The following is a 113259-nucleotide window of genomic DNA, read 5'->3' on the forward strand; positions in this document are numbered from 1 at the left end:
ATCAGCGCCCGCTATGGCGAAGAAGAATTTATGGTGTTGTTGCCGGAAACCAATGTTGAAGATGCGGTGAATACCATCAACCGTCTGCGCCAACGCTTTACCGAAAGTCGTGTCGACGGCATCAAGCGCTCACTAACGTTAAGCGCTGGCGTGATGAGTTGGGAACCCGGTTTGTCGCTGGAACAATTGATCTTCAAAACCGACCAGCGTCTGGCGATGGCCAAGTACGCGGGTCGTAATCAGGTGTGCGGCGAGCTTTAGCTGTTGGTTGAAGTATCGTCGTCGACCTCGGTCAGCGCTTTGAAATCCTTCAGTCGGCGCAGACCTTTAAAGGACGCATCGGTCCGCGCTTCGTCGCGATAAGACGGCGCCAGCCCGATGGCTTTCTCCAGATACTCCAGCGCCACTTTCACGTCACTTTGCTGAGCGTAGGCGCACGCCATCTGGTAGTAAGCATGAGCGTGTTCCGGATCGATATCCAATGCCTGCTCACTGAGACTGATCGCCCATTTAGTTTCATCCAATTCCAGAGCAGCATCGGCTTTATAAGTCAGGGCTTCGGTATCGAAAGGTCGCAGCGTCAGAATCTGATCGTAGATCTGAATTTTGCTCTGCGCGCTGGTTTCCTGACTGGCACGTAACCACAACGAATGAATCTCGTTGGTCTTCTCAATTTCTTCGCGGTTTTCCTCAATAACCTGAGTTTTTTCCTTGAGGTTTTGCTCCAACGCCTTTAGCCGTTTTTCATAAGACGACACCAGCTTGGTGACTTCTCGATCGGCATAGGTGTGGGCTTTTTCTTTAATATCGCGAATGTTGGCGTAACCGACCACCACCAGCAGTGATGACACACCGGCGATCAAATAGAAGAAATAGGTAATAGTGTCGATGGAATAGGTGACCGACTGAGTCGCCAGTTCCAGCTGTTTGGCGTTGAGTTTGTCGGAATACTCAACGCGGAAATTCATCATCTCCTGACGCAACGACCGCACTTCATCGAGCAGATAACGTTCGATAAAGGGGTTATACATCGGCTCATCGAGATTCTCGATGGTCTGGGCGACATCGTTGTCGCTATAAAGGTCAGAGGCGGTGGGAGCGTTGTCAGACTGCTCACCCCAGGCCGGGGTGAGCAGCATTACCAGCATCAGCCCAATCAGGCTACGCATTCGGCTTTATCCTGTTTCGCGGGTTCGATCAAAGAGCCGTGCAAAATTCGCAGTGCGGCTTCGTATTGATCGTCTTCCACGACCACGCGGATGTCAACCTGACGCATGCCTTGGTGAATGGCAAGAACACTGATCTTGTTATCGGCCAAGGCGTTACTCAGCTTGGCCAGAATGCCTGGCACATTCATATCGCTACCAATTACCGACACCATGGCCACCTTGCGGCTGGAAATATCGGCACCCGGATAGTAGCGCTCCAGTCGTGACTTGATGCGCTTAACCACTTTCAAACCGGTATCCAGATAGAGCGTCACGGTGTTCGCGTTATGCTCTTTGGCCAACAGCGGTACGTCGAAATCCTGCACCAGTTTCTGGATTTCCAGAATGTGGTTCGGCTCGCCGACGATGTCCTGATCGAAGACATCAATGGCAAAGATGTGCGGCTTGCCGGCAACGATTTCGACCGCCGGTTGTTCACTGCGGTAATCGTTGGTGATCAGGGTGCCATCGTGATACGGCTCGAAGGTGTTTTTCACCCGCAGCGCGATGCCTTTCTGACGCAAACCTTTGGCCGCTTTGGGGTGGATCGCTTCCATACCAATCAACGACAACTGGTCAGCCACATCGTAGTTGGTACGACCAATCGGCATCACCTTGTCGGCACCCACCACTTTCGGGTCAGCGGTTGAAAGGTGATATTCCTTATGAATCACCGCTTCGCGCGCGTCCGTCAGCTCAGCAATTTTCGAGAAGGTGATTTCGCTGTAGCCACGATCGAAAGTTTTCATCAAACCTTCTTTGCACTGGGTGTAACCGGTGACGATCGGCATTTCCTGGCTCAGATCGAACTTGCTGAAGATGCGATGAATTTTCTCATCCATCATCTGATTGTCCGGTTCACGCCAGCCAGTCAGATCGACAAAGCGGGCGTTAATGCCTTCAGCCTGCAACAACAAAGCGGTGTTAAAAGCGGAGTGCGCTTCACCAACACCGGCGAGCATTTCACGCACGGTCGCCAGGTGTTCTTCAATCTGGAAATGACCGTAAGAACAGACGCGCTGCAAGTCGAGCAGGCACGAACGAATGCCTTCCATGCGCTCGGTAATAAACTGGTCGGCCTGCTTACGTGAATGCGGCAAGTCAAACATCTCGGCATTCACTTCACGCATCGCCTTGGCGGCGTCCGTGAGGCGCTCACTCCACTGCCAATCGGAATCGTTGTTGGCAAAAAGTGCATAAACGCCCGGTTCCTTGGATTTTTTATGCTCCAACAGATGGTTGGTGATGCCGCCGTACGCCGACACCACAAAGATGCGCTGATATAAGTCGGCCGGATCGCGGTCTACCTGGACGATGTTGTCCCGGACCGCTTTGTAGTCACTCATCGACGTACCGCCGATTTTTTCGACCGTATGGTTCGCCATGGGGGTGTTACCTCCTTCGGCTCCAAGGCTTAGCGACCGGCGGCGAGCCGGTGCGGCTTTGGACCTGCTTTGATTGTGATTTGCTGTTACCGCAAAGAACGCTTTGCCGAAACCGGCTTCGGGCGCTGGCTGTCATCACCCACCGCTCGAAACCGCTCTCGGGAACGACGAAGGCTCGCGCAGAGCCTTCGCCTGACCTGCTCAGTCGGTCACTTCTTCAGCTTCCAACGGATAAGCACCGTCCGGACCATGCGTTTCCTTACCGTTCAACGGCGGATTAAAGGCACAGGCCAATTTCAGTTCGCTCTTGGCTTTCAAAATATGGTCGTCGTTTTTGTCGAGAATATAGATGGTTCCCGGCTTGATGTCGTGCTCAATACCAGTCGCCTTATCGAGGATCGAGCCTTCACCCGAGATGCAATAAACCGTCTCCAGATGATTCTTGTAATGAATCGGCGTTTCGGTATTGGCATAGATGGTGGTGATGTGGAACGAGAAGCCCATACCATCGTCTTTCAGTGACATGCGTACGCTGTTCCAGGTCTCGGAACTGACCTTGCGTTCGGAGTTGCTGCACTCATCCAAAGTACGAACGATCATTTGCTTTCCTCTCTTAACTGTTAACAACTTGTCGACTAATTCGAGGTGTAAAAAAGCCCGCCCATAATCGAGCGGGACATGCACACCCTGTGCTGATTTCGCTTTAGCTGGCCTTGGCTTTCAGTTCCGGCAGCACCTTGGCAAAGGCGTTTTCCAGGATATCGAGGCCCTGCTTGAGGTCTTCAAGCGGAATGGTCAGCGGGCACAGGCATTTAACGACTTCGTCATAGGCGCCACTGGTTTCCACAATCAGACCGTTGGAGAAAGCTTCGCGGCAAATACGTTCAGCGGTTTCGCCATCCGGCACCGCCATACCACGCATCATGCCACGGCCTTTGACGGTAATAACGCCTTCACCAAAACGCTTGGCCAGGCCATTAAAGCGCTGCTCAATCAGTTGGGCGCGCTCGGCGATTTGCTGCTCGAAGCGGTTGTCTTTCCAGTATTCTTCCAGCGCGACCCGGGCTGTTACGAACGCCAGGTTATTGCCGCGGAACGTACCGTTGTGCTCACCCGGCTTCCATTGGTCCAGCTCCGGACGCATCAAAGTGACGGCAAACGGCAGACCATAACCGCTCAGCGATTTGGACAGCGTGACCACGTCCGGCTTGATACCGGCCGGCTCGAAGCTGAAGAAGGTACCGGTACGACCGCAGCCTGCCTGGATGTCATCGACGATCAGCAGCATGTCGTGTTTGCGGCAGATGCTTTCCAGTTCTTTCAACCATTCCATACGAGCAGCGTTCAAGCCGCCTTCGCCCTGAACGGTCTCAACGATGACACCGGCCGGCGTTTCCACACCACTGCCCGGGTCGGTCAGCAACTGGTCGAGCAGTTTCAGACCCATAAAGTCGTCGCCGTCTTCACCGTAGCCATCGTAAGGAATACGGGTGACGTCAGTCAGTGCCACCCCGGCACCGCCACGCTGGCCTTTATTACCGGTCGCGGCCTGAGCACCCAGGGTGCAACCGTGATAACCGTTGGTGAACGAAACAATACCGCTGCGGCCTTTCGCCTTACGGGCAATCTTCAACGCTACTTCGACCGCATTGGTACCGGTCGGGCCGGTAAACTGTACTTTATAGTCCAGATCGCGCGGTTTCAGGATGATGTCGTTAAAGGCCTGCAGAAAGCGCTCTTTGGCATCGGTGAACATATCCAGACCGTGGGTGACACCATCGGCTTGGATGTAGTCGATCAACGGCTGCTTCAGCAGATCGTTGTTGTGGCCATAGTTCAGCGTACCGGCACCGGCCAGAAAATCGATATAGGAGGTGCCTTCGCGGTTTTTCAGACGCGCATTCTTAGCCGTGGTGAACACGGTCGGAAAGCTGCGGCTGTATGAACGGACCTGAGATTCGAGTTGTTCGAAAATTTCCATGGTGGTTTCTCCCCTTGGGGTAATAAACAGTTAAAGATGACCCTGGCCTTAGTGGCGAATAGGGCCTATCCGATAGAGTTCTTCGCTTTCGTGCTGGCCGCCAAAATGACGCTCTTTGTCGAACAGCACGTCGACTTCCAGACCCGCATCCCAATCGCGCGCCAAGGCCTTAAACAAGCGCTGTGACGGTTCGTTATCCGGGGTGATGGTGGTTTCCAGGAAAGTCACCGCCTGCATCGCCGGACGATCCATCAACGACTGGATCATGCGCTTGGCCAGACCCTGGCCGCGCGCAGCCTCACCAACCACGACCTGCCACAAAAAATAGGTGTCCGTGGTACCCGGCTTGATATAGCCGGAAACAAAGCCGACCAGTTCGCCATCCATCTCTGCCGCCACCGCGGTCTCACCAAAGTGACTGGCCTGCAACAGATTGCAGTACATAGAGTTGGTATCCAGGGGCGGACTACTGGCCACCAATTGATGAACGGCCGAGCCGTCTTCCGATACTGCTGGTCGCAACGTGATGTTCATGACCTTGCTTCAGACCTCGCTGTAGAGCCGATTAGGCCCTCTCGTTACTTTAATTCTTTGTCTAATCTTTAGTATGCGAAGCATTTTAACACAAAATTAGGGACTCAATGCAAGCTTAGGCGCTCACTGTGCCACCAACTTCTTTAGCACACTAAAATATTTCTTGAATTCCGGCTAGACTAGAGGCTAACCTAATTTAGGTTTCTAAAATGTTTCATTAGAGGACGAACCTTTTCATATGAGATACAATCTCGCCCTCATGGGGGACAGCACCCCAGTGGTAAAGGATCAGACAATGAAACGGGTGGATGAGGTTCTGGTGTCGCTGCGTCGAATTATTCGCGCCACCGATATTCATTCTAAGAAGTTGAGTAAGCACAGCGGCCTGACATCGCCGCAGCTGCTGATCCTGATGGCCATCGACAAGCTCGGTGATGTCACCATTGGCACCGTGGCCAAAGACGTGAATCTGTCTCAGGCGACGGTCACTACCATTCTTGATCGACTGGAAAAACGCGGTCTGGTGCAGCGTGTGCGCAGCGATGTGGATCGCCGCCGGGTACACGCCAAGCTGACCGATGAAGGTCTGAAGATCGTTGAAGATGCGCCGAGCCCGCTGCAGGAAAGCTTCGTCGCACGCTTTGATACGCTGCCGGAATGGGAGCAGACGATGATTCTGTCATCGCTGCAGAAACTGGCGGAATTGATGCAAGCCACAGATATCGATGCAGCGCCGGTGCTGCATGTTGGCGATGTAACTCACCACTACAGCAATACCGGCCAAAACTGAGTCAGGCGGCCCGCTGCTAGTCGGCCGCCCGACTGATTGAATACAGTATCCCTTCCTCACCGTAATACCGATCTGTGGTTTCCACATAACGCATGCCGAGCCGTTCCATCACCGCCAGCGATGCCTTGTTGTCCGGAACAGCCACGGCCCAGATGGTCTCCAACTTAAGCACCTCAAAGCCATAATTCAGCAATGCCTGCGCCGCTTCCGTCGCCAGCCCTTTGCCCCAATAAGGTTCCGCCAGGTGCCAGCCAATCTCCAGGCGCTCAGAAAACTCACCGTCGCCGTAGGGCATGGCTTTGAGCAATAACAAGCCGACATAGTCATCACTGCCGTGCAAGCGCACGCTGAAGGCACCCGATCCCGCGGTATGTGCCTGCCAGCGCTTGGCTCGCTCGATATAGAGCTCGCGCAATTGGTCGAGTTCAGGCGCGGCTGTCCAGGACAGATGCCGCCGCACCGCCGCAGAATGATAGATGGCCCGATGGCCTTCCAGATCGCGCGCCGAGTAGGGGCTGATCAGACAGCGTTCGGTATGCAACGTTTGCATGGCGTTATCCTTTTATCCGATAGGCGCGCAGCACCAGCAGAAACAAGGCTCCGCGCGTGATGATGCTGGCACCATTAAGCACCAGCAAAGGCCAGCTCTGAGTCAGTGGCATGGTCAGCGCAAATACCAGGGTGGAAGCATCTTTGGTGAGCGTGAACAACAACATACGGCGAGATAAAACACCGGCGGAACGCGCCCGCAACACCACCACCATCTGCTGAACAGTGCCCTGTACCAGCACCACCGTCATGACCACTATCACCGTATTGGCCAAGCTGAGCAGGGCGGGTAGTGGCCGGATAAAAAACACCGACAATCCGGCCAGCAGTAACAGCTCACCAACCATCAAGGCTGCAAACGACCAGCGCGTGCGCCGCTCCCACCAGATCCAAAACAGAATATTCAGAATCAACAACAGCGCTGCCAGCCGCGTCCAAACCAGATAGTGGTTCAGCACCGGCACCGCCAGACCAAACAAAAAATTGCCGTAAAAGGCCACGTAACTGGAGAAGAATTGGTTCACCGATAATTGATCGGTGGCGGGGAAATGTCGCTCGCGACGACGCTGCCGAATCTTATTTAATTGGATCCAAAGACCGTAAACCGTCAGCGCAAACAGCACCGAGCTGATGCTGCCCCAAAGATGATAATTGCTCACCTGGCTGCCACCTTCATTGCAGTTCGTAGCCACATTTTGCAATGGGTAACCGGCTGTGCCTTTTTGTAAGAAGCGCTTTCAAGAACAGCCTCTTGGTCTAAGGTGGAGTTCGAAGTTGGGGCCTATCACCCGACTTCACCTGTGCTGGGGGCAACCCCCCATAGTGGGCGGCTGGGCAGGCTGCCGCCAGGCTCGACCTGGAGGCACCCGCCGCCCCATTTAACTATTCAATCATTTAACTCTGTTATTTAACGCTGTTATTTAACTACAACGGCCGTACCGACAACTGGCCGTTATTCAAGCGCACTTGCAAACGTTGCGTGCTCTGCGCCGGAACCGACAGGCTGAAGCCCGCTTCGGCATTGCTGTCATTATTCCAGTGCGACAGATCGAGAATCGCTTCTGCGCTGCGGCTGTTGCGGTTGGTCAGCACTAATTCCCATTCACTGGAACCGAGCGTTTCGGTAGCCAACGTCATCATATCAGAGGCGCCCAGCGCCAATTCAGAGCGCGTCGACTGCTGCGGCTGATATTGAGTTTCGAGCAAGGCCACCTGCTGGTCCCAGACCGCCACCTGCACCGGACCACCAATTGATGGCAGATCATCTTCAGAGATCAAAGTCAGCGACCACTGGCCCGGCAAGGTACCTGTCTGACGGGTATTCCAGGCAAAACGATAGTGGTGACGAATAGCGCTCAGCTCGGTCTCCTGCACTGACAACCAGGCGTGACTGCCAGCAGGCAGTTGCACTGGCTGATCAGATTGCAACGTTGCCTGACCAGCACTGTCACCGGCTTTAGGCGCTGCGACAGCCATATCGGACATGGCCATGCTTTCACTGCGCGCCAGCATCATGCGGCCCTGAGATCGATTTTGCGCAAAGCTGTAGCCGGGCGCAGTAACGCTGTAATCGCTGTTGTTATGCAGCACGAGTTGCTGACGCAGGGTGGGACGGGCTGCTTCCAGATCCAAACTGTAACGAACTTCGGCACCCAGGCTGCCGTCGAACCAGGCGTAACGGAAGGCATTGCGGGTCGCTGCTTGCTGTTGCACGGTCAACTCAAAGACATCATTGCCATCCTGACCCGCCAACCAGCTGAGTCGATACCACTGATCCTCCGGCAACGCACGTTGCACGCCATCTTGTGACAGCACCAGATTGGACGCCGATACCCGCTCTACCGCCCAGGATCCAGACCAGTCATCCACCTGAACCAACTCACCCTCGGTCAGCCAATCACTGGACTGCGGCGTTTGCCAGCTGAGCAGCAAATTGCTGTCGTCAGCCTGCCACCAGAAAGCCGACGCGGATAAATCGGCGACCGGCAAGGGCAAGGTTTCCCGGGCCTGATTCAATTCAGCCGAACGTTCAATCCAGCTGCCTTGAGTGGTCAAGTACAGCCAGTCGGCTTCCAGGGTGTCACTGTCGGCAAGCGCTGGTTGCACTGCCAGGGCGAGGGCCATCGTTGCCCAGGTCATTTGTTTTGCTGTCATTCGCACGACTCCTGCGATCTTTAAATTTAGTGGCGCCAGTCTAGCGTCGCTCACTGACACTGTCTTGCAGCTTAAAGTTGGTGGCTGAATAACAACCAAACAGCTGCGGTTACAGTCGCTGACATGACGATCAATCTATGCTTTGCTATGCCCAACTTCTGGTTCACCGGCCAGCGCTCAGATCCGACTGATAGCAAGCTGTGTGGTGGCTTATTAACAACCAGAATCACTGATTGATTTCGAGGTCTCCTTTGTCTGAAAGCCCGCTGTATCGGATGTCTTCGGCCGTGCTGTCATACTTTGATGGCATGACGCTGTCGCCCGCCGTTTGGGTCTTGCTCGCTACCGCTGTGCTGGCCATGGTGTTTCATCGCACCGCCTGGTTAACGCTGCTGCTGGTGTTGATGACCGTCTGCCTGAGTCAGGAAGCCGTGATCGAACCCGGCCCGGCTCTAGCCGTCTGGCTGGCCTGGTTATGGGCGTTCTGGCGACCCGATAAACCCTTGCGATTGACCGGCAGTTGGCTGCCTTTATTAATGCTGCTGATCATAGCGCTCTGGCCCTGGTTGCCTTTATTACCCGCCGCTTGGCAGCAATGGCCGCAAAGCCGCTGGCCACAACCTCTGGCCATCGTCGATATTTCGCCAATCATTCTGACGCTGATTTTTTTGTCGGCGCTGTCGGCCCTGTTCCGCTTTGTACTCAAACCCTCCGCCAGTTGGCCCTGGCACGGCCTGGGTGTACTGCTGACAGCGGTGCTGAGCTGGCAGGGCGAGCAGGCAACCTCCTTTGTCTGGATTGCGCTGGCGATTGTCATCGGCGCCACCATTCTGACCGATGCTTATTCAGTCGCTTACCGCGATGCACTGACCAACATTCCCAACCGCCGCGCTTTGAGTCAGTCGTTGCGCACGCTCGGCCGGCGCTATGCCATTGCCATGGCCGATGTCGATCATTTCAAATCGTTTAACGATACCTGGGGCCACGAAACCGGCGATCAGGTGCTGCGGGTTGTTGCCAGCATCCTGTCCAAGCACCGTCTGCCCGTGCGGGTGTTTCGCTATGGCGGCGAGGAATTCACCTTGGTGTTTCGCGGTATGACGCGTGAAGAAGCCACGCCCATTCTGGATGAGCTGCGCGAACGCATCGCAGACTATCCGCTGATGGTGCGCAAGTCCGACCGACCCAGTTCGTCGAAAGACGGCAAGCGTCATCGCGGTAATACCGGCAGCGCCAAGAAGGTGAGTATTTCGGCGTCGTTTGGCGTCAGCGACAATCGCCATGCCCATTCGCCAGAGGATGCCATTCAACGCGCCGACAAGGCGCTCTACAAAGCCAAGCAAGCCGGCCGCAACTGCGTACGCTCGGGCTGAGTGTTACTCGCTGCCAGGGTAAGGCACATAGCCATCATCGCCCGGCACGTCTGGAAACTTATGCGCCTGCCAATCCTGGCGGGCCTGCCGGATCAACGTTTCATCGGAGGCAACGAAGTTCCAGTCGATGCGACGTTCACCGAGCGTCCTGCCACCAAACAACACAAAGTGACTGCCCGCCTCCCAACGCAACGTCGCCGGCTGATTGGTCACGCCCAGATGACGCAGCGCCAGCTCCACATCCTGCCAGTGCAGCGCACCCGACAGGGGGTAAATACCCCATTCCCAGTCTTCATCCAGGTCGGTTAACTCCAGCGTTCCGGTGGCGGTCGTACGCACATCCAACAGCACCAGTTCGGAATCGGTCTGCACTGGAGAACGATGTTGATGCCATTGACCGGCAACCAGAACCCAGCTGGCGTTATCGCTTTGCCAGGCTGGCAGTTCTGCATCCGAATAATGCTCAAAACGCGGCTCGCCGGCTTCAGTGTGTTGCGGTTGCGCCACCCAGAACTGCAAACCCTCGATATGAGATTCGCCGTCACGCTCGCTGTCCGGGCTGCGTTCGGAGTGCACAATGCCGCGTCCGGCGGTCATCCAATTCACTTCACCGGGACGAATGGTTTGCAGGCTGCCCAGTGAATCACGATGCACCAGTTCGCCGCTGAACAACCAGGTCAGTGTCGACAAACCAATATGCGGATGCGGCGGCACATCCAGACCTTCGCCCGGCGCCAGAGTGTGCGGCCCCATATGATCGAGAAATACAAAAGGTCCACAATGCCGTTGCCCGCGCCAGGGCAACAGACGACGAATGGGCAACCCCATCAAGGATTGGTCGCGTGGCGCTATGGTGGTTTCAATAGGGGTGCTCATTCGCCTCTCCAAAACTTAAGCCGGCAACGCTGTCCGAATTAGCCTAGACAATCAGCGACGGCGAATCACCATCACCACCAGGCCCAGACCGGCCAGTAACAATCCCAGCACAGAACCATAGGTCAGGGTCTCTACCATGGTCAGACCGAACGGCATCACTGGCGAATAACCGCACATGGTCCAGACTTGCAGCAGGTTGGGAAACCAGTCGTCGAGCGGTAACCAAGCCGGAAAACCCGGATCCATGCCGCAGGCACCCTCATAGATACCGCGCTCAATCTGCACCCCCACCCAGGAACGTTCCAGCAAGCCAAGCAAGCTGATGATCAACACCGACTGCGCCAGTACCTGGCCCCACCAATGCTGTCGCAACGCCATGCCCAAACCGCCGGCCAGCAAAATACCCAACACCCACAAACGGGCATGGATGCAAATCACGCAGGGGGGTTCGTTCAAGACGTGCTGATAAAACAAGGCAACGCCTTCGAGCACCAGGGCGAGCGCCATCAAACCCAACCAATACCAGCGCGAAGCCATAAAACGAGCAAGACGATCGATCATAACGACTCCAAAATGCAGCAAAGGCGCCATTCTAGCGGCCTGCCAACAAGGCCGGTCGCATCCGTGTCAGGGTTTTACCAGAAAATGACCTAAGGAGCCTCTGAACAACTCGCACAAGGCTCCCTAATCCGAATCCAGCGCCTTCATAAACTCCGGCGGATTCAAGACACCGCTGTGCACGCCGGCATTGTAATAGCGGGTGGCAAACGGCTTGTTTTGGGCCGCCTCGGTGCGGAACTGACGAACATCCAAACCGGCGCTGGCCAGGGTGCAACTCCACCAGCCGGACGGATAAATCGGCTGCGGGAACGGCAGCGTCAGTTGGTTCACCAAACCGGCAGCCGACAGCTCAGAACGCATTTCTCGAATCAGCGATTCAGTATGAAACAGCGGACTTTCACTTTGTTGCACCAACAAGCCATCCTTACCCAAAGCGCGCAGACAATGGCCGAAAAATTCGCGGTTAAACAGGCCCGCAGCGGGGCCGACCGGATCGGTGGAATCAACAATAATCAAATCCAGCTCGCCCGGCTCGCAATTGCGAATCCAGGCGATGCCGTCTTCAAACAACAGGCTGGCGCGCGGATCGTTATTGGCTTCACACAGCGCCGGGAAATACTGCTCGGCCAGGCGGGTGACACGTTCATCGATCTCCACCTGCCAAACCTGCTCAACGTCCGGGTGACGCAAGACTTCGCGCAAAGTACCGCAATCGCCACCGCCAATAATCAGCACTTTTTTCGGATTCGGATGGGTATAGAGCGCCGGATGGGTGAGCATTTCGTGGTACAGAAAATTATCGCGATCGGTGACCATATAGCAGCCATCAAGCACCATCAGCTTGCCCCAATAGCGGGTCTGATAGATTTCGATGTGCTGAAACTCGCTGGTTTCTTCGTGCAGTTTTTCGGTCACTTCCAGCGAAAAAGCGGAGCCTTCGGCGGACCAGACTTCGGTGAACCAGCTTGTGGAGGTTGGAAATTCGGGCATGAACGCATCCCTTGATTAAGATGCGCAGAGCTTAGCGCAGGTGACGCTAGGAATGCAGCCTTAACCCTGCACCCGTTCGATGGAACCGACCGCCGGCAAGCCATGCAGCCGACGAATCACCCGCGCCAGATGCTGACGACTGGTGACCGAAACGGTGAGATTGAGTCGGCTGGTGGTGGCATCGCGATCCTGCATCTCGATGCTCTCAATATTGGCATCCGCCTGAGACACCGCATTAGCAACGCCGGCTAACACGCCTCGGCTGTTGCGCATTTCCACTCTCAGGTCGACGACAAATTCGCCTTCCATCGATTTATCCCAGCGCAGGTGCATACAGCGATCCGGGTCTTTGCGCATCTCGACAATATTGCGGCACTGCTCGGTATGAATCACCATGCCTTTGCCCTTGCTGATCAGCCCGACAATCGGATCGCCCGGAATCGGCCGGCAGCATTTGGCGTAGGTCACCAACATACCTTCGGTGCCGCTGACGGTCATGGCTTTATCGGTGCTGGCTTCGGAGGTTTCGGCGCAATCGTTGAGCAGACGGCGCGCCACCACATAGGCCACGCGATTGCCCAGACCGATGTCTTCCAGCAAATCATCGAGCTTCGACAGCTGATATTCCTGCAGCAAAGACTGAATACTGGCATCCGAAAGCGCCTCCAGCTCGGTCTCGAAATTGCGCAAAGAATTATTCAGCAGCTTGCGACCCAGCTCGATGGAGTCCTGCTTTTTCAGATTCTTGAGGAAGTGACGGATGTTGGAACGCGCCTTGGCGGTGATGACAAAATTCAGCCAGGCCGGATTCGGCCGCGCGCCCGGGGCGGTGATGATCTTAATGGTATCGCCGCTGTTCAGCGGTTGGCTCAGCGGCGCAATCTGCCGGTTGACCAGACAGCCGACACAAGCATTGCCGATATCGGTGTGCACCGCATAGGCGAAGTCGACCGCCGTCGCGCCCTTAGGCACTTCGAGAATTTTGCCTTTGGGCGTGAACACGTAAATCTCGTCCGGGAACAGATCGATCTTCACGTTCTCGATAAATTCCACCGGGTTGCCGGCGCGCTCCTGCATCTCCAGCAAACCCTTCACCCAGCGACGGGCGCGGGCATGCGTCGGGCTGTTGTCGGAACTGTCTTCGTTCTTATACAACCAGTGGGCAGCAATACCGTGGTTGGCCATGTCTTCCATTTCCTGAGTGCGGATTTGGATTTCGATGGGCACACCGTTCATGCCAATCAAGGTCGTATGCAGGCTCTGGTAACCGTTCGCTTTGGGAATGGCGATGTAATCCTTGAAACGGTTCGGCACCGGCTTATAGAAGTTATGCACCACGCCCAGGGTGCGGTAACAGGCATCGACCGACTGGGTGATGATGCGAAAACCATAGACGTCGAGAATTTCCTGCAACGTCTTCTTCTGGTCTTTCATCTTGTTGTAGATGGAAAACAGATGCTTCTCGCGACCGATCACCTGCACTTCCAGACCTTCCGTCGACAGCCGTTCGGCCAGCGCCTGACGAATCTGCCCGACCAGCTCCTTGCGGTTGCCGCGACTCTTTTTGATGGCCGTGGCAATGCGCTGGGCACGCAACGGATAGAGCGATTCAAAAGCCAGGTTTTCCAGCTCGATGCGCAAATCGTTAATGCCCAGGCGCAGCGCGATGGGCGCATAGATGTCGAGCGTTTCCCGCGCTTTGCGGCGTTTTTTCTCTGGCGGCATCGCACCCAGGGTGCGCATGTTGTGCAGCCGGTCGGCCAATTTCACCAGGATGACGCGGATGTCTTTCGACATCGCCAGCACCATTTTCTGGAAGTTCTCGGCCTGCTCTTCTTTTTTGGTTTCGAATTCCAGGTGAGTCAGCTTGGACACACCATCGACCAGCTCAGCCACGCCCGGGCCAAACTGTTCAGCCAGTGCTTCTTTGGAGACGGCGGTGTCTTCGATGACATCGTGCAGCATGGCGGCCATCAGGCTCTGATGGTCCATGTGCATTTCACAGAGGATATTGGCGACGGCCAGCGGATGGGTGATGTAGCGCTCGCCACTGCGGCGCATCTGGCCTTCGTGCGCCTGCTCGGCATAAAAATACGCCCGCCGGATACGACGAATGTTATCCGGTTCCAGATAGCTCTCAAGCCGTTTGGCTAAGGCATCAACAGTGAGCAAGGCGGCGGCATTCCTAGTGGTTACTGACTTTAAGTGTAATCAATGCGGGTGGCGCAGCAATAAAAAAACCGGGACAGGCCCGGTTTTTTAACGATCAAGCAAAAGTCTGACGATAGGATCAGCCGAAATCGACGTCGAGATCGTCTTCTTTGCCTTCGGCCAGAATGGCAGCCGGATTGATCTTCTGTTCAGCGATTTCACGCAGCGCGATGACGGTCGGCTTGTCATTTTCTTCCGGTACCAGTGCGTCGGCACCGTCATTGGCAAGCTGACGAGCACGCTTGCTGGCCACCATGATCAATTCAAAGCGGTTGGCCACGTTTTCCAGGCAATCTTCAACAGTGACACGAGCCATCAGAGTCTCCTCAGCGAGCGGAAATGGGGTTCGAGCAATCTTTCGAGCCGGCGAATTGTACGGACTTTAGCCAAAACCACAAGCACTGCTCCCACCTCAGTCATTCAACAGGTGTTCGAACAGCATGCCGTGTGACTCCTGCTGTTTTTCCAGCGTCTGGCGATTGGCGATAAAAATGGCGCAGAGCTCATCGAGCGCTTTGTAGAAGTCGTCGTTCACCGTCACGTAATCGTATTCGTGGTAGTGCGACATCTCGTTGGTGGCATCGCGCATGCGCCGGGCGATGACTTCCGCGCTGTCCTGAGCGCGTTTTTCCAGCCGCTCCTGCAACGCCTCACGCGACGGCGGCATAATAAAAATGCCCTGCGTCTTGGGCATCTGCTGGCGAATCTGTTGCGCGCCCTGCCAGTCGATTTCCAGAATCACATCATGGCCATCGTCCAACTGCTGCTGCACCCAGACCTGGCTGGTGCCGTAGTAGTTATCGAATACCTGAGCGTGTTCCAGAAACTCACCGCGCCCGACCATGGCGAGAAACTCATCGCTCGACACAAAGTGATAATGCTCGCCATCGGTTTCGCCCGGACGCATGCCGCGCGTGGTGTGTGAAATCGACAGGTAGACGAACGGCAAGCGCTTGATCAGCGCATTAACCAGGCTGCTTTTGCCCGCACCCGACGGCGCCGAGACGATGTAAAGCGTACCGCTGGCGGCTTTGGGAACGAGTTCGGGCGGGATGCTGAGAGTCATCGGATGATCCTGGTCGGCTTGGCAAGAATGGCCGGCATTATAGAAGGTTTGCCAGTCAGTAACAGGCCAGAGGACAACCGCCCATGCAGCTACTTGGTTTCGGGAAAGGCATAACCCAGCGACTTGCTGGTTTGCAGGCCCAGACTCGCCAAAGCATCGGCCACCACCACGGCGATGCGCACGCCATCGATCACCGGCACACCGACGTCTTTTTGCAGCCGCGTCACCCAGCCGCTCATGCCGGCACAGCCCAACACCAGCGTCTCACCTCGGCTTTGCTCCAGCGCCAACCAGGCGCGTTCGAGCACCTGATCGTAACTGGTCGGGTCGGCTTCCAGCGCCAGAACCGAAACGTTCGAGGCATAAACACCGGCACAGCGGTCGCTATAACCGTAGTGGCGAAGGTTGCGGCTAAGAATCGGAATGGAGCGCTCCAGACTGGTGAGGACAGTAAAACGATTACCCACCAGACTGGCGGCCTGCATCGCCGCTTCGCCAATGCCGAGCACCGGCGAGCGCGTCAGTTCGCGCGCTGCATCAAGGCCGGTGTCATCGAAACAGGCGATCACATAAGCCGCGGGAGGTTCATCCAGCGTTTCCAACTGACGCACCGTCTCGGCCACCCAAAAGGCCGCCTGAGCGCCGTCGCTGTAACCTTCAATACTGGGGGGCGACTGCTCACAGCGATAAATGTTCAACGGCTGACGCAAACCGTCCAGGCCATGGCATTCGCGTTCAATCAACTCGGTCATGGCAACCGAGGCATTGGGGTTGATCACGGCAATGGTCATGATTCGGACGTCGCCTTGGGTTGGCGCTGCGCCAAACGCATCACCAGCAAAATCAAACCAATGGCACTCAGCGAAATCACCGTGGTCAGCGTCCCCAGTGCATAAAGCACCGGGCTGGTAACGTTGGTGGTCATGGCAAAGAGTTCCAGCGGCAGCGTATTAAAACTGCCCGAGGTCATCAGCGTGCGCGCGAATTCGTCGTAGCTGAGGGTAAAACCAAACAGCGCCACGCCGAGCAGACTTGGCGCCAACAAGGGCAATAAGATGTAGCGGAAGGTCTGCCAGTGCGAGGCGCCTAAATCGGCCGAAGCCATCTCATAACTGGCATCGAAACGATTAAACACCGCAAACATAATCAGCAGGCCAAAAGGCAGCGTCCAGGTCAGGTGGGAGCCGAAACCGGAGCTGAACCAGGCCGGCGTCCACTCCAGTCGATCAAACATCAAGCCGATGCCCAGGCTGATCAGAATGGACGGAATAATCAGGCTGGCGAGGGTCAGATAAAACAGCACGCTGCTGCCTTTAAAACGCTTGCGAAACGCCAGACCGGCGAGTAATGAAAACACCACCGTGCAGATCATCACCGCAAGTCCCAGCAACAAGGAACGCGTTAAGGCAGTACCGAAATTACCCACCGCCTGGGCCTGAAATAACTGACCAAACCAATGCAGCGAAACGCCGCGCATCGGGAAGGTCAGACCGCCGTCCGGGCCCTGGAAAGAAAGGATCGCAATGGTCAGCGTCGGGCCGTACAGAAACAGCACGAAGAGTCCGAAAAAAGCCGCGAGCAGATAAAAACTGAGCGATCGTTTCATGTCACAGCTCCTTGCGGATATCGACCAGACGAAAGAGGATCACCAGCATCATCAACACCGTCGCCAGCAACACCACAGCACCGGCGGCAGCCGCCGGATATTGCAGCAAGGAAATCTCGTTGTAGATCATCATGCCAACGTTGGCGGTAATGCCGCCGCCCATGATTTTCACCGTGACGAAATCGCCCATCACCAGCGTCATGACAAAAATACTGCCGACGATAATGCCGGACTTCGACAGCGGCACGATCACATCGCGCAGCACCTGAAAGGCATTGGCACCGGCATCGACAGCGGCTTCAACCAGGCTGCGATCGATGCGCATCATCGAATTGAAAATCGGCACCACCATAAAGAGGCTGTACAGATGCACATAGGCCAGCACCACGGCGAAATCGCTGTACAGCAAAAAGGTCAGCGGCTGGTCGATAATGCCCGCCGACATTAACGAAGAATTCACCAAACCGTTGCGGCCAAGCAACGGAATCCAGGAAATCATGCGGATGATATTGGAGGTAAAAAACGGCACCGTGCAGATCAGAAAACAGATCGTCTGCGCCTTCACCGAATGAATATGAAAGGCCAGAAAATAAGCCACGGTAAAACCAATCGCCAGGGTGAAAAACCAGGCTAAAAACGCAAACTGAAAGGTATTGATATAAGCCTTCAGCGTGACTGGTGAGGTCAGCAAGTAAGCGTAATTATCAAAGATAAAATCGGGAATCAGCGAGTAGGCGTTGTAGTTCCAGAAACTGACGATACCGATAACGATGATCGGAAACACCAGAAAGGCCAACAGCACCAGCGTCAGTGGTGAAGCCTGCCAATAGGCGTGCAGATTTTTGGTTGCCGACATAGCCTTATCCCGAGCAAAGATCATTCAAAAAAGAGGCCGCCGATGCTGACCAGCCAGACACCGGCGCCTCAGACATCAGCGCCTTAGGAAACGATAAATTCGTTCCACTTGCGCACCATGTACTGGTTCTCGTCCATCACCGAGTTCCAGCAGGCGACACTGCCCATGCGCTCTTCAAAGGAGCCGCCGTCACGCACGGCACCGGCGGTTTCCATGACATCGCCGCTCGGGCTCAGGATATCGCCCTGGGCTTCGCGGCCTTCCATCCAGTAACCCCACTCGTCATCGCTCATGAACTGCCTGGAGGTTTCCGGTGCCGCGCTGTAGTAACCCTGACGGTTCAGGTAAGCGCCAACCCAGCCGGACAGATACCAGTCGATGTATTCGTAGGCGGCATCCAGTTCCAGGCCAGACAGATGACCAGCAATACCCAAACCACCACCCCAGGCGCGGTAGCCTTCCTGCAGCGGCTGATAACGACAGGCGATGCCCTGGCTGCGCACGGCGGCCACAGCCGGTGACCACATGCTCTGAATCACCACTTCGCCCGAAGCCATCAGGTTCACCGACTCATCGAAGGTCTTCCAGAAGGCGCGGAACTGGCCGTCGCGTTTGGCGGCTTTTAAGATTTCGATGGTCTGATCGATCTCGGCACGAGTCATGTTGCCTTTGTCGCCGTAGGTAATTTCACCCATGGCTTCGCAGATCATCGCCGCATCCATAATGCCGATGGATGGCACGTTGATCAGCGAGGTCTGGCCGCGGAAAGCCGGGTCCATGATGTCGGCCCAGGAAGTGATCGGACGGTCGATCAGGTCGGGCCGAATACCCAGCGTATCGGCGTTATAAATCGTTGGAATCAGCGTCATCCAGTTGGTCGGACCATCGGCAAAAGTCGTCGCATCCTGGCTCGGCACGAAACCGACGGTGTGCGGCGCGGTGCCTTGAGCAATCTCGGAATCTTCAGTCAGACGACCGGTGATAAACAGCTGGGAAATCTTGTCGTAATTGCTCAGTCGGCTGACATCCAACGGCTGCATCACACCGGACGGATAAACCTTCTTACAGATCCAGTATTCGATGTCGGCGATGTCGTAAGAATTGGGCTGAGTCACCGCACGCTGAGTGACGCTGTCGGAATCGAGCGAGGTCAGTTGCAGATTGAAACCCAAATCTTCCTTACATTTTTCGGCGATGGCGTTGAGGTTCGATACACCGGTACCGAACTGACGCAAGGTGACGTTCTGGATGTTCTGCGCCCAGATCATCGGGAAGCCGGTAATAGCAGCCACGCCGGCACCGGCAGCACCTTTCAATACCGAACGACGCGACAGGCCGCTGCTGGCTTTGCTGGTTGCGCTTTCACTTTCAGTCGGGTTAACGCCGCTGTCGTCAGGCGTGCTGTCGAGCTTGGTTGGGTCTTGATCGTTCATCGGTTGGATCCTCGGGGTCAGAGTTCTCAGGGAGCTTCGAAACGATTGACGGCCGCGCGGTCCCAATACAGAGCCACGCGTTGTTCTGGTGCTACCACCGCCGCATCCAACTGCGCTTCGGGCAAGTAGCACATCACCGCCTGGCCGTCGTCCAGGCGGGCTTCGACGAAGTAAAATTGCGCCTGGAATTCCACATCGACGATGGTGGCTTCGACACGGGCGCTGGGTTCGGGTAGGTCGGATTGGGTCGCGGCAATAGCGACTCGATCGGCGCGAATGGAGAAGCGGTTGCTTTCTCCTGCCAGTGGCTCAGCACCAGGCGTCAGGACGTTATGACCGCCAATAAAGTGCGCCACAAAAGGCGACGCCGGCGCTTCGAAAATGCGCCGCGGATGCCCGCTTTGTTCGATCACGCCATCGTTCATCACTACGGCTAAATCAGCCAGGGCAAAGGCTTCTTCCTGGGAGTGAGTGACGTGAATAAAGGTCAGCCCCAGGTCGCGTTGCAATTGCTTCAATTCCTTACGCATCTGAATGCGCAAAAACGGATCGAGCGCCGACAAAGGTTCATCGAGCAACACCACTTCCGGGCGACAGATCAGCGCCCGCGCCAAGGCAATGCGTTGCTGCTGACCACCGGATAATTGCGTCGGCAATTTATTGGCGTGCTGACTCATATTGACCAGCTCGAGCATTTCGTCGGCCGCACGATGACGTTCACTTTTTGATTGGCCGGCGATCTTCAAGCCATAGGCAACGTTGTCGCGACACGACAGATGCGGAAACAGTGCGTAATTCTGGAACATCATGGCGGTGCCGCGCTGGCGCGGAGAACGATCGGTGACGTTGCGGTTATTGAGCAGAATGTCGCCGTCGCTCACCACTTCGTGGCCGGCAATCATGCGCAAAGTCGTGCTCTTGCCGCAGCCGCTGGGGCCGAGCAAACAGCAATAACTGCCATCAGGAATGCGCAAATTAATGCCGTCGACAGCGGTCTGGCCGTCATACGCCTTGGTCAGTTTTACCAGCTCGACCGATCCTGCCATCTCAATGCGCCTCAGATAAATTGTTAGCAATTGATGGCAGATTTATTGCAACTGCAGTGCCAGCCGCAAAGCACTAACCTAAGCGTCTGAGTTGTAAGGGTTTTTCGATTGAAACCGGACCAGATAGCCATCTAAAGCGAGGTAGATGCGCCGACAGCGGGCGCACAGAGATGCGACCTTTTTGAGCCAAACTCGGGCGCGCTGCCCGCTTTCGGTGCCAAAAAAGCTCAAAAAATTGTTAACAATTTTGAAGCGCCTTCTTGGTTTTTTCCAGGTGAGACTATGAAACCAGCCAACAAAGCCAGTGAAATTGATCGCATTGTCGCCACCATCGACCGGGCCGTGGCCGAGCAACGTTTGCCGCCAGGCACGCGTTTGGTGGAAGCGCAATTGGTAGAAAGCCTGAACGCCAATCGCAACCACGTGCGAGTGGCGCTGCAACGGCTGGCGTTAAAACGCATCGTCAGCATTGAGCCCAATAAAGGCGCCAGCATCGCCCAGCCATCGGTGGAAGAAGCGCGGGCGGTGTTCGCCGCGCGCTCGGTAATTGAGCGCGGCATTATCGAAATTCTGGTGAGTCGGCGCGGTGCTTTGAACCTGGCATTACTGCGCAAACAGCGCGACCAGGAACAGGCCGCCATTGAGCACGGCCAGCGCGAGGCGATCATTCGCGAGTCGGGCCAATTTCATTTATTGCTGGCGCGACTGGCAGGCAACCCGGTGTTGGAAGACGTGTTGAAAGATCTGATCACGCGCAGTTCGTTAATCATCTCGCTGTACCAGCGCCACAGCGATCCGCAGTGTGGCTGTGACGAACACGGTGACATCATCGCGGCCATCGAAAGCCGAGATCCCCAGCCGGCTATCCAATGTATGCGCCATCATCTGAATGATTTAGAGCAGCATCTGAATCTGGATTTCTGGGAAACGCGCAGCGTTGATCTGCGCGCCGCTCTCAGTCCTGTCGATCCAACTGAGCTTTGAAATGATCCAGCAGCCGGTGACGGCCATAGCGCTCGCCGACCATGTCCTCGGCCATGGCAGTCAGGAAGAAGCGCGCCGGACCACTGACCGAACGCGGCGCCAAAGGCAGCACCTTTAATAGCAGGCGACGAATCCAGTCGGGCAGGTGGGTGACTTTCGCCGGTCGCTGCATGGCGGTGAACGCCAATTGCGCCAACTGATTCTGGGTCAGCACTTCAGGGCCGCCGATATCGAGCCAATCGCGCTGCGCGGTGCACGCCTCGACAATGGCCTGAGCCAGGTCGTCGCCATGAATCGGGTTTAACTTCAGTTCGCCATCACCAAACAACCAGACCCGACCGGATTTCGCCATCTTGAGGAAATCGGCCATGTCCGAAAAATACCCCGAGGGTGCGATCACCGTGCTGGTGATGGCCGCCGCCTGCAACTGATCCACAAAGGCCTGTTTGGCCGCGACCATCGGCACCTGCAACATCTGCTGGGCGGCGATCACATGCACATAGGCGAAGTGTTTTACCCCGGCAGCCAGGGCAGCGTTGAGCAGATTCAGGTTGGCCTGGTAATCGACATCCCAATATTCCAGACCGTCTTTTTGCCGGGTAATGCCCAGGCTCGACACCACCAGATCAACCTCATCGAAATGTCCCGCCAGGGTTTCCGGCTGCGTGGCTTCGGCCACCACCCACTGATGCGCGCCCAGATCGGCGGCTCGGTTGGCATCGCGCACCAGCGCTCTAACCTGCCAGCCGGCCTGCGCAAACTGGCTGACCAGATAACGACCCAGATAACCGGTGGCTCCGGCAATAAAGACGGTCTTCATTGTTGTCTCCATGGCTGTAAACGCCTGCGTCAACGCAGATCACCGCTTAGCGCTTGCCGCAACCGATGACAAGCTCGATCATAAAGGGTGCACCGCCCGCCTGAGTTGATATCGCTCAATACGGAGAACCCTATGCTCGGCATTAATGATCTGTGGCTGTTTATGCTGTCTGGCATCCTGCTCAACATCCTGCCCGGACCCGATTCGCTGTATATCATCAGCCGCAGCGCCGGCCAGGGCTTTAAAGCCGGTTCGGCCGCTGCACTCGGCATTGGCAGTGGCACCTTTGTGCATATCTTTGCCGCGGCCCTGGGTTTATCGGCCATCCTGGCGACCTCGGCCACCGCCTTTATGGTGGTGAAAATCGTTGGGGCGCTTTACCTGATCAGCATCGCCATTGCGATGATCTTCAGCCATTCCAACGCACCGAAAACAGTTGAGGCGGCGCAACCAACCCGCTTAAGCCGCATCTTTCGCCAGGGTTTTCTGACCAATGTGCTGAACCCAAAAGTGGCGCTGTTTTTCCTCGCCTTCGTGCCGCAATTCATCGACCCGGCATCCACTGATAAAGCCTTGGCGTTTATCGTGCTCGGGCTGATTTTTAACCTCAATGGCATGATCTGGTGTCATCTGCTGGCCTGGTCGAGCGCACACGCCAGCCGCCGGGTAAAACAAAACCCGCAGCTGACACTGTGGCTGAACCGCTTGGCAGGTGGCCTCTTTGGCTACTTCGGCATCAAGCTGGCGTTCAGCGCTCAGTCGTGATCAGGGCTTAAGCAGAATCTTGCCCTGACGGCCGGCGGTCAAAGAGGCATCGATCGCCGCGCCGATCTGATCCAGAGTGAAGTCACCACCCGACGGCAGATGCAGTTTGCCAGCGGCCGCCAGTTGCAACAGTTCACCGATCAAACGGCCTTTTTCTTCGCCGCTCATCTCGCCCATAACCCGCGCGCCCCAGAAACCGGTAACGGTGATGTGACGGCTGATGATGTTGCCGGCGTTCAACGACAACGGTACACCCGTAGCGGTACCGAAGACGCTCAGTACGCCATCAAGGCCGAGCAGGTCAGCGACATCGGCAACCACGGGACCACCGACCGAATCGATCGCCGCACGCGCGCCTTTTTCACCCAGAACCGCCAGCGCCTGGTTTTTCCAATCCTCTTCTTCGGTGCTGAATACCGCATCGACACCAAAGGCTTCCATTTCCGCCTTGGCTTGCGCGCGACGCACCAGGTTCAGCACCTTGATGCCGCGTTCGCGCGCCATGCCAACCATCAGTTTGCCGACGGTGCCGTTGGCGGCGGTTTGCACCAGCCAATCGCCTGCTTTGAGCGGCAATTGTTCGAGCAACGCCAGCGCCGACAGCGGCATGGCCAGCAATTGCGAGCCGACTTCATCGGACACCGCCTCGGGCAGCGGCACAATGCCTGCGGCTGACACGACAAAGCTTTCGGCCCAGGCGCCTGGTACACCGGCAGCGGCAATGCGCTGACCGATCAGTTTTTCATCGACGCCGGCGCCTACAGCTTCGACCACACCGGCCGCTTCTGAACCGGCGGTGGCGGGCAGTTCAGGCTTGTAACCGTAGGAGCCACGAATGGTCCACAAATCGTGGTTGTGAATTGGCGACATGCTCATGCGCACGCGCACCTGGCCGGCAGCGGGTTCTGGCTGGGCTTCGTCGGTGACGCGGACGACATCTACCGGGGTTCCGAAGGTTGTGTAAGTAACGGCTTTCATCATTGCACCTCTGTTAACTCTGTTTGCGTATCGGCTTGGGTATCGATCAAAAAACGCTGCCGGGTATCGACTAAGGCCAACTCTAAGGGTCGACTGTGGCGCGCCAGCTTAGTTAGCACCGCCGCCCCCAGCCATTGGCTGTACAGATTGGCGGCGTCTTGCTGCGGCGATTCGCTGCGTAAAGAACCGTCGCGCTGACCGGCCGCCAACAACCGAGCCAGGCGTTCGACAATGCCGTCCACACCCTGGTCGAGAATGCGCCGCATCGGTTCCGATAAATCGGCGATTTCAGCAGCCAATTTCACAATCAGGCAGCGGTCAGCAATCGACTCACCCGCTTGCAGCGCCGGTTGCAGATAACTCATCAAGCGCTCAGCGGCAGACGTCGGTTGCGCGACGATGTCATCCAGGCGGGCCAGATAGTCGTCGACGTAGTCCTGCGTCATGGCGCAGCCAAAGGCTTCTTTGGAGTCAAAGTAATAGTAGAAAGACCCCTTGGGCACCTCACTGGCTCGCAGAATCTGTTGCAGCCCGACCCCCACATAACCACCCGCCAGGACCAGTTGGCGGCCGCGCTCCAGGATGCGTTGCCGGGTCTGTTCGGATTTGCTCATGCCCGCTCTCCTCAAGCGTTAGCGACGTTGTTCGCAACTTTTTAGACCGATCGTCTAGTAAACCATGACGCCCTTAATGCGTCTGCAAAATCGTCAATCAAGGGGAGGGGAGATGTTTTTTTAATCGCCGTTGTTTTCGCTGTGCTGAAGCGCGGCACTAAAGATGAGTGGCACGACGTTAGCGGTTATCATGCCTTCGCTGGCGGCCTGACTCAGGGCCTGATCAATCGGAGCTAAGCGATGCCAAAACAGCCAAGCCAACCTCAGTTCTGGCGCGATGATCGTCTGCCACACCTCGAGCTGCGTTGGGTCGAGGATGGCCGCCAGGTTTGCTACGCACTGCACAGCCATCAGCACTGGTCGCTCGGTGCCATCACCAGCGGCCACAGCACTTTTGTATATCGCGACGACTGCTACCCCATCCAAAGCGGTACCCTGGTACTGATGAATCCCAACTGGGTACACGCCTGTAACCCTGTGGATAACCAGCCTTGGGCTTACTGGATGCTCTACGTCGATACCGACTGGCTCACCGAGCTGCGCCATCAGGCCGGTTTACTGCCAACGCCCAACTGGCAGGACATCGCCACACCCATGCTCAACGAACCGCACTGGTACCAGGGTTACTGCGAGCTGGCGCAGTGTCTTGTTGACCCGCAGCGCGATCTGTTGGAAAAGCAAAGTCAGGCGGTGCTGTTTTTGACCGAGCTGATGCAGCACCTGGCGCAGCAAGCGGTGCAAGAACCCAAGCTGGTGCCGGAACAGTTACGCCAATTGGCCGATTATCTGCACCTTCACGCCGCCGATGACCTGTCACTGGATGATCTGTGCGCTCTGAGCGGCTACAGCCCCGGCCATCTGATTCGCGCCTTTAAACAACACTTTGGTTTAACGCCGCATGCCTATGTGGTGAACCGACGCATTCAGTTGGGCCAGCAGGCATTAAAAGCGGGTAAACCGATTGCCGATGCCGCTCTCGATACCGGCTTCAGCGACCAGGCGCATTTTCAGCGCACCTTCAAAAAACTGGTCGCCGCCACGCCCGATCAATACCGCCGCTCAGTCGATTAGCAGAAATAAACAGCTGGCGATCAGCAGCACCGCCAGCGAACGGTTAACCGCCACCAGCAAGGCCGGACGCTGCAACCACCGCCGCAAAAACGCCCCGGCCAACACCCAAACCGATAACGACAGCCAACAAATTGGCAAATACACCGAAGCAAACCACAGCAGTTGCACCAAACTGCCATCGGTATAGGCGGCAATACCCGCCAGCGACGCCAGCCAAGCTTTGGGGTTGAGCCACTGCATCAGCGCGCCGGTGGCAAAGCTCGGCGCGCTGCCTGAATCGGCATCGCCCAAGCGACCGTCATCGCGCAGCAACTGCCAGGCCAGATACAACAAAAAAGCGATGCCGCCCCAACGCAGCACAACGAACGCCAGCGGCCACTCAGTGAGCAACGAATGCAGCCCCAGACCGACCGCCAAAAACAACCCAATAAACCCCAGCGTCGCACCGGTGACAAACGCCAGGCCGACACTCAGTCGATAACGACTGCCACTGCTTAACCCCACCAGATTGACCGGCCCCGGCGAAATCGACGCCGCCAACGCAAAGGCCGCCATCGGCCACAACACCGCGAACATCTTGCTACCTCTCCTGATTCAACAGGCAGCAGTGTGCTCACTGAATGACGGCGGGTATTGAATAAAATTGCTCAGTGATAAAGCAGCCACTGGCCCAGCAGCGCCAACGCCAGCAGCGCAGCAATGCCTTGCCAGACACGCACCGGATGGCGTTCCAGCAAGGGCTGCCAACTCAGCGTTTTCAGTTCCGGGTTGGGGTGATGCAGATCGTAGAGAAACTCCGACAATTCGGCGTAACGCTGTTGCGGCTGAACCGACAGCGCCTTGGCCAAAGTCGCCTCAAACCAAGCCGGCAGTTCGCTGTGTGAATGGCGCAGCGGCCGATAACGCAAGCAGCTCTGCGCCCCGGTACTGCGCGCTTTGGCAACGCCTGTGCCGTACGGATGGGCGCCGCTGAGTAACCAGTAACCAAGCACGGCGAGGGAGAATTGATCGGCGCGTTCATCACCGAATTCGCCGAGAAAATACTCCGGCGCGGTGTACAGTGCCGTGCCCAGTAACGCCGGTTCGTCGTCTTGATTCAGTTCCGCCAGGCCAGCGCTGCGAGTGGAGCCGAAGTCGATTAAGGTCACCTGGCCATCGTTATCGATCATCAAATTGTCGGGCTTGATGTCCTGATGCAAAAGGTCGCGTCTATGCATCGCCTGCAGCGCTTTACCGGCCTGATCGAGAATAGCGCGCACCGCCTCAAAGGCGGGCGAAGGGTTCTGGCGCTGCCAGTCCGCCAGGGTCTGGCCTTCAATCCATTGCAACAAGCTGTACAGATAACGCCGGGGTCGATCCGGCAAGGCGACGCGCACGATGTGCGGGCTATCGAGTTGCCGGCCGATCCATTCTTCGAGCAAGAAGCGGCGTAAATAAGCGCGGTCTGCGCCGCCTTCGCGCGACGGCAGTTTGAGTAACACCACCGTACCAGTCGCCTCATCAATGGCTTTGAAGACTCGGCTGCGCGGGCTGGTATGGATCAGCTTGAGTAAGGTTAAACCGTCGAGCCGGTCACCGGCATCGATGTCGTCCGGCGCCAGTGGCCTTTGCGCCAGTTCGCTTTCAATCCAATCGACGTCGCTGTCGTCGAGGCTGTCCAAACGCACCAGTTGCAGGCTGAGGTTATCGTCGCTGCCGCGCGCCAGCGCCAGTTGCAGCAACTGCTCGGCTGTTCTTTCTATAAGAGTGTCGGTAAGCGTTTCGGCATCACTATCACTATCACTAGCGGCCAGCGCTTTGGCCCAATCACGTTCGTCGAGAAAGTCGTGCACACCATCGCTGCTGAGTACGAACAGATCGCCGACCGCCAAATCCAAAACCTGGTAATCGACGCTCAGGCTCTCGTGCGCACCCAAAGCCCGCGCCAGGCAGGAGTGGCCATCATCGAGCCAGGCGCGGTGATCCTGAGTCAGACACTCCAGCCGTTGCTCGCGCCAGCGATACAGCCGGGTATCACCGATATGAAACAGATGCGCCTGCCGACCTTTCAGCACCAAGGCGGTAAAGGCACAGACGTAACCTTTATCAGGATCAGCACTGAGACCCTGCGCCAGGCTTTCCTGACGCAGGCGTTGGTTGATCGCCTGCAAGGATTGCACACCGGCACTGCGCGCCGTCATCGCATCACCTTGGCGGCGCAGCGCAGCAATAAACTCATTGACTGCGTGCTGCGCTGCCGCGGCACTGACCGCGCTGCTGCTGATGCCATCGGCCAGCGCGAACACGGCGCCAGTACGGGTACGATGACTGGCGCAGTAATCCTGATTCTCGTTCTTACGCCCAGCCTCGCTCAGCGCCGCTTCGGTAAAACTCAACATCGATCGGTCCCAACGCAGACAACCCGGCCAAAGCCGGGTTGGATGGCAGCAAAGGTTAGGTTGCTCAGGCGGTTTTAGCGTCGGCCGTATTCAGCGGCTCGCGTGCGCTCAACTGACGCTTGGGCGCAGTCTTGTAGTGGGTGCTGAACAAGGTCAGACCGGTAAAGGCCAAACCACCGACCAGGTTACCCAGCGCCGTCGGGATTTCGTTCCACACGAAATAATCAGCGATGGAGAAGTTACCGCCCATGATCAGCGAGAACGGGAACAGGAACATGTTCACCACCGAGTGTTCGAAGCCCATAAAGAAGAACAGCATGATCGGCATCCACATGGCGATCACCTTGCCGGACACACTGGTCGACACCATGGCACCGACCACACCCAGCGACACCATCCAGTTACACAACATGCCGCGAATAAAAATCGTGAACCAACCGGCCGCGCCAAACTCGGCGTAACCGACGGTGCGGCTTTCACCGATGCTCGCCACCTTGGCAGCAATGGCGCCACCGTCGGTGTTGTAACCGTAGGTGAAGATAAACGACATCATAAAGGCCACGGTCAAAGCGCCGGCAAAGTTACCGACAAACACCAGCCCCCAGTTGCGCAATACCTGCGGCACGGTGACGCCAGCGCGGCGATCGAGCAGCGCCAGCGGCGTCAGCATAAAAACGCCGGTCAGCAGGTCGAAGCCCATCAAATACAACATGCAAAAACCGACCGGGAACAACACCGCCCCCAGCAACGGACTGCCCGTTGCCACGGCAACCGACACCGCAAACACGGCGGCCAATGCCAAAATCGCACCGGCCATAAAGGCGCGGATCAAGGTATCGCGCGTGGACATATAAATTTTCGACTCGCCCGCATCGACCATCTTGGTCACGAACTCATTCGGCAGTAAGTAAGACATCTCAATTACCCTCTCGTTGTGCGAAAAAATTGCGCGTAAAAACGTCTAGAAGATTTTTTTGCGCACAAAAAAAGCGCCCACCCGACTGAACCCAAAAGGCTCAGTCGAGGTGGACGCCATAGTCCGAGTGCACAAATTGTCAGCGGGTTTTCACCCTAACTGAGTTCGCCGGAGCAAAGACGAGGCCACTTTCTGTGCCGGATATTTATTTGCGCGCTAAATCAAAGAGTTAGACGAATTTTTGCCACTGAATCCGCAATTTCTCCAAAGATCAGAGTGTTCCGTCTTGGTGCAAAATTGCACCGCCGTGCCTCTTTAACAGTCATAAAAACGGGTCAGAGTGAGGCTGCCGCCACGAATTGGCGTTATGGAGCAATCCTTGCCTTAGCAATCCCATGACCGCTGAGATTGCAGCCCCATGAGCCCCAGACCCCGCGCCACCGAACAATTTTTGCTGGCCGCCAAGCAGTCCGAAACGACCAGCCTGGCAGAGCTCGCCGATACCTGTGAAGTGGTCACCGGGGTCAGTGAATTAATCCACCAGCTACAGCGCGAACGGGGCTTGTCGAATGTCTATCTGGGCAGCCACGGGGAACGGCTGGCGACTCAACGCGACGAACAGATCGAGCGCAGCCGCCAACAGGAAACCGAACTGCGCAGCTTGCTGCAGCATCGTTATCTGGAATCGCGTCGTCACTCGCCGTCCACCCGCGTGCTGACGCGCACTGCCCTGGTGATGCAGGCGCTCGATGAAGTCGACACCCTGCGCCAACGCATCAACCAGCAACAAATCGACGCCCGGCTCAGCACTCAGGCGTTCAGTCGGTTAATGGCCGGTTTGCTCAGCATCGTCTTCGAAGCCGCCGACGGCGCCGGCGATCCCAGCACCACTCGCGCGCTGCTGGCGCTGTTCAACTTTATGCAGGGCAAGGAATACGCCGGTCAGGAACGCGCCTGGGCGGCCTTTGGCTTTACCACCAGCGAAGTCAACGACGACAGCCGCGAACGCCTCGCCGGCTTGCGCTTTGCTCAGCAACGCTGCTTCGATCAATTCCACAGCTTCGCCACCGCCGAACAACAATGGCAGTGGCAGTCGATCGAGAACGCCGAAGTGGTCGCTCACTTCAACAAACTGCGCGATGTCATCGATGCGCTGGGCGACGACGACAGCGTGCCGGCCGATCTCGGCGAAGTCTGGTACGACCTCGCCACCCAACGCATCGACCTGATGCACGAACTGGAACGCGACCTGGCGAACTATCTGCTCAGCCTCAGCCAGGCGCAGTTAAGCCGCGCCAAACAACAACTGCGCGACCATGAATACCAACTGCTGTCAGTACTGTCCGACAGCCAGGAAAGCTACGCCGAACCGCCGTCATTGCTGCTCGATCTGGACGCGCCGCTGGTACCGGCCGGGCTCGCCGGCTATAACCCCAGCAGCTCGGAACCGGCCATCGGCCGCACACTTTACGACTTACTCAAAGCCCAGGCTGAGCACCTGCGCCAGGTCAGTGATGAACTCTGTGAAACCCGCGAAGCGCTGAACGAACGCAAGCTGCTCGAACGCGCCAAGGCGCTGCTGATGAAGAACTTAAAACTGAGCGAAGACGACGCCTACCACCGCATCCAAAAACGCGCCATGGATTCACACATGCGCGTGGCGGAAGTCTGTGAATTGCTGATCGAAGCTGCAGAAAACGCCGGCGGTGCGGCACAATAACCTCATCCGCCCACGGCTTACTTCAGGATTCAAAAATGCCCGACCTAAAACCCCAAGCCAGCCTCGCCGCCTTGCAGCAATACGTGCACGAACTGGAATTCGAACGCGGCTTCGCGCAACAAAACGCGCGCGATAAATGCTTATTGCTGGGCGAGGAAGTGGGCGAACTCTTTAAAGCCGTACGCCAGGCCGAAGGCATGCCTATGGATGTAAACGCCACGAGCGGATATATCGCCGACGAGTTGGCCGATGTGCTGATTTATCTGTGCTCCATCGCCAATCGTTATGAGGTGAATCTGGAAGACGCCTTTCGCGCCAAGGAAACCAAAAACAAAGCGCGCCGCTGGGCCTGAAACCCAGGGCGCGTTTTTCATCGGCTCAGGCCACGCCACCGTTGGCGCGCACCACCTGACCATTAATCCAACGGCCATCCGGCCCGGCCAGAAACGACACCACCCCGGAAATATCGTCCGGCTCGCCCAGACGTTCCAGCGGCGGCAACTTGCTCAGCCGTTCCACCAGTTCATCGCTCTTGCCTTTAAAGAACAGCTCGGTCGCCACTGCGCCCGGTGCCACCGCGTTCACGGTAATGTTGCGGCCGCGCAGTTCGTTGGCGAACACCTTCACCAGGCCTTCAACGCCCGCTTTAGAGGCAATGTAAGGCCCGTAATTCGGGTAGTTCAACGCCAGCACCGACGATGACACCGCGATAAAACGACCCCCTTCGGGCAGGTGTTCCTTGCCGTAGGCCATCATCAAAAAAGTGCCGTCGAGGTTGGTGGCAATATGTTTGCGATAGTCGGCAAAACTGGCCGGTTCGATGGCGTGCATACCCAGAATGCCGGCCATATTGACCACCACATCGACCCGACCAAAGGCATCGACGGTCTGAGCATAAAGCGATTGCACCGCCGCTTCGTCGCTAACGTCCGCCTGCACCGCCACGGCAATGCCGCCGGCGGTTTCGATGTCGGCCACCGTTTCATCGGCAGCCGCCTGGTTGCCAGCGTAGTTAACGATCACACTAAAACCATCGCGTGCCAGCCGCAGCGCTACCGCCTTGCCGATACCACGAGAACCACCGGTAACGATGGCGACTTGAGAAGAGGTTGTCATAAGAATCTCCGTCGGTGGGTGAATGACGGTTGCCAGTATCGTTATTGACGATGCTTGGATAATTACCGATATTCTGGTTTAACTATTCAGAAATTATAAACAATGGATCGACTCGACGCCTTTCAACTGTTCTGCCGCATCGTCGAACTGGGCAGTTTCACCCAGGCCGCCGAAGCACTGAGTATACCGCGCGCCACCGCCACCCAGGCGATCAAAGATCTGGAAGCCCGGCTCGGTGCCCGGCTGCTGGAACGCACCACCCGTCAGGTCAAAGCCACGCCCGATGGCGAGCAGTTTTATCAACGCTGCCTGGGCATATTGGCGGAACTGGAAGAAGCCGAAGCCGCACTGAACCAAACCCGAACCAACCCCAGCGGACTGTTGCGTATTGATCTGCACGGTACGCACGCGGCCAATATTGTATTGCCCAATATCGACGACTTTCATCGCCGTTACCCGGACATAGAACTGCAACTCAGTTGTGGTGACCGCCTGGTCGATCTGGTCGCCGAAGGCATCGACTGCGTGATCCGTTCCGGCCAGCCGCGTGATTCGTCCTTGGTGATCAAACGGCTGGCGCTTATCCCCGAAAGCATGTGCGCCAGCCCGCTGTATTTGCAGCGCCATGGCACGCCCAAGCATCCGGATGAGCTGCAACATCACCAGGCGGTGGGCTTTTTCTCGCGCGGTTACGATTCAACCTATCCGTTCGAATGCACCGTGAATGGTGAGGTCAAAACCTACGATCTGCCCGCCTGGATCACCGTCAACGACGCCCGCGCCTATTTGGCGGCCGCGCTCAGCGGCTGCGGCCTGATCCAGGTGCCGCGACTGGACACACAAAAACACCTCGACAGCGGCGAACTGGTGGAAGTCCTGGCCGACTATCCCAGCCCCGGCATTCCGATCTCGGTGCTGTATCCGTCACAACGGCATCTGCCGCCCCGGGTGCGGGTGTTTATTGATTGGGCGGCCGCGTTATACGCCCGGCAATTTGGACGGCTGGCTTAAACAGCGGGCAACACGGATGCGCAGAGAATCCGCCGGCGAAGCGGTGTTGGGACGGAAGCATTATCGAAATAAGGTGATCAAACACTGGCCTGACCGCGACTGGAACAAACACTCGAACGTCTGACTCCAGATCACAGCCGCTCATCCGCATAAACCAAAAACCCGGCACTGCGAGGCAGGGCCGGGTGGGTTTTGCAGGGATAGGTTTAGCTGGGGTTAACCACGCAGCTCAGTAGAGGTAGACCGCACCGGAGTTAGGCATAGTGTCGTCGGCCAGAGGGTCAAAGCCCTCAGGCAAGTCGTCGCCGTCCAAGCCACCCACGCCTTGGCCTTTGCTGCCTTCATCTTTCGCGCCCACCGCCAGGGTTTGGCCGTCACCACTGAGGGATAGGGCCTTGCCGAAAAGATCAAACTTTCCGGTATTGGACGCCTTAAGATAGCTTTCAAACTGCCAGCTTCCGTCTGGCTGGACGACATAGCTATAGGCGGCACCGCTAACGTATGCCGTATCATCCTCGCCGTTGCCACTCAGGCCGGTGGCGTTGCTCTTCTCCCCAATCGCCCCCACGACCAACCGCTGGCCATCGGCGCTGAGGCTGACGGAGTAGCCGAAGTAGTTATTCGTGTGGGGATGGTTGGCCTTAATATAAGCCTGCGGTTCCCAGCTGTTATTGCCATCCTTGCTGAACGTATAGACCGCACCTGAAAAAAGTACTTGGCCATCGTCGGTTGTCGGTGCGAGGTGATGGACTCCTGGAACCGAGTTGCTTTCACCATCTGCGCCCACCGCCAACACCGTACCGTCCCCGTTTAGGCTGACGGAAATGCCGAATTCTTCGCCCCAGAGGCTATTGCTCGCCTTGATGAGGGCCTGCTGTGTCCAAGCGCCTTTGTCGTCTGCGCCAAACAGATAGACCAAGCCTATCCCCCACGCACCCACCGCCACCAAGGTACCGGCATCGTCCAGACTCACGGAGCCACCAAACAGATCACTAGGTTCAGCATTGCTCGCGAAGAGGCGGGCCTGCTGCGTCCAGTCGGTTAATAGAGGGGTTTCGTCATCAGGCACGAAAATGAAGGCGTAGCCAAGTTCAGTGGCACTTCCAGATACACCTACACCGTATGCTCCCACGGCCAGCACCGTGCCGTCATTATTCAGGCTGACGGAATAGCCGAAGCTGAGATAATCATTGCCATCGCCCGTGACGACGGTTTGTTCCTCCCAAACCCCCTCGCTGTTCGGGCTGAAAAGATAAACGGCACCGTTATTACTGTTTTTTCCATACGCCCCGACCGCCAACACATCGCCCGTATCGTTCAGGCTGACGGAGATGCCGAATTTGTCATCTTTCGCCGCATCGTCGGCCTTAATAAGTTTCGGCCCTTGCCAGTTTCCTTGCGCGTCCTGGCTGAACAGATAGACAGCGCCGGAGTTAGACTTCGTCTCGTCATCGCCATCTTCATAGGGCGCCCCAACCGCCAGCACCGTGCCGTCCTGGTTCAGGCTGACGGAGGTGCCAAATTGGTCAGACTTCCCCGTATTACTCGCCTTCAGGTAGCCGATGCTCTTAACCAGATGGTTAAGCTCGGGATTGCCATCGATCATCACAGCCTGGCCAACGGTGCAGCCATTGGCATTGCAACTGCTCAGCAAATACTGCGCATGGGCGCGCGCATAGAGCGGGACTTTCAGGCGGTACTCGTGGGTGTCGGCGGGAAGTTCAACCAACATCGTCCAACCTTGGGTGCCGGCTTTGCCATCTGGGTCTTCACGGAGTTGGTAGTGGGTGGCGCCTGCAACCGCCGGCCAACTGAAGTGAAAGGTTTTGATGTCGTCCAACCTAAGACTGAGTTCAGCGGCGGCAGGCCCAGTGGGTTTAGTAGAGTCGGAATCGCAGCCACTCAGCACGAAAACGAACAGCAGGGCGCTGACTATTTTGGGTGGGGTGAGATGCTTCATAACGTGCCTCCGTGCAGGGTTGAAAGGGCCCGGCCAGAGAGTGGCCAGAGGGGTATTCAGAGGCTCTGTTATACAGCACGGTCGTTGTATTTAGGGTTTGAATAAACGTGTTATTTTTCAGGAAAATCGGCTAAATCGTTTGAAAAAACGCAAATAGTTGGTTTTGGTTGAATCATGACGCAAACGCCGATTAGGCGGCCGCGTTATCCGCCCAGGCTGGCTTAAAAATGGTGCTCCGCGATATCCGCAACGACTGGCTCGAAAACCTGGGCATCGACGCCGCAGAACTCGGCGATCTGGCCAAGAAACTGCGCACACTCTCAACGCTTTACGACCAGGCCGCCAGCGCCGCTGTAAAAAAACCCGGCGCTGCGAGGCAGGGCCGGGTTGATTTTGCAGGGATAGGTTTGCTGCGGTTAACCACGCAACTCAGTAGAGGTAGACCGCGCCGGACTCACCCATAGAGTTATCGACCAGTGGGTCAAAGTCCTCGGGCAGATCGTCGCCGTCCAAGCCACCCACGCCTTGGCCTTTGCTGTCTTCACCAATCGCGCCCACCGCCAGGGTTTGGCCATCACCACTGAGGGACAGGGCAATGCCGAAGCTATCATCGTCATCTCCGTCAGCGTCTTCAGTATTGGACGCCTTAAGATAGCTTTCAAACTGCCAGGTTCCGTCTGGCTTGACGACGTAGCTATAGACAGCGCCTCTCGGGAACGCATTTTCCTTGTCGTTGCCATTCAGGCCGGTGGCGGTGCTGCGTTCCCAACCCGCTCCGACGGCCAGCCGCTGGCCATCGGCGCTGAGGCTGACGGAGGTGCCGAATTTGTCCCGCTCGCCGGTATTGCTCGCCTTGATATAAGCCTGCTGTTCCCAGGTATCACCTTGCGGGCCGAATAGATAGACCGCACCGGAAGCAGTCGCCTTGTCATTATTATTGCTATCATCGCTTTCCGCTGTTGGCTGATCGCTACCGACCAATATTTCTTCAACCGAGCTGTCTTCAAGGTATGCGCCCACCGCCAACACCGTACCGTCCCCATTCAGGCTGACGGAATGGCCAAACTCGTCGCCCTCGCCGGTATTGCTGGCCTTGATGTAGGCCTGCTGTGTCCAGGTGATCGGGTTATTCGTGTCGGCTTCGTCCTTGCCAAACAGATAGACCGCGCCTGTATTAGTCGCACCGTTATTATTGTTAACATCGCCATCCGCTTTTGGCTGAAAATTGTTACCGCCCAATACGCCTGTAGCCAAGCTGTCTTCATACGGCGCACCCACCGCCACCAAGGTACCGGCATCGTTCAGACTCACGGAATAGCCGAATAGATCACTAAATTCAGCATTGCTCGCGGAGAGGCGAGCCTGTTGCTTCCAGTCCGTGGGGTCAGAGGTCTCGTCATCGGGTACGAAAATGAAGGCGTAGCCAGTACCAGTGGCACTTCCAGATTGACCGTCAGCTCCCACCGCCAGCACCGTGCCGTCTTTATTCAGGCTGACGGAGCTGCCGAATCGGCCATAATCGTCATCGACCGTGACAACGGTTTGTTCCTTCCAAACCCCCTCGCTGTTCGGGCTGAAAAGATAGACGGCACCGTTATTGTTATTTTTTTTATACGCTCCAACCGCCAACACATCGCCCGCATCGTTCAGGCTGACGGAGGCGCCGAATTTGTCATCTTTCGCCGCATCGTCGGCCTTAATAAGTTTCGGCCCTTTCCAGTTTCCTTGCGCATCCTGGCTGAGCAGATAGACAGCGCCGGAGTTAGACTTCGTACCGTCATCGCCATCTTCATAGGGCGCTCCAACCGCCAGCACCGTGCCGTCCTGGTTCAGGCTGACGGAGGTGCCAAATTGGTCAGACTTCCCCGTATTACTCGCCTTCAGGTAGCCGATGCTCTTAACCAGATGGTTAAGCTCGGGATTGCCATCAATCATCACAGCCTGGCCGTCGGTGCAGCCATTGGCGTTACAACTGCTCAGCAGATATTGCGCATGAGCGCGGGCATAGAGCGGGACTTTCAGGCGGTACTCGTGGGTGTCGGCGGGAAGCTCGGTCAACATCGTATAACCTTTGGTGCCGGCTGTGCCATCCGGGTCTTCGCTGAGCTGGTAGTGCGGTAGTGCGTGGCACCTTCAACAACCGGCCAACTGAAGTGAAAGGTCTTTATGCCGTCCAACTTAAGACTGAGTTCAGCGGCCGCAGGCGGATCTGTGGGATCTGTGGGATCTGTGGGATCTGTGGGATCTGTGGGACCAGTGGGACCAGTGGGACCAGTCGAGTCAGAGTTGCAGCCACTCAGCACGATGGCGAACAGCAGGGCGCTGATTATTTTGGGTGGGGTGAGGTGCTTCATAACGTGCCTCCGTGCAGGGTTGAAAGGGCCCGGCCAGAGAGTGGCCAGTGGGTTATTCAGAGGCTCTGTTATAAAGCACGGTCGTTGTATTTAGGGTTTGAATAAACGTGTTATTTTTCAGGAAAATCGGCTAAATCGTTTGAAAAATCGCAAATAGTTGGTTTTGGTGAGCGAGTGAAGCTGACGTCGACCGGCGCGGGTTATCAATCAGTGTCATGCGATTTTTGTAGACTCCACTTCCGAACCGGCAAGACGCGCAAAAAAAACCCGGCCGGGGCCGGGAAAACCATTGCATGGAGAGCTAAGGAGCACTTCTTGACAAGGGCTATGGCCATTGCGCTGCGAAGTGCGTCGGGGTGCCGCATCACTTGTGGCAGAACGTTTTAGCTCGCGCAGAGCCCTCACGGGAGTTGTTCCGAGGCTCCGCCCTAACCCTTCACCGCACCTTGCAGCAACGCCGAGACAAACTGGCGCTGGAAGATCAAAAACAAAATAACGGTGGGCGCCAAAATGATCAGCGAACCGGCGCAGAGCAGCGGCACATCAGTTCCCCACTGGCCTTGGAAGGCACCCAGGGCACCGGCGACGGTGCGCTTGGTTGGGTCTTGTACTAAGACCACCGGCAGCAGGAATTGGTTCCAGGTCCACAAGAACAGCAGAATCGACAGCGACATGATCGACGGCCGCGCCAGCGGCATCTGCACTTTCCAGAACTCGCGCCAGCTATCGGCGCCATCGAGTTGCGCGGCTTCGCTCAAATCTTTGGGCACGCCGATAAAGTGCGCGCGCATCCAATAGACCGAGAACGGCATGTACAAACCAAGCAGCGGCAAAATAATCGCGAAGCGGGTATTGAGCAGACCGAGCGCCCGCACTTCGTAATAGAGCGGGGTGATGATGGATTCGAACGGCAGCGTCAAACCCAGCACGAACACCAAGTACAGCCATTTGCGTCGCCCGGTCACCAGCTTCGACAAACCAAAGCCCGCCAGGCACGCCATGATCACCGCCAGCGGCACCACGCCAGCCACAATCAACAGGCTGGAGAGCATCATCTGCCCCATATTGGCCACTTCGAACGCCCGCACGAAGTTGCCCCACTGCGGGTCCGACGGCCACGACAAACCCACCGGGTAAGAACCCGACGGTGCCAGCGCCGCCGACAACATGCTCAGGAACGGCAGCAGGGTAATGGCCATCAACAAGACGATCAGGCCACGGCCGATCCACGGATTACGTAACCAGTGATTCATGATTTCTCCCGCGTCAGCCATTGCACCGGCAGGATGCAAATCAGTACCAGCACCATCAGTACCACTCCGAGTGCCGACGCCAAACCGACTTCGCGGTGAGCAAAGGCCAGGCGATAAATCTCCAGGCCCGGCACCGTAGTTTCAATGCCTGGGCCACCGCCGGTGGAGACGTACACCACATCGAAACTCGACAAGGCCTGGATGATGGTAACGGTGATGCAGACACCAATTTCCGGGCGCAAACTCGGCAGCGTGACGTGACGGAATTCCTGCCAGGGTGTGGCGCCATCGAGCTTGGCGGCTTCATACAAGGCCGGATCGATCTTGGCGATGCCGGTGACCAGCAACAACAGACACAACCCCAACAATACCCAGGTGCCGATCAAACCGACCGCGGGCAGGGCGTAGTCGAAATCGCCGAGCCAACCGCGGGTCCAGCTTTCCAGACCGATCAGGTTAAGGAACTGGTTCACCACGCCGTCGAAGTCGTACATCCAGCTCCAGGCAATGCCTGCCGCCACCAGCGGAATCACCTGCGGAATAAACAGAATGACGCGCGTGACGGTGCCGAAACGGCCGGACATCTGGTTGCGAATCGCCGAGGCAATCAGCAAACCCAGCACCACGGGAACGGCCGTGAAGTAGATGATCAGTTGGAAGGCGTTGCCGATGATCTGCAGCAGATCGCTGTCGGTCATCACTTCCCAATAATTCGACAGGCCGGCAAAGCTGGCCTGGCCAATGCCATCCCAATTGAGCAGCGAGTAGTACACCGAGATCGCCATCGGCAGCAGCACAAAGGCGGCGTAGACGGCGAACGCCGGTAACACAAACCACCAGGCGGCGGCGATGCGGCGTTTCACCGCAACCGGTTCGCGCACCTGGGGTTTTTGGACAGTCTCAGTGACGGTCATGAATCACATCCAATTAACGACGAGGCTCAGCGCGACAGCTGCTTCTCGTATTCTTCTTGCACCGCTTCGAGCAGACCTTCGGCATCCTGACGTCCACCGACCATTTTCTGCAGTTCCGGTGTCCAGGCCGCCGCGAAAATCGCGCCGGTGGCATTGGCCGTGAAGTCCATGGCGCCGTTATTGGCGGCAATCACCTGGCTGGCAGCCAAAGTCGAGGCAATTAAGGAGTTCGGATCGACTTCCGGCAACGGCAGGTCAGCCGGGCCACCGGGGTTGGAACCGCCGACTTCGACGTTGATGCGACGCGCGGTTTCATTGGTAGCGACCCAGTTCAGGAAGAAGGCGGCGCAATCCGGGTTGTTGGAATTCGCACCAATGCCGAAGGTGAGCGGCGATGACATGGTGGCGTAACGACCGCCTTCCTCACGCGGTGGCATCAGGAAGAAACCGACTTTGTCGCCCATCTGCTGTTGCAGGTTGGCCGATTCCCAGTCGCCATTGAACATCAACAAACCCTGGCCCTGAGTGAAGCGGCTCATCATGTTGAAGTAGTCGATGGAGTTGGCGTTGCGCGGGAAGTAACCGGCTTCAATCCACTGCTGCAAATGCTCAGTAGCGGCCAGATTTTCCGGGGTGTCGATGGTCGCGCCTTCCTGCTGGAAGATCCACTCGTTGATCGGCTCCGGATCGCCATAAGAACCCATCAGGTTCTGCAGCGGGAAGTTGATGCCGGCGGTGTCTTTGTTCCACTGCATGATCGGCTGCATATCAGCGGCCTTGGCGCGCGCCAGCAGATCATCGAGTTCGGCCAGCGTTTTTGGCACGTCGGTCATGCCCAGTTGTGCGGCCAGTTCTTTGTTGTAGAACACGCCGGTGGTGCTGTAGTTCAGACCCAACGCATAGAGCGAGCCGATACCGCGCGGACGGCCGCTTTCGTGCAACCGCAATTGCACCAGTTGCGAGGCCGGGAAGCTGTCCCAACCGAACTCATCGAAGTACGGATCCAGGTTTTGCAGCAGATCGTTGGCCACCAGATCGCTGATGCTGGGCAGACGAATCAAGTCCGGCGCGTTGTCTTGCGACAGCAGACGCGGGCTGTTTTCCATCAGGTTGGCGAACTGATCTTCACGAATGTCGAAGCTGACATTCGGGTATTGGTTGCTGAATTCCTCCGCCAATCGCGATGGCAGCGGGAAGCCGGTTTCAAAATAGGCTTTCAGGGTGACTGGCTCGGCGCCACAACTTAATGCAGCAAAACTCGGAGCAGTCAGGGTGGCGGCGCAGGCCAGCAGCGACAAGCGCAAGGCCTTGGATGTTGTTTTTATCATGACGACCTCCTCAAGGGCGTCCGTCCAGCGGTATTACTGAACGGATCTTGCTAAAAGGTTTTAGCATATCATCGGTGACCGGGCTTAGCCTGTAAAGCGAACCCGGCTCTTCTTACACTGTAAGCGGCATCACACCGCCCTCTTTGGTGCGCTCAGAACATCTCCTTGAGCGCCTGGATGATACGGGTAGCGCGCGGGTCGCCCTCGCCGTACATCCAGTTGGTCACAAAGGCAAAGCCGAGACGACGCTCGGGGTCGGCAAAGGTCACCTGACCGCCGGCACCGTCGTGACCAAAACTGGCTGAACTCAGATAACGACGCACTTCTGAATCCAGCTGAAAACCCTTACCCCAGGCCGGATAAGGACCCGGCGCCGGGTAAATTTGCGGGCCCTGACTCATCACTTCAGTAGCGACTTTCAAAGTATCGTCTTGCAGCAAACGCACGCCCTTGGTGGGCGTCACCACGGCCGACCAGATCGATGCCAATGCCTGGGCGGTAGCAATGCCACCGGCGCCCGGCGCTTCGACCGCTTGCAGACGCGGGTCGTTAAAGCCTTCCGTATCGGTGACCAGCGCAGCGGGCAAGGCGTCACCCAAGGTCATAGCGCGATATGGCCAGTAGGGCTGTTCCGGGCTGTCTTTAGCGGCTTCGGCATCCCACAGATCGTAGAGCGCCTGGCTGCAACCGATGTGCGCGACGCGGTCTTGTTTATCCGCTGGCAAACCCACCCAGAGATCGGCATTCAGCGGCTGCGCCAAGCGCTGCTGCACCAGTTCACGCACGCTAAGACCACTGGCGCGGCGCAGAATTTCACCGACCAGCCAACCATGGGTAATAGCGTGATAAGCATGGCCGCTGCCCGGTGGCCACAGCGGCTCTTGCTCAGCCAAGGCATTGACCGGCTTGGACCAATCGAGCAGGTCTTCAAACGACCATGGCTGGCGCGGCGCACTAAGGCCCGCGCGGTGTGACAGCGCCTCGGCAACGGTAATGTTGGCTTTGCCATGAGCGGCGAATTCGGGCCAGTAATGGGCGACTTTTTGCAGGTAGTCGAGCTTGCCTTCCTGCACCAGTTGAGCGGCGATAATGGCCATCAAACCTTTAGTGCAGCTAAACACCACGGTGGCGGTTTCATCGGTCCAGGGCTTGTGCTGACGCGGGTCGGCTGAACCGCCGTGCAGATGCACCACTTCCTCACCGTCCTGCCAAATACTGAGCGCCGCGCCCCAGCCATCGGTTTCCTCGAAACCAGCGCGAAAGGCGTCGCGCACGGCCTCGAAGCCCGGCTGAATGTGGCCCACTACCTCTGTGCCCATGCTGTGTCCTCAATGATGATTCTAAAGGGTCGGCGAGCGTTGGTTTTTGTAGGGCTCGACGAACCGGATGGCACAAAGATAAAACGATTTAGCACATTGTCAAGGCTGCGCGAATTTCATCTTTCAGGGTATGCTCTGCGACCAGACACCCAGCACGGATTTTATTTTGAGCAAGAAAAAGCGCGTAACGCTCGCCGATGTGGCCCGACTGGCGGGCTTATCGACCTCGGCCGCCTCGATGATTCTGACCGGCCGCCCCGACACCCGCCTGTCGCCCGAAGCCCATGCCCGGGTTCACGAAGCAGCCGCCACCTTGGGCTACCGACCCAACGCCGCCGCCCGCGCCTTGCGTACCGATAAAACACAAACCCTGGCGTTTATTTCCGACCACATCGCCACGACGCGCTTCGCCAGCGGTTTGATTCGCGGCGCCCTGGCCGAATCGGAAGCTGCTAAACAGGTGATGCTGGTGCTGGAAACGCACGGCGACCCGGCTCTGGAAACCCGGGCGATCGACGAAGCCATCGACCGCCAGGTAGACGGCATCATCTTCGCCGCCATGCGCTCACGCGAAGTCTTCTTGCCGGAAATCTCGGCCAACATACCGATGGTGATGCTCAACGGCACCAGCAAGCAGTGCGCCACCGCCATCCTGCCGGACGAATTCAACGGCGGGCGCGAAGCGGTGCGACTGCTGGCAGAAGCCGGTTTCAGCGAGGGCTTGGTATTGGTCGGCCACAACGCCGATGTGGAAGAAGGCTTATTCCGTTCCGAAACCGTGATCCGCCGACTCGATGGCATCCGCACCGAAATGGCCGAACGAGGCCTGCATTTTGAGGATGAGTTAAGCAGCTGGAACTGGGAACCGGAAAACGGCTATAAGCTGGTGAAGAAATACCTAAAACACGAAAAACCCAAAGCGCTGATCTGTCTGAACGACCGTCTCGCTTTCGGTGCGTACCAGGCACTCGCCGAAGCCGGCCTGAACATCCCCGAAGACATCTCCATCGTCTCCTTCGACAACGACGAACTGGCGTCTTACTTACGACCGGGTCTGACCACCATCGCCCTGCCGCATGAAACCATGGGACGCGAAGCGGTGCGGATGTTGTTGGATGCGAAAGCGGATGCGGGGATTCAATTGGTGGCGATGGAAGCGGTGGTGCGGGGGTCGGTGCGGGCCGAATAAGACTAACGCTCATTCCGCCACAAGTTAATCAGTTCGATGATGGCGAAAATCCTTAGACTCGGATTAGCATCAGACCGTCGGCTTGCAGGCGAAAATAGAACGGCCAGAAGAAAACGGAGTCTTAGCGATGTCACAAAATATTGGGCTGTGCGACCTTTCTGGCCGTTGGTACGAAGGCACCCACAGCGCCGGTGTACCAATCTTAACGCCCATTAGCCTGTTGCCTATCGAATTTGTCGGCGTTGAGATTGCAACTTGGTAGCCTAACAAACCTAACAACTTAGTTTTCCGGGAAGACCTGTTTGATCCCATCAAACTCAGATATTGATGGGCAAGATGGCGGCCTTTGATTCGTGAGCTTGCGCCCTGGATATCGCCGGCCGCCAACAAAATGATCGCTTTTTTGCCCTTCAAAAAAACCGGTGCATTGGGCCCGCTAGTGGCTTTCGATTATAGCCAGGTACAGCGCTAGCCTTATTAGGCTCACGCCGTATGATCAGCGGAAAACGAAATATCCTTCTGCTCTTCCACCAGACGAAGTCGTTCGGCCAGCGCCTGACTAATAGAGGCATAGGCTGTACTGCCAAGAGCCAGACGGAACTGAGGAGTTTCGGCGTCTATCGCCGCCAACATGGCATCAACTGTATTGACAGCGTCACCCTTAACAACGAAGTCACCGGAGCCGATGGCTCTTCGGACTTCTCCTGCAGGGGTATCGTCATAGCAGTCCAGTGGTTGGGCATGATCCAATCCAGAAGCAAAGTTGGTTCCCGTCGGGCCTGGTTCAATGATCTGACAATCGATACCAAAGGGTGCCACTTCCTGGGCAAGAGATTCGACAAACCCTTCGATGCCCCACTTGGTCGCATGATAGAGACTGAAGTTCGGATAAGCGATCTGCCCACCTTCCGACGAGACCTGAACAAGGCGTCCAGTCCCCTGTTCACGTAAGTGAGGCAGGACCGCTCGAAGAAGCTGGATCGAACCTGTGAGATTGGTAGCGATCTGGCGCTCAATCTGGGAGTCACTCAACTCTTCGGCGGCGCCGAACAGACCGTATCCCGCATTGCTGACGATAACGTCAATACGACCCAATTCCCGGAAGGCGGCATCAACCACCTGCCGTATTTGGTCTGTATTGGTGAGATCAAGCTGAGCAATCCATAAGTTGTCGCCATATTGCGCTTTCAGGTCGTCAAGACTGCCGCTTTTACGCAGTGTTGCAGCAACCCTGTCGCCGCGCGCCAGAAGCTTTTGCGTCATCAGGCGGCCAAGCCCCGTAGAAGTACCGGTAATAAACCATGTTTTAGTCATCTGTTGTCTCCTGTGAGGAATCAGACATCGCAAGCCTTACTGTGCTTACGATGTGGATTGTAAAAGCCTCTTCTTGTGTGATAATCCGTTTTATATTGCATATATAGATGTATTTTTCACATGAATAAGAAGCCTGACCTGAATGTATTGGCCGCTTTCTGCGCCATTGCCGCGCACGGTAGTTTTCGCAAGGCGGCGGATGAATTGGGTATGCCGCCATCGACACTGAGCCATATGATGCGCACTCTCGAAGCGCGGCTGGACGTCCGGTTATTTAATCGGACGACCCGTAGCGTGGCCCTGACCGATGCCGGCGCGAGACTGTTGGGACGCGTTCGACCGCTACTGCGCGAATTTGACGCCGCCTTTGAAGAGATTGAGCTGCAACAAAATAGTCTGAGCGGTATCGTTCGACTCAATGCCCATGAAATGGCGGCGCGCATACTGCTGCAGCATGTCATTCCTATGTTTCGAGAACGGTTTCCCGCGATTGATATCGATCTGGTTACCGAAGGGCGTCTGGTCGACATTGTGGCGGAAGGCTTTGATGCCGGTATTCGCCTGGGTTACTCAGTACCCCAGGATATGATTGCCGTCCGATTTGGCCCGAAAGTTCGCTTTCTGGCCGTTGCTTCACCGGAATATCTTGCGTCGAATCCACCGCCCCAAACTCCCGAGGAGCTACGCAGTCACACCTGCATCCGGCATCGACTCCCCAGCGGCAAGCTCTATCGCTGGGAGTTTGAAAAGAATGGAAAGGAAGTCGCTATAGACGTTGAAGGCTCCCTGACTCTCGATCATCTAGCATTAATGGCCGAAGCCGCATCGGCCGGAATGGGCATCGCCTATCTCCCCGACCTAATAGCCAACCCCTACTTCCAAAGTGGACACCTCGTGCCCGTCTTAGCTGAATGGTGCCCGTTGGAGCCAGGACTTTGCATTTATTATCCGGGTCACCGTCATGTCCCAGCGCCATTGCGTGCCTTTATCGATGTGCTCAAGGAAACAAACATTCCCAAGGAAAAGCTGCGTGACGAGCCAAAAACAGAAACAGGTAATTAGAACTATCATTTCCAACCGTCAGGAACACGGCCATAGCTCTTCAGGTAACAGGCCAAAACCGCTACTTTAACCCTATGCAACCAACTGAGGTGTGCATTGTTTCGTTATGGGTTAAGGGAGGAGACCAGATGTACCGGGCATCTTATTGCGCTTGCCCGTTTATCTCAGCACACAATCAGGCATGAAGTTTTATCTGCCATTGATGATGGCTCCCCAATTTGATGTCTTCCGTCTGTTGGATTTCTAACCTTGAAAAAGCTTCTTGTTATCCTCAGTTTCTTTTCAGCGCTCAGTGCAGCTATTACCTGGTTTATCGACTCGCATTACCCACCTTATTTACTGCAGCAACTACCGGTTTATGTGGTAAATAACCAAGAACGGCCTTTGCTACTGTACGACGCTAACAATATCCAAGGCCCCGCAATATCGCTGTTATTACCAAATGACGGTTTTCGTTTGTACTACGCAGGCGATACAGGACAGTGGCTATATGGATGGAAGAACAATCGTTCTGTATTCCTAAAAAGTGAACAACGGCTGGTCGCATTTGTTATCAACGGCCAGCTGTTTTCCGTTACCCGTAGCTGGCAATTTTTATCGGCACTTACGACCTTTCTGGTGTTCTTAATGCTCAGCTATAAAGGCTTTGCCAAAAAGCCTAACGCTTATAGAACCAGCACACGTCCACCGAGCAGGCGGGTTTATCCCACTATTGAGGAGAAAAAACCTCAATCGTCAAACAACCATGAAAACACCTGGTTAAGGCAGGAAAATTACCGCCTCACTCAGAAACTCAAAATAATGCATGAAGAGTTCTTACACAAAGAACAGCGTTTTAACGAGGCCATCCAGAATACAGAAGTCCGACGCGATGTAACTGTGCCCGATATGCAGCAGGAGTACGATGCATTAGAAAAGCAGTACGCCGAGCTCATCGCCCAATACCAACAATTAAAATCTGATAGCAAAGTCTTCGATATCGATTTTGATTCTAGTAGCTATAAAAATATTTTGAATGGACGAAAGTTTGAAATATTCCTAGCTAAAAAATTGTCAGAAAACAAAGCCCATCAAATTCTCGAATGGACCTCCGACAAGGGCTTTGATTCCTCGATCAGAGTTAAGTCCAATGGCAATCCTGACCTGGTGGTTCAATACGGCGGCAAGTATCAGCTCGCTATTGAGTGCAAATTTCGAAGCAAGAATTTCTGGTACATCAATGGCAAGAAGACCGATCGAATTTCGTGGTCGAGTGTTTATGCCGCTGACCGATACAGCGCTTTCGCTACAGAGCGAAATATGCCAATTTTCGTCGCCCTGGGTTGGAAAGGGCAGCCAAAATCACCCAAACGTCTGTTTCTGATCCCGTTAAGTCGATTGATTAGTCTCTCTACTCAAGACTGGTTTGACCCACGAGATACAGGCAATCCCTATAAAGCACAGTACACAGTGGAGTATTCCAAGCTGCACCCGTTCGATGCTACTCAGTCAGTACAACAAGCCATTAAAGCTATTATGATCGTGCCGCCTGATGAGTCACCTTTTTGAGCTATCCTCACTCAATATTCTGCACCTGCTCGCGCATCTGCTCGATCAATACTTTCAGATCCACCGCGGCCTGAGTGGTGTCGGTGTTGGTGGCTTTTGAACCCAGCGTATTGGCTTCGCGGTTAAATTCCTGCATCAGAAAATCCAGCCGGCGACCGATGGCGCCTTTTTGCGTCAGCACATGGCGGGCTTCCTGGCAGTGGGTGTCGAGGCGGTCGAGTTCTTCGGCGACGTCGGCTTTTTGGGCGAGCAGCACCACTTCCTGTTCCAAGCGTTCCGGGTCTAGATCGACTGAGAGTTGGGCGGCCTTGGCTTTTAAATTGTCGCGGAAACTTTCAATTAAGGCCGGGGCGTTTTTACGCACCTCGGCGACAATGACCGAGATAGCGTCCAGGCGCTGGCGCAGCAGGTCGGCCAGTTCCTTGCCTTCGCGTTCGCGGTGAGCGATGAGGTCACCCAGAGCGTCAGCGAACAGCGCTTTCATCGACTCGAAGACGGCATCCATATCGGTGTCGGCTTCAGCCAATACGCCCGGCCATTGCAGCAGGTCCAGGGCATTGGGGGCGGCGCTGTCGAGAATGGTGGCGCGCACTTGATCGAGCGCCTGGCCGAGCGCTTGGAGCCGTTCGGTGTTGACCGCCAGGCTGTCGCCACTTTGAGCGGGATAGAAGCGCAGATTCACTTCGACTTTGCCGCGAGCGATGCGTTTTTTCAGTTGCTCGCGCAGCGGCATTTCCACCGGTTTTAAACTGTCAGGCAGCTTGAAGCTGGCTTCCAGATAACGATGGTTAACCGAGCGCAGCTCGACCGAAAGCTGGCCGCTGGCGAGGCTGTGTTCGCGACGGGCGAAAGCGGTCATCGACAGCGGCATGGCATCAGGCCTCGTTCAGAACGGCTTGTTGAATGTCGCACAGCTCGGCGACGCCTTTTTGTGCCAGGGCGAGCATGGCGGTGAGTTCATCGGGCGCAAAGGGTTCGCCTTCGGCGGTGCCCTGAATTTCCACGAAACCACCGCTGGCGGTCATGATGACGTTGAGGTCGGTTTCGGCGGTGCTGTCTTCGGCGTAATCCAGGTCGAGCACGGCTTCGCCATTCCAGATGCCGACGGAGACCGCTGCAATCGGGTGTTTGATCGGGTTTTTCTTGATCTGGCCTTTTTCCAGCATGCCGTTGATGGCGTCACACAGCGCCACATAAGCGCCAGTGATGGAGGCGGTGCGGGTGCCGCCGTCGGCCTGAATCACATCGCAATCGATCGTTATGGAGTGTTCGCCCAGGGCTTTCATATCGATGGCGGCGCGCAGTGAACGACCGATCAACCGACCGATCTCGACGGTGCGACCGCCCTGTTTACCACGGGCAGCTTCGCGCTGATTACGCGAGCCGGTGGCGCGCGGCAGCATGCCATATTCGGCGGTGACCCAACCCTGGCCCTGGCCTTTAAGGAAGCGCGGTACACCGGTTTCAACGCTGGCGGTGACGATCACCTGAGTGTCACCGAAACTGACCAGCACGCTGCCTTCGGCGTGCTTGGTGAAACGGCGTTGAATGGAGACGGGGCGCAATTGGTCGGGCTGGCGGCCACTGGGACGCATACGGCTGTGCCTTCTGGCAGAGAATGAAGCCGCTCAGTATAGGGATTGCGTCTGGCAATGCCTACCGCAGCCCCGGCGGCTCACCGGAACAATAGGGGTGATCGGCAATGCGGGTGAAGCGATAGCTGTGCGCCGGTTGCTCGCTTTGTAAGGCTATCGGTTGCCAGGGTAAAGGCGCCGCGGCCGACCAATCGAGCGTTTCCGGTAATTGACCATTGATCTGCACCAGGCGACTGTCGAGCGCGGTGCTGGTCACTGTCAGCGCCTCGACGGGTTCGGCACCGAGCGGTAAGCGAATGTTCATCGGCTGGTCGGCGAGGTTAACGGTTAATAAGCTGATAGCGCCACTGTCACCCGCCTCACAATGGGCGAAGGCCTGCACCACGCCATCGGCACCGCTGACTGACAGCCAGCGTGGACCCATCAAACGTTGCCACAACAGCTGCGCCCAGTAATCCGGATTCGGACTGTAGTGGTTGCGGTAGGCGAGCAAGGCGTAGTCGCCGCCCATCAGGCTTTGGCGAATCACCGTTTCCTGTCCGGTTTTGGCAGCCAGGCCGAGTTGCGTTAGCCACCACAGGCTGGCGCCGAAACGGTTGGTCAGTTGGTCGACACCACCGCATTGCGCCGGGCCGGTTTCGCCCAGCCACAAACGCGTATCGGGCGAGTAGCGGTCGACCCAGCTTTTTACTTTGCGCGATTGCTTGGCGAATTCAGTCACCGCTTCAACATCGAGCAGCGACTCCCATTCCGCACCTTCAGTGCGTACCGTGCAGCGGCGCGATTGAGTCGGGTAGTAATGCCAGGTGAAGATGGCCGGTTCGACACCGCTTTGGAGAAATTCGCGCGAGGAACCCACGAGCGTGCTGAGCGGTTCACCCACTTCTGGCCAGAAGGCGTTAGCCGGGCCGGCCAGCGGAATCTCGCCGGTGTAATTGCGCGCCCGGTCGAATTCGCGGCTGTATTGTTCGAAACCGATTTGATGGCTGGGGCCAAACATCAACCAGTGCGCGCCCGGTTCGTTGCCAAATTCCAGGATGCCGTTGTAGTCGATGGGCAACCAGTCGAGCAGGCGTTGCAATTGGTCGGGTTGCCAGTCGTCGTTGTCGTCGCGAACGCGCGGGCCGGTGCTGACGGTGAGCATTGGCTTGGCTTGTAAGGCTTCAACAAAGGCGAGAAAACGGATGATATCGGCGCGGCTTAAGCTGGGATCGATGTCGTCTTCGTCATCCGACCGCCACCACAGCCGGTCGGCCTCGGTGCCGCCCAATCGCACCCAGGCGGGTTGCAGCAGTTGTGCCCAGTGCAGGAGTTCTTCGTCGGCCAGGTCAACCGGGCGCGGCGGTCCTTCACCGGCCCACCATTCACCGCCGGTGAGCATGGCCGCATCGATGGCGACACCAATAAATTCCGGGCTTGTCTCGCCCTGTTCGAGCCCCCAATTCAACACCCAGGATGAGGGCGCATCTTCGCGCGCCAAAACCGACCACAGCAGCCAGATCAATAAAGCGGCTGCCAACGGATGGCGACGACGGTGAGCAAAACGGTACAGCGGTCTCAGCATGGGCTCGTTATACTGCCGTTCGATGACGCTTTAACGAACCCTAGCATCGCCACAGGAAAATGGAGGGCACGATGGCCAACCCCTTACTCGAACAACACGAACTGCCGCCCTTTGCTCAGTTCCAGCCCGACCAGGTGGTGCCCGCAGTCGAAACCCTGCTCAAGCGCAACCGCGATACCATTGAGATGTTGCTGGCCCAGGTTGGCGAACCGCGCTGGGATAACCTGATTGAGCCGATCAACCGCAGCCACGAAAATTTCGATCAGGCCTGGGCCTTGTTCGGTCATCTGACCGGCGTGAAAGATTCACCGGAATTGCGTGATGCCTATAGCCAGGCACTGAATCTGCTGACCGAATACCAGAGCTGGCTGGGCCAGCATCGCGGTCTGTTCGAGGCGTATCAGGCCATCGCCGCGCGTGACGATTTCGCCGACTTGAGCCGCGCCCAGCAAGCGGCCATTGAACAATCGCTGCGCGATTTCCGTCTGGCCGGTGTCGACCTAAACGACGCCGATAAAAAAGCGTTCGCCGATCTGCAAGCAGAACTGGCGCAACTGAGTCAGAAATACAGCGAACAATTGCTCGATGCGACTCAGGCCTGGAGTCTTCATATTACCGATGAAAACCGTCTCGCCGGCTTACCAGAATCGGCGCGCGCCACCTTGCGCCAATACGCCGAACAAAAAGGCAAAGACGGCTGGCTGGTGACGCTGGAAATGCCAGCGGTGATCCCGGTGATGACCTACGCAGACGATCGCGAACTGCGTCGCGAAACCTATTTCGCCAACGTCACCAAGGCGTCGGAGATTGGCCCGCAAGGTGGCCAGTTCGATAATGGCCCGGTGATGTCGGCCATTTTGGAAAAGCGCCAGGCGGCCGCAAAACTGCTCGGCTTTGCCAACCACGCCGAAGTGTCGCTGGCGACCAAGATGGCCGACAGCCCGGCGGGTGTGCTTGCCTTCCTGCGCGACCTGGCTGAGAAAGCCGTGCCTCAAGCCAGACGCGAATTCGACGAATTAACAAGCTTCGCCCGCGACCAACTGGGCCTTGATGAGCTACAACCCTGGGATGTGGGCTACGCCAGCGAGAAACTGAAAGAGCAGCAATATTCGGTGTCGCAGGAAGAACTGAAACCCTACTTCCCGGTACCGCGCGTGATCAGCGGTTTGTTTGAAACCGCACACCGTTTGTTCGGTGTCAGCTTTGAACAGGTGAAAGATTTCGAGACCTACCATCCAGACGTTCAGCTTTATAACGTCCTGGAAAACGGCGAGGTCATCGCCCGCGTTTATATGGACATCTACGCTCGCGAAGGCAAACGTGGCGGTGCTTGGATGGACGAGTGCCGTCGTCGCGCCGAACTGGGCGGTTTATTGCAAAAACCCGTCGCTTACCTGACCTGTAACTTCACGCCGCCGGTCGGCAACAAACCCAGTTTGCTGACCCACGATGAAGTCACCACCCTGTTCCACGAATTCGGCCACAGCCTGCACCACATGCTGACCAAGGTAGACGTTGCCGAAGTCAGCGGCATCAATGGAGTGGCCTGGGATGCGGTCGAACTACCGAGCCAGTTTCTGGAAAACTGGTGCTGGGAACCGGAAGCGCTGGCCTTTATTTCTGGTCATGTCGATAGCGGTAAACCACTGCCTCAAACGCTGCTCGACAAAATGCTCGCTGCCAAGAATTTCCACTCGGCCATGGGCACAGTGCGTCAGTTGGAATTTGCGCTCTTTGATATGGAACTGCACAGTCGCACCGACGGTTTCAGCAGCGCCGACATCCAGGCTGTGATTGATCAGGTACGCAGCGAAGTGAGCGTGGTGCCGGTGGTCGCAGAAAACCGTTTCCAAAACGGTTTTGGCCACATCTTCGCCGGCGGTTATTCAGCCGGTTATTACAGCTACAAATGGGCCGAAGTCTTGAGCGCCGATGCCTTCAGCCGCTTCGAGGAAGAAGGTGTGTTCAACACCGAAACCGGTCGTTCCTTCCGCGATACCATTCTGGCCAACGGCGGTACTCAGCCGGCAGCAGATCTGTTCAAAGCCTTTCGTGGCCGCGAACCGAGTGTTGATGCGTTGCTGCGTCATTCGGGTATTGCCGCCTAAAAAAATGGCCGCGATACCGGACCGGTTTGCGCCTGGTATCGCGGCCATGTTAATTGTTTCGTTTTACCGTTCTGGCACCCAATAGATAAACGCATCCATACCGTGTTCGCGAATGTCTCGCCGACGGGCCCGGGCATCCGCTTCGGTATAGGGACCAATCAATACCCGGAATCCTTTCAGGCGCTGATCATAGTGCACCAAAAGTTCGTCGCCCCAAACGTAGTCAGTGACCAGAGTTCGATACTGCTGAATGGTATTTACCTGACGGAAAAAACCGAGGTGCACATAAACGCCATCGGGTAAGTCGCGTTTGGCCTGACTCATCAAACTATCCAGGAATTGATCAGGTTGCGCCTGAGGTACCGGTTGAGCCTGTGGCGGCGGCGGTGGCGCCGGCTGCCGTTCAGCCTGGCGCTGCTGCGCTTCTGACAGTTCGATTCGACCTTCAAATTCAGCATCGTTCCGGGCGGTATCCGGGTCACTCCGGCGAACGCGCGCATCCAGTTGCTTAGCACGTCCGGGCCAGAAACGAACGCCCATCTGCAGGTAAAACTCCTCTTCACGCCCGTTCTGGTAACGCATTTCGAACAGGCCACCCCATTGATCAATCCATTGCTGCTCTATGCCTACACCCACAAAGACCGCTGGCTCAATAGCATCGGCTTCCAGTTGCTGATCCAAACCCGCAAAAGGATAAACACGCTCGTTAATTGAAGTCTGGAACGGCATGGAAAAACGGGTAATAAAACTGCCCTGGCTGACACCGAGCTGTGGCTCCGATTGAGCATAACCACCGGCAACGACAAGATGCCGGCCGAGGTCACGGTGTACGTAGAAACGGGCGCCGGCCCGGTCGAACTGAGTGACGGGCGTGGTGCCGGCAATAGAGTAAAAGGTATCGTTGGCTTGGGCCCAAAACGACAATGTAGCGAGGCTTAACAATACAAAAATTTGCTTCATCTAATTACAGTTGCTCGCGCAATCCTTGCAGCACCGGCATTGGGTCTGGACGAACCCCGCGCCAAATTTCAAAACTCACTGCGGCCTGACCGACCAACATACCCAGTCCATCAGCACAGTGAATGACGCCCTGAGAACGTGCCCAACGATTAAAGACCGTCTCGTCCTTGCCATACATCATGTCGTAACAGCGGGTTTCGGCATTCAAAAGCCCTGGCGGCAGAGGCGGTAAATGGCCGGATAAACTAGCCGAGGTGCCGTTAATGACAAGGTCAAATTGGCCACTGATTTCTTCGAACGCCACCGGTGAGACTTCAGGAAAATCTTCACTTAGCGCTTCGGCTTTTGCCAGGGTCCGGTTCGCCAATACCAATTGGGCGGGACTGCATGCCAGCAGTGGTTCCAACACGCCCCGGACAGCACCACCAGCGCCCAGAATGAGCAGATTTTTGCCTGTTAATGTCCAACCCAGTTGCTCAATCAAATCGAACACCAGGCCGACGCCGTCCGAATTGTCGCCCAGAATACGGCCGTCTTCAGTGTGTGTCAAAGTATTGACTGAGCCGGCGCGCTTGGCTCGTTCTGTCAATACATCGGCGAAATCATGGGCGTCTTCCTTGAACGGAACGGTGACGTTAAAACCTTTATAACCGTCTTTAAAAAGCTGCCATACGCGGGTTTCAAAACTGGTCACTGGCAGCTCTATGGCGTGGTATTCAATAGCCTGCCCGGTTTGTCGAGCAAAGGCGGTGTGAATATCGGGTGACAGGCTGTGCTTGATGGGGTGACCCAGTACCGCATAACGATCCATGCTCGATCCTTTATTGGTTTGTCGTGGCTAAAACGGCTGCAACGAGACGTGGTTCCGATTGAAACGACTTAGTTGTCAAAAAACAATAGAGCCAAGCACCGAAGTCACGGCCTGACTCCGCTTTGTGCTTGGGGCCATCCGGGCGCACTGTTAAACTAGCGCTCTCCAAACCCGCCTCCACAGGATCTCCGCCGCATGGCCCAATTGAACCCCCGACAAAGCGAATCGGTGCACTACATCAGTGGTCCGATGCTGGTATTGGCCGGGGCCGGCAGTGGCAAGACGTCGGTGATCACCCAGAAAATTGCCTATCTGATCAATGAGTGTGGCTACAAGGCGCACAACATTGCTGCGGTGACCTTTACCAACAAGGCGGCGCGGGAAATGAAGTCGCGCGTCAGTAAGCTGGTGAAAGGCAAGGCGGGTCACGGTTTGATCGTCTCCACCTTCCACACCCTGGGGCTAAATATTCTGCGCCGCGATGGCTCGCATCTGGGTCTGAAACCCGGTTTCACATTATTTGATGACCACGACACCAAAGCGCTGATTAAAGACATCGTGCTGCGCGAAGTGCCCAACGCCGTCGACGATGTCGATTTCTTCCGCAATATGATCAGCCTGTGGAAGAACGACCTGGCTGAGCCGGACGACCTGCGCGGCAAGATGGAAGACACCCGCCATTCGCTGGCGGTGGAAATTTACGATCAATACCTGCGCATGCTCAGCGCCTACAACGCCACCGATTTTGACGACCTGATCCGCCTGCCGACCGTGCTGTTCCGCGATCATCCCGAAGTGCTGGCGCGCTGGAACCGACGCATTCGTTATCTGCTGGTCGACGAATATCAGGACACCAACATTTCCCAGTATCAGTTGGTGAAAATGCTGGTCGGCGATCAACCGCGCTTTACCGTGGTCGGCGATGACGACCAGTCGATCTATTCCTGGCGCGGTGCCCGGCCGGAAAACCTGGTGCAACTACAGGACGACTTCCCCGGTTTAAAAATCGTCAAACTGGAACAGAACTACCGCTCCACCGGACTGATTCTGAAAGCCGCCAACACCGTCATCGACAACAACCCGCACGTTTTCACCAAGACGCTGTGGAGTGAGATGGGTTTTGGCGACCCGATCCGCATCATTCGCACGCCCAACGATGAAGCCGAAGCCGAACGCATCGCTAACGAGATTCTGCATCAGCATCTGGTGCGGCGCGGTCAGTACAAAGATTTCGCCGTGCTCTATCGCGGCAACTTCCAGGCCCGGGTGCTGGAAATCAAACTGCAGCAGAACCGCATTCCCTACAAGATGACCGGCGGCACGTCCTTCTTCGCCAAGGCGGAAATCAAGGACGTGATGAGTTATCTGCGCTTGCTGGTCAACCCGGACGACGACGCCGCCTTCCTGCGCATCATCAACACACCGCGCCGGGAAATCGGTCCGGCGACGCTGGAAAAACTCAACGAATATGCCGGCCAGCGTGGTGTCAGTCTAAGCGCTGCCTGTCAGGAAATGGGCTTGCATGAACACCTGCCCGCCAAGGCCGGTGAACGTCTGGAGCGCTTCAGCACCTGGCTCGATCGCACCATTAAAAAGCTGCACACCGAAGACGACCCGGTGATGGTGATCCGCGAGTTGATCACCGACATCAACTACGAAGCCTGGTTACGGCAGGACAGCGACACCGACCGTCAGGCAGAGAAACGTCTGGCGAACGTGCACATCCTGATCGACAGCCTGCAGGCCATGCTCGAACGCGGCGATGAAGACGACGATTCCGATATCCAGGTGCAGGACGCCATCGGCAAACTGGTATTGCGTGACATCATGGATCGTCAGGAAGAAGAGGACGACACCGACGCCGTCCAGCTGATGACGCTGCACGCTTCCAAAGGTCTGGAGTTTCCGCACGTCTTTGTCATGGGGTTGGAAGAAGAATTGCTGCCGCACCGTAACTCGATTGAAAGCGGCGACATCGAAGAAGAGCGTCGCCTGATGTACGTGGGCATCACCCGCGCTCAGCGTACGTTAACGCTCACTTACGCCGCCAAGCGCAAACAGTTTGGTGAAGTTGTCGACTGTACACCGAGTCGTTTTCTCGATGAGCTGCCGCCAGATGACTTGCAGTGGGATGGTCGCGAAGACGCCGATCCGGCAGCCACCCGCGAACAGGGCAGCCGCTCCATCGCCAATCTTAGAGCGATGTTGAATTCTTAAAGGGAATCAACCCAGCGCCAACCAGACGCCGACGCCCATCATCAAGGTGCCGGCGACGCGGTTAATACGGCGCACGTTGGAACCACGCGCCAGCAGTTTGCTCAGCGTTTTACCGCCACTGGCGTAGAGAATCAGCGACAGCCACTCGATCATCAGAATCATCGCGATCAGCACCGCCAATTGCGGCGCCAAAGGACGGCTATCATCCAGAAACGGCGGCAGCAATACCATAAAGAACGCCCAGCCTTTGGGGTTCGCCACGGCAGTGACAAAGCCCTGGGTCGCCAATTGCAGCGGACTGGCTTTGACGTGCGCTGAATCGCCGGTTTCAGGAATCGCCAGCTTGCCGCGCGAACGCCACATCTGTATGCCCAGCCACAGCAAATAAGCGCCACCGGCCCACTTAAAGGCAGTAAAAATCTGCGGTGAACCGAGCATGATCGCCGCTACACCGATCACCGCACAAACGGCAACCAAAGCCACGCCCACCAACTCGCCGGCCATCATCCAGAAGGTACGACGAATGCCAATGGTAATGCCCAGACTCATCGACAGCGTCATGCACATGCCTGGGGTCAGGGAGACAAAAAGGAAGGTGGGGATAAAGGCAGCCAGGAGGGCGGTGTTGATCATGACGACGTTGTTTCCTCAGTTGAAGGCGCGTTATAGCTAAGCGTATAGACCAGCACCAGTGCCAGAAGTGACAGCAGCGCGCAGCATAAAAACACCCAGTCGAAACCGCCCAGTTGCGCAATCACACCACCGAGTGTGGAACCGGCCAGGCTGCCGATTTTGATGGCGTTGGTATAAAGCGTCGAGGCCATGCCGAGGCGATCTTTCATCAGCGTCTGGAAAATGCTGATGCCTAAACCTGCAGCCAGACCCACCAGACCGGCATTGAAAATCTGCAAGGCCAACATGGCGCTGAAGCTGTCGAACCACCAGACGCCGGTGTAGAACAAGACGCCGCAAACAGCCGCCACTTTCAGCGGAGCAAACAACGGCCAGCGATAGGACTGGGCACCGGCACCGATCATAATGGGAATTTCCAGACCGGCCGCCAGGCCCATCAACAAGCCCGGCGCGATGCTCAGCAAACCGAGCACATCGCGCACATAGATCGGCATATAAACGACGTACATAGAATTGGCCGCAAAGAGGCAGACGATGATCAGCGTCAAACCCAGAATGCGCGGATCGGTCACCGACACAGCGGTGCTCGACGACGCCAAGCGGGCATCTTTTAAACCCGGCAGCAGCAACAGGCACAGAGCAAACAAACCAGCGGTCACCAGCATCAGATGTTTAAACCCGATCAGCTCAAACAGCAAATACGCCAGTGGCGGGCCGGCAATCCAGCTCATCGAAATGGTGGCGCGCAGCACCGACTGAAACAGCGCGGCCTGACGGTCGTCGACTTGCTCACGCGCCAGAGCAAATAACTGCGGCTGCGCGGTCGACGACAAGCCAAACCAGACCATCCCCGCCACCAGCAACGCCGGATACCATTGCAGATAACCCAGACCAACCGAACCAACCATGGAAACACTGACGGCAATCACCAGAATGCGCATTCGGCTCATGCCGGCATCGGAGCGTCGCGCCAGCCACAAGCTGACGCCAATACCAGCCAGCGTATTGGCGCCGAAAAACACACCGATCCACAACGGCTGAATGCCAAGATTACTGGCCAGATGCGTACTGAGGACGGGAAAAACCGACGCTCCGGCGGTACCCAGCAAAAGGCACAGCGCTAACAGACGAAGAATGGTCGGTTGTAACCAAAACTTAAGGGTCACGGCAATTCCTTGAACAAGCGGCCCCGGTGTGAAAATCCGAGGCCCTACAACAAAAAAGCGCCGGTCGAACGCCGGCGCCTGTGAGCAGAATCCACTGGCTTATTGACCGAAGCGTTCTGGCTCGGGCGGGCGATTATCCAGAATTGCGTCGATGCGGTCCATGACCGCCGTGTCGAGTTTTGCAACCGCGTCGAGCGCACCCAGGTTGTCTTCGAGCTGTTCCAGACGAGAAGCACCAAGAATCACCGTGCTGACGTTCGGGTTTTTCAGACACCAGGCCAATGCCAGATGCGTCAGGCTGATACCCAACTCATCAGCCAACGGCTTCAACTGGCGGATTTTCTCCAATCGCTGCTGGCCGGCATCGCTGAGCAAGGCATCACGCAGCCATTCATAGCCGGGCAGATCGAGACGGCTGCCATCGGGAATACCGTCGAGGTATTTACCGGTGAGCAAGCCCGAGGCCAACGGCGAGAAGATGGTCGTGCCCAGACCCGGGCCGTCATACAAGGGCCGGAATTCGGCTTCGACCTTGTGGCGATTGAGCATGTTGTATTGCGGTTGTTCCATGGTTGGCGGCGTCAGATGTTCCTGACGGGCAATGGCATGCGCTTCAGTAATCTGCTGCGCACTCCACTCGGAGGTGCCCCAGTACATCACCTTGCCCTGACGCACCAGGTGGTCCATGGCACGAACGGTCTCTTCGATGGGCGTGTCGATGTCCGGACGGTGACAGAAGTACAGATCCAGATACTCGACTTTTAACCGTTTCAAGGCCGCATCACAGGCATCGCGCACGTGCTTGGCCGACAGGCCTTTTTGCATCACGCCTTCGCCGCCCCAGAACACCTTCGAGGAAACGGCAAAGGTGTCGCGCGGCAAACCCAAAGCGTTGATGGCTTCTCCCATAATGCGTTCCGATTCACCGGCTTCGTAGCCTTCGGCGTTATCGAAGAAATTGATGCCCGCGTCATAAGCGGTCTTCAGCAGAGTTTTGGCGTCTTTGAGGTCGACCTGCTTACCGAAGGTGACCCAGGAGCCCAACGACAAGGCCGAGACTTTCAGCCCGGCCTTACCCAAACGACGGTATTCCATACTATTAACCTCTTAACATCAGATGACGACAACTAAAATGGTTGATTCAAACAGCGCTTCAGTTCAAATAGCGCCGCGAATCTGCTGGCGAACCGCCTGGCGGTAAAACTCATCCAGCTGTTGATGCAACTCGGCCGGCAAGGCGGCCAAGCCTGTGACAGCCGCATTATCGCGAATCTGCTCCGGCCGGCTGGCGCCAGTAATCACGCTGCTGACGCCCGGCTGATCGAGCAACCAGCGCAACGCCAGTTGCGGCAGGCTGAGGCCTTGCGGGCAATAGGCTTTCAATTGCTCGGCCAGGTCGACCCCGGTTTCATATGGCAGTCCCGCAAAGGTTTCACCCACAAAGAAGGCGGCACCATCGCGGTTAAAATTGCGGTGATCTTCAGCAGCGAACACCTTGTCTTTTTGCATCTGGCCGGACAACAGACCACTGGCCAGACCCAGCCGAACAATGACGCCAACGTCCTGTTCTTTCGCCAGTGGCAACACCGTCTCGGTCATATCCTGACGCAACAGATTGACGATCAGTTGCAGGCTGGCGACCTCGGTGTGTTCCAGACAATAAGTCGCTTCTTCAACGGTTTCGACGCTGGCGCCGTAGTAGCGAATCAGACCATCCTGGCGGCATTCGTCGAGCCACTCAAACACCTCACCGCGCTTGATTTCGGCGAACGGAATGCAATGCAGTTGCACCAGATCGAGTGTCTCGACCTGCAGGCGTTCGCGCGAGGCTTCGATGGAGGCGCGTAAGGTGTCACGGCGATAACCATCGGGATACAAATCGGCATTACGACCGGCTTTGGTGACAATGATGCGCTGCGGATCGGGATGTGCCTGGTTATAGGCGCCAATGATGCGTTCGCTTTCGCCGCCGCCATAGACGTCAGCGGTATCCCAGAAATTCACGCCCGCCAGACTGGCGGCTTCAAGTACTGACTCGGCCTGACCGGCTGGCAAAGCGCCCCAGTCACCGCCGAGCTGCCAGCAGCCCAGGCCGATTTCCGAAACGGCGTAGCCGGTGCCGCCCAATTCACGTTGTGCAGGAATGGTCATAACGCCTCCCGAGGCTTGATGTTCAATGCAGACTGTTTGAGGGCCGCTATTGTAATTGGCTTGCGCAAAACAATAATCCAGTAAAAATTAACCGAATTCGTTATTCAGGCTAACCAATGGATCGTTATACCCAGATCGAAACCTTCCTCGCTGTCTGCGATGCCGGCAGCTTTACCGCAGCGGCACAGAGGCTGGGTTTATCGCGCAGCCGCGTCAGTCAATTGGTGATGCAGCTGGAACAGCGTTTAGGAGTCACGCTGTTGCAGCGCACCACACGCACCCAGCATTTAACCCCCGAAGGCGAACATTTCCGCCGTCAGAGCCAGGCTGGCTTGCAGCAACTGGACGACGCCGAGCATAAGCTCAAGTTGATGGCGGATCGGCTGTCCGGTCCGGTGCGCATTAATTCGGTCGGTGGTGTGCTCGGCGAGCATTATCTGGCCAAGGTGCTGACTGAGATTGTCGATTCGCATCCGGACCTGGATATCCGGCTCGACTATTCCAGCCAGCGTGTCGACTTAAATCGTGATCCCGTTGATCTGGTGATTCGCGGTGGTGACAACCCGGGCCTGAGCGTTGCTGCTGAACGCATCGGTCGGCTGGAGCATCGCCTCTGTGCCAGCCCGAAATATTTGAATCGGGTTGGTTTTCCGCACCATCCTAACGACCTCAGTCGCTTTAATTGTGTGACCGGCACGCCTCAAGTCTGGCGCTTTCGCCGTGGCAACGACAGCGTCGAACACAGCCCCAAAGGCAATTGGCGCTCGCCGTCGAGTCAGGCGCAGTTGCTGGCGGTGGAACAGGGATTGGGTATCGCCCGGCTGTCGAACCTGGTGCTGAAAGAACCCATGCAGGCCGGACGAGTGGTGCCGGTATTAAGCGACTGGCAGATTGAGAACACCACTATCTGGCTGGTGTGGGCATCAAGGGTGGAGTTGCCGCGACGGATACAGATGGTGCGCGACCATCTGATCCGTCGCTTTCACAGCATCGATCTGGGTGGGCTCTAGCGACTTACTGCAAGCAGCAATGCTTGTATTTTTTGCCGCTGCCACAGGGGCAGGGATCGTTACGGCCGACCTTGGGGTCTTCCAGCTTGGCTTGCGCTACATCGCCCACGGAAATCGATAAGCGGGCGTGCAGATCCACGGCTTTGGGAAACTGACCGATGATCTGATCGGCCAGTTGTTCGGGGCGCATCTGGGAATCGCGGCTGGCCAGAAAGGCGCGCGCCTTATCCGGCGAGGCAAAGAAGCCGAGCGCAAAACACTGGCTGTCGAGTTCGGCTTTTAATTCGGCGGGTATCAGTTTTTGCCACAAGGGCGCGACGCGATCGAAGCCCAGATCGAAGCCCCGACTCCAATCGTTCAATGGCCGGCCAGGTTGAATCTGATCGACGGCATCGAGGCCGGTTAATTGCGGAATCGGGTACTGCTGCTGCAGACAACGCTTTTCCAGATGGCGCTGATAGGACAATAACGCATTGAGTGCTTCGCGGTTATCGACCTCATTGCCGAACAGACTCAACAGATCACCGACCCATTCACTGGCCGATACCGGCACCGGTGCCTGGGCGATGGCAAACAGATAGCCGTCCACACCTTCGATGGAAGGCGGCACCGGGCCACCGCCTGCATCGGTCGGGTCGGCCAATTGGTCAATCAACCAACGGCGGGCGTCGTCAAAACCCAAGCTTTGCACAGCGGTTTCAGTCATGGCGATTGCGCTCAAACGCGGCTTTTTGGTCGGCCTTGGCTTCGGTCTGATATTGCGCCTTCCAGGCATCGTAGGGCATGCCGTAGACGATTTCCCGGGCGGCCTCTTTATCGATGCTTTCGCCTTTTTCGGCGGCCGCTTCGGCGTACCAGCGCGACAGACAGTTACGACAGAAACCGGCGAGATTCATCAGATCGATGTTCTGTACATCGGTACGCTCGGCCAGATGATCGAGCAGGCGACGAAAAGCGGCCGCTTCAATTTCAGTTTGGGTTTGGGAATCCATAACAGTGCTCCGCTCAGCCACCGGCGCGCTTGACGCGGTAGCCGAGTTTTTCCAGTTCCGGCACCAACGTATCACGCTGATCGCCTTGTATTTCGATGACAAAATCTTTGACCGTACCACCGGTGCCGCACTTGGCTTTGAGCTTTTTGGCCAGCGCCTTGAGCTCTTTTTCCGGCAATGCCAGACCGCTGATCAGCGTCACACCCTTGCCTTTGCGGCCTTTGGTTTCGCGCGATACGCGCACGACGCCATCGCCTTCTGGCGGTGCATCCGGAGCACAACGACAATCGGCAACCGGCTGGTCGCAGTCCGGGCAGGTACGGCCACTTTCGGTGCTGTATACCAGCGCCATAGCAATCCTTATCGACGGTTCAATTCAATGAGGCCGCGCAGTATAGCAGGCTCGGCTCAGGCACTCATTTCATCGGCGATCTGACGCAGCGCCTGCTCGAACACTTCCGGCGGTTGACCGCCGCTGATGGCGTATTGGTCGTTAACAATGTAGGTCGGCACCGACTGAATGCCCAGTTGCTGATAGCGCTCTTCTTCGGCGCGCACCTCGGCGGCGTATTGATCACTTTCAAGCACGGCCCGGGCGGCGTCGACATCCAGACCGGCTTGTGCCACGGCATCGAGAATCACACTGCGATCATTCACATCTTTGGTGTCGGTGAAATAAGCCTGGAATAACGCCATTTTCAGATCAGTCTGATGACCACTGTCTTTGGCCCACAGCAGCAGGCGATGGCAATCGAAGGTGTTGGAGGTGCGCATTTCATCGCGGAAGTTAAATTCGAAACCGGCCTTGGCGCCCATATCGGTGATGCGCTGATGGTTGCTCTCGTATTGCTCGTCGGACATACCGTACTTGTCTTTGAGCATCTGCCGATGCGGATTACCACCGGCCGGGGTGTCCGGGTTCAATTCGTAAGCGTGCCATTGCAGGTCGATGTCGATATCGCCTTGCAGACGTTGCACCGCGGTTTCCAGATTTTTGTAGCCGATGGCGCACCAGGGGCAGACGACGTCGGATACCACGTCGATTTTCAGTTCTTTAAGGTCACTCATCTTGCTTCTCCACGCTGGCGCCGGGCCAGGTTCGTTGCGGTAAAGGGTGTTGGAATAGACGCTGCTGAGCATTCTTTGTTCCATCGTGATCGCTCAGATGGGGCAGGCGCTGGCAAGTTGCAAGGCCGAGGCTTAGTCTGAATGGCCTATCCACCTCACCGAGGTGACGCTATGAATGACAATAACAACCGGCCCAAACGCGTACCGCACAACTGGAGCTATATTGTTGTCGGCGTTATCCAGGGCCTGCTGCTGACCTTGTTGATCCTTCTGCTGATGCTTTGATCGGTGGCGTTAAAGACCGCCCGCGCGAACTTCCGCGACCAGCGTTTTGGCACTCAGCCAGGCATCTTCCAGTCGATCGCCCAGGGTCCAGTCGCCGGCTAATCCCAGTTTCAGCGAATCGTCCCACTGCGGCACCCGGGTTTCGATCGGGCCGGATCGTGCATAGAGCCAACGATGCTTGAACACATCTTTGGGTTCCGGCAGGTCAGAATTGCTGAGGTTGCGTAACAGGGTTAACCCCTGTTGCTGCAGGAGATTATCAGCGGCATCGAGATGGTTGGCCGACCAGTGTGAGGCAAAGTGCATCAACCAGACTTCCATGGCAGCGTCGCGGCCAGGTTTGGCAGAATCGCGCGCCGCCCAGTCGATAACCCCTTCGCGGACAAAGATGGCATCCGGCTCGACACCGGTCGGCTGATCAAAAGCCATGGCCAGCGCCCAGGTGGGTTTCATACTGGCATTGCGCAGCGGCACTTCAGCACGGGCACCGGCCGGTAATAAGGCGAGACTTTGCGCCAGCGGAGCGGTCAGAAACACCGCATCAAACTGGCCGTATTGCTCACCGGCGTCGTCCCACAGCCGCCACTGCTCACCAACGCGTTCGAGCCGATCGACCCGGGTCTGGGTAAACACATCGATGCCCTGACCAAAGCCTTTAATCATGGCATTCATGCTCGGTGTGCCAACGTAGCGCCGCCGTTCATCGGGCGAGGCATGCAAGCCGTCGCGATTCAACAACCAGGGCTCAACATCCCAGGGCGCAACCCAACCCTGTTTGCACCAGGTGTCGACCACCTGCTGAAACTGTTCATTACGAACGGTGAAATATTGCGCACCGTGATCGACCTGCCAGCCATCGCGGCGACGCGTCGCCAGACGACCGCCAATACCACGGCTTTTCTCAAACACCTGACAATGATGACCGGCATCGACAAATTCACGAGCGAGTGTCATACCGGCAAGACCGGCGCCGACAATTGCAAAGACCGCCATGCAAGGCTCCTCTCGCTGACTGGACAAGTTGGAATGGCTCTACTCTACTCCCTTCAATTCGACATTCCAGACACTAAGATCACCTTTTATTCACCGCGCATGCCCCTATAAATGGGGTCACGCCTCCGCATTAGAGACAACAATGACCGTTAAACAACGCGCCAGCGTCGGTATCCCGCTCGGGGAAGCTGGTGTAGACAGCCGCTTCGTCACCTTCGATACGCTCAGCGATGGCAAAGAACATATCGCCATCATCTACGGTGACCTGGATGCTCAGGAAGCGCCCTTGGTGCGTTTGCACAGCGAATGCCTGACCGGGGATGTATTCGGCTCACAACGCTGCGACTGCGGCGAACAGTTAAAAGAAGCGCAACGGCTGCTGGCCGAGCAAGGCGGTATTTTGTTGTATCTGCGTCAGGAAGGTCGCGGCATCGGTCTGTACAACAAGCTCGATGCTTACGCTTTGCAGGACCAGGGCATCGACACCTACACCGCCAACGCCATGCTCGGTTTCGGCCACGATCTGCGCGATTTCACACCCGCTGCGGAAATGCTCGAAGCGCTGGGCATCAAGCGGATTCGCCTGCTGTCGAACAACCCGCACAAGGCCAGCCAGTTGGAAGAGCATGGTATTGAAGTGATCGATCGCGTCGATACCGGCGTCTATGTGAATCGTCATAATGCGGCCTATTTAAAAGCCAAGGTCGATCAGCAGGCGCATTCCATTCGTTTGGATCAACAAAACGACAGCAAAGATTCCGACCCGTCCTAGCCTCGACTACCATCCCAGGCTCAAACAAACACCAGCAGGAGCGCTGCCATGCAGTATCTTGAAGAATGGCTGGAAGCCGATGATGGTCATTCGATTCCGATCAAAGTCTGGCGGCCACGCCAGCCTGATCGAACCTTGGTTATTGTTCATGGCATGGCCGAACACGCCGCGCGCTATGCGCCTTTGGCCGAATGGCTGACCGAACATCAGGCCGCGGTTGTCGCCCTTGAGCAGCGCGGCCATTCCGACGATTGCCCGGATGAGGATCTCGGTCATCTGGCCGATCACAATGGCTGGCAAAAAGCGGTCAGCGATGTCGGTCAGGTCATTCATTACGCTCGGCAATTGGAACCAGGACTGCCACTGACGCTGTTCGGTCATTCCATGGGCAGTTTTGTTGCTCAGTGCGTCGTGCAGCAATTTGGCGACGATCTTGATGCGCTGGTGCTCGGCTCGACCAACCGCATCAACCGGCCGATGCTGATGGCATCAAAACAAGTGGTTAATCTGGTCGGTTTGCTAAGCGGTTTTCGCAACGCCAGTGGTTTTATCGAGACCGTCAATTTCGGATCCTACAACCGCCGCTTCAAACCCAACCGCACCGACTTCGACTGGCTCAGCCGAGATACCACTCAGGTCGATACCTACATAGACGACGCCTACTGCGGCTTTGCCTGCACGCCGCGTCTCTGGAGCGATCTGATTGGCGGCATGTTGTCGATTCGTCCCAAAACCTGGCCCAAAGATCTGCCGGTACATCTGATGTCCGGTACCGACGATGGTCTGGGTGAATGGGGTCGCGGTATCCGGCGTCATATTGAGGCGTTAAAAGCAGCGGGCGTTCAGGTAGCCAGTACGCGTTTATTCGAAGGTGGTCGGCACGAGCTGATTAACGAGATTAACGCTGAGGAAGTCTGGCACTATCTGGAAAGTTGTCTGGCGCGTCAAAGTCGTCGCTCGCAAGACTGAAGCGGTTATTTACCAATGCAGAAACTGGAAAAGATGCGCCCCAGCAAATCGTCGGAACTGAATTCACCGGTGATTTCACCCAAAGCCTGCTGCGCCTGACGCAGATCTTCAGCTAACAATTCACCGGCCGCTGCGCCTGTCAATTGTTCACGGCCGGTTTCAATAAAGCGCTGCGCTTGATGCAGGGCTTCCAGATGGCGGCGGCGAGCAATAAAACCGCCTTCCTGGGTGCTGTCGTAACCCATCAGCTGTTTAAGGTGATCGCGCAAGGCATCGAGGCCCCGGCCCGATTGCGCCGATAAGCGAACGACGGGTGTGGTTAAAGCTGTGGATAAGCCTGGGGATTCCTGGTTTAGATCAATCTTGTTGCGCACCACGGTCAGCGCCGCCTCAGGTGGCAAACGATGTACGAATTCCGGCCAGATTTCAGCAGGATCTACAGCATCCGTTTCGGTCGCATCGACCATGAGCAGGACCCGATCAGCCTGTTCGATCTCTTTCCAGGCACGCTCGACGCCTAACCGCTCCACCTCATCCGGCGCATCGCGCAGACCGGCAGTATCGATGATGTGTAACGGCATACCATCGATGTGGATATGTTCGCGCAGCACATCGCGCGTGGTGCCGGCAATATCGGTAACGATGGCGCGATCCTGGCCAGCCAGCGCATTCAACAGACTGCTTTTACCCGCATTGGGTCGGCCGGCGATGACCACACTCATGCCATCGCGCATCAGGCTGCCCTGATTAGCCGTCGCAAGAACACCTTGCAGATGCTCAGAGACAGCATTCAGATCGGCTTGAACGCGACCGTCGGACAGAAAGTCGATTTCCTCTTCGGGAAAATCGATGGCCGCTTCAACGTAGATGCGCAGTTCAATCAAGCGCTCAACCAGCGCCTGGACTTCACGCGAAAAGGCACCTTGCAGGGAACGCACAGCCGAACGGGCGGCAGCGGTGGAAGAGGCATCAATCAGATCGGCGATGGCCTCGGCCTGGGCCAGATCGAGTTTGTCGTTTAAAAAAGCGCGCTCAGAAAATTCACCCGGACGCGCCAGACGCGCACCCAGATCAAGCAGACGTTGAATCAGCAGGTCGAGAATAACCGGGCCGCCATGACCCTGGAGTTCCAGCACATCTTCGCCGGTAAAGGAGTTAGGGCCGGGAAAATACAGACCGATGCCTTCGTCCATTACCTGGCCGTCAGCATCGAAAAAAGCACCATGGTAGGCATAGCGGGGCGGCAGATCGCGCCCGAGAATGGAGCGACATAATTCGCCGGCCCTGGGTCCAGAAACCCGGATAATGCCCACCCCGCCGCGACCGGGCGGGGTGGCTAACGCACAGATGGTGTCTGTGGTTGTCGTCACTGAGCCTTCTTCGCTTCCGCCTTTTCAAACTGGCGGTTAACGATCCATTGCTGGACGATGGTGGTGACGTTGTTAACGAACCAGTACAGCGTCAGACCGGCCGGGAACCAGAGGAACATAAAGGTGAAGACCACCGGCATCATCTTCATAATGCGCGCCTGTGTTGGATCCATGGTCGGTTGCTGCTGCATTTGCATCTGCAGGAACATGGAGGCGCCCATCAACAGCGGCAGCACGAAGAACGGATCTTTGATCGACAAGTCTTCGATCCAGAAAATAAACGGCGACTGGCGCAGCTCAACCGATTCTTTCAGCACCCAGTAGAGCGCAATAAAGACCGGCATCTGAATCAGGATCGGCAAACAGCCACCCATGGGATTCAGCTTTTCTTTGCGGTACAGCTTCATCATTTCCTGGCCGAGCTGCTGGCGATCATCGCCATACTGCTCGCGCAGCTGCGTCATCTTCGGCGCAAACTTACGCATCTTCGCCATGGAGCGATAGCTGGAAGCCGTCAACGGGTAGAGCACAATCTTGACCGTCAGCGTCATCAACACAATCGCCCAGCCCCAGTTGCCGACCAGCGAATGCATAAACTCCAACAGATGGAACAATGGCTGGGCCGCCCACCATAACCAACCATAATCGACGGTCAGATTCAGGTTTGGAGAGATGGCTTCCAGACGTTCCTGAACTTTCGGACCCACGTAGAGATCGGCACCGGTTGAGGCACTTTCACCCGGGGCCAGAGTGACCATTGGCGATTGGAAACCGGCGTAGTAAAGACCGTTGTTCAACTGACGGGCGTAGTAGTTATGGGTCTGATCACTGGCCGGTATCCAGGCCGATTCGAAGTAATGCTGCAAAAAGGCAATCCAACCACCTTCCTGGCTGACCCGGAAGGTTTCGTCTTCCATATCACCGAACTTGATCTTCTTGTAGCGATCATCCGGCGTGGTGGTCGCCACACCCAGATAGGACGCCATACCAATACCGCCACCCTGGCTTGGGTCATCCGAACGGTCGCGCTTAATCTGGCCAAAGAGGTTGGCACTGCGCGATTCACCCGAGTTGTTGGTCAGATCGTAACGTACATTGATCAGGTAGCTGCCGCGGGTCAGGGTGAACACCTTGTTGACTACCAGTCCATTGTCAGCCGCGTAGCTTAGGGTGACCGCCAACTCATCGCTGTCTTCCGACAGACGATAGTTTTGTTGCGCCGCTTCATAGCTGGCACGGCCGTCGGTATCGATACCGTCTTCACCCACCAAACCACTCATGGCGGTGTAGGTACGTTGCTGGTTTTCCAGAATGGTGAAGGGGCGATCAGGCGTATTCGCATGCTGCGGGTATTTCGGCAGGCTGGCGAAGACAATATCACCGCCGTTGAGATCAATGCGCAGATTCAACACATCGGTTTGCACATCAATCACAGTACCGCTAACGGCAGAGGCGTTTTGAACCACTTCGGCGGTCTCGGCGCCATCTTGCGATACTGACGGCACTTCACTGCTGCTATCAGCGACAGCCGCAGGAACTTCACTCACAGTCGATTGACTGCTGACGCTCTGTTGTTCCGAAGCTGAATCCGAGTAGTCGTTGGACCACTGCAAAATCATTATATAAGAGACCACGGCAAGACCCGCGATCAGGACGATACGACGCACATCCATAATCAGTTTCCAGTCAGATCATTCATCCCGGAATCGCGTAAAACCGCCGTCTGGTCAGTAACATAAGCCAGATTTGGAAAAGGAAGGCAGTTGGCACCGGGCTGGGTAAAAAAGCGCCGAAATGGTACCTGTCAAAGGGGGGATTTGCCAGCCAAAAGGCGCTTATTCAGCAGCGGCGGTTTGGCTTTTGTGCCAACGCCGGGTGAGGCGTTGCAGTTGTTTGGTGATCAGTCGGTGCAGTTCTTCTTTACTGAGCTGATCAATGCCGGGCCGGGCCATCAAAATGATGTCCAGCTGGGGCCATTGGGCATACTGAATGCGGAAGATTTCGCGGGCAATGCGTTTGACGCGATTCCGGGCGACAGCGCTGCGACAGTTTTTACGGGAAATAATAAAACCAAGCCGAGCAGGAGCGTCGGGATTGGTGCGAGCGAGCAGCAATAGTTCTGGGCAGGCGGCTTTGACGTCAACCTGGTCAAACACCGAACGGAAATCCCCGGCTGTCAGTAGACGATGGGCACGAGGATGTCCGTTTAGAACCATCTTAGACGGTCAGAGCAGCCCGTCCGCGAGCACGGCGACGTGCCAGAACCTTACGACCGTTCTTGGTAGCCATGCGGGCACGGAAGCCGTGAGTACGCTTGCGCTTCAGGACGCTGGGTTGAAATGTACGTTTCATATGGGTTCTCACCACAAGATTGGGAAGCGAGGCTTCCGGTTAAGGCTTTGGTTCGATGCAAACAGAGCACCGACCCCTGAATTTGGATCGCGGATTCTAAAGGCTTTGTCGTCCTACTTCAATGTCCATTTTATGTTCAATCGTCGATCTGTGTGAGTGAGACAGATAAATAAGATTATTAGGTAAGGTATGTATGAAAGGATTGTATGTATTTGTTCATTGTTAGTGTGACCAAATTCTGTGGTTAAGATTAAAATTTCTTTATAAAACAATAAGATATATCGATAACAACCAGGCTGAGAAGGCGGGAGTTAAACGGGCACGGCCGGTGTGCGAACTGTGTATAACCAGCCAGGTTTTCCACAGTCTGAGTTGTTCATCCGCTTTTCAGGGGTTGCACACAGGCTTGTGAGCCCGCTTACCCACAGATCTTTCCAAAGCCTGTTGATTGATAAGTCTTTGATTTTTTGACCAAAAAAGCAGTTAGGTCTGAGAGGCGGTAACGACTGGCAAGGGCCCGGCGGTCAAGTTAGAATGGCAGGCCATTTCCCAGACCCGTTCGGAGTGTCCGTGCCCGAGTCAGCCTGGCATCAATGCCTGGATCTGTTGCGTGGCGAGGTCCCGTCGCATCAGTTCAACACCTGGATCCGTCCGCTCAGCCATCGTCTTGATGGTGATGCTTTGGTATTGCAGGCACCGAACCGCTTTGTGGGTAACTGGGTGCGCGACAAATACCTGCACCGTATTGAAGAGTTGATGGCCCAGTTTGGCGCTGTTGATACTCAGGTGCTGGTCGAGGTTAAAGGCGGGACCACCACGGTACCGAGTCGGGTTACATCTACTACCGTTGCCAATGGCTCTACTTATAATGGCAGCCATGTCGAGTCGTCAGTGAGTGAAACCAAGGCTCCGGCGACAGAACCGGCAGCGCAACTGGCGGATCGTCTGGCACCGGAACCGGTACAGACAACTGGGGCGAAACGCGGCAAAGGCAAATTCCAGTCTTATCTGAATCCAAGTTTTACCTTTACCTCTTTTGTTGAGGGTAAGTCGAACCAGCTGGCGTTGGCAGCCAGCCAACAGGTTGCCGATAACGCCGGCGGAGCTTACAACCCACTCTTTATATACGGCGGTGTGGGCCTGGGTAAGACGCACTTGATGCAGGCCATTGGTAATCACATTGTTGAGCAGAATCCGAGTGCCAAGGTGGTCTACCTGCATTCAGAGCGTTTTGTTGCTGATATGGTCAAGGCGTTGCAACTTAACGCCATGGCCGAGTTCAAGCGTTTTTATCGCAGCCTGGATGCGTTGCTGATCGATGACATTCAGTTCTTCGCCAAAAAAGACCGCTCTCAGGAAGAATTCTTTCATACCTTTAATGCATTGCTGGAAGGCAATCAGCAGGTGATTTTGACCTGCGATCGTTATCCCAAGGAAATTGAAGGTCTGGAAGATCGGCTCAAGAGTCGTTTTGGATGGGGGTTAACGGTTGCAGTCGAACCGCCCGATCTGGAAACTCGGGTCGCTATTTTGATGAAGAAGGCGGAAAAGGCACGAGTGAAGTTGCCCGGCGATGCCGCCTTCTTTATTGCTCAGCGCATTCGTTCCAATGTTCGTGAATTGGAAGGGGCGTTAAAACGTGTAGTGGCCAATGCGCAATTTACCGGTGCGGCCATCGATACGGCCTTCGTTAAGGAATCCCTGAAGGATCTCTTGGCGTTGCAGGACAAACAGGTCAGTATTGAAAACATTCAGCGCACCGTGGCCGAATATTACAAAATTAAAATCTCCGATCTGCATTCCAAACGACGCAGTCGCAGTATTGCCCGTCCTCGTCAGGTTGCGATGGCGTTAGCCAAAGAACTGACTCAGCACAGCTTGCCGGAAATCGGTGAAGCCTTTGGCGGGCGCGATCATACGACCGTTTTGCACGCTTGCCGTAAGGTCAAGGAATTGCGCGAGACGACCGGAGACATCAATGAAGATTACAATAACCTGTTACGAACGCTGACCACCTGATATAGGGATGGAAACGGACTCATGATTCAATTCACGCTGTCACGCGATGCCTTGTTAAAGCCACTGCAACTGGTGGGAGGCGTGGTCGAAAAACGACAGACACTGCCGGTGCTTTCCAATGTTCTGTTAGAAGTTGAAGGCAGTCAGTTGTCTTTAACCGGGACCGATTTGGAAGTGGAAATTGTCGGTCGGGTTGAACTGGCCGATGGCGCTGTTGATGGTGCCATTACCGTACCGGCCAGAAAGCTAATCGATATTGTTCGGTCATTGCCGGACGATGCGCCCATTACTCTGGTGCAGAATGATGATCGGGTGGTGGTCACTTCGGGTCGCAGCCGCTTTACCTTGTCGACCTTGCCAGCGTCGGATTTCCCGAACGTTGAAGATGATGAAAACACCCTCGACTTTATGTTGCCGCAGATGACCATGAAACAGCTGGTCGATGCCACCGCTTTTGCCATGGCGCAGCAGGACGTTCGTTATTACCTCAACGGCATGTTGCTGGAATTAAGTCGCGGCCAGGTGCGAACGGTGGCAACCGACGGTCATCGTTTGGCTATGAGTAGCAAAGCAGCGCCGGGTCTGGAATTAGAAGAGCGTCGCCAGGTAATCGTGCCGCGTAAGGGCATTTTGGAACTGAATCGTTTGATGAGTGATGAAGCCGAAGCGACAGTAGATGTGTCCTTGGGTGCTAATCATATTCGTGCACGTACCCCGGCGTTTACGTTCACTTCCAAGCTCGTTGACGGCAAGTTCCCGGATTATGAGCGCGTATTGCCACGCGGCGGCGATAAAGAAATCGTCGGCGATCGTCAGTCATTGCGCTCAATCTTCAGTCGCGCTGCGATCCTGTCGAATGAGAAATATCGCGGTGTTCGTCTGTTGCTCAGTGATAACAACCTGATGGTGAAAGCCAATAACCCAGAGCAGGAAGAAGCCGAGGTTAATCAGGAAATTGATTATCAAGGCCCGGAACTGGAAGTCGGTTTCAACGTGACCTATTTGTTGGACGTTCTAAATGTTACTTCGGGCGAGCAAATCAAAATTGTTTTGGCTGATGCTAACTCTAGTGCCTTGTTGAGTGACTTTGACGACGATTCATCCGTCTACGTTGTTATGCCGATGCGGTTGTAATCCGGATCCATTGCAGGGATGTCGATTGATCGGCTGACCATTCAGGGTGTGCGCAATATTGCTGACACCCAATTTCACCCCGGCCCGGGCGTTAACGTCCTTTACGGCGATAACGGCGCGGGCAAATCCAGCATCCTCGAAGCCATTCATCTGTTGGCGCTGGCACGTTCCTTTAAAGTCTCCCGCACTCGTACTTTGATTCGTGAAGCCGAAGACCAGGCAACGGTTTTTGCCGAATTGAATGATCGTACTCGCATTGGTGTGCAGCGTTCGCGTCAGGGACAACATTCCATTCGCCTGAACGGTGAAGCTGTTACGGTGGTTTCCGAGCTGGCTCATCGATTGCCTCTGCAGTTAATTCACGCCGATTCTTTTCTGTTGCTGGAAGGTGCGCCCAGTCATCGACGCCAGTTTCTCGATTGGGGCGTTTTTCATCAGGATCTGGACTTTCACAGCGCCTGGCAGAGTGCACAGAAAAGCCTGAAAAACCGGAACTCACTGCTGCGATCTGGTAAAATAGACCCGTCTGAAATGGCGGTCTGGCAGCGTGAATTTATCGCCGCAGCCGAACGTTTGGATACGTATCGAAAACAGTATCTGGAAGGCTTTGTGCCGCGCTTTCATCAGGTGCTGGATGCCTTGATCGAGCTGCCTGCGTTACGCATCCACTATTACCGTGGCTGGGACAAAAGCCGATCACTGGTCGAATTACTGGATAGTCAGTGGGATCGCGATTGCAAGTTGGGATATACCCAGTCCGGTCCACAACGCGCGGATATGCGCATCAAAGTTAACAATCAGGCGGCGAGTGATGTGTTGTCTCGCGGCCAGCAAAAGTTGGTGGTGTGCGCGCTTAAAGTAGCGCAGAGCCTTCATCTACAAGACGTTCATAACCGACCCACGACCTTTCTGGTGGATGACTTGCCGGCCGAACTGGACCGCAATCATATCCGTAAGTTGGGAGGGTTAATGGAAGGGCTGACTGGGCAGGTTTTTATGACCAGTGTTGATCCAGAGCCTTTGAGCGAATTTTGGCAAGCGCCGGACCGGGTAAAATTGTTCCACGTGGAACAAGGCCAGGTTCAGGCAATGGACGATGGGGAGTAAACCCGAATGAGTAATGAATACAATTCCTCGAGCATCAAGGTGCTGAAAGGTCTGGATGCGGTTCGTAAACGTCCGGGCATGTACATCGGTGATACCGACGACGGTACCGGCCTGCACCACATGGTCTTCGAGGTGGTCGACAACTCCATCGATGAAGCTCTGGCGGGTTACTGCTCGGACATCAAGGTGTTTATTCACCCGGATGAATCCATCAGCGTCGAAGATAACGGCCGGGGTATTCCGACCGATATGCACCCGGAAGAAGGCAAGTCCGCTGCCGAGGTTATTATGACGGTGCTGCACGCCGGCGGTAAGTTCGACGATAACTCCTACAAGGTCTCCGGTGGTTTGCACGGTGTGGGCGTGTCCGTAGTGAATGCGCTGTCGTCTGAATTAACCCTGACGGTACGTCGTGCCGGAAAAGTCCATGAACAGGTGTATAAACACGGCGTGCCAACCGCACCCCTGGGCGTGGTGGGTGATGCGGAATACACCGGTACCACCATCCATTTCAAGCCGTCCCCGGAAACTTTCACTCATATCGAGTTCTCCTACGATATCCTGGCCAAACGTCTGCGCGAGTTGAGCTTCCTGAACTCCGGTGTGGGCATTTATCTGAAAGATGAGCGGTCCGGCAAAGAGGAGTACTTCAAATACGAGGGCGGCCTGAAAGCCTTCGTTGAGTATCTGAACAAGAACAAGCAGACACTTAGCCAAGTCTTCCATTTTTCTTATCAGCGCGAAGAAGATGGCATCGGTGTTGAAGTTTCCATGCAGTGGAACGACAGCTATCAAGAAAACATTCTCTGTTACACCAACAATATTCCGCAGCGCGATGGTGGTACTCACCTGGCCGGTTTCCGTGCGGCTTTGACCCGGACACTGAATAACTACATTCAGTCTGAGAATCTGCAGAAGAAACACAAAGTCCAGACCACCGGGGATGATGCCCGTGAGGGTCTGACGGCCATTATTTCGGTCAAGGTGCCGGATCCGAAGTTCAGCTCCCAGACCAAAGACAAGCTGGTGTCTTCAGAAGTAAAGCCAGCGGTGGAACAGGAAATGGGTAAGACCTTTTCCGACTTCCTGCTGGAAAACCCCAACGAAGCCAAGATTTTGGTTGGCAAGATGATCGATGCCGCCCGGGCTCGTGAAGCGGCACGTAAGGCACGCGATATGACCCGTCGCAAAGGCGCCCTGGATATTGCCGGTCTACCAGGTAAGTTGGCTGACTGTCAGGAGAAAGACCCAGGTCTTTCTGAAATCTACCTGGTGGAGGGTGATTCAGCGGGCGGTTCTGCCAAGCAAGGGCGTGACCGTCGGACTCAGGCGATTCTGCCGCTGAAAGGTAAGATCCTGAACGTTGAGAAAGCGCGTTTCGATAAGATGCTGCAATCCGCCGAGGTGGGTACTTTGATCACCGCTCTGGGTACGGGCATCGGTCGTGAAGAGTTCAATCTGGAGAAGCTGCGTTATCACTCCATCATTATCATGACTGACGCCGACGTCGACGGTTCCCACATCCGTACCTTGCTGCTGACCTTCTTCTTCCGGCAAATGCCCGAGCTGATCGAGAACGGTCACATCTTTATCGCTCAGCCGCCGCTGTACAAGCTGAAGAAAGGCAAGCAGGAGCAATACATCAAAGATGAGAAAACGCTGGAGCAATACCTGATTTCCCAGGCGTTGGATGGTACCGAACTCTTTGTTAACGAAGGCGCGGCGCCGATTCGTGATGAACAGTTGGAAGGTTTGGTTACTCAGTATAAGGACGTGATGGCGCGCATCGACCGAATGAGTCGTGTCTATCCACGGGCGGCCATGGAAGAGATGATCTACATGCCCGAGCTGACGACTGAGATGCGTGCTGACCAGGCTCAAGTAGCTGAGTGGGCGGATCGTCTCAGTGACCGTTTGGCTGAGCGACTGGCCGCAGGCAGCACCGTTTATCAGCTGTCGATTACCGAAGATACCGAACGCCATGTTTTCCTGCCCAAGGTCCAGGCGGTTGCTCATGGTCTGGCGACCGATTATCAGTTCTCACACGCTTTCTTTGAGAGCCAGGAATACAAAGCGATCGTGGCGTTGAATGCACGCCTGGATGGTTTGATTGAGGAAGGTGCCTATCTGAAGCGCGGTGACAAGTCCGAAGCGGTCGATAGCTTTGAGGCTGTTATTGAATGGATGATGGGTGAGGCCAAGCGTGGCTACAACATCCAGCGCTATAAAGGTCTGGGCGAGATGAACCCGGAACAGCTGTGGGAAACCACCATGGATCCGGAATCGCGTCGCATGTTGCGGGTTACCATTGAAGACGCCATTGCCGCCGATCAGATCTTCAATACCCTGATGGGTGACGAGGTTGAGCCACGTCGTGCCTTTATCGAAACCAATGCGTTGTTGGTGACTAACCTGGATTACTAAGTCGTCCCGGTCCGGGTTCTCAAATAAAAAGCGCCTGAATGGCGCTTTTTTTATCTCTGTATAAACAGCAGTAAAGGGATGATGTTCCACGTGGAACATTAATGGTCGAGGCAGTCCGGCCAATAGCGATCTTTCGGGAAGCGGCCTGTTTTGTCGGGAATCAATCCTTCCGCTGCCAGATTCTTATACTGAGTGACGGCACCGCTGTGTTCGGTGATCTTACGTTGGCTGTTAATGATCCTGAACCAGGGTAGACCGGAGTCTCGTGGCAACGTTCTTAACCAAGCCTGTATTTGACGTACATGAACTCCGCATAGATCGGCTAGACGTCCATAGCTGGTGAAGTAACCTTCGGGGATGGCTGCCAGTGTCTGATAGAAAACAGCTCGCGGCTGCGGATCGGCATGAGTCATAGATGAACGCTCTATTCAAAATGTCGCTGGTTAAGAAATACGGGCGTTAAGCTGACAGCGAGTCGAAAAAGGTTCCACGTGGAACCTTCTGCTATCAGTTGGCCCTTCGCTTAGAGAGTCTGCAGTGCTGTAAGAACCGCATCGGCAGAGCTCTTCTCAAACTGACCAGGCTCTTCAACACCCATCCAGCGGACTTTGGCGTTATCGGCAATTAGCGCAAAGCGCCGTGATCGAACACCCATCCCACGACCGCTGGCATCCATATCCAGGCCTAAGGCTTTGACAAAATCGGCATTGCCATCGCCGAGCATATCGATGGCTTCGGCGTTGTGTTGCTGTCCCCAGGCATGCATGACAAAGGCATCATTCACACTCAGACAGATAATGCGGTCGACACCCAAGGCTTTTAGCTGATCAGCGATAACCACAAAACCGGGTAGATGGGCCTGGCTGCAGGTGGGTGTGAAGGCTCCGGGAACAGCGAAGAGCACCACACGTTGATCCTGAAAAATGGATTGAGTGGACTCGCTGACCGGGCCACTTTCGGCCATTCGGTAGAGCAAAATATCGGCAGGCAGGACATCGCCAACTTGAATAGACATACCGCTGTTCTCTCTCTATGTTTAAGCGTTTGAATTGCTTATCGAAGTATTGGAGTCGCCCGTTAAATGAACGTCACAAAGTTCATTATTAGTCTGCCCCTGCTCAGGGGCAATGGTTGGTACAAAATTGCCACCCTGAGTTGTTCGCTAAGGACGATCCGATGAGTTTCAGGCAGCCTCTGTTGCTGCTTTTGACCGTTCTGCTGCCAAGCTGGTTATATGCAGCAGATAGCCTGGAATCTATTCTGCTGGAGTCCGATCAGTCCATTGAAATGGGCACAGAGGTTATTGTTCTGGCGGACGACAGTGGCCAGCTGTCACCCTTCGATGTGTTATCGGATGCATACGATGAGCAATGGCGTACGACCACAGGCAGAGAACTGCAACACAACTATCGGTTCGGTGTTGTCTGGGTGCTGTTTCGACTCGACGCCAGTCGTTCTATCTATAAAGAATGGGATCTGGTGATTGCCAACCCATCACTTAAGTACATCGATCTCTATCAGTTGTTTGATACGTCGGGCCCGCGTCTGGTGCATCGCACTGGCGCTATGCGACCTTTCGACAGCCGCGCCAAGGATCATCGCTATTTTGTGCTGCCATTGGAGGTGTACGGACCGACTACCTTTTTAATGCGCATCGATGCGACCTCAAACAGCCATTTGGCGATGACACTGCATCCGGGAGAAACGTTCTGGTCGACTGTGCAGCTAGAAGACTTCGGTAACTGGCTGTTTTACGGCGTCATTCTGGCGATGGTTACCTACAACCTTTTCCTGTTTCTGACGGTTCGGGACAGCAGTTATCTGTGGTATGTGCTCTTTATCGGCTTCTTCGGTGCTATCCAGTTTTCGCTCGACGGCTATATGTTCCAGTACTTCTGGTGGGAGGGTCAGGGCTACGACACCCGCGTGAACTATTTGTTATCGGGTCTGACCCTGGCATTTGCCGGCTGCTTTATGGTTAAGTTTCTCGATCTGCCACGGGTTTCGCCTGGGTTAACCCTCTTTGTCGTTGTGGCGATCGCATTGCAGTTGATAGTGGCGGCATTGGCCTGGTACCTGGACCGAGCGCTAATGGGTCTGCTGCTGTCCATCGACAGTTTTCTATATCTCACCATGGCGATGCTGGTGGGTATCTACGCCTGGGTTAAGGGTGTGATGGCCGCCAAGTATTTCGTCCTCGCCTGGGCGGTGTTTTATCTCGGTAATGTTATTTTTCTGCTCGCTAGCAGTGGTCTGATTTTTCTGCCCTGGCCACCCATTCTGGTGTCCAAGCTGGGTGCTTTCCTGGAAACCATGTTGCTCAGCTTTGCTCTGGCGCACCGCATCCGCCTGCTGCGCGAAAGCAGCGAGCGTGAGCGGATGCGTGCCGAAGCGCAAAGCTACTTTCTGGCACAGATCAGTCATGAAATAAGAACGCCGCTCAACGGCGTTTTAGGGATGACTGAAGTATTGGCCAGAACCCGTCTGGATGATGAGCAGCTCAGTTACGTCCACACCATCCAGGGATCGGGCGCGTCCCTGATGTCGTTGATCAATGACATCCTGGATTACTCCAAAATTGAAGCGGGTAAGATGTCGCTGAATTTGGAATTCACCAATATCCGTTCGCTGATTGACCAACAAACCCAACTGTTTTGCGCCCAGGCTGAGCGCAAAAGAATCACCCTGCAATCTGAGGTGGATGATTCCGTCCCCGACGAAGTTCAAATCGATGTTCAACGTCTGCGCCAGGTGCTGTCGAATCTGGTCAGCAATGCCATTAAGTTCACCGATGCAGGCTCAGTTCGGATAAGCGTCAGCTGTGAATGGCGTCAGGGCAGCCATTGGTTGCAATGTCGCGTTATTGATACCGGTATTGGTATTGCAGCATCCGAGCTGGAATCGCTGTTCAACGCTTACTCTCAGATACATGCTGACCATGATCGGGCTGATTACGGAACGGGTCTGGGTTTGGCGATCAGCCGGCAGTTGGTTCAACTGATGGGTGGTGAGCTGAATGTCACCAGCCAGCTTGGCCAGGGATCTGAGTTTCAGTTGTTACTTCCCCTGCAGTCTGAGCGTATCCGGGAGAATATTGTTGAAGAGAACCTGAGCCATGCTGTGTCACGTCAACTGTCGGTGTTGGTCGCAGAAGATAATGTGGTGAATCAGAGGGTGATCAGAGGGTTGTTGGAAAAACTGGGCCACAAGACCATAATGGCAACAAATGGCGACGAAATTGTGAGCATCAGACAGCAGTCTGAGCGGCCGGCCGACCTGATTCTGATGGATTGCGAAATGCCGGAAATGGATGGCTATCAGGCAACTCGACTGATTCGTGAATACGAACAGAAGCACCATAGGTTGCGACTGCCAATCATTGCGTTGACAGCTCATGCTCTGGAAGAGGTTCGGCAACGCTGTTTGGATGCTGGGATGGACGATTTTCTGACTAAGCCAGTGAGTACTCGCCAACTGGAGAAGGTGCTGTCGCGCTACAGCTGAGTTTTAGCACCGCGTCAAAGTGAATCGTCACTGATGGAGGTGCAATTGCGGCCACGGTCTTTGCTCTGATACAGCGCTTTGTCGGCCCGGTGCAGCCAATGCTCGGCTTCTTCGTTGGGTTTGTGGATGGCAATGCCAGCAGAGATGGTGATCTGCACCGGGCTGTCCTGGAAGTGAAACGGACATTGGCTGATGTGCAGCCGCATTTTTTCGATGGCGGCGAGGGCGTGTTCCCGGTCAGACTCGGGTAGCAATATCACAAACTCTTCACCACCAAAACGAGCCAGAAAATCGGTTTTACGCAGCTGACTGTACATTTCCTTAGCCAGGATGCGCAGCACGCGGTCGCCGGCGAGGTGTCCGTATCGATCATTGATCTTCTTGAAATGATCGACGTCGATCAGGGCAATGCTCAAGGGTTGACCGTAGCGATCGCTGCGTGCGATTTCCTGTTCTAGGCGTTGTTCGAAACCCTGGCGGTTGGGCAACTGGGTTAAAGGATCACGGCGGGCAATCTCACGCTCCTGAGTGACCTGTTTGATCAATCGATGATTATCTTCCTGCAACGCATCCAGATGCTGATTGAGTTCCTGTTGACGACGATTCATGGCAATCAGGCTGTTGCGGGTCCGGCTCTGAAAGTCATTCAGTAATGACATCAAGCCATCGATGGAGTCATTCAGGCTGGCGCGCAGCTGTTCCATATTAACGGCGCCAGTGATGGCTGATCGGGCGCGGGCAATCTGATCATCAACCTGTTGATCCAGGTTGTCGTTTAACTCGGTCAGGTCGCTGACGGCTTGTTTGTTCTGACCGATCAATTCGTTGATGCTGCGTAGCTTTTCGCTGAGCTGATTGAGGTAGTACTGGAACTGTCCTTTTTCAGCATCGAGTCGGCGTTGAATCAGGGCGATGGTTTCTTCAGCCAGACCATCGAGCTCTGGCCAATCCGGCATGGGTTCCAGGCGGCGCGCCAGAGATTGCAGCTGGCCATCTTCGTCACCAAGAATGGCAAGGGTTCGTAGCAGCGTGATGAATCGGGAGCACAGCTTTTGGTGCAGACGCTTGAGTTTTTCATTATCGCCGGCTGTTGCATTGGCTGCGCTGCCGGGCACCAGTCGAAGCGCATCTTCAGACAGCTTTAGCGCATCGAACAAATATTGGTGTTTTTGCTCTACCGCCAGACTGAACGACTCTGATGCAGCCTCGGTATTTAAATCCATCAATGACTGATAAAGACGATAGAGCTGTTGCGTGCCGGTTTGGGTGACATCTTCGATTTGATCGAAGCGCTCGTCGGCTTTTTCCAGAGCGTCACGGAATGCATCCGCATTCAGCTCTTCGCGCTGCTTCAGTACCTGCTTTAAGTTTTCCAGCGCAGTATCCAGATCGGCATCGATGCCTTTCAGCATCAATGCCAGATCCAACACGCCGCGGCGTAATTCTTCTTCAATAATATTCATGCCAGCTACTGACCCTATACGACAGTGAGGTCCGGATATGACTGATGATCAGCGCATTATAGTCACTGATCTAACCAGGGTCTGTGATCAATTTTTATTCGGCGGCCATTCGATCTCCATGGCCACTGGCAAATGGTCCGATAACGGAAAGTCGAGAACGCCCATGCGGGTAATCTTCAGATGACGACTGACCAGTATCTGGTCGAGGCAGCGTTGCGGTTGCCAGCTGGGAAAGGTTGCCCGTGCATGGGCGGATTTCAGGCCGGAATCCTTGAGCGGTGAATCATAGAGCAGGCGCAAACTATGGGTGTTCATATCGCCCATCAAAATGACATTGGGATAGAGCGCGATCAGATTACGGATAAAGCGCAGTTGTTGGTTTTGAGCGCGTCGACTCAACGCCAGATGCATCATCACCACCAAGAGCGGTTCGCTGTCGCCCAATTTCACAACGATGGCACCGCGACCGGGTAAACCGGGCAGCGTATGAGTGTTGATCTCATGCGGAGGAAAGCGACTGATAATGCCATTGCTGTGTTGGGCGACCGGCCCGAGGTTCCGATTAAGTTGCTGATGCCAGTATGGCTGATCCGCTTTTTTGGCGAGGTATTCAACCTGGTTAACGAAGCCGGAGCGGAAACTGCCGCCATCGGCTTCCTGCAAGGCGACCACGTCAAAGTGGCGCAGCAAATCACCAATGCGATCCAGATTGGCCTGGCGCGAACGCGATGGCCAGAAATGCTGCCAGGAACGCAGAAAATAATCGGAATACTGCCGGGTCTGGATGCCAACCTGGATGTTGTAGCTCAGAAAACTCAGATGGCCGGGTGAAGAAGCGTGAAAGTCGTCAGGCCGACAGAGGTGAACGGGAAAGCGTTTGGCCGAAGCGGCACGGTTCATAAAGACAGGATCCCCTGGAGCAGATGTTGGCTGATCGTTGCGATCAGCCAACTTAGTCTAGCTCGCCAGAGGCTTATTGGGCAGGGTCGTTACGCACTAACCATTCAGCGACTTCAAACATACGTTGATTGCTGCCGGCCATGCGACCGTCGATCAGATAGCGGCCATTGACCACCAGGCTGGGGGTGCCGGACAAACCGCTTTTTTGAGTGATCACCCGAGCCTGATTGATGCGGGCGTTAACGGCAAAGGAGTCGGCCATTTCCAGATAGTCGTCTTTGGATACGCCAAACCGACTGATGAAATCGGCAAAGCCTTCATCGGTTGACAGACGATGACGATTTAAATGGATTTCGTTAAAGATCTGCATATGAGTGGCGTCGGCAATATCCAGGAACTGGGTCGCGTAGTAGGCACGCGCTTCGGGCAGCTGACGGTCATTGAACAGCACCGGCACATGGGTGAAACGAATGTCGTCGGGCTTACTCTGAATCCAGGTCTGTACAAAAGGTTCTAAGTTGTAACAGTGAATACAGCTGTAACTGAATATTTCCTGGATTTCACCGGCTTCATCACCGCGATAGCTGGTGGGTAATTTCTCCGGAAGAACACGGTAGTGAGTGCCGGCTTGAAAGTCCTCAGCCTGGGCAGAACTGAAACCCAGAACCACAACTGCGGCGGTAAGCATCAGGCGTTTGAGCATGCATTTGTCTCCATCATCATCGAAAGCGCTGGCGGAGGCTAACTTTGCCGGAAAGCCGAAGCCAAAAAAAGCGGACCACCTGAACCGGGGTCCGCTTTTCATTCTCTTTACCGCGTCTGAATCCGGCCTGAATGCCGGGTTCGGATCAATGCAGGCCGTTGATGTAGCTGGCCAGTGCCTCGATCTCGAAGTCTTTCAGGCGGAAGGCCGTGGCACGCATCATCATGCTTTCACCATCGTTGGTGCGAGCTTCATCAGAAGGTTCATCGGCACGGTAACCGGCCTGGAACTTATGTAACTGAGATTCGATGTAGTCGGCATGCTGGCCGGACAGCATTGGGAAAGCTGCAGGTGCGTTGCCGGCACCGGTGGGTGAATGACAGCCGGCACAGGCAGGAACACCGGTTTCTGGGTTGCCGCCACGGTAGAGCTGCTCGCCCAGTTCAACCAGATCCGGATCAGCCGTACCGACTGTTTTATCCTGTTCGGAGAAGTAGGCAGCGATATCGGCCAGATCCTGCTCGTCGAGGTTGTCGAGCTGGCCAGCCATCTGAGTGACGACACGAGCACCGCTTTGAATGTCTTGCAGTTGTTTCAGCAGGTAGGCTTCACCTTGTCCTGCCAGCTTGGGAAAGCTGCCGGTGGTAGAAGCGCCGCCGGCACCATGACAGGCGCTGCACTGTTGAACCAGAGTCTCGCCTCGTGCGGCGTCACTCTCTTCTGCCGAGGCCAGGCCGGTAATACCCGCCAGCATCACCAAGCCAACGATCAGTTTCTTCATGTCGCGTCCCGCAAATCCAGTATGAATGTGGGCGGCAGCCGTCGTTACTTTTCAGAAGGTCGCCCCGCTTATTGTGCGGCTGCCGGGGTAGATGTCCGCGCATTATATAGAGTGAGGTCGGGGTTGAGAAGAAACCCTGCCCTTTGAGGGGATTTTTCATGCCCAGCAACGCTTTCAGGTAAACTGCCCTTTTTGCCAAGGAATTAGCATGACGGTCCCGCGTTTTGATTCAGCCCGCTTTTTAACCAGTGCGCCTCGTCTGGCAGAGTGCCCTGCTGACACCGGCGCCGAGGTGGCTTTTGCTGGCCGCTCGAACGCTGGTAAAAGCAGTGCTCTAAACAGTCTGACACGGAATTCGAAATTAGCCCGTACATCCAAAACGCCGGGTCGCACCCAGTTGATCAATTTTTTTTCGTTATCGTCTGGTGATCATCGCCTGGTCGATTTGCCTGGCTATGGTTACGCCAAGGTCAATCGGGATATGAAAGAGGATTGGGATCGTAATATCGGTGAATACCTGGCTGAACGCACCAGCTTGAAAGGTGTGGTGCTATTAATGGACGTGCGTCATCCGATGACGGACTTCGACGAAATGATGGTGCGTTGGGCGATCGAAACAGAAATGCCGCTGCGGGTGTTGTTGACCAAAGCCGATAAGCTCAAGCGCGGTCCGGCGGCCAGTACGTTTCAGCGCGTGCGGTCTCAGTTGCAGTCTCGGGCCAGCTGGTTGTCGGTGCAGTTATTCAGCTCATTAAAAAAAGACGGTGTGGCTGAACTGGAAACCTGGTTGCGCGGCCAATTGGTCGAAGAGCAGGACGACGAGCAGGGCTGAGTTGTTTTTGATCAGGCCGGGCATGACGCTGCCGGCCGCGGTCGTTATAATGCGCTCCTTTTCCTGAGGTGCTTATGTCGATTCGATTCATCGCCGGTGCGGTTTGTCCGCGTTGTGGCGAAATGGACACCCTCAAGGCTGGCAATGACGGCGACGTTATGGTGCGCGAATGCGTTGAGTGTGGATTTACTGATCGCATCAGCCAAGCGGTTAATGCTCCGACCGAGCTGGATACCCGAGTCAACCAGCCAAACCAGCAAGCGGATACCGAAGCGCAGCCGGTGCGCATTCTCGATCCCCAAACCCCCAGTAAGGATTCCTCTCAGTGACCGACCAGGCCAGCGCAATAAAAGTGGGTATCATCATGGGTTCTCAGTCCGACTGGAGCACCATGAGCCACTGTGCCGATACGTTGAAAGAATTGGGTATTGGCTTCGAAAGCCAGGTGGTGTCGGCGCATCGCACGCCGGATTTATTGTTTGAATACGCTGAAACGGCATTTGATCGAGGCCTGGAAGTGATTATTGCCGGTGCCGGTGGCGCTGCCCATTTGCCGGGTATGTGTGCCGCCAAAACGCATTTGCCGGTGCTCGGCGTGCCAGTGCAAAGCAGTATGCTGTCAGGTGTCGATTCATTGCTGTCCATCGTCCAGATGCCCGCCGGTGTACCAACCGCAACCCTGGCGATTGGTAAAGCCGGTGCTATTAATGCCGCCATTCTGGCAGCCAGCATTTTAAGCAACCACGACGAGTCAGTCCGACAGGCGTTGCTTGATTTCCGCCAACGCCAGACCGATCGCGTTTTGGCTCGGCCGATTCCGGGGGCTTAATGCGCATTGGTGTAATTGGTGGTGGCCAGTTGGGTCGCATGATGGCACAGGCAGGCTTGCCGCTGGATATTCAGTTGAGTTTTCTCGATCCATCGGCCGAGGCCTGTGCCGCCCCGTTCGGAACCCTGATTCAGGGCGCTTATGATGATCCGGCCGCTATCGATCAACTGACCGCCTCGGTCGACAGAGTCACCTTTGAGTTTGAAAGTGTGCCGGCGCAAACCGTGGCGCAAATTGCCGAACACCTGCCGGTGTATCCATCGTCACAAGCCTTGGCGACAGCGCGGGATCGTTGGCTGGAAAAAAGTCTGTTCCAGCAGTTGGGCATCGAAACTGCGCCGTTGGCGGATATCGCCAGCCAGGCGGATCTCGATAAGGCGGTAGCTCGCATCGGCTTACCGGCGGTACTGAAGACCCGCACCCTGGGTTACGACGGCAAGGGTCAGAAAGTATTACGGGATCCAGTCGATGTTGCAGACGCCTTTGCTGAATTGGGCGCTGTGCCCATGATCCTCGAAGGCTTCATTGCTTTCGATTACGAAGTCTCCTGTATCGGCGTTCGTTCGGCCTCGGGCGAGCTGGCGTTTTATCCCTTGGTTCGCAATGAGCATCGCCAGGGCATGCTTTATCGTTCTGAGCCGCTTACCGACCATCCGCTGCAAGCGCAGGCGGAGCAGGCCGTCGGTCAGGTTATGGCGGCGCTGGATTATGTCGGTGTTTTAGCCTTTGAGTTCTTTGTGGTGGGTGATCGCCTGCTGGCCAACGAAATTGCGCCACGGGTGCATAACTCCGGCCACTGGACCATCGAAGGCAGCGTCTGCAGTCAGTTCGAAAACCATTTACGTGCGGTGGCGGATCTGCCCTTGGGTGCCACCCAAACTCGTGGTTCGGTGGCACTTTATAATGTCATTGGTGCTCTGCCGGATCGTCATCAGGTAATGGCCATTGCGGGCGCGCATTGGCATGACTATGGGAAGGCGCCGCGCCGTGGTCGCAAGATCGGGCATATCACCTTGACCGCGACGACCGACGAACAGCTGCAGCAACGTTGTGCTCAGTTGGAAACCTTGTTGCGCAATGAGTTGCCTGACTGAGCTTGTTAACTTAGCTTTTTAACTCAGCTTTCTAACTCAGTAACAGACGCAACCCGTGTTCATGCACCAGGCAGGGCCAATGGATATGGCCATTGGCACCGGGTGTCGCTGCGCTATCAGCAGCCGGCAAGTAACCAACAATTTCCTGTGCTGTCATATCCAGGCGGGTGGCATAGCTGTCGCCGATCAGTGTATGCACCAGCAGATTCGCCAGCGTTGTGTCCCAGCTGATCAAAGGTTGTCCGTGTCGCATTAACAGCTGATCGTGCAGTTCTTCCACCAATCGATGTCCGAAATACACCTTATCCAGTACGCCGACCAAGCCATAATCAAAACGAGACGGTTCAATGGCGGCGAAAAACTGGTCCAGAATGATTAATAACTGCTGACTGACGCTGGCAATATTCAGCGATTGGCACGCCTGATCCACTTCTACCAACAGCACCGGCAATAAGCGGACATAGTCGGTTAGAAATTCCGACAGCCGATGCTCAATATCGCCCTGCTCCGCTGTCAATAATTGCGGATGTTTGCGCTGAAAGGTGGCGATAAATCGGGCCATATTCTGTGCGCCATCGGGCGCATTCAACGCTTGTTGCAGTGCCCTATTGATACGGCTCGACGGCATGGTCGCTGACTCTTCAAAGGGTTGGCGGTCGATTACGGACAGAATTCTGGGGTCGCGCAATTCAGATTGGGACTGGGTGGTATGCGGCAAAGCAGCAGTCTCGATTGAATGATGCGAATAAGTGTAGTTTAAGGTGCTTTTTTTGCCTGTCGAATTTTAGGAATTAAATACAGACGGAAGACACTGAGCATCCAGATTGAGCGTCCGACGAACAGCAATGAAAAACCAAACCAGAGCCAGTGGTTGGTCGGCGGCAGAATAAAGCTGGAGCCGAGAAACAACGCGAAACCAAAGATCACGCCATTGCGCATCTGCTGGGTCATGCGGGCGCCTATAAAGACGCCATCCAGCCAGAATGCGAGCCCCCCAGCCAGCGGCAACGCCACGATCCATGGCAGATAGTGACGCGCCAACTGCTCCAGTTGGGCCTGGCCGGTCAATAAATCGATGATCAAACCTCCACCCAAAGCGAAGCACAGACTCATCACGGTCATCAGCGCCAGGGCCGCCAGGCCAGTCGTCCACAGGACGGTGCGCAGTTGATCGGTACGGCCACGACCGATGGCCAGCCCAACCTGAGCTTCGGAGGCGGCTGCACTGCCATCGAGCGTATTGGAGATCAGCGTCAGAAAGGTTAGCAAAATGGCGTTTGCAGCTAATACATCGTTACCGAATTGGGCGCCCATGCGATTGAACCAGGCAAAACCACTGAGTAATAAAAAGGTACGTAGAAACAGACTGGCGCTGACGGTAAAAATGGCTTTGTAGGCACTGAGCCGTCGCAGCAGCGCCCGATCCAGACCAGGATCAAGCCGTCTGAGTGTGCGTTTGAGCATCAGCAGCACCAAGGCCAGCGCCAGGTATTCACTTAATACGGTGCCCAGCGCAATACCGGCGGTGGTTAACCCAAAGCCGTAAACCAGAATCACATCCAGCACCAGATTGACCATCTGCGCCAGGGAGACGGTGTAGAGACTGATGCGGGTGTTCTGCATGCCGGTGAAGAAACCGAGCAGCATGGTATTGAATATTTGCGCCGGCACGCCCCAGACACGAATGCTTAAATAAAGATGGGCTTCTTCAGTCGCGGCACTCGAAGCATCCATAAAATTGAGGCCGGCAGTAATCAGCCAGGGATGCACAGCAAGCACCAGGCTGATCAGCAGCAGGGCGACCAGGCTGTATTGAGCCAGTTGGGTTCTCAGTAAAGAGGGGCTGCGTGCGCCATAAGCCTGAGAGGTGAAGCCGGACAGGCCCATCGATAGAAAATTGAACCCCCAGAACACAAACGCCATTAAACTGGAACCGAGCGCGACGCCTGCGAGATAAACGCTGTCATCCAAATGACCCAGAACGGCGGTATCCACTAAACCCAGTAGGGGCATGGAGGCGTTGGCCAACATGACCGGCCACATCAGTGACCAGGTTCTGTGCCAAGCGGTGGTGGGAATCGAAATCATCGGGATGTCGCAAAAAAATAGTCCGGTGATGATCCAACTAACGCCTTGTTTTTACAAATGAAATAGGATCAAAGTAGAGCGGTTGGAAGGAGCCCGAGCGCACCCGACGCTTGGGTTTTAAAAACAACCGTGTTTATACTGACTTCGACCGTTTCTGAATCTGGGTAACCGGGACAGCGCCCGAATGACGTCTTCATTTCCGGCTGTGTTTGGCAATAACAGCGAGCTGGAAAATGAGTAGTGTCGGAATGCGGGTTTGAAACATTAAGTAAGCTTCACTCGGTAACGCCCAACTACAATAACAAGGCAGAGGTGAAGGATGCAGAGAAGGCTGCTTCGTGCAGGTGCCGTTATGGCTGCACTGCTTGTGGGGTCTGCGGCCCAAGCTGACTGGCAATTCAACATGCCCAAGGGTGTGACGGACATCAGTCAGGAAGTCTATGGCCTGCACATGCTCATTTTCTGGGTATGCGTGATTATTGGCATCGCCGTGTTCGGGGTGATGTTCTATGCGATGTTCAAACATCGCAAATCAAAAGGCGCGGTATCCGCTAATTTCCACGAAAGTACCAAAGTCGAGTTGGCCTGGACATTGATCCCGGCTGTCGTCATTTTTGCCGTCGGTGTGCGGGCGACCTTTACCCTGGCCGATATGTATGACGTCGACAATGCGGACATGACGGTGGAGGTTACCGGTTATCAATGGCGCTGGCGTTATCGCTACGTCAATGAAGCCGACCCGGACGCCGAAGTCGACTACTTCTCCAGCCTTGCCACCTCCCGAGATGAAATCAATAACCGTCTCGCCAAGAATGAAAACTACCTGCTCGAAGTCGATCAGCCACTGGTGCTGCCGGTGGGCCAAAAGGTGCGTTTTGTTCTGACCGCAGCGGATGTGATCCATTCCTGGTGGGTGCCAGATCTCGCTGTTAAGAAAGATGCGATTCCCGGCATGGCCAACGAAGCCTGGACGGTCATTAATGAACCGGGTACCTATCGTGGCCAATGCACCGAGTTATGTGGCCGCGATCATGGCTTTATGCCGGTCGTGGTTGAAGCCGTACCGCAAGCTGAGTTTGATGAATGGCTGGCCGGTAAGCAGGAAGAAGCCCGCCAGGTGGCTGAACTGACCAATCAGGAATGGACGGTGGAGCAACTGGTCGAACGCGGCCGGGGTGTTTATCAGTCGGCCTGTGCCTCCTGTCACCAACCGGACGGCAGCGGTATTCCAGGTACTTTCCCGGCACTGACCGGCAGCCCGATCGCCACGGGTGATATTCAGGATCACATCGACATCGTTTTCCACGGCAAGCCGGGTACTGCAATGCAGGCCTTTGGTGATCAGTTGAGCCCGGTCGATCTGGCTGCGGTTGTGACGTTTGAGCGAAATGCGTTGGGTAACAGCATGGGCGATATGGTCGAACCTGTTGAAATCCTCAACCTCAGTGCCGGCGAATAAGGAGCAGTGACATGACCACTACTACCCACGATCATGATCATGATCACGCACATCACGGGCCGGCCAAGGGCATAACGCGCTGGCTCTATACCACCAACCATAAAGACATCGGCACGATGTATCTGTGGTTCAGTTTTGCCATGTTCCTGCTGGGCGGCTCATTCGCCATGGTGATCCGGGCAGAACTTTTCCAGCCGGGCCTGCAGTTGGTGCAGCCGGAATTCTTTAACCAGATGACCACCATGCATGGTCTGATCATGGTGTTTGGTGCGGTGATGCCGGCCTTTGTTGGTCTGGCCAACTGGATGATCCCGATGATGGTCGGCGCGCCAGATATGGCGTTGCCACGGATGAACAATCTCAGCTTCTGGATCCTGCCGTTTGCCTTTGCCATGTTGGCGTCCACCCTCTTTATGGATGGTGGTGCGCCCAACTTTGGCTGGACCTTCTACGCACCACTGTCGACGACCTATGCGCCTGACAGCGTGACCTTCTTTATTTTCGCCATTCATATCATGGGTGCTTCTTCGATTATGGGCGCGATCAATATCATCGCGACCATTTTGAACATGCGCGCCCCTGGCATGACGCTGATGAAGATGCCGCTGTTCGTCTGGACCTGGTTGATCACCGCTTATCTGCTGATTGCGGTGATGCCGGTGCTTGCCGGTGTGGTCACCATGATGTTGATGGACATCCACTTCGGAACGGCCTTCTTTAATGCCGCCGGTGGTGGTTCGCCGGTATTGTTCCAGCATGTGTTCTGGTTCTTCGGGCACCCTGAGGTCTACATCATGATCCTGCCGGCCTTTGGTATTGTCTCGGCGATCATTCCTGCCTTTGCCCGCAAACGACTGTTTGGCTATTCGTCCATGGTTTACGCCACGGCATCGATCGCTTTCCTCAGTTTTATTGTCTGGGCGCACCACATGTTCACCGTGGGTATCCCTTTCCTGGGTGAAGCTTTCTTTATGTGGTCGACCATGCTGATTGCGATTCCGACCGGCGTGAAGGTGTTTAACTGGGTGACCACCATGTTCCGTGGCTCGATGACCTTTGAAACGCCGATGTTGTTCGCGGTCTGTTTCGTCATTCTGTTCACCATTGGTGGTTTTTCCGGCTTGATGCTGGCAATGGCTCCGGCCGACTTCCAGTATCACGACACCTACTTTGTTGTGGCTCACTTCCACTATGTGCTGGTGCCGGGTGCGGTCTTCTCCATTATGGCGGCCGTCTACTATTGGCTGCCCAAGTGGAGCGGCAAGATGTACAACGAAACGCTGGGCAAGGTGCATTTCTGGCTGAGCTTCGTTGGTGTAAACGTCCTGTTCTTCCCGCAGCACTTTCTCGGTCTGGCGGGCATGCCGCGACGCATTCCGGATTACGCCCTGCAATTTGCCGACTTCAATATGATCTCGAGCATGGGTGGCTTCCTCTTTGGTGCCAGCCAACTGCTGTTCCTTTATATCGTCGTTAATACCGTCGTAGCGGGTAAACCAGCGCCGGCGAAACCCTGGGACGGCGCAGAAGGTTTGGAATGGACGGTGGATTCTCCAGCGCCTTATCACACCTTTTCGACACCACCGAAGATCGATTGACAGCGCGCTGACCGCTGCGGTGGTCAGGCTTTGAACCCCGGCCGATGGTCGGCCGGGCGAATAAGAATAAGTGGAGATTGCTATGTCCAGCAGTGCCAATCACGAACACTACTACGTGCCAGCGCAAAGTCGCTTGCCGATTTGGATGGCCTTCGCCATGTTCCTCACCGTCTTCGGTTTGGGCAGCATGTTGCGAGATATGTCTAATGGCGCTACCGAATCCAATGCCCAGTGGTTTTTTATTGCCGGCTTCGCCGTTTTGGCCTTTGTGCTCTACAACTGGTTCAGTGAAGTCATTCGGGAAAACCATGCTGGCCTGAACAGTCCGCAGCTTAAGCAATCTTATGTCTGGGGCATGGGCTGGTTTATTTTCTCGGAAGTGATGTTCTTTGCCGCCTTTTTTGGCGCGCTGTTTTATGTGCGTAATCTGGTCGGCCCCTGGCTGGGTGGTGAAGGTGCCAAAGGCGTCTCCAACTATCTGTATCCGGGTTTTGAATTCAGTTGGCCGTTGCTGCACAACCCGGACAATTCAGTTTTCCAAGCGCCGGAGGAAGTCATTCATGCCTTCGGCTTGCCGCTGATCAATACCATCATTCTGGTGGTTTCCAGCGTCACGCTGACCATTGCCCACCATGCCTTAAGAGCACAACACCGGACTCAGTTGAAGGTCTGGTTGGGCATTACTATTTTGCTGGGTATTGCTTTCCTGGTGCTGCAGGCCGAAGAGTACATTGAGGCCTATACCCATCTGGGCTTGACGCTCGATAGCGGTATTTACGGCTCAACCTTCTTTATGTTGACCGGCTTTCACGGTGCTCACGTTACCATCGGTACCTTGATGTTGATTGTTCAGTTCCTGCGGGCGCTGCGCGGACACTTCAAACCGGATGATCATTTTGGCTTCGAGGCGTCGGCCTGGTATTGGCACTTTGTCGACGTGGTCTGGTTGTGTCTTTTCGTCTTGGTCTATTGGATTTGATGACGTAATAAAAGGCGGCCAAGGCCGCCTTTTTAAACCTCAGTACTGGCCAACCCAAGGCGCTTGTTGAGACAGCTCGCCAGTCACAAAACCAATGATCAGTACAACCACTATCAAAGCGGCCAGACTGACGCGAATGGTCAGCAATTTGACCAGCCGTGTTGATTCGGCGTCGTCTCTGAATAAGGAGGTCAGGGCACCACTGAGGGAGACCAACATGGCGATAATCAGCAGTATGAGCACGACTTTTAACAATAGCGCCATTGGACAGGCCCTCTTGATTGGTTGGAAGGGATGTTGAGCTTTCGCCCCGGGTGGCTGTTGACCGTTTTTGTTGCTGTTTTTTTGCCGGTTTTTATCAGCCTGGGCATTTGGCAGCTTAACAGAGCCGAACAAAAAGCCCAGCTAGGTGCCAGCATCGAGGCCGGTCGTCAGGTTGAGCTATTACCCAGCGGGGCCTCACCGCAGTTATATCAACATTACCAACTGACTGGCCAGTTGGATGGCGACCACCTTTGGCTGCTCGATAACCGGACTCATCAGGGTCAGGCTGGCTATGAAGTCTGGGCGCCGATGCTGACTGACGATGGCTGGTATTTGGCTTCGGCCGGCTGGATTGCAGCAACCGCCAGCCGGGACCGATTACCGCAGCTCGACCTACCCGAGACCAGACGTCCCTGGTTGGCGCAGGCAAGGCCGTTAAGCCAATCGGTTGTCCTGGCGGACACTGACATAGCGCGCCACTGGCCACAGGTTATTCAATCGATCGACCCCGATGTTATGGCAGAACAACTGGGGCGGGCTAAGCCGCTTGGATTACTGCAGTTATTGCCCGGCCAGGCGGGCGTGGGTCCGGTAATCTGGATGCCAATTGTTATGACAGCGGAGCGTCATCGTGGTTACGCCGTGCAATGGTTTGCCATGGCCGCAGCGTTGTTGTTGATGTATTTGTATGCGGGGAGGCGTCTCGCCAGAACCGTGAAACATACCCGGCAAGAGGAAGACCAATAATGAGCAAAGCGACCGGAGCGAGTACTCACTCTTCCACAAACTACAGTCGCCTGCAGTTGCTGATTATCCTGCTGACTCCCTTGATTGTAATGGCGTCTGCAACAGGACTTTATTACTCGGGCTGGCTGGTGCCGGACTCTCGGGTTAACCGCGGCGTGCTGTTGGATCCGGTATTGCAGCTTTCCGATCTGGGTCTGGAAATTGACGCCGTGAATCCCGAACGCCAGTGGCTGATGGTGCAGACGTCCTTTGATTGCCAGCAGAGCTGTCTGGAACGCGTTCATACGCAGCGCCAGATTCATGTGTCTTTGGGCAAAGACGAGCCGCGCATGAAGCGTTTGTTGTTGACTTCAACCTCGGGACTGAGTGGTTTGGAAAGCGAGTATCCAGGACTGGATGTTCAACAACATCAGCCGCAGGATTACAGTGCCGCCTTGCTGGAACGTGTGCCTGCCGATTTTGGCGCGCGCGATTTCGTCTTTATTGTCGACCCTCTGGGCAACGTGCCGCTCTACTTCACCCCCGGTAACGACTACAAAGATCAACTGGCGGATATGGAAACACTGCTGGACCTGTCAACGATTGGCTAGGAGCTGTGCATGTTGTCACTGAAAAATGCCAAGCCCGGTTTTCGACTGGCCGCTTTCGCAACCTGTTTTGCCATCGCCGTTGTGGTGTTAGGTGCTTTTACCCGGCTGGTGGATGCCGGCCTTGGCTGTCCCGATTGGCCAACCTGCTATGGTCATGTCTGGGCGCCGCAAAGCGACGCTGAAATCAGCGCTGCCAATGACGCCTATCCGGAACTGCCGGTCGATCTGGAAAAAACCTGGCCGGAAATGGTGCACCGTTACCTGGCTTCGACGCTGGGCTTGTTGATCATCGCGTTGGTGGTGGTGTCTATCCGTAATCGTAAATACCCCGGTCAGCCGCTGAAGTTGCCATTATTGCTGTTGGCTTTGGTTATACTGCAAGGCGCCTTTGGTGCCTGGACGGTAACGCTGCGGCTTTGGCCTCAAGTAGTAACCGCTCACTTACTGGGTGGCTTCCTAACCTTCTCGCTGCTTTGGCTACTGACACTGCGCTTGGGTGGTTCGCGCCCTATTCAGCTGTTTTCGCTGCAACAGCGCGCCCTGCCCCGTGGCCTGGCTGCGTTGGCGTTGACTGTCGTCGTCGTGCAGATTTTTCTCGGCGGTTGGGTGACATCGAATTATGCCGCTCTGGCGTGTCCGGACTTTCCGTTGTGCCAATCGCAAATCTTACCGCAAACTGATTTTGTCGCCGGCTTTGATCTGGCGCATCCCATCGGGCCGAACTATTTGGGTGGGCATTTGGATATACCATCCCGAACGGCAATCCACCTGGCTCACCGAATCGGCGCATTGGTGACCTTGCTGGTGGTGGCCTGGTTGGTGTTGCGGTTGTTTAAGGCTCGGTTTGCGGCCTTGGCCAGTGGCCTTGCCTTGGTGTTAATTGCCCAAATCAGTCTGGGTGTCAGTAATGTGGTTTTTGCTCTGCCATTGGCTGTAGCCGTGCTGCATAACCTCTTCGGCGCCATACTATTGGCCACACTGGTGACAGTGAACTATGAGTTATATCGGGAGGCGAACCATGTCTAAAGTGAGCGCGGTTCAGAAGTTACCCAGCTGGCGTGACTTCCTGGAGATGACCAAACCCAAGGTGGTCCTGTTGATGTTAATTACCGCCTGGGTCGGAATGGCCTTGGCGCCCAAAGCTGATGGCGCCGCCCTTGGGATGGTAATCGGCACTCTGGGTATCGCAGCGCTCGCGGCGGCGGGCGCGGCTTTCAATCATATGCTGGATCGTCAGCTCGATCAGCGTATGGCGCGCACTCACCGTCGTCCCATGGCCACTGGTCGGGTCAGTCTGAATCAGGGGCTGGCCTTTGCCGCCAGCTTGACGGTCGCTGGCTTCGTTATGCTCTATGCCTGGGTCAATGCTCTGACCGCCTGGCTGACGCTGGCGTCCATGGTTGGCTACGCTGTCATCTATACGGTCTTCTTAAAACGAGCGACGCCGCAGAACATTGTGATCGGTGGTTTGGCCGGTGCTATGCCACCTTTATTAGGCTGGACCAGCGTTTCCGGTCAGATTGGCGCCATGCCGTTGCTGCTGGTGCTGATTATCTTCGCCTGGACGCCACCGCATTTCTGGGCGCTGGCTATTCACCGCATTAAAGACTATCAAAATGCGGATGTTCCGATGATGCCGGTGACTCATGGTGTGGCCTATACCAAGATCAATGTCTGGCTGTATTCGTGGTTGCTGTTAGCGATTTCCATGTTGCCATTCGCGACTTTGAAGGCCGGTCCGATTTACGCTCTGTGTGCCTTTGTATTGGGTGCGCGTTATCTGCAATGGAACTGGTGGTTGTTGACCGATCGCCGTCCGGACGCGGCCTGGGGATCCTTTCGTTTTTCCATCACCTATCTGCTGTTACTCTTTGTCGCCTTATTGGTTGATTACAGCGTAAGAGCCTGGTTATGACATCGAGTCCAAAAACCGGCGCTGACCAACAGCGCCGTGGTGCACTCAGAACCGCGTTAATTCTGTTTGCGATTGTGATGGTTGTTTTTGTCGCCGCCATTCTAAGAACCACCCTGGCGGGACCGGACCTGGTCAGCGCTTTGGAAGCGCACAATACGCTCTATTTTGAAGATCCGCGCCCGGTGCCAGCGGTTGAATTGATCGATCATAACGGCGCTACTATCCAGACCGGCCAGTTGGATGATGGCCAGTGGCGATTGATCAATTTCGGTTACACCTTTTGCCCGGATATCTGCCCGACCAATATGGCCGACCTGGCAAATGCCTACCGCGGTTTGACCGACGATGGACTGAGTGAGCAGTTGGACGTATGGATGATCACCGTCGACCCGGCTCGGGATTCAGCCGATCGCCTGGCCCAGTACGTACCCTTCTTTCACGCGGACTTTATCGGTCTGACCGGCGATGAGGCCAATGCCATTCAGCCTTTGGCGCGCCAGCTCAATACAGTGTTCTATCCGGAAGGTGACGGTGATGTTTACACCGTTGCCCACAGTGACAACCAGGCGGTGATAAATCCTGACGGTGAATATGTTGCGTTGATTCGCCCACCGCACAGCCCACAGCAATATCGCGAAGTGATGCGTTTGTTGATCGAAAACGACTAACGTTTTAACGCCGGGGCTTGTCCCCGGCTCTGCCAGCGCCATAACCATTCCGTTGGACCCAGCCGGAAAGTCCGCAGCCACAGCGTCGTCAACACGGCGTTTGCCATCCAGATGCCAATTGTTACCAAAACCAACTGACTAAAAGACAGTTGCTCAAACCAACCCAATCCAAAGCCATAGAACAGCGTCGTCGCGATCACGCTTTGCAGCAGGTAATTACTCAGTGCTGTCTTGCCAATGGCTTCCAACAGACGTGCTAAACCATGTTGCGGCCATCGCCGCCAGAACAGTATCGCCAGGCATAGAATGCTCAGGCAGAGACAAGCGGCACCGAAGTAGCTGAAAAAGCCGCGCCCCACAACCATTCGTGCTGGATCAAAATTGCTGCCGGCTTGATAGAGGTAACCCAGCGCTTTTAACAGCAACCCAGATGGCAAAATAATGCTTAGCAGTAAGAGGTAGCGCTGAGATGACCATTGTCCGGCCGCCAGACCCAGACGGTATAAGGCCATACCAATCAACATCCAGCCGGAGACAAACCAGAAGGTGCCAAATGGCAGCCCCAGATAATGCGACTTCAGCGTTCGTTCGAAGCGCCAATGCTGGTTATCCCACCAACTGCCGAGCAAGGCATTGATCTCAGTTTGCAAAGCCTGGGGGTCGGCAGCATAAGCTGCACCTCGTACTTCTGCAGGAACCAGGCTCATTTCCAGTAGGCTCAGCGCGGGGATAAATGCCAAAAAAGCCAATCCAACTTGTAACTGCGTACGGGTTTTCCAATAGACAGCGGGAGCCAGGATCCAGGCAGCAATGGCATAGGCGACCAGAATATCGCCGCTCCAGATCAGATAGGCGTGGATCAGCCCAATCACTAACAGACCCAGACTTCTTCGGCGTTGTTGTTTAACCGGGTTTTGTTCGGCGGCCAGATTACGCTCGGCCAATACCCAGATGCCGATGCCAAAGAGACAAGACAGCAGGCTGACAAAAACCTGCTCGGCAAAAAAATAGCCCAAGGCATGTAACCAACGGTCGGCCAACGACAATGGCTCAAGGATGTTGGGTATTAAGTAGGCGCGCTCGACCCGGGCAAAAGCTTGAATATTCATGATCAGGATGCCGAGGATAGCGATGCCGCGTAAGCCATCAATAAACGCCAATCGCTGACTGATTGCCGGGCTGTTTCCATTTGCAGTCAATTACTGCGCCCCGCTGGTGGTGCGAATCCGCTGCAGATCGATACAGAGTTGGTTGGCGCCAATCAGCAGGCTGGGTGTGGGCCGATGCAGTACATCGGCATCGGTACTGATCAGTGCATCTGTCTGAACCGCCTGCAATTGGGTCCACTGACGCCACAAGTCCGGGCTGTCGGTCACGATCACATCTGGATTGGCCGCAAAGACCGCCTCCAGACTGACCTGAGGCGACAGCACTGGCAGATCGGCGAAAACATTCCGGCCGCCGCACAGTTCGATCACATCGCTGATATAGGAATCGCCATTCAGGGTATAGATGGGCTCATGCCAGACTTCGTAAAAGACGCTCAGTTCGGATCGGTTCGCATAGCGTTGTTGCAATGCTGCGATAGCGGCTTCGAAATCGCTGGCCGCGGCGTTGGCACTGTCGACCTGGGCGGTCAGTTGCCCAAGATCGCGCATCGCCTGGGCAATGGCATCGAAGCGCTGTGGATCGCTGAAAAACACCGGAATGCCCAGTTCGATAAGCCGATCCACCTGAGCGCGAGCGGGGCCTGTTGGGTAAGCAATGATGAGGTCGGGCTCGAGCATCAGGATGGCCTCGCTGTTCAGGCTGTTGTAATCCCCAACTCTGGGCTTGGCTTTGGCGGCTTCGGGATAGTCGGCATAGCGGACCGTGGCGATTAACTGATCCTGAGCGTTGATGTCGTAAAGCAATTCGGTGGCGTGGGGAACCAGACTGATCACTCCCTGGGCTGGCGCCTCAAGCTGTACAGTGCGACCTAGATCATCGGTTAAACGAATCTCGGCAGAGACCTGGCCGATCAAGACACAAAAACACAGCAGTAAGATTCTCATGACAACTCTTAAACTAGGAGGCAAGGCCGCAGCTTGGGCCGGGTCGCTCGATACTAGGCAATGCCAACCGCGCCATCAAGGTAGGCTGGGCAGTCCGGAGGGGCTGTGTCATGATGCGGCAGCACTGCCGTTGAGGATCTACAGATGCTGCCACTCTATCCTGAGATTCGCCCCTTTGATCGCCAGTGGCTAAGCGTCAGTGACGGTCATCGCCTCTATGTTGAGCAGGCTGGCACAGCGGGAGCCTTGCCGGTGGTCGTGGTTCACGGCGGTCCCGGCGCTGGATTTTCTGAGCAGCTGCGGCGATTTTTCGATCCGGAACACTTTCATATCATTCTCTACGATCAGCGGGGGGCGGGTCGTTCAGAACCGCACGCCGAATTGAATCAGAACGACAGTCAGCACCTGGTCGAGGATTTGGAAGCCCTGCGCCAGCATCTCGGCCTGGAAAGCTGGGTGTTGTTTGGTGGCAGCTGGGGCGCAACCCTGTCGCTGTTGTACGCTCAAACCTATCCGCATCGCTGCCGGGCATTAGTACTGCGTGGCGTCTTTCTCGGCCGGCCGCTGGATGTTGACTGGCTGTATGGCGGTGGTGCGGGTCGCTATTTTCCGGAAGAGTGGGCGCGCTTTATCGAACCGGTATCAGGTTTGACCGGTCGAGCTTTGATCGATGCCTACGCCGAACTGTTCAATGGCAGCAACGATCTGGCGCGAGTGGGCGCTGCCAAAGCCTGGGCGCGTTGGGAGGCGGTCAATGCGTCCTTGCGACCGAGCCAACAGTCGCTGGATTACTTCACCTCGACGCATGTCGCGCTCAGTTTGGCGCGCATTACCTGCCACTACATTCAGCATCAGTTTTTTATGCAGCCGGACCAGCTGTTACAGCAGGCGCACCGTTTGGCGGGCATTCCCGGCTATATCGTTCAGGGTCGCTATGACATGGTTTGCCCGCCGGACCAGGCCTGGCAGTTGGCGCAGCAATGGCCGGATGCTGAGCTGGACCTGGTGCGCGAAGGCGGACATTCAGGTTTTGATCCGGCCATGGTCGACGCCCTGATTCGCGCCACCCAGAACGTTGCACAACGCTTTGGTCAGGGTGATGAGGAGGCTTGAGCGATGAAAGCACTGATACAACGGGTCCGTCACGCCGGCGTTGAGGTTGACGGAGAATCCATTGCGGCTATCGACCAGGGCATGCTGGTGTTGGTCGGCATCGATAAAGGCGATGAGATCGACCGGGTTGAAAAGATGGCGCACAAGCTGTTGAACTACCGCATCTTTGCCGATGCCGAAGACCGCATGAACCTCAATGTCCAGGACATTGGCGGCGCCTTGCTGCTCGTCTCACAGTTCACGCTCTCAGCCGATACCAATAAAGGTTTGCGGCCCAGCTTCACTTCGGCGGCGCCACCGGCCGATGGTGAACGCATCTTTGATGCTTTGGTGGCTCAGATTCGCCACCAGTATGACCGGGTCCAGACTGGGCAATTTGGCGCCAATATGCAGATCGAACTGCTCAACGATGGGCCGGTGACATTCCTGTTAGAAGTGAACTGACAGGACGCAAGCGACACCTTTTGGTCGTCGCCGGGGCATGGATTGGACTAAACTGAACGGATGATCAGGAAAAGGTTTAACCGGTGACGTCATCCGGCCGCGACTTCGGACAGCTGTTGAAAACAGCCTGGGCACAAATGGTTAGCGACCCTTTGGCCGCCCAGACTTTGATCGACCAGGCTCGAACAATGGTCGAACCGTCCGAACAGGAGAGCATAGAGCTCGATTTCCATTCCGGCTGGTGCCTGATCTTCCAAGGCGAATATCTCAAATCACTGACGCTTTTCTCCAATGCGCTGGCGCTGGCTGAGCGCCTCAATGCGGTGGATCCGACGATGCGGATCTGCAATGGCATTGGCATGGCCTATTACAACCTGGGCCGATATGGTTTGGCTGAGCGTTATTACGAACGTTCTCTCGAGCTGAATCAGCAGGTTGGTAATAGCAACGGCATCTTTGCGGCTTTGTTAAATCAGGCGCTGCTGCACTTCCAAACCGATGATCTGGATACCGCCGAGCGGCTGCTTAACCGTGCCCTGGGCAGCGATACTCGCGAGGTGTCGCTGGAAAACCTGGGGGAAGCCGCACTGTTGCAGGCCAACCTGCATTCCAAGCGCTCTGCATTCGATGATGCCCTTCTGGGCTGCCGCGCGGCGTTAAAGTTTGCTCAGCAGTTAAATTACTGGCATCTGGAAATTCAGGCGTTGATTGCCGTAGCGCGCTGTCAGCGATTACAGGGTCGGTTGGTTGAGGCTGAAACCACTTTAATGGTAACAATCGACCACCCTGAGTTTGATCGCGAAGGTGTGTCGGGTTTGTCGGCTTATATCGAGCTGGCTAAAGTTCGCGCCAGTCAGGGGCGTTTCGCTTTGGCGGTTATGGCGGTTCGTACTGGTTTGAAGCGATCAGCCACACCGACGTTCAGCCTCACTCAGCTGCGGGCGTTGGAAGTCTTGTCGATCTGTCTGGAGCAAGGTGGCAAGTATCAGGCCTCGATGCGCGTTCTGCGCCGGGCTCTGGATGTTGAGCGTAAGCTGCAGGACCAGGATATGCGCCGGCAATTTGAGGTGCGGCAACTGCAAGCCAAGATTGATGAACAACGCCTGGAAAACCAGATCACCGATCACGAGAACCGTTTACTGAAAGCCACCCAGGCGCGACTGCAGTTGATTAATGACTTATCGCGTGAGCTGGCGTCGACCCTGGCGTTGGAAGACATCGCGCCCAAGCTGTACGACATCGTCTCCCAGCGTCTGGATGTGCACTTTGTTTCTCTGGCGTTAAATCACCCGGCTCGCCAAGGCGTTGAGTTTGTCAGCATCATCGACAATGGCCAGCCGGTTCCGGCTTATTGCATTCCTTATCGGGTAACTGAGAGCCGGGCGGTGCAAACCGCTCGCAGTGGCGATCCTATTCTTGTCGGCGATGAAACCGGTAAAGCCGGCGTTAACTGGGTCGGCGACAGTCAGATTTTGCCGCGCAGCCAACTGTTTATGCCGTTAGTGCACAATCGCCAGGTGCTGGGGTTATTCTCGCTGCAGAGCCGGTTTGCCGACCGTTTCAGCCAGGAAGAGTTGGAGCTGCTGAAATCATTGGCGCCATTTGTTGCCATTACTCTGAGTAACGCCGTCAGCCATCAACGCTTGTTTGAATTGAACCAGGCGCTGACCCATGAAAAAACCCAAATGGAAACGGCTCAGGCACGGATCGAACATATGGCGCACCACGATACCCTGACCGGCTTGCCTAACCGGCGGCTGTTGTCCGAATTTGTGGATGCCAAGATTCAGGATGCGGCCGAGGCTCGCCGAACCTTTTACCTGGTTTATATTGATCTGGATGGCTTCAAACCGATCAACGATCGTCATGGTCATCGTATTGGTGATCAGGTATTGGTGGTGTTGGGCAAGCGCTTGTCGCAGTCGCTGCGAAAAGCGGATTTTGCGGCTCGGGTAGGAGGCGATGAATTTATTATCATCATTGATGATATGCAGCCGGCTCAGCAGGTGAGTGGGTTTGTTAAACGTATTCTGTCGGTCATCGAACAGCCGCTGAAGATTGGTGATGACACGCTGCACTTATCGGCCAGCATCGGTGTGGCCAAGTACGAAGACCACGGTCAGAGCCTGGATGAACTGATGCATCATGCCGACCAGGCTATGTACGACATTAAACGCTCTGGTAAAGGTGGTGTGGCCTTTGCGGATGCTAAAAAACTGGGCTGAGCACTCAGCTGCTGAAGCTGACGATCTTCAGAGCCAGACTGGCCACCAGAGCCAAACAACCTAACCAGCACCAGAACACCAGCCCCTCCCAGAACCGTCTCAACCGGTTACCCAAACCGGCTTTCGGCGCAGCTTGTGGACGACTCATCGACACCAAAATGCCGAACAGCACAACGCTCAGGCCGCACACCAGAGCAATAAACAGTAACCCTGTGTCGGTTTGGGGTCGCCATACTGCGACACCGAGCAAGGCGGGAAAACACAGGATACCGAGCCCGAGCAACCATCCCGCCGCGGGTTTAACCGGATAGAGGGTGCGTAGTAACCGATCCTGAAAACGAAACATGAGGAACTCCACGAGTGGATGACGACGAACCGCCGTCCACTCTGTCGGTTCGGATCAGCCCTGTAAAGGCGTGCTGGTTGCCTGTTCAAGAAAGGACTTCATCCACTGAGCAATGCGTTCTCCCTGATGCTCTTCGTCCAGGCTGGCGCGAATGCGCGCCATCTGCTCACTGCTGACATCGTCTTCACGGTACTCAAGCAAGGCGCGTTCATAGTCCTTGCTGAATTCCGGATGTCCTTGGAAACACAGCACCTGGTCGGGAATAAAGAAGGCAGCCAGCGGACAGAAACTGTTGCTGAGCAGAGGTTTTGCGCCTGGCGGCAAGGCGGTCACCTGGTCACGATGACTGACCAGCAGACTGACGCTCTGGTCGCTGTCGATAAAGTCAGGCTGTTCATCCAACTGGTAATGCATCACCCCTAACCCCCAGCCGGAACCCGCGCGTTCCGCGCGGCCGCCCAGAGCGTGTGCCAGCAGTTGATGACCAAAACAGATACCAACCAGCGGCTTGCCTGCTTCGAACAACTGGCGGGAGTAGTCACGCAAACGCACGATCCAAGCGTCGTCGGCGAAGGCATCGTGCTTACTGCCGGTGATCAGGAACGCATCGAAGTCGTCGATTGTATCCGGATACTCACCCTGAATGACCGAGAAGATGGGCATTTCCCAATCGACATCAACACGGTCAAAGAGTTGCTGAAACATCCGGCCATAGCCGATATAGGTTGGCTGCAGATTGTCACGCAGGATATCGGTTTCCAGAATGGCCACTTTCATAGAGAGACTCCGAACAGTTGGAATGCCTGATTCTAATCAATCAACGCTGCAGCAGGTAGTCGATAACCGGTGTCATGTTGGCCAGATCAGGATGATGGCTGTGATGAATCAGATAGAGCGGTAATTGAGTTGTTGCCAGGTCGGATCTGAGCTGCCAGTCATCTAGGTCGAGCAGATTTTCCGGTAACAGAGCTGCGCCCCGGTAACGTTGTATCCAATTCATTGCCAATTGCAGGTCAGTGGTTTGCAGGCTGGGAATGGCACTGAGCTCGGCTCCGGGATGGATGGGCAACTGTGGCGCCCAATCGATCTGGACATAGGCTTGTTCCAGGGCCGTTTCAGTGGCTGTGTTTTTGGCGCTGGCGAGCGTTAGCGTCAAAGGGGTCAGCAAGCGGCTGGTGAGTTCATCCACTTTAAGAGGCACTGGCAATATCGCCAGATCCAGACTGCGTTCCAGTAAGCGCCGGCTGATTTGATCGGGTGTGAGGGTTTCGCTGCGCCAATAGCGGTCGGCCAGTTGATGGTGCATATCCGCCAGCGCCGAACCCAGCCAGGACGTCCAGATGGCTGAGGTTGTGGCCAAACTCATCGTAGCCGCTCGATCCTGTTGGCTGGCGACATCCTGCCGTGCCTGTTCCCAGCTGCTTAAGATGCTCTCGGCGTGATGGCGTAGGCGTTCGCCAGCGGCGGTCAGCTGCAGGTTGTTGCGATGGCGCACAAAGAGTGTTGTGCCGAGTTGGTTTTCCAACTGCCGAATGCGAAAACTGACCGCCGACTGTGTCAGATAGAGGTTGCTGGCCGCGTGACCGAAATGCCGGGTCTGGCAGACTTCCAAAAAAGTTTTCAACTGTTGCAGATCCAAGGCTGGCTCCTCGCCTTGCGAAGTGCTGTGTGATCACAGCGCCTTCATTCGTTGATCAAAAGACTGCATCGACGGGGCAAAAATTACTCGTTTTACACTCGGTCGTACAGACCTTATGAATGCGCGCATGTAAGCAGGACTGCGGAGGTTGTCATGTCCCAAGCAATCAGCCCTGAAGGCTACACTCTCTTTAAGGCATTCACCGATAACCGTCATTACCCTTATGGTCTGGAGCGGTCTGGTGATTTCTCCATCCGTGAAGCAGAACTGCTGAGGCGTTTGGGGGAGACTTTTCGTCGTCTCGAGGTGGGTGAGCACCAGGCCGTTAATGAAGTCGAACAACAGTTTCTGAAGATGATTCGTGGCGAGAAAGAAGCCACCACCGACTGCGAAAAACTCTGGCTGAAATATCGCGCCCGGGTGGAAGGCAAGTCGCGGGCATCGTTCTCGTTCACTGCCAGTTACTATTACGCCAAAGGTGCCAACAACAGCGTCTCACCGGATGATGATTTTTCCGCCGACTTTGGCGATTGATAAGGGTGGTCGACTGCGGCGACGGAATTAAAAAAGGCGGCCATCGGCCGCCTTTGTTTATTATGTTGGGAATTCACTGCCCCGCGACAATCGCTTCGAGGCTGATTTCCACCCGTCGGTTGGCCGAGCGACCCGTTTCGGTTTCGTTGCTGGCAACCGGTCGGGCTTCGCCATAACCGATGGCGGCAACCCGCTCATAGGCGACGCCGTTTTTCAAGAACACTTCTGCGACGCTTGAGGCGCGTTGTTCGGACAACAACTGGTTATAGCTGTCGCTGCCGGTGCTGTCGGTATGACCTTCCACTGTGACCAGAGTGTTCTCGTATTCCTGCAGCACCTTGGCGACAGATTCGAGAGTGTCGGTAAACTGGGCTTTGACCGTCGAGCTATTGGTATCGAAGGTAATGTTGCCCGGCATGATCAGATCAATCTGGCCTTCTTCGGTGCGTCTTACCTGAACACCACTGTCGACCAATTCCCGGCGCAGCTCGGCCTCCTGGCGATCCATATAAAGCCCGACCCCACCGCCAGCAACACCGCCGATGCCGGCGCCAATCAGGGCGCGACGCATGCGTTCGTCCTTGGGTGCCGTGGCCGCTCCCAGAACGGCGCCGAGTAAACCGCCGGCAATGGCGCCGCGCGAGGTGTTATTGATCTGGTTTTCGCCAGTAAAGGCTTCCAGCGAAGTACAGCCGGTCAGGATGGCGCTGCTCAGCGCCAATGGCCAGCACAACGTCTGCCAGGTTTTCATCAATGGGTTCCTCCCTAGGGTGAATGGCAGTGCTTAGCGTTTAAAACGGTGACTGATTAAATCTAACGGTAAGAGGGCCGTTTGTTTGGCCTCTTCCATCACAATATAGCTTTTTGATTCCCGTACATAAGGCAGTGCGAGCAGCATCTCCCCCAGGTACTTACGGTAACTGGCGAGGTCGGTCAGGCGCAGTTTGATCAGGTAATCGGATTGACCAGACACCAGATGACATTCCTGAACATAGCTGAGTCCATCAACGGCTTCACGAAACGCATCGAAAGCCTCAGGCGATTGGTTCGAAAGCGTGATTTCTACGAAAACCAATAACGACAAGCCCAGCGCCAGCGGGTCGATACTGGCATGGTAACCCTGGATGAGGCCAGTGCGCTCCAGGCGTTTGACTCTATCCATACAAGGCGTCGTCGACAGCCCGACTTTCTCGGCCAGATCAACGTAAGAGATACGAGCATTTTCCTGGAGGGCACGGAGGATTTTTAAATCCAGGCGGTCCAATTTGCGGGCGTTTTGACTGTCCGTCATCGCAGCGGTTACCGGGGATAGAGGAGGCAGCATAACCGAGCGGCCGGCGTGGCGGCAATTGGCGCCCGGCAAGAGTTGACGCCGATGATTGGACTCCGTACTATTGCGCAGCTCGAACGCCGCCCTACTGGCATTGGCCGCAAAGGTCAGTGAAATCAAAGGCTTGCGTGAGATTGCCTAGCCCCAGGCATCCAGTGTCGGAGAGTAGCTCAGCTTGGTAGAGCACTACCTTCGGGAGGTAGGGGTCGCAGGTTCAAATCCTGTCTCTCCGACCAATCCTCTCTGAACGTTAAAGCACCTGATAGTCAATAGTACCAGCGACCCGTGGGTCGCAGCCGGTATGCCGGCCCCGATGTGTCGGACCAGTCCAAATACTGTCTCTTCGAGCAATCCTTTCCCAGCATCATCCAGTATTTATTGAAGCAACTGATCTTCGGTATAAGGCTGCAGTTCAGACCGCTCCATTCGCCGACCCAGCATGACTACCCAGCCAAGAAACCGTCGATCGCCGCGGGTGGAGAATTCAAATTCATAACTGCGCTCCAGCGCGATAAGGCTGGATTTGGATCGCACCACTCTCACCTTGCGCAAATAAATACTCTGATCCAACAGCTGAACTCCGGCGCGCTGGGTGATCTGACGCGCCGCCAGTAAGGCATATTGGCGGATGCCCAGATGGTGCCAGAGCCAGGCGCCGAATACGGCCAGCACTAGCAGGGTAATCAGTTGGTTTGATGACAAGGTGTGCACTCACTTCGATGCTTTGGATAGCACAATAACATCGGACGAAATGGGAATCAGACGAAAATTTGCGAAACAAAATAAGAATAATTACTATTATTGTTGTGATTTAAGCGAATTTTCAAACGATACTCACCTGTTCGTTATCGAGGTTTTCATGGCTACTCCTGCATTTACCCGACCAGCTTCGCTGGCCCGGGCTATTGGTTTTGTCTTTCCATTGTCAGTTCTGGCTGGCTTCAACCTGACATTCGCTGAAGACGAGACCAGCGAATCGCCTTCGTTAAATGCCGTCGTAGTTTCAGGTACGGCGTTAAAAGTAGAAACCCCGCTGCTGGAAACCCCAAGGCCGGCTTCCGTTGTTCAGCGTGAAGAGTTGGAAGAACAGGATGTTCAGGCGGTAGATGAGGCTTTCCGTTACCGTGCTGGCGTCGTTAGTGGTCAATATGGTGGTGATAACGATGCAGACTGGCTCAAAGTGCGTGGTTTTGACCAATCTACTTATCAGGATGGTATGCGCATCTTCAAAGATGGCTATTACTACTGGGTTGCCGAACCCTATGGTTTGGAACAAATCGATCTGTTGAAAGGGCCTTCTTCAAATCTTTATGGCGAAGCACTACCCGGTGGCTTGGTAAATTTGCAAAGCAAGCGGCCGACGGATGAACCTCAGGGGCGTTTTGATCTGCAAGTAGGTAACCGAGAGCATCTTCAGGTCGGCATTGATCAGTCTGATGCGGTGAGTGACAGTGTTCGCTATCGCCTGGTGGCTCTTTACCGCTCTGAAAATGGTGATATCGACTATACTGAGAGCGAACGCCTCTATGTTGCACCTAGTCTGGAGTGGGACATTAACGATGCGACCAGCCTGACGGTACTGGCCAGCGTGCAGAAAGATGATGCGGTTCCTTACAATGGCTTTAAGCCAATCGTCGGCACTATAGATACCAGTGGTGGTCAGATTGATCCTTCGACCTTTTATGGCGAGCCGGATTACGACACCAATGATCGAACCCAAACCTCTCTTGGCTATGAACTGGGTCATGAGTTCAATAATAACTGGCGTGTGCAGCAAAATGCCCGTTACAGCGAGTTGGATCTTCTGTTGCGCTCGACCTATTTTATGTCGGCTACGGGATCAACCGCGTCGCGAGGTCATGTCCACCGTGATGGTCGTGTCCGCAGTTTCACTGTGGATAATCGCTTGGCTGGTGACTTTGCTATTGGCTCTGCCGATAACACTATACTGCTGGGTTTGGACTATCAGGATTTTAATAAGCGCGGCAACAGTTTTGATAATTATGGAACGTTTGGCGATGTCGATCTGTTTAACCCAACTTATGGAAACTATACGCCGGTAGCCGACAGCGATTTGACCGATGTATCGATTGCCAAACGCCAGGTTGGTGTGTACCTGCAAGAACAGTTGAGTTGGGATGACCGCTGGTATGCCCAGGCTGGCGCGCGCTATGACTGGGTGGATATTGAAAACAAGATTTCCTCCGAATCGTCAGAACTGGAAGCATCGTCATTCTCGGGTGGATTGATGTATGTATCGGATCTCGGCGTGTCTCCATACTTTAGTTACACCGAATCCTTCGAGCCGACCACCAGTGCCAATATCAATGGCGATCTCTATGAGCCGCGCCAGGGCTACCAGCTGGATATCGGGGTGAAGATTGCACCCTTGGATATCGATGGTTATGTCACAGCGTCGGTCTTCCAGATCGAAGAAGAGAATGCTCTGGTCCGTAATGGCAGTGGCCAGATTGTTCAGGATGGTTCTACCCGACACGCCACCGGCGTTGAAGTTGAAGGTGTCGGCTATGTCACCGATAACCTCCAGCTGATGGCCAGCTACACCTACAACGATGCTTATACTGACGATGGTAGCAGCGAAACCGGCGTAGCCATCATCCCGACTCATCAGGCTGCGTTATGGGCGGATTATGCGTTCAGTGGCGTATTAAATGGCTTGAAGTTGGGTAGTGGTGTCCGATTCGTCGGCGAAACAGAATATGAGGCGGGCGATGTTACGGTACCTTCCTACACGCTGTTCGATCTGATGGCTGGTTATGCTTTTGCCGATGGTTGGCAAGCGCAGGTCAACGTGAAAAACCTGACTGATGAAGAATATGTCGCCTCTTGTGACTACTGGTGCTACTACGGCGAAGCCCGCAAAGCGACCGCCAGCATGAGCTATCAGTGGTAACTCCCATCACTGATTAACATCACCCGCACCGGGGCGATAACGTCGCTCCGGCCGGCCGACGCTGCCGTAGTTCACTTCGGCAATCAGTTCGCCGGCGCTGACCAGATATTCCAGGTAGCGCCTTGCAGTGGTGCGCGATGCGCCAATGCGTTGGCCGACCGCTTCGGCGCTCCAGGTGCCGTCTTCCTGCAATACCTTGCGGATGGTGTCGAGCGTCAGTGCATCGATGCCTTTAGGCAGTCGTTCGGGTTCGTTGCCGGTGTCGTTGTGGCCGCGCGGCAGCAATGCATCCACTTCCTTTTGCGCAACTCTTTCGAGGTTATCCAGCCGATCCCGGTGCTGCCGGTAATTATGAACGGCCTCTTCAAGCCGTTCGTACACCAGCGGTTTGAGAATGTAATCAAAGACGCCGCCGTGCAGCGCTGAACGCAGGGTGTCGACCTCACGTGCAGCGGTGATCAGGATGATGTCGGTGTGGACGTCTCTAGCGCGTAACTGACGCAGTAAATCCAGGCCGTTGCCGTCGGGGAAGAACACATCCAGCAACATTAAATCCGGTTGGAAGACATCGACCAGATCGGCGGCGTCGGTCAGGTTGTGGGCGATGCCGCACAGTTCGACATTGTCGAGTCGCTCCACAAAACGGCGCTGAATTTCAGCAATTTGTGGGTCGTCTTCAACGACGAGCAATTTTAAATGTCTCATGCGTCGGCCTCTACTTCCGGCTGTTTCGGCAGGTATAAGGTAAAGCGACTGCCCGATTGCAGCACTTCCAGTGTAATGGAGCCACCCCAGCGGGCAACGAAGGAGCGCACCAGGTGCAGGCCCAGGCCGTGGTTGGTATCGCTTTTGGTACTCACGCCTTTCTCAAAGATGCGTTCACGTTGTTCGCTGGGAATGCCGGGGCCCTGATCTTCCACTTCAAAAATCAGGTCGTGACCCAGGTCAGTCATGCTCAATTGCACCTGACCGCCATTGGGTTTCGATTGGCGCGTGGCTTCCAGTGCGTTATCGATCAGGTTGCCGACCACGCTGACCAGTTGGTCTCGCGGCAGGCTCTCGGGCAACTCGGTCATGCGACTGCCTGGATCGATGACCAACGACAGTCCCATTTCCCGCGCGCGGTTGTATTTACCGAGCAGACAGCCAGCCAGTACTGGATCTGGCACCGCCTCCAACAACAGTTGAATCAACGCCTGGTGATCGCTGACTTCGCTGCCGATCAATGCCAGGGCTTCGTCGTGTGCGCCCAGTTGGATAAGTCCGGCAATGGTATGCAGCTTGTTGGAGTATTCATGGGTTTGGGAGCGCAGCGTATCGGCGTACTGCTGAATGCGGGTTAATTGTCGACTGACCTGGTCCAGTTCATCGCGCAGTCGGAATGAGGACACCACACCAATCAGGGCACCGTCCTGTTTTACTGGCAGGCGGTTAACGATCATCAGTCGGCCGTTGAGCCAGACTTCCTGATCGAATTGCGATTCGCCACTGTCCAGAATCGGCAATAGGCCACTGTCGGGTACTATTTCGTCAATCTGGCGGCCGACCAGAGTGGTGTCTGGCGCCAGGCCGAGGGTTTCGATAGCGGTGCGGTTGACGGTGGTGATCTGGCCCTCGCGATTCACGGCAATGATGCCTTCGCGAACCGACTGTAAGGTGGCATCCAGCTCTTCGAACAGCCGGGCAATCTGTTCCGGCTCCAGGCCGAAAATCGCTTTTTTGAAGCGGCCGGCAATGATGGTGGCTGCAGCGACACTGGCCATCAGCATCAGCGTCATGGCCACGATCAACACCAGCTTATAGCGATTGATGGTGGTGCGGACCTGGTCCAGCGAATAGCCCACTGAGACCAGCCCGATGATGTCGCGGCCGCTGTCGTCGAATACCGGTGCCTTGCCGCGCATCGACTCGCCCAAACTGCCGTGTGCCTTGTTTACATAGGCGCGACCATCCAGCAGAGCTATTTCCCCGCTGTCGCCATCATCATCGGCCATGGAGTGCCCGATTCGATCCGGGTTGGGATGCGCCAGTCGAATGTTGTTGGCATCGCCGATGACGATAAAGAGGGCTTCATTGGTGCGGGCGAGTTTTTCACTCAGTCGCTGCAGTGCAGTGGAGTCTCGTTGTTCGATGCCGTTGATAATGCCCGGCATGGCGGCGATGGTTTTGGCGACCATCAAGGCGCGTTGGCCAATCTGATCGTCCAGGGAACGGCTGAGGTATTGCCAGGCGAAGCCGCCAATCAGTCCGGTCTGAACGGCACTGACCAGACCCAGGACCAATATCATGCGGGTTTTTAATTTTAATTTTCTAAACACGACAGCGCGCTTCTATCTAATAGTTGTTCGTGGGAGGCCGGAGCGATCCAGCGATACCGGTTGGGCAGGTCGATCACGGTTCCGAGCGCTGGTTAAGCGTAACGGAAGCCATTTTTGATTGCCCGTGAACAAAATGCACTAAAGTGCCTTTATAACCGATAAAGGCTTTACGTCCATAAGCTGGTCGCATTTGCCTGCTCGACCTAACGTCCCGTCAGGCCACGGCCGCCCTCGGTCAGTGGCCGGTTGCGTCCGGCAGCCTACAACAACAACGAAGAGGACAATCCAATGAAGCTCAAGCAAAGTCTTGCTTTGCTGGCGGCGCTCGCCGTCAGTGCAACTACCCTGGCCTGGGAGCCAAGTGGTCGTGTTGAATGCATCGCACCGGCGGATCCGGGCGGTGGCTGGGATTTTACCTGCCGCAGTGTCGGTCAGGTATTGGAAGAACTGGACCTGGTTCCTGGTAACGTCCAAACCACCAACATGGCAGGCGCCGGTGGCGGTGTTGCCTTCGCTCATACGGTCAGTAAGCGCAATGATGACGACCAATTGTTGGTTGCCGCATCAACCGCTACCACGACGCGTTTGGCTCAGCAGCAATTCCCGGGCATGAACGCAGGCATGGTTAAGTGGGTCGGTGCGCTGGGTGCCGATTACGGCATCATCGCGGTCGCTAATGACTCCGAATACCAGAACCTGAATGAACTGATGGACGCGCTGAAAGCCGATCCGCGTTCGGTCAAATTCGCCGGTGGCAGTGCCAACGGTGGCTGGGACCATCTCAAGGCGTTGATCGCTGCCAAAGCGGCCGGCGTTGAGAACCTGCCACGCATTCCTTACCTGTCGTACAACAACGGCGGCGAAGCCATGACTCAGGTCATCGGTGGTCACGTTGATGCGTTCACCGGTGATATCAGTGAAGCCACTGGCTTTATCGAATCCGGTGACCTGCGCGTTCTGGCGGTGCTGTCTGAAGAGCGCTTGCCGGGCCGTCT

General features: G+C 55.7%; 110 protein-coding genes, 1 tRNA gene and 2 pseudogenes (2 of these 113 only partly in view). 41 read left to right on the plus strand and 72 right to left on the minus strand.

Annotated features, from left to right (window positions below):
- Positions 1–261, plus strand: the end of a protein-coding gene (locus ACXAE6_RS05230; protein WP_475145373.1) for a GGDEF domain-containing protein. It extends 690 nt beyond the left edge of the window; the window shows 261 of its 951 coding nt (coding positions 691–951); its start codon lies off the left edge, out of view; the stop codon is at positions 259–261.
- Here the strand turns inward: ACXAE6_RS05230 and ACXAE6_RS05235 are convergent.
- The 5 genes from ACXAE6_RS05235 to ectA form a co-directional block, all read right to left on the minus strand.
- Positions 258–1169, minus strand: coding sequence for a TPR end-of-group domain-containing protein (locus ACXAE6_RS05235; RefSeq protein ID WP_475145375.1), 912 nt, complete (start codon positions 1167–1169; stop codon positions 258–260). The two genes, ACXAE6_RS05230 and ACXAE6_RS05235, sit on opposite strands and share 4 nt — an antisense overlap.
- Complete coding sequence (locus ACXAE6_RS05240; protein WP_475145377.1) at positions 1157–2593, minus strand: aspartate kinase; 1437 nt, start codon at positions 2591–2593, stop codon at positions 1157–1159. The genes ACXAE6_RS05235 and ACXAE6_RS05240 overlap by 13 nt, the downstream gene beginning before the upstream one ends.
- Positions 2594–2794: 201 nt before the next feature.
- Positions 2795–3193: an ectoine synthase gene (locus tag ACXAE6_RS05245; protein ID WP_475145379.1), complete on the minus strand. Its 399-nt coding sequence runs from the start codon at positions 3191–3193 to the stop codon at positions 2795–2797.
- 103 nt (positions 3194–3296) lie between these two features.
- Complete coding sequence (gene ectB / locus ACXAE6_RS05250) at positions 3297–4574, minus strand: diaminobutyrate--2-oxoglutarate transaminase (RefSeq protein ID WP_475145381.1); 1278 nt, start codon at positions 4572–4574, stop codon at positions 3297–3299.
- Positions 4575–4622: 48 nt separating this feature from the next.
- Positions 4623–5108, minus strand: a complete 486-nt coding sequence (gene ectA, locus ACXAE6_RS05255; RefSeq protein WP_475145383.1) for a diaminobutyrate acetyltransferase — start codon at positions 5106–5108, stop codon at positions 4623–4625.
- 295 nt (positions 5109–5403) lie between these two features.
- Here ectA and ACXAE6_RS05260 point away from each other — a divergent pair, with 295 nt between their 5' ends.
- The gene (locus ACXAE6_RS05260) at positions 5404–5898 is read left to right on the plus strand and encodes a MarR family winged helix-turn-helix transcriptional regulator (protein ID WP_475145385.1); all 495 of its coding nucleotides are present in this window, start codon (positions 5404–5406) and stop codon (positions 5896–5898) included.
- 16 nt (positions 5899–5914) lie between these two features.
- On the opposite strand, the gene ACXAE6_RS05265 is transcribed toward ACXAE6_RS05260, so the two are convergent.
- From ACXAE6_RS05265 to ACXAE6_RS05275, 3 genes are all read right to left on the minus strand, one after another.
- A complete protein-coding gene (locus ACXAE6_RS05265) occupies positions 5915–6448 on the minus strand; it encodes a GNAT family N-acetyltransferase (protein WP_475145387.1) in 534 nt (177 codons plus the stop codon).
- 4 nt (positions 6449–6452) lie between these two features.
- Positions 6453–7106, minus strand: a complete 654-nt coding sequence (locus ACXAE6_RS05270; protein ID WP_475145389.1) for a hypothetical protein — start codon at positions 7104–7106, stop codon at positions 6453–6455.
- 265 nt (positions 7107–7371) lie between these two features.
- On the minus strand, positions 7372–8601 hold the full coding sequence (locus tag ACXAE6_RS05275; RefSeq protein WP_475145391.1) for a hypothetical protein: 1230 nt from the start codon (positions 8599–8601) through the stop codon (positions 7372–7374).
- A gap of 287 nt (positions 8602–8888) precedes the next feature.
- On the opposite strand from ACXAE6_RS05275, the gene ACXAE6_RS05280 reads away from it, so the two are divergent.
- On the plus strand, positions 8889–9974 hold the full coding sequence (locus ACXAE6_RS05280; protein WP_475145394.1) for a GGDEF domain-containing protein: 1086 nt from the start codon (positions 8889–8891) through the stop codon (positions 9972–9974).
- A 3-nt stretch (positions 9975–9977) separates the two neighbouring features.
- Here ACXAE6_RS05280 and ACXAE6_RS05285 read toward each other — a convergent pair whose 3' ends face one another.
- From ACXAE6_RS05285 to ACXAE6_RS05335, 11 genes are all read right to left on the minus strand, one after another.
- Positions 9978–10850: a pirin family protein gene (locus ACXAE6_RS05285; RefSeq protein ID WP_475145395.1), complete on the minus strand. Its 873-nt coding sequence runs from the start codon at positions 10848–10850 to the stop codon at positions 9978–9980.
- A 51-nt stretch (positions 10851–10901) separates the two neighbouring features.
- Positions 10902–11411, minus strand: coding sequence for a disulfide bond formation protein B (locus ACXAE6_RS05290; RefSeq protein WP_475145397.1), 510 nt, complete (start codon positions 11409–11411; stop codon positions 10902–10904).
- Positions 11412–11534: 123 nt separating this feature from the next.
- Entirely contained in the window at positions 11535–12401 is an 867-nt protein-coding gene (gene speE / locus ACXAE6_RS05295) for a polyamine aminopropyltransferase (RefSeq protein WP_475145400.1), read from the minus strand.
- A gap of 60 nt (positions 12402–12461) precedes the next feature.
- Positions 12462–14573, minus strand: a complete 2112-nt coding sequence (gene spoT / locus ACXAE6_RS05300) for a bifunctional GTP diphosphokinase/guanosine-3',5'-bis pyrophosphate 3'-pyrophosphohydrolase (RefSeq protein ID WP_475145404.1) — start codon at positions 14571–14573, stop codon at positions 12462–12464.
- Between the two features lie 118 nt (positions 14574–14691).
- Complete coding sequence (gene rpoZ, locus ACXAE6_RS05305; RefSeq protein ID WP_392797759.1) at positions 14692–14928, minus strand: DNA-directed RNA polymerase subunit omega; 237 nt, start codon at positions 14926–14928, stop codon at positions 14692–14694.
- 96 nt (positions 14929–15024) lie between these two features.
- Positions 15025–15678 carry a guanylate kinase gene (gene gmk, locus ACXAE6_RS05310; protein WP_475145409.1) on the minus strand — a complete coding sequence of 218 codons (654 nt, stop codon included), beginning with the start codon at positions 15676–15678 and terminating at the stop codon, positions 15025–15027.
- A gap of 89 nt (positions 15679–15767) precedes the next feature.
- Positions 15768–16469, minus strand: coding sequence for an aspartate/glutamate racemase family protein (locus ACXAE6_RS05315; protein ID WP_475145412.1), 702 nt, complete (start codon positions 16467–16469; stop codon positions 15768–15770).
- Positions 16466–17284 (minus strand): ABC transporter permease, encoded by an 819-nt coding sequence (locus tag ACXAE6_RS05320; RefSeq protein ID WP_475145416.1) that lies wholly within the window; start codon positions 17282–17284, stop codon positions 16466–16468. Before ACXAE6_RS05320 ends, ACXAE6_RS05315 begins: the two co-directional genes overlap by 4 nt.
- A 1-nt stretch (position 17285) precedes the next feature.
- Entirely contained in the window at positions 17286–18140 is an 855-nt protein-coding gene (locus tag ACXAE6_RS05325; protein ID WP_475145418.1) for an ABC transporter permease, read from the minus strand.
- 83 nt (positions 18141–18223) lie between these two features.
- The gene (locus tag ACXAE6_RS05330) at positions 18224–19573 is read right to left on the minus strand and encodes an ABC transporter substrate-binding protein (protein WP_475145421.1); all 1350 of its coding nucleotides are present in this window, start codon (positions 19571–19573) and stop codon (positions 18224–18226) included.
- A gap of 26 nt (positions 19574–19599) precedes the next feature.
- Positions 19600–20619, minus strand: coding sequence for an ABC transporter ATP-binding protein (locus ACXAE6_RS05335; protein ID WP_475145425.1), 1020 nt, complete (start codon positions 20617–20619; stop codon positions 19600–19602).
- A gap of 282 nt (positions 20620–20901) precedes the next feature.
- On the opposite strand from ACXAE6_RS05335, the gene ACXAE6_RS05340 reads away from it, so the two are divergent.
- Positions 20902–21603, plus strand: a complete 702-nt coding sequence (locus ACXAE6_RS05340) for a GntR family transcriptional regulator (RefSeq protein ID WP_475145430.1) — start codon at positions 20902–20904, stop codon at positions 21601–21603.
- On the opposite strand, the gene ACXAE6_RS05345 is transcribed toward ACXAE6_RS05340, so the two are convergent.
- Positions 21575–22423 carry an SDR family oxidoreductase gene (locus ACXAE6_RS05345; protein WP_475145433.1) on the minus strand — a complete coding sequence of 283 codons (849 nt, stop codon included), beginning with the start codon at positions 22421–22423 and terminating at the stop codon, positions 21575–21577. The genes ACXAE6_RS05340 and ACXAE6_RS05345 overlap by 29 nt on opposite strands.
- A 132-nt stretch (positions 22424–22555) precedes the next feature.
- On the opposite strand from ACXAE6_RS05345, the gene ACXAE6_RS05350 reads away from it, so the two are divergent.
- Positions 22556–23188, plus strand: a complete 633-nt coding sequence (locus ACXAE6_RS05350; protein ID WP_475145435.1) for a LysE family translocator — start codon at positions 22556–22558, stop codon at positions 23186–23188.
- On the opposite strand, the gene ACXAE6_RS05355 is transcribed toward ACXAE6_RS05350, so the two are convergent.
- On the minus strand, positions 23189–24166 hold the full coding sequence (locus tag ACXAE6_RS05355; RefSeq protein WP_475145437.1) for a zinc-binding dehydrogenase: 978 nt from the start codon (positions 24164–24166) through the stop codon (positions 23189–23191).
- On the minus strand, positions 24166–24780 hold the full coding sequence (locus ACXAE6_RS05360) for a TetR/AcrR family transcriptional regulator (protein ID WP_475145439.1): 615 nt from the start codon (positions 24778–24780) through the stop codon (positions 24166–24168). The genes ACXAE6_RS05355 and ACXAE6_RS05360 overlap by 1 nt, the downstream gene beginning before the upstream one ends.
- A gap of 240 nt (positions 24781–25020) precedes the next feature.
- On the opposite strand from ACXAE6_RS05360, the gene ACXAE6_RS05365 reads away from it, so the two are divergent.
- Complete coding sequence (locus tag ACXAE6_RS05365; RefSeq protein WP_475145441.1) at positions 25021–25851, plus strand: AraC family ligand binding domain-containing protein; 831 nt, start codon at positions 25021–25023, stop codon at positions 25849–25851.
- Here ACXAE6_RS05365 and ACXAE6_RS05370 read toward each other — a convergent pair.
- The 3 genes from ACXAE6_RS05370 to ACXAE6_RS05380 all read right to left on the minus strand — a co-directional run bounded on the left by ACXAE6_RS05370 (position 25840) and on the right by ACXAE6_RS05380 (position 29145).
- Positions 25840–26427, minus strand: a complete 588-nt coding sequence (locus ACXAE6_RS05370) for a LysE family translocator (protein ID WP_475145445.1) — start codon at positions 26425–26427, stop codon at positions 25840–25842. The two genes, ACXAE6_RS05365 and ACXAE6_RS05370, sit on opposite strands and share 12 nt — an antisense overlap.
- A gap of 71 nt (positions 26428–26498) precedes the next feature.
- Positions 26499–28229 (minus strand): bifunctional protein-serine/threonine kinase/phosphatase, encoded by a 1731-nt coding sequence (locus tag ACXAE6_RS05375; RefSeq protein WP_475145447.1) that lies wholly within the window; start codon positions 28227–28229, stop codon positions 26499–26501.
- A 64-nt stretch (positions 28230–28293) separates the two neighbouring features.
- On the minus strand, positions 28294–29145 hold the full coding sequence (locus ACXAE6_RS05380; protein WP_475145449.1) for a formate/nitrite transporter family protein: 852 nt from the start codon (positions 29143–29145) through the stop codon (positions 28294–28296).
- A gap of 418 nt (positions 29146–29563) precedes the next feature.
- Here ACXAE6_RS05380 and ACXAE6_RS05385 point away from each other — a divergent pair, with 418 nt between their 5' ends.
- Positions 29564–30865 (plus strand): nitrate- and nitrite sensing domain-containing protein, encoded by a 1302-nt coding sequence (locus ACXAE6_RS05385; RefSeq protein ID WP_475145451.1) that lies wholly within the window; start codon positions 29564–29566, stop codon positions 30863–30865.
- A 35-nt stretch (positions 30866–30900) separates the two neighbouring features.
- Positions 30901–31218, plus strand: a complete 318-nt coding sequence (locus ACXAE6_RS05390; RefSeq protein ID WP_475145456.1) for a MazG nucleotide pyrophosphohydrolase domain-containing protein — start codon at positions 30901–30903, stop codon at positions 31216–31218.
- Between the two features lie 25 nt (positions 31219–31243).
- Here the strand turns inward: ACXAE6_RS05390 and ACXAE6_RS05395 are convergent, their stop codons facing one another.
- The gene (locus ACXAE6_RS05395) at positions 31244–31981 is read right to left on the minus strand and encodes an SDR family oxidoreductase (RefSeq protein WP_475145458.1); all 738 of its coding nucleotides are present in this window, start codon (positions 31979–31981) and stop codon (positions 31244–31246) included.
- 102 nt (positions 31982–32083) lie between these two features.
- On the opposite strand from ACXAE6_RS05395, the gene ACXAE6_RS05400 reads away from it, so the two are divergent.
- Complete coding sequence (locus ACXAE6_RS05400) at positions 32084–32992, plus strand: LysR family transcriptional regulator (RefSeq protein ID WP_475145461.1); 909 nt, start codon at positions 32084–32086, stop codon at positions 32990–32992.
- 229 nt (positions 32993–33221) lie between these two features.
- Here the strand turns inward: ACXAE6_RS05400 and ACXAE6_RS05405 are convergent, their stop codons facing one another.
- The 7 genes from ACXAE6_RS05405 to ACXAE6_RS05435 all read right to left on the minus strand — a co-directional run bounded on the left by ACXAE6_RS05405 (position 33222) and on the right by ACXAE6_RS05435 (position 42120).
- A complete protein-coding gene (locus tag ACXAE6_RS05405; RefSeq protein WP_475145463.1) occupies positions 33222–34952 on the minus strand; it encodes a hypothetical protein in 1731 nt (576 codons plus the stop codon).
- A gap of 429 nt (positions 34953–35381) precedes the next feature.
- On the minus strand, positions 35382–37013 hold the full coding sequence (locus ACXAE6_RS05410) for an FG-GAP repeat protein (RefSeq protein ID WP_475145465.1): 1632 nt from the start codon (positions 37011–37013) through the stop codon (positions 35382–35384).
- Entirely contained in the window at positions 37007–37306 is a 300-nt protein-coding gene (locus ACXAE6_RS05415) for a WxL domain-containing protein (protein WP_475145466.1), read from the minus strand. The genes ACXAE6_RS05410 and ACXAE6_RS05415 overlap by 7 nt, the downstream gene beginning before the upstream one ends.
- Positions 37307–37734: 428 nt before the next feature.
- Entirely contained in the window at positions 37735–38559 is an 825-nt protein-coding gene (locus ACXAE6_RS05420; protein ID WP_475145469.1) for a carbohydrate ABC transporter permease, read from the minus strand.
- A complete protein-coding gene (locus ACXAE6_RS05425; protein ID WP_475145474.1) occupies positions 38556–39473 on the minus strand; it encodes a carbohydrate ABC transporter permease in 918 nt (305 codons plus the stop codon). Before ACXAE6_RS05425 ends, ACXAE6_RS05420 begins: the two co-directional genes overlap by 4 nt.
- 26 nt (positions 39474–39499) lie before the next feature.
- Positions 39500–40801 carry an ABC transporter substrate-binding protein gene (locus tag ACXAE6_RS05430; protein WP_475145476.1) on the minus strand — a complete coding sequence of 434 codons (1302 nt, stop codon included), beginning with the start codon at positions 40799–40801 and terminating at the stop codon, positions 39500–39502.
- Positions 40802–40953: 152 nt separating this feature from the next.
- On the minus strand, positions 40954–42120 hold the full coding sequence (locus ACXAE6_RS05435) for a serine hydrolase domain-containing protein (protein WP_475145478.1): 1167 nt from the start codon (positions 42118–42120) through the stop codon (positions 40954–40956).
- A gap of 166 nt (positions 42121–42286) precedes the next feature.
- Between ACXAE6_RS05435 and ACXAE6_RS05440 the strand changes: the two genes are divergently transcribed.
- Positions 42287–43309: a LacI family DNA-binding transcriptional regulator gene (locus tag ACXAE6_RS05440; RefSeq protein WP_475145481.1), complete on the plus strand. Its 1023-nt coding sequence runs from the start codon at positions 42287–42289 to the stop codon at positions 43307–43309.
- Between the two features lie 483 nt (positions 43310–43792).
- On the opposite strand, the gene ACXAE6_RS05445 is transcribed toward ACXAE6_RS05440, so the two are convergent.
- Positions 43793–44623: an SDR family oxidoreductase gene (locus ACXAE6_RS05445; RefSeq protein WP_475145485.1), complete on the minus strand. Its 831-nt coding sequence runs from the start codon at positions 44621–44623 to the stop codon at positions 43793–43795.
- 120 nt (positions 44624–44743) lie between these two features.
- On the opposite strand from ACXAE6_RS05445, the gene ACXAE6_RS05450 reads away from it, so the two are divergent.
- Together ACXAE6_RS05450 and ACXAE6_RS05455 are read left to right on the plus strand one after the other, a co-directional pair.
- Positions 44744–45685 carry a LysR family transcriptional regulator gene (locus ACXAE6_RS05450; protein WP_475145487.1) on the plus strand — a complete coding sequence of 314 codons (942 nt, stop codon included), beginning with the start codon at positions 44744–44746 and terminating at the stop codon, positions 45683–45685.
- Between the two features lie 249 nt (positions 45686–45934).
- Positions 45935–47233 carry a hypothetical protein gene (locus tag ACXAE6_RS05455; protein WP_475145488.1) on the plus strand — a complete coding sequence of 433 codons (1299 nt, stop codon included), beginning with the start codon at positions 45935–45937 and terminating at the stop codon, positions 47231–47233.
- Between the two features lie 7 nt (positions 47234–47240).
- Here the strand turns inward: ACXAE6_RS05455 and ACXAE6_RS05460 are convergent, their stop codons facing one another.
- The 3 genes from ACXAE6_RS05460 to ACXAE6_RS05470 all read right to left on the minus strand — a co-directional run bounded on the left by ACXAE6_RS05460 (position 47241) and on the right by ACXAE6_RS05470 (position 50392).
- Positions 47241–48104, minus strand: a complete 864-nt coding sequence (locus ACXAE6_RS05460) for a YicC/YloC family endoribonuclease (RefSeq protein ID WP_475145492.1) — start codon at positions 48102–48104, stop codon at positions 47241–47243.
- Between the two features lie 4 nt (positions 48105–48108).
- Positions 48109–48828 (minus strand): ribonuclease PH, encoded by a 720-nt coding sequence (gene rph / locus ACXAE6_RS05465; RefSeq protein ID WP_475145493.1) that lies wholly within the window; start codon positions 48826–48828, stop codon positions 48109–48111.
- 61 nt (positions 48829–48889) lie between these two features.
- Positions 48890–50392, minus strand: coding sequence for a hypothetical protein (locus tag ACXAE6_RS05470; RefSeq protein WP_475145495.1), 1503 nt, complete (start codon positions 50390–50392; stop codon positions 48890–48892).
- A 71-nt stretch (positions 50393–50463) separates the two neighbouring features.
- Between ACXAE6_RS05470 and ACXAE6_RS05475 the strand changes: the two genes are divergently transcribed.
- Positions 50464–52500 (plus strand): M3 family metallopeptidase, encoded by a 2037-nt coding sequence (locus ACXAE6_RS05475; RefSeq protein ID WP_475145498.1) that lies wholly within the window; start codon positions 50464–50466, stop codon positions 52498–52500.
- A gap of 63 nt (positions 52501–52563) precedes the next feature.
- Here ACXAE6_RS05475 and ACXAE6_RS05480 read toward each other — a convergent pair whose 3' ends face one another.
- Positions 52564–53460 (minus strand): hypothetical protein, encoded by an 897-nt coding sequence (locus ACXAE6_RS05480; protein WP_475145499.1) that lies wholly within the window; start codon positions 53458–53460, stop codon positions 52564–52566.
- Between the two features lie 4 nt (positions 53461–53464).
- Positions 53465–54271 carry a shikimate dehydrogenase gene (gene aroE / locus ACXAE6_RS05485; protein ID WP_475145501.1) on the minus strand — a complete coding sequence of 269 codons (807 nt, stop codon included), beginning with the start codon at positions 54269–54271 and terminating at the stop codon, positions 53465–53467.
- Positions 54272–54466: 195 nt separating this feature from the next.
- On the opposite strand from aroE, the gene rep reads away from it, so the two are divergent.
- Positions 54467–56488, plus strand: a complete 2022-nt coding sequence (gene rep, locus ACXAE6_RS05490; protein ID WP_475145503.1) for a DNA helicase Rep — start codon at positions 54467–54469, stop codon at positions 56486–56488.
- 6 nt (positions 56489–56494) lie between these two features.
- Here rep and ACXAE6_RS05495 read toward each other — a convergent pair whose 3' ends face one another.
- The 4 genes from ACXAE6_RS05495 to ACXAE6_RS05510 form a co-directional block, all read right to left on the minus strand.
- Positions 56495–57121, minus strand: a complete 627-nt coding sequence (locus ACXAE6_RS05495) for a LysE family translocator (RefSeq protein WP_475145505.1) — start codon at positions 57119–57121, stop codon at positions 56495–56497.
- On the minus strand, positions 57118–58287 hold the full coding sequence (locus tag ACXAE6_RS05500) for a sugar efflux transporter (protein WP_475145507.1): 1170 nt from the start codon (positions 58285–58287) through the stop codon (positions 57118–57120). Before ACXAE6_RS05500 ends, ACXAE6_RS05495 begins: the two co-directional genes overlap by 4 nt.
- A 99-nt stretch (positions 58288–58386) precedes the next feature.
- The gene (locus ACXAE6_RS05505) at positions 58387–59382 is read right to left on the minus strand and encodes a potassium channel beta subunit family protein (RefSeq protein ID WP_475145510.1); all 996 of its coding nucleotides are present in this window, start codon (positions 59380–59382) and stop codon (positions 58387–58389) included.
- Positions 59383–59445: 63 nt separating this feature from the next.
- Positions 59446–60438 carry an aldo/keto reductase gene (locus tag ACXAE6_RS05510; RefSeq protein ID WP_475145512.1) on the minus strand — a complete coding sequence of 331 codons (993 nt, stop codon included), beginning with the start codon at positions 60436–60438 and terminating at the stop codon, positions 59446–59448.
- Positions 60439–60554: 116 nt separating this feature from the next.
- Here ACXAE6_RS05510 and ACXAE6_RS05515 point away from each other — a divergent pair, with 116 nt between their 5' ends.
- Positions 60555–61448, plus strand: coding sequence for a LysR family transcriptional regulator (locus ACXAE6_RS05515; protein WP_475145514.1), 894 nt, complete (start codon positions 60555–60557; stop codon positions 61446–61448).
- A 4-nt stretch (positions 61449–61452) separates the two neighbouring features.
- On the opposite strand, the pseudogene ACXAE6_RS05520 reads toward ACXAE6_RS05515, so the two are convergent.
- The 6 genes and pseudogenes from ACXAE6_RS05520 to ACXAE6_RS05545 form a co-directional block, all read right to left on the minus strand.
- Positions 61453–61530: pseudogene (locus ACXAE6_RS05520) on the minus strand (SEC-C metal-binding domain-containing protein); the annotation flags it as partial.
- Positions 61531–61722: 192 nt separating this feature from the next.
- Positions 61723–62223, minus strand: a pseudogene (locus tag ACXAE6_RS05525) (UPF0149 family protein); the annotation flags it as partial.
- A complete protein-coding gene (locus ACXAE6_RS05530) occupies positions 62147–62440 on the minus strand; it encodes a DUF1244 domain-containing protein (protein WP_475145517.1) in 294 nt (97 codons plus the stop codon). The pseudogene ACXAE6_RS05525 and the gene ACXAE6_RS05530, both read right to left, overlap by 77 nt.
- 13 nt (positions 62441–62453) lie before the next feature.
- Positions 62454–62792, minus strand: coding sequence for a translation initiation factor Sui1 (locus tag ACXAE6_RS05535; protein WP_475145520.1), 339 nt, complete (start codon positions 62790–62792; stop codon positions 62454–62456).
- 56 nt (positions 62793–62848) lie between these two features.
- On the minus strand, positions 62849–63508 hold the full coding sequence (locus ACXAE6_RS05540; protein WP_475145522.1) for a DsbA family oxidoreductase: 660 nt from the start codon (positions 63506–63508) through the stop codon (positions 62849–62851).
- 294 nt (positions 63509–63802) lie between these two features.
- The gene (locus ACXAE6_RS05545) at positions 63803–64786 is read right to left on the minus strand and encodes an NAD(P)/FAD-dependent oxidoreductase (protein WP_475145524.1); all 984 of its coding nucleotides are present in this window, start codon (positions 64784–64786) and stop codon (positions 63803–63805) included.
- 142 nt (positions 64787–64928) lie between these two features.
- Between ACXAE6_RS05545 and ribA the strand changes: the two genes are divergently transcribed.
- Positions 64929–65558, plus strand: a complete 630-nt coding sequence (gene ribA, locus ACXAE6_RS05550) for a GTP cyclohydrolase II (RefSeq protein WP_475145526.1) — start codon at positions 64929–64931, stop codon at positions 65556–65558.
- A gap of 48 nt (positions 65559–65606) precedes the next feature.
- Complete coding sequence (locus tag ACXAE6_RS05555) at positions 65607–66527, plus strand: alpha/beta fold hydrolase (protein ID WP_475145528.1); 921 nt, start codon at positions 65607–65609, stop codon at positions 66525–66527.
- A gap of 5 nt (positions 66528–66532) precedes the next feature.
- Here the strand turns inward: ACXAE6_RS05555 and mnmE are convergent, their stop codons facing one another.
- The 4 genes from mnmE to rpmH all read right to left on the minus strand — a co-directional run bounded on the left by mnmE (position 66533) and on the right by rpmH (position 70249).
- Positions 66533–67897 (minus strand): tRNA uridine-5-carboxymethylaminomethyl(34) synthesis GTPase MnmE, encoded by a 1365-nt coding sequence (gene mnmE / locus ACXAE6_RS05560; protein ID WP_475145530.1) that lies wholly within the window; start codon positions 67895–67897, stop codon positions 66533–66535.
- Positions 67894–69570 (minus strand): membrane protein insertase YidC, encoded by a 1677-nt coding sequence (gene yidC / locus ACXAE6_RS05565; protein ID WP_475145532.1) that lies wholly within the window; start codon positions 69568–69570, stop codon positions 67894–67896. The genes mnmE and yidC overlap by 4 nt, the downstream gene beginning before the upstream one ends.
- Positions 69571–69732: 162 nt before the next feature.
- Positions 69733–70113 carry a ribonuclease P protein component gene (gene rnpA, locus ACXAE6_RS05570; protein ID WP_475145535.1) on the minus strand — a complete coding sequence of 127 codons (381 nt, stop codon included), beginning with the start codon at positions 70111–70113 and terminating at the stop codon, positions 69733–69735.
- Between the two features lies 1 nt (position 70114).
- Positions 70115–70249 (minus strand): 50S ribosomal protein L34, encoded by a 135-nt coding sequence (gene rpmH / locus ACXAE6_RS05575; protein WP_108126598.1) that lies wholly within the window; start codon positions 70247–70249, stop codon positions 70115–70117.
- Positions 70250–70783: 534 nt separating this feature from the next.
- Between rpmH and dnaA the strand changes: the two genes are divergently transcribed.
- Genes dnaA through gyrB form a run of 4 tightly spaced genes read left to right on the plus strand, consistent with a single transcriptional unit; the run spans position 70784 to position 76933 of the window.
- Positions 70784–72268, plus strand: a complete 1485-nt coding sequence (gene dnaA, locus ACXAE6_RS05580) for a chromosomal replication initiator protein DnaA (protein WP_475145540.1) — start codon at positions 70784–70786, stop codon at positions 72266–72268.
- Positions 72269–72292: 24 nt separating this feature from the next.
- Positions 72293–73402: a DNA polymerase III subunit beta gene (gene dnaN / locus ACXAE6_RS05585; RefSeq protein ID WP_475151707.1), complete on the plus strand. Its 1110-nt coding sequence runs from the start codon at positions 72293–72295 to the stop codon at positions 73400–73402.
- Between the two features lie 18 nt (positions 73403–73420).
- Positions 73421–74509, plus strand: coding sequence for a DNA replication/repair protein RecF (gene recF, locus ACXAE6_RS05590; RefSeq protein WP_475145542.1), 1089 nt, complete (start codon positions 73421–73423; stop codon positions 74507–74509).
- 6 nt (positions 74510–74515) lie between these two features.
- On the plus strand, positions 74516–76933 hold the full coding sequence (gyrB, locus tag ACXAE6_RS05595; RefSeq protein WP_475145544.1) for a DNA topoisomerase (ATP-hydrolyzing) subunit B: 2418 nt from the start codon (positions 74516–74518) through the stop codon (positions 76931–76933).
- Between the two features lie 98 nt (positions 76934–77031).
- Here gyrB and ACXAE6_RS05600 read toward each other — a convergent pair whose 3' ends face one another.
- Positions 77032–77346 carry an MGMT family protein gene (locus ACXAE6_RS05600; protein WP_475145546.1) on the minus strand — a complete coding sequence of 105 codons (315 nt, stop codon included), beginning with the start codon at positions 77344–77346 and terminating at the stop codon, positions 77032–77034.
- 110 nt (positions 77347–77456) lie between these two features.
- Complete coding sequence (locus tag ACXAE6_RS05605) at positions 77457–77948, minus strand: redoxin family protein (protein WP_475145549.1); 492 nt, start codon at positions 77946–77948, stop codon at positions 77457–77459.
- Positions 77949–78109: 161 nt separating this feature from the next.
- Here ACXAE6_RS05605 and ACXAE6_RS05610 point away from each other — a divergent pair, with 161 nt between their 5' ends.
- Entirely contained in the window at positions 78110–80437 is a 2328-nt protein-coding gene (locus ACXAE6_RS05610) for a hybrid sensor histidine kinase/response regulator (RefSeq protein ID WP_475145552.1), read from the plus strand.
- A 14-nt stretch (positions 80438–80451) separates the two neighbouring features.
- Here the strand turns inward: ACXAE6_RS05610 and ACXAE6_RS05615 are convergent, their stop codons facing one another.
- The 4 genes from ACXAE6_RS05615 to ACXAE6_RS05630 all read right to left on the minus strand — a co-directional run bounded on the left by ACXAE6_RS05615 (position 80452) and on the right by ACXAE6_RS05630 (position 84284).
- Entirely contained in the window at positions 80452–81900 is a 1449-nt protein-coding gene (locus ACXAE6_RS05615; protein WP_475145554.1) for a GGDEF domain-containing protein, read from the minus strand.
- A gap of 87 nt (positions 81901–81987) precedes the next feature.
- Complete coding sequence (locus ACXAE6_RS05620) at positions 81988–82800, minus strand: endonuclease/exonuclease/phosphatase family protein (RefSeq protein ID WP_475145558.1); 813 nt, start codon at positions 82798–82800, stop codon at positions 81988–81990.
- 73 nt (positions 82801–82873) lie between these two features.
- The gene (locus ACXAE6_RS05625; RefSeq protein ID WP_475145560.1) at positions 82874–83503 is read right to left on the minus strand and encodes a thiol:disulfide interchange protein DsbA/DsbL; all 630 of its coding nucleotides are present in this window, start codon (positions 83501–83503) and stop codon (positions 82874–82876) included.
- Positions 83504–83648: 145 nt separating this feature from the next.
- Positions 83649–84284, minus strand: coding sequence for a c-type cytochrome (locus ACXAE6_RS05630; protein ID WP_475145562.1), 636 nt, complete (start codon positions 84282–84284; stop codon positions 83649–83651).
- Between the two features lie 208 nt (positions 84285–84492).
- Here ACXAE6_RS05630 and yihA point away from each other — a divergent pair, with 208 nt between their 5' ends.
- The 4 genes from yihA (at position 84493) to ACXAE6_RS05650 (ending at position 87039) form a co-directional block, all read left to right on the plus strand.
- Positions 84493–85116 (plus strand): ribosome biogenesis GTP-binding protein YihA/YsxC, encoded by a 624-nt coding sequence (gene yihA / locus ACXAE6_RS05635; RefSeq protein ID WP_475145566.1) that lies wholly within the window; start codon positions 84493–84495, stop codon positions 85114–85116.
- A gap of 74 nt (positions 85117–85190) precedes the next feature.
- Positions 85191–85445: a YheV family putative zinc ribbon protein gene (locus tag ACXAE6_RS05640; protein ID WP_108163637.1), complete on the plus strand. Its 255-nt coding sequence runs from the start codon at positions 85191–85193 to the stop codon at positions 85443–85445.
- Positions 85442–85945 (plus strand): 5-(carboxyamino)imidazole ribonucleotide mutase, encoded by a 504-nt coding sequence (gene purE / locus ACXAE6_RS05645; protein ID WP_475145569.1) that lies wholly within the window; start codon positions 85442–85444, stop codon positions 85943–85945. The genes ACXAE6_RS05640 and purE overlap by 4 nt, the downstream gene beginning before the upstream one ends.
- Positions 85945–87039: a 5-(carboxyamino)imidazole ribonucleotide synthase gene (locus tag ACXAE6_RS05650; protein WP_475145572.1), complete on the plus strand. Its 1095-nt coding sequence runs from the start codon at positions 85945–85947 to the stop codon at positions 87037–87039. Before purE ends, ACXAE6_RS05650 begins: the two co-directional genes overlap by 1 nt.
- A 31-nt stretch (positions 87040–87070) precedes the next feature.
- Here ACXAE6_RS05650 and ACXAE6_RS05655 read toward each other — a convergent pair whose 3' ends face one another.
- Together ACXAE6_RS05655 and ACXAE6_RS05660 are read right to left on the minus strand one after the other, a co-directional pair.
- Positions 87071–87667 carry a hypothetical protein gene (locus ACXAE6_RS05655; RefSeq protein ID WP_475145574.1) on the minus strand — a complete coding sequence of 199 codons (597 nt, stop codon included), beginning with the start codon at positions 87665–87667 and terminating at the stop codon, positions 87071–87073.
- Positions 87668–87795: 128 nt separating this feature from the next.
- Positions 87796–89127 (minus strand): MATE family efflux transporter, encoded by a 1332-nt coding sequence (locus ACXAE6_RS05660; protein ID WP_475145576.1) that lies wholly within the window; start codon positions 89125–89127, stop codon positions 87796–87798.
- 352 nt (positions 89128–89479) lie between these two features.
- Here ACXAE6_RS05660 and coxB point away from each other — a divergent pair, with 352 nt between their 5' ends.
- The 3 genes from coxB (at position 89480) to ACXAE6_RS05675 (ending at position 93163) form a co-directional block, all read left to right on the plus strand.
- On the plus strand, positions 89480–90586 hold the full coding sequence (gene coxB, locus ACXAE6_RS05665; RefSeq protein WP_475145579.1) for a cytochrome c oxidase subunit II: 1107 nt from the start codon (positions 89480–89482) through the stop codon (positions 90584–90586).
- A gap of 11 nt (positions 90587–90597) precedes the next feature.
- Positions 90598–92184 (plus strand): cytochrome c oxidase subunit I, encoded by a 1587-nt coding sequence (gene ctaD, locus ACXAE6_RS05670; RefSeq protein WP_392797587.1) that lies wholly within the window; start codon positions 90598–90600, stop codon positions 92182–92184.
- 82 nt (positions 92185–92266) lie between these two features.
- Positions 92267–93163, plus strand: a complete 897-nt coding sequence (locus ACXAE6_RS05675; RefSeq protein ID WP_475145582.1) for a cytochrome c oxidase subunit 3 — start codon at positions 92267–92269, stop codon at positions 93161–93163.
- A gap of 39 nt (positions 93164–93202) precedes the next feature.
- On the opposite strand, the gene ACXAE6_RS05680 is transcribed toward ACXAE6_RS05675, so the two are convergent.
- The gene (locus ACXAE6_RS05680; protein ID WP_392797583.1) at positions 93203–93427 is read right to left on the minus strand and encodes a DUF2909 domain-containing protein; all 225 of its coding nucleotides are present in this window, start codon (positions 93425–93427) and stop codon (positions 93203–93205) included.
- Positions 93428–93460: 33 nt separating this feature from the next.
- On the opposite strand from ACXAE6_RS05680, the gene ACXAE6_RS05685 reads away from it, so the two are divergent.
- The 5 genes from ACXAE6_RS05685 to ACXAE6_RS05705 are packed head-to-tail and all read left to right on the plus strand — an operon-like array spanning position 93461 to position 97347.
- On the plus strand, positions 93461–94174 hold the full coding sequence (locus tag ACXAE6_RS05685) for an SURF1 family protein (RefSeq protein ID WP_475145586.1): 714 nt from the start codon (positions 93461–93463) through the stop codon (positions 94172–94174).
- Positions 94174–94764, plus strand: a complete 591-nt coding sequence (locus tag ACXAE6_RS05690; RefSeq protein ID WP_475145589.1) for a hypothetical protein — start codon at positions 94174–94176, stop codon at positions 94762–94764. Before ACXAE6_RS05685 ends, ACXAE6_RS05690 begins: the two co-directional genes overlap by 1 nt.
- A gap of 9 nt (positions 94765–94773) precedes the next feature.
- The gene (locus ACXAE6_RS05695) at positions 94774–95790 is read left to right on the plus strand and encodes a COX15/CtaA family protein (RefSeq protein ID WP_475145592.1); all 1017 of its coding nucleotides are present in this window, start codon (positions 94774–94776) and stop codon (positions 95788–95790) included.
- Positions 95783–96679, plus strand: coding sequence for a heme o synthase (gene cyoE / locus ACXAE6_RS05700; RefSeq protein ID WP_475145594.1), 897 nt, complete (start codon positions 95783–95785; stop codon positions 96677–96679). Before ACXAE6_RS05695 ends, cyoE begins: the two co-directional genes overlap by 8 nt.
- Positions 96676–97347, plus strand: a complete 672-nt coding sequence (locus ACXAE6_RS05705; RefSeq protein ID WP_475145596.1) for an SCO family protein — start codon at positions 96676–96678, stop codon at positions 97345–97347. The genes cyoE and ACXAE6_RS05705 overlap by 4 nt, the downstream gene beginning before the upstream one ends.
- On the opposite strand, the gene ACXAE6_RS05710 is transcribed toward ACXAE6_RS05705, so the two are convergent.
- Positions 97344–98546 carry a DUF418 domain-containing protein gene (locus tag ACXAE6_RS05710; protein WP_475145600.1) on the minus strand — a complete coding sequence of 401 codons (1203 nt, stop codon included), beginning with the start codon at positions 98544–98546 and terminating at the stop codon, positions 97344–97346. The genes ACXAE6_RS05705 and ACXAE6_RS05710 overlap by 4 nt on opposite strands.
- Positions 98547–99401: a cobalamin-binding protein gene (locus ACXAE6_RS05715; RefSeq protein WP_475145601.1), complete on the minus strand. Its 855-nt coding sequence runs from the start codon at positions 99399–99401 to the stop codon at positions 98547–98549.
- A 144-nt stretch (positions 99402–99545) separates the two neighbouring features.
- On the opposite strand from ACXAE6_RS05715, the gene pip reads away from it, so the two are divergent.
- The 3 genes from pip to ACXAE6_RS05730 all read left to right on the plus strand — a co-directional run bounded on the left by pip (position 99546) and on the right by ACXAE6_RS05730 (position 103183).
- Positions 99546–100514: a prolyl aminopeptidase gene (gene pip / locus ACXAE6_RS05720; RefSeq protein ID WP_475145604.1), complete on the plus strand. Its 969-nt coding sequence runs from the start codon at positions 99546–99548 to the stop codon at positions 100512–100514.
- Positions 100515–100517: 3 nt separating this feature from the next.
- Positions 100518–100958: a D-aminoacyl-tRNA deacylase gene (gene dtd / locus ACXAE6_RS05725; RefSeq protein ID WP_392797568.1), complete on the plus strand. Its 441-nt coding sequence runs from the start codon at positions 100518–100520 to the stop codon at positions 100956–100958.
- A 188-nt stretch (positions 100959–101146) separates the two neighbouring features.
- A complete protein-coding gene (locus tag ACXAE6_RS05730) occupies positions 101147–103183 on the plus strand; it encodes a diguanylate cyclase domain-containing protein (RefSeq protein ID WP_475145608.1) in 2037 nt (678 codons plus the stop codon).
- Positions 103184–103187: 4 nt separating this feature from the next.
- Here the strand turns inward: ACXAE6_RS05730 and ACXAE6_RS05735 are convergent, their stop codons facing one another.
- From ACXAE6_RS05735 to ACXAE6_RS05745, 3 genes are read right to left on the minus strand one after another with little or no spacing between them, the layout of a single operon-like run.
- Positions 103188–103529, minus strand: coding sequence for a hypothetical protein (locus ACXAE6_RS05735; protein WP_475145611.1), 342 nt, complete (start codon positions 103527–103529; stop codon positions 103188–103190).
- Between the two features lie 54 nt (positions 103530–103583).
- The gene (locus tag ACXAE6_RS05740; protein ID WP_475145614.1) at positions 103584–104306 is read right to left on the minus strand and encodes a glutamine amidotransferase-related protein; all 723 of its coding nucleotides are present in this window, start codon (positions 104304–104306) and stop codon (positions 103584–103586) included.
- 40 nt (positions 104307–104346) lie between these two features.
- Positions 104347–105168: a LysR family transcriptional regulator gene (locus tag ACXAE6_RS05745; RefSeq protein WP_475145617.1), complete on the minus strand. Its 822-nt coding sequence runs from the start codon at positions 105166–105168 to the stop codon at positions 104347–104349.
- Between the two features lie 153 nt (positions 105169–105321).
- On the opposite strand from ACXAE6_RS05745, the gene ACXAE6_RS05750 reads away from it, so the two are divergent.
- Entirely contained in the window at positions 105322–105702 is a 381-nt protein-coding gene (locus ACXAE6_RS05750; RefSeq protein ID WP_392797560.1) for a MaoP family protein, read from the plus strand.
- 73 nt (positions 105703–105775) lie between these two features.
- On the opposite strand, the gene ACXAE6_RS05755 is transcribed toward ACXAE6_RS05750, so the two are convergent.
- The gene (locus tag ACXAE6_RS05755; RefSeq protein WP_392797559.1) at positions 105776–106453 is read right to left on the minus strand and encodes a YiaD family glycine zipper/OmpA-like lipoprotein; all 678 of its coding nucleotides are present in this window, start codon (positions 106451–106453) and stop codon (positions 105776–105778) included.
- Between the two features lie 33 nt (positions 106454–106486).
- A complete protein-coding gene (locus ACXAE6_RS05760) occupies positions 106487–106993 on the minus strand; it encodes a winged helix-turn-helix transcriptional regulator (protein ID WP_392797558.1) in 507 nt (168 codons plus the stop codon).
- Between the two features lie 198 nt (positions 106994–107191).
- On the opposite strand from ACXAE6_RS05760, the gene ACXAE6_RS05765 reads away from it, so the two are divergent.
- Positions 107192–107268, plus strand: a tRNA-Pro gene (locus ACXAE6_RS05765).
- A gap of 139 nt (positions 107269–107407) precedes the next feature.
- On the opposite strand, the gene ACXAE6_RS05770 is transcribed toward ACXAE6_RS05765, so the two are convergent.
- A complete protein-coding gene (locus ACXAE6_RS05770) occupies positions 107408–107734 on the minus strand; it encodes a DUF3301 domain-containing protein (protein ID WP_475145624.1) in 327 nt (108 codons plus the stop codon).
- Positions 107735–107891: 157 nt separating this feature from the next.
- Here ACXAE6_RS05770 and ACXAE6_RS05775 point away from each other — a divergent pair, with 157 nt between their 5' ends.
- Positions 107892–109946, plus strand: a complete 2055-nt coding sequence (locus ACXAE6_RS05775) for a TonB-dependent siderophore receptor (RefSeq protein WP_475145626.1) — start codon at positions 107892–107894, stop codon at positions 109944–109946.
- 6 nt (positions 109947–109952) lie between these two features.
- Here ACXAE6_RS05775 and ACXAE6_RS05780 read toward each other — a convergent pair whose 3' ends face one another.
- Positions 109953–110651 carry a response regulator gene (locus tag ACXAE6_RS05780; RefSeq protein ID WP_475145629.1) on the minus strand — a complete coding sequence of 233 codons (699 nt, stop codon included), beginning with the start codon at positions 110649–110651 and terminating at the stop codon, positions 109953–109955.
- Positions 110648–112234, minus strand: coding sequence for an ATP-binding protein (locus ACXAE6_RS05785; protein WP_475145631.1), 1587 nt, complete (start codon positions 112232–112234; stop codon positions 110648–110650). Before ACXAE6_RS05785 ends, ACXAE6_RS05780 begins: the two co-directional genes overlap by 4 nt.
- 318 nt (positions 112235–112552) lie before the next feature.
- Here ACXAE6_RS05785 and ACXAE6_RS05790 point away from each other — a divergent pair, with 318 nt between their 5' ends.
- On the plus strand, positions 112553–113259 hold the 5' portion of the coding sequence (locus tag ACXAE6_RS05790; RefSeq protein ID WP_475145635.1) for a Bug family tripartite tricarboxylate transporter substrate binding protein. Its footprint extends 271 nt past the window's final position; only the first 707 of its 978 coding nucleotides appear in the window; it begins with the start codon at positions 112553–112555; its stop codon lies beyond the right edge, outside the window.

The sequence above is a fragment of the Saccharospirillum sp. ABV4_185 genome (genome assembly GCF_056159245.1).

Coding starts and splice junctions, on each gene's coding strand:
- ACXAE6_RS05235 (WP_475145375.1), bottom strand. CDS start 1,169: ATGCGTAGCCTGATTGGGCTGATGCTGGTAATGCTGCTCACCCCGGCC.
- ACXAE6_RS05240 (WP_475145377.1), bottom strand. CDS start 2,593: ATGGCGAACCATACGGTCGAAAAAATCGGCGGTACGTCGATGAGTGAC.
- ACXAE6_RS05245 (WP_475145379.1), bottom strand. CDS start 3,193: ATGATCGTTCGTACTTTGGATGAGTGCAGCAACTCCGAACGCAAGGTC.
- ectB (WP_475145381.1), bottom strand. CDS start 4,574: ATGGAAATTTTCGAACAACTCGAATCTCAGGTCCGTTCATACAGCCGC.
- ectA (WP_475145383.1), bottom strand. CDS start 5,108: ATGAACATCACGTTGCGACCAGCAGTATCGGAAGACGGCTCGGCCGTT.
- ACXAE6_RS05260 (WP_475145385.1), top strand. CDS start 5,404: ATGAAACGGGTGGATGAGGTTCTGGTGTCGCTGCGTCGAATTATTCGC.
- ACXAE6_RS05265 (WP_475145387.1), bottom strand. CDS start 6,448: ATGCAAACGTTGCATACCGAACGCTGTCTGATCAGCCCCTACTCGGCG.
- ACXAE6_RS05275 (WP_475145391.1), bottom strand. CDS start 8,601: ATGACAGCAAAACAAATGACCTGGGCAACGATGGCCCTCGCCCTGGCA.
- ACXAE6_RS05285 (WP_475145395.1), bottom strand. CDS start 10,850: ATGAGCACCCCTATTGAAACCACCATAGCGCCACGCGACCAATCCTTG.
- ACXAE6_RS05290 (WP_475145397.1), bottom strand. CDS start 11,411: ATGATCGATCGTCTTGCTCGTTTTATGGCTTCGCGCTGGTATTGGTTG.
- speE (WP_475145400.1), bottom strand. CDS start 12,401: ATGCCCGAATTTCCAACCTCCACAAGCTGGTTCACCGAAGTCTGGTCC.
- rpoZ (WP_392797759.1), bottom strand. CDS start 14,928: ATGGCTCGTGTCACTGTTGAAGATTGCCTGGAAAACGTGGCCAACCGC.
- gmk (WP_475145409.1), bottom strand. CDS start 15,678: ATGACTCTCAGCATCCCGCCCGAACTCGTTCCCAAAGCCGCCAGCGGT.
- ACXAE6_RS05315 (WP_475145412.1), bottom strand. CDS start 16,469: ATGACCATTGCCGTGATCAACCCCAATGCCTCGGTTGCCATGACCGAG.
- ACXAE6_RS05320 (WP_475145416.1), bottom strand. CDS start 17,284: ATGAAACGATCGCTCAGTTTTTATCTGCTCGCGGCTTTTTTCGGACTC.
- ACXAE6_RS05325 (WP_475145418.1), bottom strand. CDS start 18,140: ATGTCGGCAACCAAAAATCTGCACGCCTATTGGCAGGCTTCACCACTG.
- ACXAE6_RS05330 (WP_475145421.1), bottom strand. CDS start 19,573: ATGAACGATCAAGACCCAACCAAGCTCGACAGCACGCCTGACGACAGC.
- ACXAE6_RS05335 (WP_475145425.1), bottom strand. CDS start 20,619: ATGGCAGGATCGGTCGAGCTGGTAAAACTGACCAAGGCGTATGACGGC.
- ACXAE6_RS05340 (WP_475145430.1), top strand. CDS start 20,902: ATGAAACCAGCCAACAAAGCCAGTGAAATTGATCGCATTGTCGCCACC.
- ACXAE6_RS05345 (WP_475145433.1), bottom strand. CDS start 22,423: ATGAAGACCGTCTTTATTGCCGGAGCCACCGGTTATCTGGGTCGTTAT.
- ACXAE6_RS05350 (WP_475145435.1), top strand. CDS start 22,556: ATGCTCGGCATTAATGATCTGTGGCTGTTTATGCTGTCTGGCATCCTG.
- ACXAE6_RS05355 (WP_475145437.1), bottom strand. CDS start 24,166: ATGAAAGCCGTTACTTACACAACCTTCGGAACCCCGGTAGATGTCGTC.
- ACXAE6_RS05360 (WP_475145439.1), bottom strand. CDS start 24,780: ATGAGCAAATCCGAACAGACCCGGCAACGCATCCTGGAGCGCGGCCGC.
- ACXAE6_RS05365 (WP_475145441.1), top strand. CDS start 25,021: ATGCCAAAACAGCCAAGCCAACCTCAGTTCTGGCGCGATGATCGTCTG.
- ACXAE6_RS05370 (WP_475145445.1), bottom strand. CDS start 26,427: ATGTTCGCGGTGTTGTGGCCGATGGCGGCCTTTGCGTTGGCGGCGTCG.
- ACXAE6_RS05375 (WP_475145447.1), bottom strand. CDS start 28,229: ATGTTGAGTTTTACCGAAGCGGCGCTGAGCGAGGCTGGGCGTAAGAAC.
- ACXAE6_RS05380 (WP_475145449.1), bottom strand. CDS start 29,145: ATGTCTTACTTACTGCCGAATGAGTTCGTGACCAAGATGGTCGATGCG.
- ACXAE6_RS05385 (WP_475145451.1), top strand. CDS start 29,564: ATGAGCCCCAGACCCCGCGCCACCGAACAATTTTTGCTGGCCGCCAAG.
- ACXAE6_RS05390 (WP_475145456.1), top strand. CDS start 30,901: ATGCCCGACCTAAAACCCCAAGCCAGCCTCGCCGCCTTGCAGCAATAC.
- ACXAE6_RS05395 (WP_475145458.1), bottom strand. CDS start 31,981: ATGACAACCTCTTCTCAAGTCGCCATCGTTACCGGTGGTTCTCGTGGT.
- ACXAE6_RS05400 (WP_475145461.1), top strand. CDS start 32,084: ATGGATCGACTCGACGCCTTTCAACTGTTCTGCCGCATCGTCGAACTG.
- ACXAE6_RS05405 (WP_475145463.1), bottom strand. CDS start 34,952: ATGAAGCATCTCACCCCACCCAAAATAGTCAGCGCCCTGCTGTTCGTT.
- ACXAE6_RS05410 (WP_475145465.1), bottom strand. CDS start 37,013: ATGTTGACCGAGCTTCCCGCCGACACCCACGAGTACCGCCTGAAAGTC.
- ACXAE6_RS05415 (WP_475145466.1), bottom strand. CDS start 37,306: ATGAAGCACCTCACCCCACCCAAAATAATCAGCGCCCTGCTGTTCGCC.
- ACXAE6_RS05420 (WP_475145469.1), bottom strand. CDS start 38,559: ATGAATCACTGGTTACGTAATCCGTGGATCGGCCGTGGCCTGATCGTC.
- ACXAE6_RS05425 (WP_475145474.1), bottom strand. CDS start 39,473: ATGACCGTCACTGAGACTGTCCAAAAACCCCAGGTGCGCGAACCGGTT.
- ACXAE6_RS05430 (WP_475145476.1), bottom strand. CDS start 40,801: ATGATAAAAACAACATCCAAGGCCTTGCGCTTGTCGCTGCTGGCCTGC.
- ACXAE6_RS05435 (WP_475145478.1), bottom strand. CDS start 42,120: ATGGGCACAGAGGTAGTGGGCCACATTCAGCCGGGCTTCGAGGCCGTG.
- ACXAE6_RS05445 (WP_475145485.1), bottom strand. CDS start 44,623: ATGACTAAAACATGGTTTATTACCGGTACTTCTACGGGGCTTGGCCGC.
- ACXAE6_RS05450 (WP_475145487.1), top strand. CDS start 44,744: ATGAATAAGAAGCCTGACCTGAATGTATTGGCCGCTTTCTGCGCCATT.
- ACXAE6_RS05460 (WP_475145492.1), bottom strand. CDS start 48,104: ATGCCGCTGTCGATGACCGCTTTCGCCCGTCGCGAACACAGCCTCGCC.
- rph (WP_475145493.1), bottom strand. CDS start 48,828: ATGCGTCCCAGTGGCCGCCAGCCCGACCAATTGCGCCCCGTCTCCATT.
- ACXAE6_RS05470 (WP_475145495.1), bottom strand. CDS start 50,392: ATGCTGAGACCGCTGTACCGTTTTGCTCACCGTCGTCGCCATCCGTTG.
- ACXAE6_RS05475 (WP_475145498.1), top strand. CDS start 50,464: ATGGCCAACCCCTTACTCGAACAACACGAACTGCCGCCCTTTGCTCAG.
- ACXAE6_RS05480 (WP_475145499.1), bottom strand. CDS start 53,460: ATGAAGCAAATTTTTGTATTGTTAAGCCTCGCTACATTGTCGTTTTGG.
- aroE (WP_475145501.1), bottom strand. CDS start 54,271: ATGGATCGTTATGCGGTACTGGGTCACCCCATCAAGCACAGCCTGTCA.
- rep (WP_475145503.1), top strand. CDS start 54,467: ATGGCCCAATTGAACCCCCGACAAAGCGAATCGGTGCACTACATCAGT.
- ACXAE6_RS05495 (WP_475145505.1), bottom strand. CDS start 57,121: ATGATCAACACCGCCCTCCTGGCTGCCTTTATCCCCACCTTCCTTTTT.
- ACXAE6_RS05505 (WP_475145510.1), bottom strand. CDS start 59,382: ATGGAATACCGTCGTTTGGGTAAGGCCGGGCTGAAAGTCTCGGCCTTG.
- ACXAE6_RS05510 (WP_475145512.1), bottom strand. CDS start 60,438: ATGACCATTCCTGCACAACGTGAATTGGGCGGCACCGGCTACGCCGTT.
- ACXAE6_RS05515 (WP_475145514.1), top strand. CDS start 60,555: ATGGATCGTTATACCCAGATCGAAACCTTCCTCGCTGTCTGCGATGCC.
- ACXAE6_RS05530 (WP_475145517.1), bottom strand. CDS start 62,440: ATGGATTCCCAAACCCAAACTGAAATTGAAGCGGCCGCTTTTCGTCGC.
- ACXAE6_RS05535 (WP_475145520.1), bottom strand. CDS start 62,792: ATGGCGCTGGTATACAGCACCGAAAGTGGCCGTACCTGCCCGGACTGC.
- ACXAE6_RS05540 (WP_475145522.1), bottom strand. CDS start 63,508: ATGAGTGACCTTAAAGAACTGAAAATCGACGTGGTATCCGACGTCGTC.
- ACXAE6_RS05545 (WP_475145524.1), bottom strand. CDS start 64,786: ATGGCGGTCTTTGCAATTGTCGGCGCCGGTCTTGCCGGTATGACACTC.
- ribA (WP_475145526.1), top strand. CDS start 64,929: ATGACCGTTAAACAACGCGCCAGCGTCGGTATCCCGCTCGGGGAAGCT.
- ACXAE6_RS05555 (WP_475145528.1), top strand. CDS start 65,607: ATGCAGTATCTTGAAGAATGGCTGGAAGCCGATGATGGTCATTCGATT.
- yidC (WP_475145532.1), bottom strand. CDS start 69,570: ATGGATGTGCGTCGTATCGTCCTGATCGCGGGTCTTGCCGTGGTCTCT.
- rnpA (WP_475145535.1), bottom strand. CDS start 70,113: ATGGTTCTAAACGGACATCCTCGTGCCCATCGTCTACTGACAGCCGGG.
- rpmH (WP_108126598.1), bottom strand. CDS start 70,249: ATGAAACGTACATTTCAACCCAGCGTCCTGAAGCGCAAGCGTACTCAC.
- dnaA (WP_475145540.1), top strand. CDS start 70,784: ATGGCAGGCCATTTCCCAGACCCGTTCGGAGTGTCCGTGCCCGAGTCA.
- recF (WP_475145542.1), top strand. CDS start 73,421: ATGTCGATTGATCGGCTGACCATTCAGGGTGTGCGCAATATTGCTGAC.
- gyrB (WP_475145544.1), top strand. CDS start 74,516: ATGAGTAATGAATACAATTCCTCGAGCATCAAGGTGCTGAAAGGTCTG.
- ACXAE6_RS05600 (WP_475145546.1), bottom strand. CDS start 77,346: ATGACTCATGCCGATCCGCAGCCGCGAGCTGTTTTCTATCAGACACTG.
- ACXAE6_RS05605 (WP_475145549.1), bottom strand. CDS start 77,948: ATGTCTATTCAAGTTGGCGATGTCCTGCCTGCCGATATTTTGCTCTAC.
- ACXAE6_RS05610 (WP_475145552.1), top strand. CDS start 78,110: ATGAGTTTCAGGCAGCCTCTGTTGCTGCTTTTGACCGTTCTGCTGCCA.
- ACXAE6_RS05615 (WP_475145554.1), bottom strand. CDS start 81,900: ATGAATATTATTGAAGAAGAATTACGCCGCGGCGTGTTGGATCTGGCA.
- ACXAE6_RS05620 (WP_475145558.1), bottom strand. CDS start 82,800: ATGAACCGTGCCGCTTCGGCCAAACGCTTTCCCGTTCACCTCTGTCGG.
- ACXAE6_RS05625 (WP_475145560.1), bottom strand. CDS start 83,503: ATGCTCAAACGCCTGATGCTTACCGCCGCAGTTGTGGTTCTGGGTTTC.
- ACXAE6_RS05630 (WP_475145562.1), bottom strand. CDS start 84,284: ATGAAGAAACTGATCGTTGGCTTGGTGATGCTGGCGGGTATTACCGGC.
- yihA (WP_475145566.1), top strand. CDS start 84,493: ATGACGGTCCCGCGTTTTGATTCAGCCCGCTTTTTAACCAGTGCGCCT.
- ACXAE6_RS05640 (WP_108163637.1), top strand. CDS start 85,191: ATGTCGATTCGATTCATCGCCGGTGCGGTTTGTCCGCGTTGTGGCGAA.
- ACXAE6_RS05650 (WP_475145572.1), top strand. CDS start 85,945: ATGCGCATTGGTGTAATTGGTGGTGGCCAGTTGGGTCGCATGATGGCA.
- ACXAE6_RS05655 (WP_475145574.1), bottom strand. CDS start 87,667: ATGCCGTCGAGCCGTATCAATAGGGCACTGCAACAAGCGTTGAATGCG.
- ACXAE6_RS05660 (WP_475145576.1), bottom strand. CDS start 89,127: ATGATTTCGATTCCCACCACCGCTTGGCACAGAACCTGGTCACTGATG.
- coxB (WP_475145579.1), top strand. CDS start 89,480: ATGGCTGCACTGCTTGTGGGGTCTGCGGCCCAAGCTGACTGGCAATTC.
- ctaD (WP_392797587.1), top strand. CDS start 90,598: ATGACCACTACTACCCACGATCATGATCATGATCACGCACATCACGGG.
- ACXAE6_RS05675 (WP_475145582.1), top strand. CDS start 92,267: ATGTCCAGCAGTGCCAATCACGAACACTACTACGTGCCAGCGCAAAGT.
- ACXAE6_RS05680 (WP_392797583.1), bottom strand. CDS start 93,427: ATGGCGCTATTGTTAAAAGTCGTGCTCATACTGCTGATTATCGCCATG.
- ACXAE6_RS05690 (WP_475145589.1), top strand. CDS start 94,174: ATGAGCAAAGCGACCGGAGCGAGTACTCACTCTTCCACAAACTACAGT.
- ACXAE6_RS05695 (WP_475145592.1), top strand. CDS start 94,774: ATGTTGTCACTGAAAAATGCCAAGCCCGGTTTTCGACTGGCCGCTTTC.
- cyoE (WP_475145594.1), top strand. CDS start 95,783: ATGTCTAAAGTGAGCGCGGTTCAGAAGTTACCCAGCTGGCGTGACTTC.
- ACXAE6_RS05705 (WP_475145596.1), top strand. CDS start 96,676: ATGACATCGAGTCCAAAAACCGGCGCTGACCAACAGCGCCGTGGTGCA.
- ACXAE6_RS05715 (WP_475145601.1), bottom strand. CDS start 99,401: ATGAGAATCTTACTGCTGTGTTTTTGTGTCTTGATCGGCCAGGTCTCT.
- pip (WP_475145604.1), top strand. CDS start 99,546: ATGCTGCCACTCTATCCTGAGATTCGCCCCTTTGATCGCCAGTGGCTA.
- dtd (WP_392797568.1), top strand. CDS start 100,518: ATGAAAGCACTGATACAACGGGTCCGTCACGCCGGCGTTGAGGTTGAC.
- ACXAE6_RS05730 (WP_475145608.1), top strand. CDS start 101,147: ATGGTCGAACCGTCCGAACAGGAGAGCATAGAGCTCGATTTCCATTCC.
- ACXAE6_RS05735 (WP_475145611.1), bottom strand. CDS start 103,529: ATGTTTCGTTTTCAGGATCGGTTACTACGCACCCTCTATCCGGTTAAA.
- ACXAE6_RS05740 (WP_475145614.1), bottom strand. CDS start 104,306: ATGAAAGTGGCCATTCTGGAAACCGATATCCTGCGTGACAATCTGCAG.
- ACXAE6_RS05750 (WP_392797560.1), top strand. CDS start 105,322: ATGTCCCAAGCAATCAGCCCTGAAGGCTACACTCTCTTTAAGGCATTC.
- ACXAE6_RS05755 (WP_392797559.1), bottom strand. CDS start 106,453: ATGAAAACCTGGCAGACGTTGTGCTGGCCATTGGCGCTGAGCAGCGCC.
- ACXAE6_RS05760 (WP_392797558.1), bottom strand. CDS start 106,993: ATGACGGACAGTCAAAACGCCCGCAAATTGGACCGCCTGGATTTAAAA.
- ACXAE6_RS05775 (WP_475145626.1), top strand. CDS start 107,892: ATGGCTACTCCTGCATTTACCCGACCAGCTTCGCTGGCCCGGGCTATT.
- ACXAE6_RS05780 (WP_475145629.1), bottom strand. CDS start 110,651: ATGAGACATTTAAAATTGCTCGTCGTTGAAGACGACCCACAAATTGCT.
- ACXAE6_RS05785 (WP_475145631.1), bottom strand. CDS start 112,234: ATGATATTGGTCCTGGGTCTGGTCAGTGCCGTTCAGACCGGACTGATT.